This is a genomic window from Testudinibacter aquarius, from assembly GCF_004342725.1.
GTDB lineage: Bacteria > Pseudomonadota > Gammaproteobacteria > Enterobacterales > Pasteurellaceae > Chelonobacter > Chelonobacter aquarius.
In genome coordinates this window covers 57,672-173,014 of sequence record NZ_SMCP01000001.1, presented here as the reverse complement: position 1 = coordinate 173,014, position 115,343 = coordinate 57,672, and the positions used below count along the sequence as shown (strand labels likewise).

Below are 115,343 nucleotides of genomic sequence, written 5' to 3'. Positions count from 1 at the left end.
AAATCATTGAATATCGGCGGCATGGCATATCGTGACGGTAAGCAGCAACTGACCAGTGCGGTTTCGGTGGATAAAAACGATGTGGAAAGCTTTAAGCAATTGAAAGCACTGAATATTGAGCTGGATGTGCGCAAGGTGTCATCGGATAGCCGAACCGATATGATGGATTTATTGAAAAAAGCGAATTTAGTTTAACAGTAAGGAAACCGAGTTATGGAAATTTCTACACTTCAGATCATTTTGATCTTTATCATTGCCTGTATTTCAGGTATGGGTTCAATTCTGGACGAATTTCAAACCCACCGTCCGCTGATCGCCTGTACCTTAGTTGGTCTGGTGCTGGGCGATATTAAAACCGGGATTATTGTCGGCGGAACCTTGGAAATGCTGGCATTAGGCTGGATGAACATCGGTGCGGCTTTGGCGCCGGATACCGCACTTGCCTCCATCATTTCCACAATTTTGGCGATTGTCAGCGGACAGGACATCAGCACTGCAATTGCATTGGCGATTCCGTTGGCGGCAGCAGGGCAAGTGCTGACCTATGTGGTGCGCACCATCACGGTCGGCTTCCAACATGCGGCCGACAAATGTGTCGAGACCGGCAATTTGACCACCTTGTCTTGGATCCACGCTTCTGCGCTGTTATTGCAAGCGATGCGGATTGCCATTCCGGCGTTGATTGTGGCATTAACTGCCGGTACAGATGGCGTACGCGCTATGTTAGATTCGATTCCGGTGGTCGTCACCTCAGGCTTGAAAATCGCCGGCGGCATGATTGTGGTGGTCGGTTATGCGATGGTGATCAATATGATGAGAGCCGGGCACCTGATGCCATTCTTCTATGCCGGTTTTGTGGTGGCGGCATTCACCAATTTCAACTTGGTTGCTTTAGGGGTATTGGGCGGCGTGATGGCAGTATTGTACATTCAGCTGCACCCGAAATATAACCAAAGCCAGCAAGTGGTGCAGGTTGTCAGCAACAACGATTTGGATAACAGATTAGATTAAGCACAAGGAATTGAGAAAATGAGTAATGAGAAAAAAGTCACAAAACAAGATTTGAATGCGGTGGTGTTACGTTCTAACCTGTTTCAAGGATCTTGGAACTTCGAGCGTATGCAAGCGTTGGGATTTGCTTATTCCATGGTGCCGGTAATCCGTCGTTTATACCCGGATCAGAATTCACAAGAGCGCAAAGATGCGATTAAGCGCCACTTGGAATTTTTTAATACTCAACCCTTTGTTGGTGCGCCGGTGTTGGGCGTGACCATTGCGATGGAAGAAGAGCGGGCAAATGGTAAAGAGATTGACGACGCTGCGATTAACGGGATCAAAGTCGGCTTGATGGGGCCTTTGGCCGGGGTCGGTGATCCGATCTATTGGGGCACGGCACGCCCGGTTTTTGCCGCACTTGGCGCGAACTTGGCATTAAACGGCAGTATTTTAGGCCCAATCCTGTTCTTTTTATTGTTTAACTTGGTTCGTTTGGCAACCCGTTACTATGGTGTGCACTATGGTTACAAAAAAGGGCTGGATGTTGTTGGTGACATGAGCGGCGGTTTGCTGCAAAAACTGACCGAAGGTGCGTCAATACTGGGGTTGTTTATCATGGGGGCGTTGGTCAATAAATGGACCAGTGTCAATATTCCGTTGGAAATTGCCCGCATGACCAATCAGGTCGGTGAAACAACGATTACCACCGTGCAAAGCGTGTTGGACAGCTTAATGCCGGGGCTGGTGCCGCTGTTATTGACCTTTGGCTGTATGTGGTTGTTGCGTAACCGTGTCAATGCTTTATGGATTATTATGGGCTTCTTTGTGATTGGTATTTTGGGCGCATGGACCGGATTGTTGGCATAACGGATTAAAGTAATTTATACCCTCTTTTTGTTGTTTGGCATTGAGAGGGTATTTTTATTTAGAGGCGAATAGAGGCAAAATGGGATGATCAATTTAACCGACGGTATTTTACTCTGTGCCGTTATTTTGTTTTTTGTGTACGGTTTTTATGATCAGTTCGTCATGAATCGTTGGAAGGGCAAAACCCAACTCAAAGTGCGGTTGCAGAATCGCGGGCGACTGGATGCGATTATTTTTATTGCCCTAATCGGCTTGTTGGTTTATCAAAGCGGGATTACACCGATTACGCTATATTTGTTGATAATCTTGGCGATCTTGTGCGGCTACACCGCATTTTTGCGCAATCCTGTCCTCCTTTTAAAAGAAAACGGCTTTTTCTACGCCAATTTTTACCTGCCTTATCAACGGATCGCCGCCATCAATTTGTCAGAAGACGGGGTTTTAGTGATAGACTTACACAATCACAAGCGTCTGCTGATCTATGTGGCAGATGTAGATGACTTACCGAAAATTTTGCAATTTTTCATTGATAGTGGTCGGGTGCAGCGCTCGGCTTCAGTGTGAAGTATAAAATAATCAGAGGACAGCATGCTATATTCATTACAAGGCACAGCACAACACTATGTTTGGGGCGGGCAAGACTACATTCCGCAGTGGTTGGGCATTGCCAAACAGCAACCGTATTATGCCGAATGGTGGCTTGGCGCCCACCCGTCTTCGCCCTCGATGCTGAAAACCGAGATTGGCGAGTTGACGCTGGATGAGTATTTGAAATTGAACCCGGCCAGTTTGGGTGAGCGCAGTGTTGCGCAGTTTGGCGCGGAACTGCCTTATCTATTAAAGATTTTGGATGTGGAAAAACCGCTCTCGATTCAACTGCATCCGACCAAAGCGCAGGCCGAGATTGGCTTTGCCCGCGAAAATGCGGCGGGTATCAGCCTGAGCGATCCAAAACGTACTTATAAAGACAACAACCATAAACCGGAAATGATGATTGCCTTATCTGATTTTTGGTTGTTGCACGGCTTTAAAACCAGAGCGAAAATTGAGCAGCAACTGCAACGGCACACTTCATTTTTACCTTTGTTAAAACAGTTGCAACAAATGGATCTGCATGGTTTTTATGCGGAAATCATGCAAGCGGATCAAACACAGTTGGCTGCATGGCTGTTGCCGGTGATTCAACAGCAGCAAGCGGCTTATCAGCAACAACAATTAACGCTGGATAATCCGGATTATTGGCTGTTGTACAGTTTGGAGAGTATGCAAATCAGTTTGGATAAACTGGATCCGGGCTTGTTGTGTTTCTATCTGTTTAATCTGGTCAACTTGAGAACCGGGGAAGGCATTTATCAGGATGCCGGTATTCCGCATGCGTATTTGCGCGGACAGAATATTGAATTGATGGCGTGTTCGGATAACGTGATTCGTGGCGGATTGACGCCGAAACATGTGGATATTGACGAATTGCTACAAGTCATTGATTGCACTGAGATTACGCCGCAGATCATTGCACCGACAATAACCACCAATTATACCTACCCGACACCGGCACAAGATTTTGCCTTGCAGCATATCGCTTATCAACAGGATGAACGGGTGTCCGAGCAGGCGGAAAGTGCGGTTATTTTGTTGGTGATGAGCGGGGAGCTGCAATTGCGCACAACCGGACAGACGCTGATTTTGCGACAAGGGCAATCAGCCTTTATTGATGCAAACACTGCATTTGAGCTTGTCGGACGGCAGAGCGGCTATTGCGTGTTGGCGAAGCTGCCTTGATTTCTGTGCTGCGATATGAAAAAGCATAACTGAAATAATTGAGCGGTTATGCTTTTTTATCGGGTACAATAACCGCATTTGCAACCATTTTTGATGCCATAATGCCACGATCAATCATCTTACCCCCCTTGAGTCTTTACATTCACATTCCGTGGTGTGCGCAGAAATGCCCTTACTGCGACTTCAACTCCCATGCCCAGAAAGGGGCGATTCCGGAAGCGGAGTATATTCGGCATTTGCTGCAAGATTTGGACAACGATTTGTCATATGTGCAAAACCGCACTTTGCATTCGATTTTTATCGGTGGCGGTACGCCGAGCCTGTTTTCGGCAGAAGGCATTGCCCATTTGTTGCAACAGGTAGAACAGCGAATTGCGTTTGCCGATGGGATTGAAATTACCCTCGAAGCCAATCCGGGCACAGCGGAAGCCGCGCGTTTTATCGGTTATCGTCAAGCCGGCGTGAACCGTATTTCAATGGGAATCCAAAGTTTCGAGCAAGAAAAACTGCAACGGCTGGGGCGGATTCACAACGTGGAAGAGGCGGTGCAGGCGATTCAATTTGCCAAAAACAGTGGTTTGAACAGCTTCAATATCGATTTGATGCACGGTTTACCCAATCAAACCGTCGAGCAGGCGCTGAATGATTTGCGCCAAGGGATTGCGCTCAATCCACCGCACTTGTCGTGGTATCAGCTCACAATTGAACCGAACACGCTGTTTTATTACCGTCCGCCAAAACTGCCTGACGATGACGCCCTGTGGGATATTTTCGAGCAAGGACACCAGCTGTTAACCGAAGCGGGTTATCAGCAATATGAAACCTCGGCTTACGCTAAACCGGGCTATCAATGCCGACATAATCTGAATTATTGGCGTTTCGGTGACTATCTGGCGATCGGCTGTGGCGCACACGGCAAAATCAGTTTCCCGAACGGTGAAATTTTACGTTACGCCAAAACCAAACATCCGAAGGGCTATCTGCAAGGCAACTATCTACACACGCAAAGTGCGGTCAGCGTAGCAGAACGTCCCTTTGAATTTTTTATGAACCGTTTTCGTTTGCTGGAACCGGTTGCAAAACAGGATTTCGTGCAACTCACCGGCTTAGATCTTGCCTGTGTTGCTGAGAATATTGAGTGGGCAAAACAACAACGTTATCTTGTGGAAACTGACCGCACTTGGCAAATCACCGAACACGGCAAACTGTTTTTGAATGAATTGTTAGCGCGGTTTTTGGATTAAGGAATAAAGAATGATAACAGATGAAATGTTGAATAAAATTCGCCAGGAAATTACACGAATCGAATCAGAAGAAAAGGTTCTCGTATTGTATGCAGTCGAATCCGGCAGCCGCGCATGGGGCTTTCCCTCGCAAGACAGTGATTATGATGTGCGATTTATTTATAGCCGAACGCAAGCTGATTATCTGTTGATTGATGAACCACGCGATGTGTTGGAATATCCGATTAGCGATCCGTTGGATATCAGCGGTTGGGATCTGAAAAAAGCCCTGAAATTATGCCGTAAGGGGAATCCGGCATTGTCGGAATGGCTGTATTCGCCGATTGTCTATCAAGTGAATGCACCATTTCTCAGTGAATTTCGCCAACTTGCACAGAGCTATTTTTCGCCAAGCAGCATGATTCACCATTATCTACATATGGCTGATGGCAATTTTCGCGGCTATCTAAAATCCGATCTGGTTAAAATCAAAAAATATTTCTATGTGCTACGCCCGATTTTAGCCTGTATGTGGATTGAAAAATATGCAAAAAATCCACCGATCTTGTTTACCGATTTATTAAATGATGCGGTTTTAGAACCCATGCTGAGACATAAAATTGAGGTGTTGCTAACACGCAAATTGGCAGGAGAAGAATTTGATTTAGAAGAAAAAATTCAACCATTAAATGATTTTATTGAGCAAAAAATCAAGTACTATCAGCTTTATGTTCAAAGCCTTGCTAAACCAGAATTGCCTGATGATAGTGCAGCCAATTTATTATTTAGAAAGTGGATTGTTTGATAAGGATTGAACAATCCCGATAACGTAGTAAGATAAATTAACTTTTACCCTCTTTTTACATTGTTAAAGGATATGTTATGGATCAGCTCGAAATGAAAAAACAGGCGGCGCAAGCAGCGTTAAAATATGTGCAACCCGATAGCATTGTCGGGGTTGGCAGCGGTTCGACGGTGAACTGTTTTATCGATGCTTTGGGCGCAATCTCAGATCAAATCAAAGGGGCAGTGGCGGCATCGAAAGAGTCCGAACGCCGTTTAAGTGCCTTGGGCATTGAAGTATTTAACGCCAATGATGTTTCCGCTTTGGATATTTATGTCGATGGTGCCGACGAAATCAACCCGCAAAAAATGATGATTAAAGGGGGCGGAGCGGCCTTGACACGTGAAAAAATTGTGTCTTCATTAGCAAAAAAATTCATCTGTATTGTGGATTCCAGTAAGCAAGTCGATGTGTTAGGCTCTACATTCCCGTTGCCGGTGGAGGTGATTCCGATGGCTCGCTCTTATGTGGCGCGGAAATTGGTCGGCTTAGGCGGCGCACCGGAATATCGCGAAGGCGTAGTCACCGATAACGGCAATGTCATTTTAGACGTGTATAACTTCAAAATTATGCAGCCGATGGAAATGGAAAAGACCCTGAATAATATCGCCGGCGTGGTCACTAACGGAATTTTTGCTTTGCGTAGTGCCGATATTGTGATTGTCGGTAGTGCTCAAGGGGCTCAGGTTTTAGTGTAATCGAATTTTAGCTTAACTTAGGAACTAGAGGAAACAACATGACAGTAAAAGTCTCACTGGATAAGGCAAAAATCAAATTTTTGCTGCTGGAAGGCGTACATCAAAGTGCATTGGATAGTCTGCATCATGCGGGTTACACCAATATTGAGTACCATAAGAAAGCATTGGATGCAGAAGACCTGATTGAAGCGATCAAAGACGCTCATTTTATCGGCATTCGCTCGCGAACCGACTTAACGGCTGAAGTGTTGCAGCATGCGCAAAAGCTGATTGCTATCGGCTGTTTTTGCATCGGCACTAATCAGGTGGACTTGGAAGTGGCAAAACAGCGCGGGATTCCGGTGTTTAATGCACCGTTTTCCAACACCCGCTCGGTGGCTGAATTGGTGTTAGGTGAGATTTTACTGTTAATGCGCAAAGTGCCGCAGGCAAACGCTGAAGTGCACCGGGGGTTGTGGAATAAATCTGCAAACGGTTCACATGAAGTGCGTGGTAAAAAACTGGGGATTATCGGTTACGGGCATATTGGTTCACAATTGAGTATTCTGGCAGAAGCGGTCGGGATGCAGGTCTATTTTTATGATATTGAAAATAAACTGCCGCTCGGCAATGCGCAACAGATTCGTACCTTGGAAGAATTGTTGTCAACTTGTGATGTGGTTTCGCTGCATGTGCCGGAAAATGATTCGACCAAGAATCTGATGAGCAGAGAGCGCATTGAACAATTGAAGCAAGATTCGATCTTGATCAACGCTGCTCGTGGCACAGTGGTCGATATTGCGGCACTGGCAGAGGCACTCGACAGTGGACGGGTGTTAGGTGCGGCGATTGATGTGTTCCCGACTGAGCCGGCTTCGATTAATGACCCGTTTGAGTCACCGCTGTGTCGTTTCGACAATGTGATTTTGACCCCGCATATTGGCGGATCAACCTCCGAAGCACAAGAAAATATCGGCTCGGAAGTGGCGAATAAGCTGGTGAAATATTCCGATAACGGTTCCACCTTATCGGCGGTTAATTTCCCGGAAGTATCGCTGCCGGAGCATTCCGGCACCAAGCGCTTAATGCATATTCACCACAACCGTCCGGGAGTGTTGAACAAAATTAACCAAATCTTTACCGATGAAGGCGTAAATATTGCGGCACAATTCTTACAAACCAACCCGCAAATTGGTTATGTGGTGATTGATGTTGAAACCACTAATACTGACAGTGTGCTACAACGCTTGCGCAGTATTGAAGGTACGATTAAAGCGCGCGTGCTGTTCTAACCCGGCATTTGAAAATCGGGTTAATCTCACAAAGTGCGGTTTTCTCGAATGAAAACAGCACTTTATGTCGGAAAAGAAAATGTCACAACAAATAAACACCAATTACGCCGCGCCATTGTTGATTATCGGCTGTGTTATCTTCGGATTAGGCAGTCTGATTGTTAAATTTGTACCGGTGGGCGCTTATGCCATTGCTTTTTGGCGCTTATTGGTTGCTGCGCTGATCTTTTGGGGCTTAATGCGCCAGTTTAAGCAAAAACTGCCGCAAAGTCGCAAAGCCATTGGCATGGCGCTGTTATCCGGCGTGTTTTTAGGTTTAGACTTGGCATTATGGCACGAAAGTATTTATGCGGTTGGGCCGGGTATTTCCACTTTACTCAACAGCTTGCAGATCTTCTTTCTTGCCGCAATCGGATTTATCTGGTTTGCGGAGCGGCTCACCCAATTACAACTGTGCAGTCTGCTGTTGGCAATTTGCGGTGTTGCACTGATCGCCAGTCCGGAGTTTGGGTACAACAGCAATGCCAGCTGGGGTTTTGTCAGCGGTATCATATCTGGCGGCATGCTGGCGTTGTCGATGGTATTTGTGCGCAAAACCCAACAAGTCGAACAAACCGCACTTTTCCCGTTGATGCTGTTGATCAGTTTAGGCGGTATGCTGGCATTATTTTTGCCTTCGTTACTGCTTAACAGCCACAATTTATACCCCACTACTTGGCGTGATATCGGTTTGGTTCTGCTTTATGGTGCGCTTATGCAATGTTTCGCCTGGGGGCTTATCGCCTATGCAATTCCGCTGTTATCGCTCTCCGTCACCGGTTTGCTGCTGCTTAGCGAACCGGTCGCTGCTTTGCTGATTGACTATTTCTGGCTGTTAAAACCGATTAACCGCCTGCAATGGCTCGGTGCAGGTTTAACACTGTTAGCGATCTATCTAGGTTCTTTGCGAACGAAAAAACGTAGTAATAATTTAACTGCAAAACAACAATCAAATCAGACGGAAGCGAGCAAAAAATGAGTCGAGCGGGTTTATCTTAAACCCATATACACATCAAAGCGGTGATTTTTGGTGGTTTGGCTAAAGTGCGGTTTTTGTTCGGCTAAAAACGGGGCGTAGTCGGGGCGTTTGACTACCACGCGCTTGCGTGCCAGTTGCCGTGCTGACGGAAGCAGTTGATCCGCATCCAAATCAGCGCCGACTAAATGTTGAAAAATGCGCATCTCCTTTTTGACGAGGGCACTTTTTTGTTTATGTGGATACATCGGATCGAGATAAACCACATCGGCGCAATCCTGAGTCGGTGAAAGTGCGGTCAGATTATTAACCGATAACAGTTGCATTCGGTGTTGCAACCATTCTCCGATTTCTGCATCTTGATAAGCGCGCTGTAAGCCGTCTTGCAGCAGGGCAAACACCACCGGGTGGCGCTCGATCAACCGCACTTTGCAACCGATTGCTGCCAACACAAAGGCATCGCGCCCTAAACCGGAGGTAGCGTCGATTATCGTTGGCAGATACTCTTTTTTAATGCCGACCGCTTTGGCAATGGCTTCGCTGCGTCCACCGCCGAATTTGCGCCGATGTGCCATGGTGCCGCTGACAAAATCGACCGTAACAGCGCCTAATTTCGGTTCGTCCAGTTTGCGCAATTCCAAACGTTCGCTGGTTTGTACTAAGGCTAAAATCGCTTCAGGCCGATGCGTCAAATTTAATCTGGCACAAGTGCGGTCAAACTCGACTTGCTTAGCCGGATCTTCGCACAGTAATTGTATATTTAAATGAGTCATTTCTAATTAATCTATAAAAAGATAGCCATATATATCGGTAGGTGTAATACACCTTCTTTAATCATTATGTCATTTTGATATAGAATAATGGGCTCTTTTATTCGTATATCAAATTTTCGTCTAAATTTATCGAGTGATGAATGCTTTCTATAATTAGATGATTTAACTTCTACTGGAGAAATATATTTATTGTCGGCTAGTAAAAAATCAATCTCCATGTGGTTTTTTCGGTTTTCTTTATCATTTCTAGAATAGAAAAAAAGTTTTCTCCCGCTAGTTCTAAATATCTGAGCGACGATATTTTCCATTAACATCCCTTCATTGATATTTAATTTTTTTATTAATATACTACGATATAATTCATTGTCAGAGAATTCTTTATCAAAAAATGACTGAGTGACCAGTAATCCGGTATCTAACATATAAGTTTTTCTCGTGGCAAAATCACTACTTAAAGCTAATCCGACATTCGGGTCAGTAGCATTGAAGCAGGTATTAGATATCATGGCATCATCTAGCCACATAAAAGCGTCTTCGTATTCTCTGAATCTAGCTTCTTTTGATAGGGAAGCTAAAATATATTTTTTTTCTTTCTTGGCAAGTTGTCCCGGAATTTTATCAAAAATCGCTAATACTTTGTTTTGATTATTGCCAGCATATTTAACAATATCATTACGATATAATGATAAAATATTTCTTTTTACTTGATCAACTTTAGAAAAATCATTACTAATTAAAAATTCATTAACTGCTTGGGGCATGCCACCAACGAGCATATATTGTCTGAAATCATTTAAAATTTTTCTATGCAGTGCAGTGCCTAATGAAATTCTTTTATCAAAGAATTTTTTCAACATTGGAATGGTGGTAGAGTCACCTTTAGCCCATAAAAACTCTTCAAAATCCAAAGGATACATTGTCAGATGCGTTTCTTCAGATGGAATAACTATATCTTTAACGTTTCTTTTTATGGACAACAGTGAGCCCGTTTCAATGAAATCATAACGACCATCGGCAACGAGATATTTAATTAATTGTCTTGCTCTTGGAAAGAGTTGTATTTCATCAAAAATAATTAAACTTTCACGTTCATATAAATGAGTTGAGTAAAATGTTGCTAGTTTTAAGAAAAATAAGTCTAAATCATAACTTTCGTTCTCAACTAAGTGAGTAATCTCACTTGGTACATTGGCAAAATCGATTATTATGAAACTTTTGTATTCATTTTTTGCAAATTGACGGCATAAATAACTCTTACCAACGCGTCTTGCGCCATTGATTAATAACGCAGTCGTTCCTTTTGCGTCTTGCTTCCAATATAACATTTTTTGATAAAATTTTCGTTTTAGCATATGTTGCCTCATGCATAGCTCATCTTAAATCTTCACGAAAAGACAAATTTTAAAACGGCAATTTATCACGAAAAGACATATTTTAAAACGGTAATTTATCACGAAAAGACATGTTTTTAATACGTTAAACCGCTTTATTTTTGGATAAAAAAACACCAGTCTCCATATGTTCGGTGTAAGGAAACTGATCAAACAATGCTGCACGTTCAATGCGGTGGCTTTGGCACAGGGTTTGCAGATTGTCGCACAGGGTGTGCGGATTGCAAGAGATGTATAAAATCCGTGGATAGTGCTGCACCATTTTCACTGTTTCGCTATCCAGTCCGGCACGCGGTGGATCGACCAGAATGGTTTCGCACTGATAATCATGCAGATCAATGCCTTGCAGTCGGTTAAATTGGCGCACGCCGTTAATCGCTTGGGTAAATTCTTCGGCGGACATCCGAATAATCTGTAAATTGTCGATGTGGTTGTTTTCGATATTGAATTGTGCCGCTGCAACGGATGGTTTGGCAATTTCGGTCGCCAGCACCTTGCGGAAATTTTGCGCCAACGCCACGGAAAAATTGCCGTTGCCACAATATAGCTCCAATAAATCCCCTTGGCTGTCCGCCGTGCAGGACAGGGCCCATTCGATCATCTTAATATTAATGCCGGCATTTGGCTGGGTGAAGCTGTTTTCCACTTGGCGATAGGTGTAATCACGGCGGTTGATCGTTAGCACTTCATCGATATATTCTTGTTCTAAACAGACTTTCTGCTTGCTGGCTCTGCCGATTAATTGCAGATCGAACCCTTGTTGTTGCAAATGTTGGCGTAAAATTTGTGCCTGCTGCTGCCATTGTTCGTCCAGTTTTTTGTGATACAGCAAACTGACAATTATTTTGTCGCTGCGAGTACTGAGATAATCAATCTGAAACAGTTTATGCGCCAAGAGAGGTATGGATTGTAATAAGGGGATAATTGCTGCCATCATACGGTTGATTAAACGGCTGGCGACCGGAAAATGATCAACGCGATAGCGCTGCTTGGTTTGCGGATCAAACATGATGTGGTACATCTCGCCCTGATCATGCCAAATCCTAAATTCGGCGCGCATTCGATAATATTCCGGCTCGGAAGCAAATATCTCTAGCGACGGAGCGCTGAAAGGGGCAAGCAGTTCAGCCAGTTTTTGCTGTTTGGTGGCTAGCAGTTGTGGATATTGTGAGATTGCTAAAGATTGGTTCGGCATAAATAGGTAGCAAATGGGTTGTTAAATATTAAAGTGCGGTTAGTGTAGCATTTTTTATGCCACAGCAGAATAGATCTAGAGAGAACAGCGGCGCATAGGGAAATGCGCCGTAGCGTTAGGCTGGTTGCGAATTAGTCGTTGTTGCTGTAATCATCGACAGGTTCGCTGCCGGCCAGTCCTGAAAGAGTGTATACCCGTTTTACGCTGGAGATACGTGAGCGGTATTTACACCAGGTTTTTTCAAAAAAGGTTTCTGGTTCGCGCTCTAGGCGGCAAACAGCGACAAACTGTTTTTCTTCAGCAGTAATCGGGCTACGGTTGCCCAGATCCAGCTCAATAAACGCTTGCCCGTATTTTTCCAGAGTATCAGATTCACGAATGGTGTAGTCGCCGTGACGGGAGAATCCGCGCGGATAATTTTTATCATCGAAAAAACGACGGGTTACGCTAAAACTTTCGGCCATAATGGTTCCTCTATAAGACAAAGATAATTCGGCAAGCATTAAATCAATTCATAAAAATAAGTCAATATTTTTTTGTGGAAACCGCCGGATTTTGAAAAATTTTATCGGCAATAAAAACGCCTGTCGGTGATGCTAACAGGCGTGATGAAAATATTATTGACAAAAAAGTTAATAGATTAATGATTTAACAGGTATAAAACGGTTGCAGTGTAGTTATCGACAAATTGCTGCACACTGTTTGAGTCGCTGAAGCCGCCCATGTCGATTTGTTTATTGCCGTTGACAAAAAATGCCGGTACGCCTTTCACTTGGTATTGTTCCAGTGCGTTGATTTGCTTGTTGACTAGGCCGTTAACCGCAAAACTGTTGATGCCGTTATCAAACTGTTCGGCAGTGATACCTTTGTCGATAAAAATTTTACGGATATCTGACATTGAGCTGATACGGTTACTTTGTGCCGCTTCAAATAACGCATCTTCCACTAATTCAGTGCTGTTGGTTGCCATCGCAAATGCCCAAGCACGGGTCAAGTCTTCGGATGCACGCCCCAAGAAGTTGACATGGTATTTCACAAAGTGAGTACCTTGTGGCATTTTTGCTTGAATCGCTTGTGGAATTTTATATTCCATTTGGAAATTGGCGCAGTGTGGGCAGTAGAACGAGAAGAACTCAATCACTTCTTTATCGACACTGGCAGGTTGCGTCACGGTGATGAACTGTTTACCTTCTTGCGGGACAAAATCAGCAGCTTGCGCGATATTCATACTCAAGAGTGCGGTTAAAATAAATAAAAATTTTTTCATAACTATCCTAAATTTCAGTTGTTTACTTATCAGTTGTTTACTTATCAGTTATTTACTTAATGATGCCACGCGCTTTTAAAAGTGCGGTTTTAAAATCGTCTTCATAGTCTTTTTTAATGCCCGGAATCGGTTCGTGTTTATCGCTGCCGCGCATTTTCAGGTGATAGATAATCACTTCATCGCTCAATTCGGCAATCGGTTTGTCAAATCCGGCTTCAGCAGCAATTTTCTGTAAAAACTGCAGTAAACTGAGATCCGGCTCTTGTGACCAATGCGGTTGAATCAATTCAAGTACTTCATTAAGGCGATGACATTTCATAACTCATCCTAATCTATTTGTTTCGATTTTAATTTGTGCGATGATAGCAAAGAAAAGCATAATTGCAACAGTTTATAAACAAAGATCAACAGACCCGATAAATTGGCAAAAGAGAGTTTAAATGGAACAACAAATCAGTGCAGTGATTTTGTGCGGCGGCTTGTCGCGGCGGATGCAGGGGGCGGATAAAGGCTTGCAGAAACTGCAGGGAAAACCGCTGTTTATGCACGTCAAAGCACGCTTGCAGGGGCAAGCGCAGCAGATTTTGATTAATGCCAATCGCCATCAAGAAGGTTATCTAAAGTGCGGTCTGCCGGTGTTTATTGATGAGTTGGACGGTTTTTTAGGGCCGTTGAGCGGCATGTTGAGCGGGCTGAAACAGAGCCAAACGCAGTGGGTACTGTTTGTGCCATGTGACGCGCCGTTTTTGCCGCTGGATTTAGCCGAGCGTCTGCTGCAAACCGTGCAGCAAACGCAAGCGGATCTGGCTTATGCGAGCGACGGCGAACGGGAACACCCGACATTTGCGCTGCTGAATAAAAAGTTAATTGAACCATTACAGCGTTATTTGTTAGCGGGCGGGCGCAAAGTGCGCGATTTTATGCGGCAACAGCGCTATGCAGTAGTGGATTTCAGCGATCAGGCGCAGGCATTTGCCAATATCAACTATCCGGCACAATTGGCTGAAATCAACTGCAGTCCAGAGAGGGAAAAATCAGCGTTGACGATGTTGGGGATCAGTGGTTACAGCGGCAGCGGCAAAACGACATTATTGGAAAAACTGTTGCCGCACTTGCAACAAAAAGGGCTGCGGGTGGCGGTGATTAAACACACTCACCACGATCTACATACTGATAAACCCGGCAAAGACAGTTGGCGCATGACCCAAGCCGGGGCTTCGCAGGTGGCCGTGACGTGTGATCAGCGTTGGGCGATAATGACGGAAACAGCAAGTGCGGTTTCGTTGGATTATTTAGCACGTCAGCTGGATCCGGATTTAAACGATTTGGTGTTGGTTGAAGGTTTCAAACACGAACCACTGCCGAAAATATTGCTGCACCGTCAAGCTGCCGGCAAACCGTTTCCTGAAATAGATGAGCAGGTATTGGCGGTAGCAACGGATTATCTTTGTCAAAACCAACCTTGGCAGGGGAATGTTCCCAGTTTGGATTTGAATGCTGTTGAACAGATCGCTGATTTTATCGCGGCTTGGTTGCCACCGCATGAGTAACAATTATTATGGCTTAGCTTGGGTGGCGTCGACCGCACTTTTTATGCAAACCCTCGATGCCACCATTTTGAACACGGCATTGCCAAGCATAGCTGCCGATTTGCAGGAGTCACCGCTGGAAATGCAACTGGCGGTGATCAGTTATGCGTTGACGGTGGCACTACTGATTCCGTTAAGCGGTTGGCTGGCGGATCGTTTCGGCACATTGGTGGTTTTTCGTGCGGCAATTGCGCTGTTTACCCTCGGTTCAATCTGCTGCTCGTTTGCCGGCGATTTAAACAGTTTGGTAGCGTTTAGGGTGTTGCAAGGCGCAGGTGGTGCGCTGATGATGCCGGTTGCCCGCTTGTCGATTATCAAGAGTGTGCCACGTCATGAAGTGCTGTCGGTGTGGAATATGATGGTGATGGCGGGATTAATCGGACCGATTATGGGGCCGGTGCTTGGCGGTTGGTTAGTGACTTATGCCAGCTGGCATTGGATATTTTTGATGAATATTCCGATCGGTATTGTTGGCTTTTGGTTGTGTGGACGTTATATGCCGAATCTGACCGGTAAAAGATTCCGTCTGGATTGGCTCGGGTTTTTGCTGTTTGGCGGTGCGTTGGCGAGCGTAACCCTAGGGCTGGATATGATTGGCAGCCGCACATTTTCTTTGTGGTCAGCGATTGTCGTTTTGCTATTGGGCATGTTGCTGTTTGTCGGTTATTACCACTATGCCCGCCACGTTTCACAGCCTCTGTTGGGGTTTTCACTGTTTCAATACCGCACTTTTAATATCGGCACCCAAGTTAACTTGGTTTTACGCCTGTGTGGTTCGGGCGCTCCGTTTTTGTTGCCGTTGATGTTGCAGGTAGCATATGGCTACCCGGCAGATGTAGCAGGTTGGATGTTGATGCCGATTGCGCTGAGTTCCATTCTGTGTAAACCAATGATTCGCAGCTGGTTAAATCGTTTTGGTTATAAAAAGGCGTTGATTGCCGCCACGATTCTGCTGTGTGCCAGTCTTGTTTGCTTTGGATTAATGCAGCCAAGCTGGTCGCTGTGCTGGCTGTTACCGCCTCTGGTGTTATACGGTTGTGCGATGTCGCTGCTGTTTACTGCAACCAACACCTTGACCATCAGTGAGTTTTCCGAGGAAAACAACAGCGAAGGCAGCACTTTGCTGAGTGTGACTCAGCAGGTGGGGTTGGGTCTGGGAATTGCTTTTGCTGCGGTCGTGCTCAACATCTATCGTACCCTACTGGCGCCCGATGCTGTGGCACAGGCGTTCAGCTATACCTTTTTTACAGTCGCAGCAATCGGGATTCTTCAAATTATCGTTTTGTTAAAACTACAAGCTCATGACGGCGAAAACATGAGCCGACGCGAGGGCTAAATTATTTTCGGCGACGCATAGGCATGATTAGATGATTTGGTTATAATCCAGATGATTTTGATCTTTGCAAGTTCACTACACCGTTGTATCTTGACGGAAATGTTATTTTTTTATGAATCATTTTTGGGGGCAATATGACATTACGGATTACCTTACGCAATACACTTTCGGCTACCGCACTTCTACTGGGGCTGACCACCATGGCGCAAGCAGCGGACAAAGACACTTTTATCAACTGCACCAGCCGTGCACCAAGCGGTTTCAGTCCCGCTCTGGTGATGGATGGCATTTCGTATAACGCCAGTTCACAACAAGTGTATAACCGCTTGGTTGAATTTGTGCGTGGCAGCACCGATTTAGAACCGGGTTTGGCGGAGAGTTGGGATATCAGCGAAGATGGCTTGCAATATACTTTTCACCTGCGCAAAGGCGTAAAATTTCATTCAAATAAGGAATTTACCCCGAGCCGTAATTTCAATGCGGATGATGTGATTTTCTCATTCCAACGCCAACTGGATCCAAACCATCCTTATCATAATGTTTCCAACGGTACTTATCCGTATTTTAATTCAATGAATTTCCAAAAATTGTTGAAATCTGTTGAAAAAGTTGATGATTACACGGTGAAAATCACGCTGAACTATCCGGATTCACCGTTTTTATCCAGTTTAGGCATGGATTTCATCTCGATCTATTCGCAAGAATACGCCGATAAAATGCTGGCAGCAGGCAAACCGGAAACCATTGACACCACGCCAATCGGCACCGGACCGTTTGTGTTTGCCGGTTATCAACTCGACCAAGCAGTACGTTTCTTGGCAAATAAAGATTACTGGAAAGGCGAAGCACCTATTAAGCGCCTGATTTTCAGCATCACACCGGATGCAACTGCTCGTTATGCCAAATTGCAAACCGGCGCCTGCGATATGATGGATTTTCCGAACAGTGCCGATTTAGACAAAATGAGAACCGATCCGAAGATTCAATTGATGTCGCAGGAAGGCTTGAATGTGGCCTATATTGCGTTTAATACCGAAAAAGCACCGTTTGATAATGTAAAAGTGCGCCAGGCGTTAAATATGGCGGCGGATAAAGACACCATTATCAAAGTGGTGTATCAAGGTGCCGGCGTACCGGCGGTAAACCCATTGCCACCGACGATTTGGGGCTACAACACCGAAGTCAAAGATTATCCGTATGACTTGGAAAAAGCCAAGCAGTTGTTGGCAGAAGCCGGTTATCCGAACGGTTTTGAAACTCAGTTGTGGGTGCAGCCGGTGGTGCGTAACTCTAACCCGAATCCGCGTCGTTTAGCGGAAATCTTACAAAGTGATTGGGCGAAAATCGGTGTGAAAGCCGAGTTGGTCAGCTACGAATGGGGCGATTACATTAAGCGTACCAAAGAGGGGTTGTTGACGGCCGGTATTTACGGTTGGTCGGGTGATAATGGTGATCCTGACAACTTCTTGACCCCATTGTTGGGCTGTGACAGTGTTGGGCACAGCAATTATGCCCGTTGGTGTAACAACGACTTTAATAGCTTGATTAAGCAAGCGGCGACCTTATCGGATAAAACCCAACGCATTGGGTTATACGAACAGGCACAAGTGATCGCCAAAGAACAAGCACCGTGGATCACCGTAGCACATTCGATTACGGTTACGCCATTGAGCCTGCGTGTACGCGATTATAAACAAAGTCCGTTTGGTTACAGCGCCTTTTATGGCGTGAAATTGGCGGATTAACACTGCACTTTTAAGTTTATCAACAAGTTACCATCATATAGCGGCAGCAAATCTGCCGCTATTTTTTATCTTTTCAAATATTAGCTAAAAAAATTGATGGATATCTAATTTTTGATAAAAATAATGAATTTATATCTTGTTAAATCGCTTAATTGATGGTATTAACTATAAAGTCACTGTTACTTTCGTGCTATAAATAATGAAAACAGCTTATATTTTAATCACATCAATAAACGGAGTGTAGGAATGAAACGATTAGCGACTTTATCGCTGACAGCGATCGCATTGTCAGCCTCTTTCTCGGCAGCCGCCGAAACCAAAACCTTAGTATATTGCTCGGAAGCGTCGCCAACCGCATTTAATCCGCAGTTGGTGACGGATGGAGCATCAATTGATGCCAGTGGACAAGCGATGTTTAACCGCTTAACCGAGTTTGAACGGGGTAAGACCACGGTGCAGCCGTCATTAGCCGAAAAATGGGATGTTTCCGAAGATGGCAAAACCTATACGTTTTATCTGCGTAAAGGGGTTAAGTTCCAGTCGAATAAAAATTTTAAACCGAGCCGTGATTTTAATGCCGATGATGTGATTTTCTCGTTTGACCGCCAACTGAATCCGAATAATCCATATCATAAAGTCTCAAATTTGGGCTATGAATATTTTGTCGGAATGGATATGCCGAATATTCTTGATAAGCTTGAAAAAGTTGACGACTATACGGTTAAAATTTATTTAAAACAACCGAATGCTCCCTTTTTAGCTAACATTGCGATGGACTTTGCCGGTATTCTGTCTGCAGAATATGCTGAGAATATGTTGAAAGCGGGCACGCCGGAAAAAATCGATCAAGACCCTATCGGCACAGGTCCGTTTGAATTGGTCAATTACCAAAAAGACGCTACGATCCGCTATAAAGCCTTTGATAATTATTGGAAAGGGCGCTCAAAAATTGATCGCTTAGTGTTTTCGATTACGCCAGATGCCTCTGTACGCTATGCCAAATTGCAAAAAGGCGAATGTCATATTATGCCATATCCAAATCCGGCTGATTTGGAAGCAATGAAGAAGGATGGCGCCATTAATTTAATGGAAGAAGCCGGTTTAAATGTGGGGTATTTGCACTTTAACGTACAGAAAGCACCGTTTGAAAATCAAAAAGTGCGGCAGGCACTGAATTATGCGGTCAATAAAGATGCGATTATTGATGCCGTTTATTTGGGCGCAGCTAAAAAAGCCAAAAACCCAATGCCACCAACCATGTGGGGCTATAATAAAGATGTGGTCGATTATGACTATGATCCGACAAAAGCCAAAGCGTTGTTAGCGGAAGCCGGTTTTCCGAACGGTTTTGAAACCGAACTTTGGACCATGCCGGTGTCTCGTCCATACAACCCGAATGCACGTCGTATGGCGGAGCTAGTGCAGGCTGACTGGGCTGCAGTCGGTGTGAAAGCCAAGATTGTGAGCTATGAATGGGGTGAATACTTGCAACGCATGAAGAAAGGCGATGATCCGACCGGCATGATGGGCTGGACCGGTGATAACGGCGATCCGGATAATTTCTTGGGAACGTTGTTAAGCTGTGCTTCCGCAGAGCAAGGATCCAACTATGCGAAATGGTGCTACAAGCCGTTTGACGATTTAATCAAACAAGCGGTGTTGGTCACTGACCAAGAAAAACGCAGCGAGCTATATAAACAAGCACAAGTTATTTTCAAGGAGCAAGCACCGTGGATTACCATTGCCCACTCGACAACTTATCTGCCGATTCGCAAAGAAGTCAAAAACTATGTGATCGATCCGTTCGGTTTGCATAATTTTTATAACCTAGAATTAGAATAGTGCTGTATTTGACCGCACTTTTATGGTAAAAGTGCGGTTTTTCTTTTTCCCGCTGTTATCTCGATGTTGCGCGGCAATATTGCGTAGTGGCAGTGTGGGATAGTAGTAACATATTTTGAGATAACCTCATGTTCCAGTTTATTTTAAAACGCATATTAATGGTGATCCCGACGTTTATTGGGATCACCTTGTTGACTTTTGCGTTAATTCATTTTATTCCCGGCGATCCGATTGAAATTCGGATGGGGGAACGTGGACTCAGCCCAGAAATGCATGCGCAAATGCTGAAGCAGATGGGCTTGGATCTGCCACTTTATCAGCAATATTTCAATTATCTCGGTGATCTGGCGCAAGGCGATCTTGGCATCTCCTTTAAAAACAGCCAGCCGGTTGTCGAAGAGTTTTTAAATCTGTTTCCGGCAACGATTGAACTGACCACCATGGCAATTCTGTTTGCGGTGATTTTGGGTATTCCAATCGGTATTTTAGCCGCGGTCAAACGGGGTTCATTTTTTGATCACAGCGTGATGGCCGTGTCGCTAACCGGGTATTCGATGCCGATTTTTTGGTGGGGTTTATTACTGATGTTGGTGATGTCGGTGCAACTGGATCTGACGCCGGTATCCGGACGAATCGGCGCACAATTTTGGATTGATGATATCACAGGCTTTATGCTAATCGACAGTTGGCTTTCTGATGAGCCGGGCGCCTTTAAATCGGCGGTGTCGCACTTAATTTTGCCGTCAATTGTGTTAGGAACAATTCCGCTGGCGGTGATTTCGCGCATGACCCGTTCTTCCATGCTGGAAGTGTTGGGCGAAGATTATATTCGTACCGCTCGCGCCAAAGGCTTATCGAAAATGCGGGTGATTGTGGTGCATGCGCTGCGTAATGCGCTGATTCCGGTGGTGACCGTGGTTGGGTTGATTGTCGGGCAGATGTTATCCGGTGCAATTTTGACTGAAACGATTTTTGCTTGGCCGGGTATTGGTAAATGGGTGATCGAGGCGATTCGTGCACGTGATTATCCGGTGGTGCAGGGGGCGGTGTTGATTATCGCCACCATTATTATTTTGGTAAACCTGTTTGTTGATCTGCTTTACGGGATTTTGAATCCTCGTATTCGTCATCGTAAATAGTACTGCAGTACGACTGAATAGAGGAAATTATGTCAGAGACTGTTCAAATTCAAACGCCTGTTCCCGCACCTAAAGGGCCGATTGCCGAGTTTTGGTCGCACTTCAGCCATAGCAAGGGGGCGGTTGTCGGGTTAAGTTATATTCTTTTTATTTTTGCTGTCAGCCTGCTGGCGAATGTGGTTGCACCACATGATCCGATTGCGCAGGCACGCGATGCGTTGTTGATGCCGCCGGCGTGGATGGAAGGCGGTAGCTGGAGCTACATTCTCGGCACCGATGATGTGGGGCGGGATATTTTGTCACGTTTGATTTACGGCGCACGTTTGTCATTGTTTATCGGCTTGCTGGTTGTGAGCCTGTCTTTTGTTTTCGGTGTGTTGTTAGGGTTGATCTCCGGTTATTTTGGTGGCTGGATCGATATCTTCATCATGCGCGTGATCGATATTATGCTGGCGCTGCCGAGCTTGTTGTTAGCTATTGCGATTGTCGCGATTCTTGGGCCTTCATTGTTAAATGCTTCTTTTGCGATCGCCTTGGTGTCGCTGCCAAGCTATGTCCGTTTGACGCGGGCTTCGGTGCTCAATGAGCTGAATCGTGATTATGTCACCGCCTCGCGTGTTGCCGGTGCCGGACCGATTCGCTTAATGCTGATCACTATTTTACCTAACTGTTTGGCGCCGTTAATCGTGCAGACCACGCTGGGTTTTTCCAATGCGATTTTGGATATGGCAGCGTTGGGCTTTTTGGGCATTGGTGCTCAGCCACCGACACCGGAATGGGGGGCGATGCTTGCCGAAGCGTTGCAGTTTGTGCAGCGGGCTTGGTGGGTGGTCACTTTTCCCGGTTTGGCGATTTTGCTGACGGTGTTGGCATTCAATTTAATGGGTGACGGTTTGCGTGACGCCCTTGATCCGAAATTAAAACAATAAGGAGCTGATCAGAATGTCATTATTAGAAATTAATCAGCTTTCAGTGCATTTTGGTGATGAGAAAACCCCGTTTAAAGCGGTGGATCGGATCAGCTATCAAATCAAACAAGGCGAAGTGTTGGGGATTGTCGGTGAATCCGGTTCGGGGAAATCGGTCAGTTCGCTGGCGATTATGGGGTTGATCGATTTTCCGGGGCGAGTGCAGGCGCAGAGTTTGACCTTTGACGGCTATGATTTGCAGGCGATCTCAGAAAATAAAAAACGTGAACTGGTCGGCGCCGAAGTGGCGATGATTTTTCAGGATCCGATGACCAGCTTGAATCCGGCGTATAGTGTCGGCTTTCAGATTATGGAAGCCTTGAAAGTGCATGAAGGCGGTAGTCGTCAAAGTCGTCGCCAACGAGCCATTGAGCTGTTGACTCAGGTCGGTATTCCGGATCCGGAATCGCGCCTGTCGGTTTATCCGCACCAGTTGTCCGGCGGTATGAGCCAGCGGGTGATGATTGCAATGGCAATTGCTTGCCGTCCAAAATTGCTGATTGCCGACGAACCGACGACCGCACTTGATGTCACCATTCAAGCACAAATTATTGATTTGCTGCTGGAATTGCAGAAAAAGCAGAATATGGCACTTATTCTGATCACGCACGATCTGGCATTGGTGGCGGAAGCTGCCGAGCGGATTTTGGTGATGTATGCCGGGCAAGTGGTGGAAGAGGGACGGGCAGTTGATATTTTCTCGACTCCGAAACACCCTTATACTCAAGCGCTGTTGCGATCATTACCGGAGTTTGCTGTCGGCAAATCCCGCTTGCATTCGTTGCCGGGTGTGGTGCCGGGCAAGTATGATCGCCCGAGCGGCTGTTTGCTGAACCCACGTTGTCCTTATGCAACCGATGAATGTCGGGTTGAAGAACCGCACTTGCATCAATTAGCTAATCGGCAGGTGAAATGCCACACACCATTAAACGCCCAAGGAGAGCCGGTTCATGTCTGAACATATGTTATTGAAGGGAGTTGATCTCAAAAAATATTACCCGGTGAAAAAAGGATTATTTTCCAAAACCCAACAAGTGAAAGCATTGGACGGTGTTTCGTTTAATTTGGAAAGAGGCAAAACGCTGGCAGTGGTGGGCGAATCCGGCTGTGGAAAATCCACACTGGCGCGGCTATTAACCATGATTGAAGAGCCTACCAACGGAGAGTTGTATTATAACGGACAAAATTTTTTGCTGAATGATAATGAAATCAAAAAATTGCGTCGGCAAAAAATCCAAATTGTGTTCCAAAATCCGTATGCGTCACTCAACCCGCGTAAAAAAGTCGGCACGATTTTGGAAGAACCACTGCTGATTAACACTGATTTAACTGCGGAGCAGCGCAAAGCCAAAGTACTGGAGATCATGGCGCAAGTGGGGTTGCGATCCGAGTTTTATGATCGTTACCCGCATATGTTTTCCGGCGGCCAGCGGCAGCGGATTGCGATTGCGCGTGGTTTAGTACTGAATCCGGATATTGTGGTCGCAGACGAGCCGGTCTCGGCGTTGGATGTGTCGGTGCGAGCACAGGTGCTGAACTTAATGATGGATCTGCAAAACCAACTGGGGCTCTCGTATATCTTTATTTCACATGATTTATCCGTGGTAGAGCATATTGCTGACGAGGTGATCGTGATGTATTTGGGGCGCTGTGTGGAGCAGGGTACCACTGAACAGATTTTCAGCAACCCACGCCACCCCTACACGCAAGCTTTGCTGTCAGCAACGCCACGCTTGTCCCCGGAAAAACGGCGTGAGCGGATTAAATTAAGCGGCGAACTGCCCAGCCCGCTTAAGCCGCCACAAGGCTGTGCCTTCAGTGGACGCTGTCGTTTGGCAGAACCCCGCTGTTTTCAAGCAAAACCAGCACTGCGTGACTATCCGGACGGCAGTAAAATAGCCTGCTTCTTGGTGGAATAATCCTTATTGCGTTTGACCAGAACCGCACTTTTCTAATAAAGAAAGTGCGGTTTTGTGTTTTTACTAAAAAATGATGATATTTTTATATTAAATATATCATTTTGTGGATTCTATTGTTTTTTTCTCTATTGAAATGCGGTAAAGGTTGTTTTTTTTCTAAATTTCGTTGTATGATGGCGAAAAATTTGTACCAGAAAAAATAAACATAAAAATGGAGTAGCAACTATGTGTGGGTTTGTATTCGCCTCTGAGCAACAAATGTCAACGACAGATTTTAAGCGTGGTTATGATAAAATTTTTCACCGTGGGCCGGATAATCAAAGTTTAACTGGCGAAGAGAGTGGTTTATGGGGCTTCCACCGCCTGTCAATTATGGATCTTTCCAACAATGGCAATCAGCCATTTAAACACAATGGGTATGAGCTGATCTGTAATGGCGAAGTATATAACTTTGAAGCATTGCGAGAACTGCTAAAAGACCAATTTGAGTTTCAATCCGATAGTGATTGTGAAGTGTTGATCCCCCTGTATGAACGTGTTGGCTTTGAAGTGATGGTCAAAATGCTGGATGCCGAATTTGCATTGGTTTTATTCGATAAACAGCATGATCAAGTGATGGCGGCGCGCGATCCGATTGGCATTCGCCCGATGTTTTACGGCTATGATAAGCAAAGTGGTAAAATTGCTTTTGCCTCGGAAGCTAAAGCGCTGGTTGAATTTTGCCGTGAAGTGAAACCTTTCCCTCCGGGACATTACTACAAAGACGGTAAGTTTACACAATACAATGATATTGCCGATCCCAAAATGGTGTATGACCATGACATTCCGACCATTGCCAAGAATCTGCGTGAAAAATTGGAAAGTGCGGTGATCAAACGCTTGCATGCGGATGCACCATTGGGTTTTTTATTGAGTGGCGGTTTAGATTCTTCGCTAGTGTGTGCGATTGCGCAAAAAAACCTGAAGAAACCGATTAAAACTTTTGCTGTGGGTATGGAAACCGACCCGATTGATTTGAAATATGCCAAAGAAGTGGCGGATTTTCTGGGTACAGAACACACTGAAGTGATTATGACCAAAGCAGATGTGTTGGGATGTTTGGAAAAGCTGATTTGGCATCTGGAAACTTGGGATATCACCACTATCCGAGCCAGTATCGGCATGTATTTGGTGTGTAAATATATTCGTGAAAACACCAATTTGAAAGTGTTGTTGACCGGTGAAGTCAGCGATGAAATTTTTGGTTATAAATATACTGATTTTGCCCCGAACGCTGAAGCCTTCCAACAAGAAGCACAAAAACGGATCCGTGAATTGTATATGTATGACGTGCTGCGTGCTGACCGTTGTTTAGCCGCCAATTCGCTCGAAGCACGGGTGCCGTTCGGTGATCTGGATTTTGTCGACTATGCGATGAGCATCAACCCTGAGAAGAAAATGAATGTGTACGGCAAAGGCAAATATCTGCTGCGCCACGCATTTGAAGGATTGAACTACCTGCCAGACAGTATTTTGATGCGCGAAAAAGCGGCATTCAGCGATGCGGTCGGGCACTCGATGGTGGATTATCTGAAAGCTTATGCCGAAGAAAAATACACAGAGCAAGATGTTGTGCTAGCGGCAAAAGACAAATACCCGTACGGAACACCGTTTACCAAAGAATCCTTGTTGTATCGAGATATTTTTGAAAAATTCTATCCGAACAACGCAGGCTGGATCAAAGATTTCTGGATGCCGAACAAAGCATGGCAAGGCTGCAACGTCAACGACCCAAGCGCCCGTGTGTTGGGCAACTATGGGGATAGTGGGAAGTAGTTTTTTATTCTCTGGTTTTTAATAGTAACCGCGCTTTGCTTATTAATGCGTAAAAAGTAAAGCGCGGTTGTTTTATAAAATAGAGAATATTCAGATTCTTAGTTATATGATATTATTTTATTGTTGGAGAATACGCTAAGGAAAATTAAAATGAATAAAGATCCTATTCAAATGGTGTGGATTGGCGACTCAATAAGTCGATTAGAGTATCTTTGTATGCAGTCGTTTATTGCTAATGGACATTCTGTTCATTTATATGCATATAGTCAGATTGCTGGATTACCCAAAGATGTTTTATGCTTCGATGCTAATGAGGTTGTTCCTAAAGAACAGATTTTTTTACACAAAGGATCTTATGCTGCGTTTGCCGATCTTTTTCGTTGGAAGTTATTGGCAGTAAAAGGAGGCTACTACTGTGATACAGACATGCTTTGTATTCATCCGTTTGAATTTAAAGAAGAGGCTATTGTTGGTAAACAGTCGAATAATTCATTTAATTGTGCATTTTTAAAGTTTCCTCCTCAGCATCCGATCGTATTAGAAATGTTAGACTGTGCATTAAATCCTAATAAAATAAAGCCTTATGATACAAGAAGAATAAAAAGGAAAAAAATTTTTAAGAAGCTAATAAATAATAGTGAGCAAATTGGATGGGGCGAGACGGCTGGACCACCGGCACTAACTCGTGTTATTAATTATCTTGGTACGCAAAAAGATTGTATTATAAAAGATTTTACTTTTTTTTATCCTATAGATTGCAGTAATTTCGATGCACTTTTTGATGAAACGTTAGTTGGTGAGCCTCTTTATAAGAATACTACTATGGTGCATTTATGGAATGAAATGTTACGTAGAGGAAATATAGATAAAAATAAACCATTTAATCCAGATTCATTTGTAGGCCGATATTTTTATTTATATTGTTCTGAATATGATGCTTTATAGAAGATAATTTTATGTTTTCTTTGAAAAATATAGTTGAAAGAAAAATAACTGAATATGTAATGTTCATTTCTACATTGGGCTATACACTGTTCAAAGTTGCTGATCGTAATATAGGTGATGTGTTTTTAACATTATTAGTCCTTGGTTTTATTATAGGGCTTATTTCTAACTGGAAGGTTCTAATACAAGATAAAATTCTTTGGCTTTTTTTGTTATCCTTGCTGTCACAAATATTATCTTGGTTTCATGGGATATATTTTACTCCATACACTCCTTCATTTTTTTCATTAAGCCCTCTAGCTAATCTATTTTATTTTTTCATATTGGCTTATTGGTTGAAAGGGAATGCTTATTATATATTTTCTACCTTAACTGCGTATTGTTTGGGTGTTATATTAGCTTGTATTTTACATTCAAATGCACCTGTAGATGAATTTTTATTAGGATTAACAGGACAACGTGTTGATTTTGGCATTACTAATGCTAATCATACTGCGGCACTGGCGGGCAGTTCAATATTAGCCTCAATTTTTATGATATATTTTTTTATAAAAGAATTTAGGATTTATTTACGTACTTGGTATGGAATTAGTTATGTCTCTTTTTTAGCTATTATATCCGTTATAAATTTATTATTAGTTTATATGACATTCTCTAGATCAATATGGCTAGCATTATTTTGTGTTTTAGTAATATTGATATTTTATGTTTTTTTTAGGAATGTTTCATTTAATATGAAGTTTCTTGTTAAAATCATAGTTGTATTAATTAGTAGTTTCTTACTAATATATAGTTTATTACAAGTACCTCAAATCAATTCTAGGGTATTTGAAGAACATGAGGTTATTGCCGGGCTTTTAGAAAAGGAACCTGATGAAATTGCTAGTTCTAGTGTTGGTTTACGGGTGAAGTTTTGGTATTCCTCTTTTGATTGGATAAAGGAATATCCTATACTGGGTTTGGGAGATAGAAATGCAAGAGCGTTTGTGATACAAAAATCACCCTATCTGACACAAGCGGTAAAAGATGAATTTCAACATTTACATAATGGATATATTGAGATATTGATTTCTTATGGATTACTTGGATTATTTGTTGTTCTAGGAATTTTCTTTATAGTTTTTAAAAATGTATTTATGATGAAAAGCATGTATAGAAATTATGTTATTTGGGGTGCAATAGCTTTTAGTTCATACTACTATGTTATTAATATATTTGAATCTTTTTTCATGTTTAAAACTGGAGAATATATACAAACTGTTTTTTTAGGTTGTATATATAGTTTATATTTGAGTCGGACATTAAATAATAAGAAAGATAAATGAAAGAAACTAAATTCTGTATTTTAAATTATATATAAAACGACATATATTATCTTTTGTGGAGTAGTATTCTCTTTTTAGCTTAGATAAAATATTTAATGCAGATTTTGATCTACCTTCTTGCGTGATAATCGATTCTAGCTCAGCATCAATAATACAGGGAGGATATACTGAAAAATTTTCTACTTTATTTTCGTAGAAACGTGACATTTGATCGTCTACAGGATAAATGATTTCATCAAAATAATTAATAAACTTCTGAGCGGTTTCAGGTGTTAGTAAATAACCTGTAGTACACATAAATTCACGAAAATATTTTGCAACAGTAAAATATTGTGTTTTTGCAATAGTGATATATTTACTTGAACGATGGTTTTTGTGAAGCCAGAGAAATTGATATTTTTCAGCCAAATCATTAGCTTCCTGTAAAAAATATACAAAGTTATCTAATAAGTTTGCATCATCTTCTAATACAATAATTGGCATGCCATTATTTAGGCATTGCTGCCAGACTAGATAATGGCTAGCAAAGCAACCTAGTTCAGATAGAGATAAATGACGACCTTTACGAGTAAAATGTTTCCCGGCATTGTATTTTTTAAATAACGGGTGCTTCGGTTCTCTTGTACCGTGAACGGCGGGGAAATATTCAATATTTAATTTTAACTCAGGATGTTTTTTCACTAATAATTTAAATTGTTGATCCATATGTTCTTTACGATCAATAGAAGTTTTTAAATTAATAACATAAATTTTAGGAATCATATTATTACCTGAATAAGACATTATTAGAATTTTGGCTAACAGTTTTACTGCTAGCCAAGTAAACCTGTAATGAAACTAAATATCCAAATTCGCCTGTAACGCATTACTTTCGATAAAGTCACGGCGGGGTTCGACTTCATCACCCATTAGGGTGGTGAATAGTTGATCTGCTGCCACTGCGTCTTTAATGGTGACTTGCAGCATATGACGGGCGTTGGGATCCATGGTGGTTTCCCAAAGCTGTTCCGGATTCATTTCTCCCAGTCCTTTATAGCGTTGAATTCCCAAACCACGACGGGATTCTTTGACTAGCCAGTCAACCGCCTGCTCGAAAGAGGTGATTTCCAGTTGACGTTCGCCACGTACTACATAGGCACCGGCTTCGATCAGGTTGCGTAACTGTTCGCCCAATTTGACGATGCGTTGATATTCTGAGCCTTCGGCAAAGTGGAAGTCAAGGTGATAGTTGCTGTCAATACCATGGGTACGTACGGTCAGCACCACTTCATCCAGATGCCGCTCTTGGTTATAAACTGTGCAGATAGCGTAGTGGTTGCCGCCGATATCTTTGTTTTTCAGATTTGCCAGCAATTGCTGCGACCAGTTCTCCAACTCGGTTTTGTTTTTCATCAACTCAACACTTAATGTTGGGGCGTAGATCAACTCTTGCAAAAGTGCGGTTGGGTAATGGCGCACCAAACGGGCAATCATCTTATTGACGTTGTTATATTCGCCGATCAATTTTTCCAATGGCAAACCGCTCATTGCCGGTGCAGTGCCGGAAACATGCAGTCCGGCGCCGTCCAACGCAATCGCAAGCTCATATTGGGTCATGGCTTCATCGTCTTTAATATATTGTTCTTGTTTGCCTTTTTTCACTTTATACAGCGGCGGCTGAGCAATATACACATAACCTTTTTCAATCAATTCCGGCATTTGGCGATAGAAGAAGGTCAGCAACAGGGTACGGATATGCGCACCGTCCACGTCGGCATCGGTCATGATGATGATTTTGTGATAGCGCAGTTTTTCCGGATTATATTCGTCACGCCCGATACCACAACCCAGTGCGGTAATCAGTGTGGCCACCTCTTGTGAAGAGAGCATTTTGTCAAAACGGGCTTTTTCGACGTTCAAGATTTTTCCTTTCAACGGCAAAATCGCTTGGTTTTTACGGTTGCGTCCTTGTTTTGCCGATCCGCCGGCTGAATCCCCTTCCACGATATATAGTTCGGACAGTGCCGGGTCACGTTCTTGGCAGTCGGCTAACTTACCCGGTAAGCCGCCTAGATCCAATGCGCCTTTACGGCGGGTCATTTCGCGCGCTTTGCGGGCGGCTTCACGTGCGCGTGCGGCATCAATAATTTTGCCGACAATAATTTTGGCATCGTTTGGGTTTTCTAACAGATATTCCTGCAAACGCTCGCCCATTGCTGACTCAACCGCACTTTTTACTTCGGAAGAGACCAACTTATCTTTGGTTTGTGAAGAAAATTTAGGATCCGGCACTTTAACCGAGATAATCGCTACCAATCCTTCACGGGCATCGTCGCCGGAAGTGTTGATTTTGGATTTTTTATTGTAACCCTCATTTTCCATGTAGTTATTGAGGGTTCGGGTCAGCGCACCACGGAAGCCAGCCAAATGGGTGCCGCCGTCACGTTGCGGAATATTATTGGTGAAGCAGTACAGATTCTCCTGAAAACCGTCGTTCCATTGCAGTGCCACTTCAACGCCGATATTGTCTTTCTCGGTGGAGAAATAGAAAGGCTGTGGGTGAATCGGGGTTTTGTTTTTGTTCAAATGCTCAACGAAAGCACGGATACCGCCTTCATATTTGAAGTGATCTTGCTTATCGCTGCGTTTATCGATCAATTTAATCGAGACGCCGGAATTCAAAAACGACAGTTCACGCAACCGTTTCGCTAGAATTTCATACTGGAATTCGATATTGGTGAAAATCGTCGGGCTTGGCCAGAAACGCACGGCAGTACCGGTTTGTTCCGTTTCACCAATCACGCTTAACGGGGCTTGTGGCACGCCTAAGTGATAGGTTTGTTCATGCACTTTACCTTCGCGGCGAATGGTCAGTAATAGTTTGTCAGACAGCGCATTCACTACAGATACACCGACGCCGTGCAAACCACCGGACACTTTGTAGGAGTTATCATCGAACTTTCCGCCGGCATGCAACACGGTCATGATCACTTCAGCGGCAGAAACGCCTTCTTCCGGGTGGATACCGACCGGAATACCACGGCCATCGTCTTGTACAGAAACGGAGTTGTCGGTATGTATGGTGATGATGATGTCTTGGCAGTAACCGGCAAGCGCTTCGTCAATTGAGTTGTCAACCACCTCAAATACCATATGATGTAAACCGCTGCCGTCATCGGTGTCACCAATATACATTCCCGGACGTTTTCTGACCGCATCCAATCCTTTTAAGACTTTGATACTGGAAGAATCATAAGCATTTGCTACTGTGTTGTTAGGCATATCTGAAGACATATTTTCTCTCAGTTTTTATTCAAAAAATTTGAACAATTATAACAGATTTTGCCCGTATTTTGTGTTTTTTCTTTTATTCATTCGTTATCTCTTTTTCGCCCGAATGCTGACCATACTTTGATTTTTTTTATTGGTCGGTTGAAATTTAGCTATCGGGTTTCGCCGATGGCGACCTTCTTTCTTTGCTCGTGCAAATAAAGAAGGCAAAGAAACACGCCCCAATTGTAGTGCTGATCTTCGCCTTTGCTAATTTCTACGGTCAATTTGTAAACTTGCCTGCTGTGCAGGCTTCGAACACGACAAATTGACCTTGAAATCTTCACGCAAACGCTCAGGCACTACAGATGGGGAATTTAAAACCAACTGCACCGCACTTTCAATTTTTTATTTATAATAAAGTACCGTGGGCGCATTCAATGCGCCCCTACATTTAGGGCAATACTTCTGTTGTAATTTTTAAGATGAAAGTAAAAAAGCAAAGTGCGGTCAAGGCAAACGAGCTAATTCCCCTTGCTGTAACTCAAATAATGATCCCTTTGCCACCGGCATCTGTTTCAGTTGATCTTGAGAGATGGCTGTGATGAAGACTTGTGAAGCGCTGTGTTGTAGCCTTTCTGCCAGCAGGCTTTGTTTATGTTGATCCAACTCGGAGGCGAAGTCGTCCAGTAAGAACAGGCAGTGGCGCTGTTTGGTTTCGGTTAAATGTTCGCCTTGTGCCAAACGTAGGGCGCACATCATCAGTTTTAACTGTCCGCGTGACAATACATCATCGACCGGCAAGCCGTTGGCTTTAAAGCGAAAATCGGCTTTTTGCGGGCCGGAGACGGTGTAACCGATATTTTTATCCCGCTCAAAATTCTGCGCCAGCAGTTCGGCATAAGCGAGATCTTTATCCCAACCTTGATGGAAGCTGACTTGAATCTCTAGCTCTGGTAAGAACAGGCGACAACTCTTTTCAATATTGGGGCGCAACGCCTCAGCATACTGTCTGCGCCAGTCACTGACTTGCTGTGCCAAGGGTGACAATTCGTCGTCCCAAATTTTCAACGGCGCATATTGCGAACTTTGTTGCAACGCAGCGTTGCGCTGTTTCAACAGGCGGCGCAGCCTTGCCCAACAGGCATAAAATTCGGTTTGGTGATGAAACAAGCCCCAATCCAAAAACGCACGTCGAAACGCCGGGCCGCCGTTGAGTAAACTCAAGCCCTCGGGAGAAATAATCTGCATCGGCAATAATTGTGCCAAATCAGCGATTTTGTTGCCGTCTTCGCCGTTGATTTTTACTGTGGTGTCGCCTTGACGGGTTTTCTGCAAGCCCAACGCCCACTCATGCTGCTGCTCGTTCATGCGGGCGTGCAGGGTGAAGTGCGGTTGTTCGTAGTGGATAATCCGTTGACTGACCGCACTTTTAAACGAGCGCCCGTGTCCAAGGTAATAAACGGCTTCCAGCAGGCTGGTTTTGCCGCTGCCGTTGTTGCCGACAATAAAATTGAAGCCGGGATTTGGTTCAAAATCCACGGCTTGCAAATTGCGAAACCCATTAATAATCAGTCTGGAAAGTGCCACAGCAATAACCGTTATAACCGCATCGGCATAATGACGTATTCTGCGCTGGCTTCGTTGCAGTCTTCAATTAGGCAGCTGGAGTTGGAGTCGCTGAAACGAAACCGCACTTTTTCACATTTTAAGGCGTTAAGGACATCCAAAAGGTAACTGACATTAAAGCTGATTTCCATTTCGTCATTATCATATTGAATATCGATCACTTCTTCGGCAACGTCTTTTTCTGCATTGCTGGAGGTGATGCCCATTTGGTTCAGGCTCAGTGCCAAGCGCACACCGTGAATCCGCTCGTTGGAGAGAATTGCGGCGCGTGAGAAGGCTTGTTTTAACGTTGCCCAATCGGCTTCAATAATGTGATCGGCATTGCGCGGCAATACGCGACGATAATCCGGGAAACGTCCATCGATCAGTTTCGAGGTGAATACGGTGTGTTCGAATTGTACCCGAATATTGCTGGTGCCGATTTGGATTCGCACTGGCTGGCTAGGCTCGTTCAATAAGCGGTTGAGTTCCAACACCCCTTTACGCGGCATAATTACCGAATGATTCGGCAGCGACTGCTCTAGAGCAATGGTGCAAACGGCTAAGCGATGGCCGTCGGTGGCGATGGTGCGTAACAAATTGCCTTCGGTTTCGAATTTCATGCCGTTTAAAAAATAGCGGGCATCTTGATTTGCCATCGAAAATTGGGTGGCGTCAATCAAACGGCTCAAGGTTTCCTGCTCCACGGTGAAATCCACTTCGACGTGCCAATCGGTTAAAGTCGGGTACTCATTGGCTGGTAGGGTAGAGAGTGTGAAACGGCTGCGCCCGCTGCTGATAATCGCACGATCTTCTTCGAACACTACGTTAATTTCGGCATCATCGTTAAAACTACGGCAGATATCTAAGAACTTTTTACCGGGAATGGTATAAAATCCGTCTTGTGCCGCACTTGTTAGTTGCGATTGAGTGGAGAGTTCCACTTCCAAATCGGTGCCGGTCAAAATCAAACGATTTTGATCGACTTGCAGCAATAAATTGTGCAACACCGCCGTTGGCGGACGTGAGTTTAATACGCCACACACTTGTTGCAGGGGTTTAATCAGGTTTTCCCTTGTGATAGAGAATTGCATATTCAACCTCTTATTTTCTTTTTATGTAGATAAGTTATGCCGATAAGGTTCTAATTAAATTGGAAAAATCTTCTTGAATATTATTGTCTTTTTCGCGTAAATCCGCAATGGTGCGGCAGGCGTGCAGTACGGTAGTATGATCGCGATCGCCGAACGCTTTGCCGATTTCCGGCAAGCTGCGGTTGGTCAGCTCTTTTGCCAGCGCCATGGCCAGTTGGCGTGGTCGAGTCACTGAGCGCGAACGGCTTTTGGATTTCAGATCCGACACCTTAATTTTGTAGTATTCAGCAACGGTTTTCTGAATATTTTCAATGGTGACCAGCTTGTCTTGCAATGCCAGCATATCTTTCAGGGCTTCACGCACAAAATCAATGGTGATGTGTTTGCCGGTGAAATTGGCATAGGCACTGACCCGATTTAGAGCGCCTTCCAGTTCGCGCACGTTGGTACGCAGTTTTTGTCCGATAAAAAATGCGACTTCTTCCGGCAGCGCCAGACTATTTTCTTCGGCTTTTTTCATTAAAATGGCGACACGAGTTTCGAGATCCGGCGGCTCAATAGCAATACTCAAGCCCCAGCCGAAGCGGGATTTCAACCGATCTTCAATTTTATCGATCTCTTTCGGGTAGCGATCTGAGGTTAAAATAATCTGATGGTTGCTTTCAAACAGGGCGTTAAACGTATGGAAAAACTCCTCCTGTGAGCCCTCTTTGCCTGCGAAAAATTGGATGTCATCGATCAGTAGTGCATCCAAAGAGCGGTAGAATTTTTTAAAATTTTCGATATTGTCGTTGCGTAGCGCTTTCACCATATCCTGCACAAAGCGTTCCGAGTGCATATAAACCACTTTGGCATCGGGATTTAACGCCACAATGCCGTTACCGATGGCATGCAGCAAGTGGGTTTTACCCAAACCGGTACCACCGTATAGATAGAGCGGATTGGACGTCGGGCCACCGGGATTATCCGCCACTTTTTGTGCTACAGCTCGTGCCATCTGGTTAGATTTCCCTTCCACGAAATTGTCAAAGGTGTGCTTCGGATTCAAATTGCTGCGAAACGGTTTATTTTCCGCCGCTTTGTTAGCGTTTAGTATGCTGGTTTGCGGTTTAGCTTGAGGCTTATTTTCCGGTTTGATGCCGTCGATAATTTTGACCCCAAAACGTTCATTTTTAGATAAGAAAGAAGCTGTTTCTCTAATTTGTGGCAGATATTTATCTTCGACCCATTTTTTGACGTAGCGGTTTGGGGCATAGAGGATCAAGCCGTCATCGGTGATTTCCGCCTGCAATGGTCTTAACCAAGTGCTGAAGTCCATGGTGGACACTTTATCTTGTAAATGCGAAAGACAATCTTGCCAAAGAGAAGACACGTTGATACTCCATGTTATTTATTGTTTTAATTTATTTTAACGGTAGGTGGTTAAAAACCGAAGTAAGGTGTAATGATACAATAAAGTGCGCTTAAGATCCCGAATCGATGTCTAAAAAACGAAAAAAAATAACTTGATTTTTGCGCTGGCTAGGGTCTATTGATGTTTGTCTATTGCTTAAATTATACACAAAAGTCAACAGACCCTAATCAGCATTGGCTGAAGTCGCAGGCTCAGCGGCGGTCGCCGGGATTATTTTGGCGCGATTAGGAGTAGATTGCGGCGTCGCAACAAAACGGATCCGAAAATCGCTCTGCACGCTGTCGCCATTGCTGTCCACCACCACCAAACGGTAACTGCCATTGCCGTTAATCGGTAGTAAATAGCGGGTTTGAAAACCCTGTTCAATCAGATTGTCGTTTAAAAACCATAAATACGGTGGTTTGCCGCCGCTGATTTGTAAGCTTAAATCTCGTGCCTGTGGGAATTCCAACTGACTATTATGCAGCGGTGTATTGATTGACAACGGCAAATGGGCGGTGCTGACCGCACTTTGGGTGCTGCGTCCGCTTGCGCGTTGCGGATTGGCAATCGATTGTTCGTTGACACGTTGCAAATGAGTTGGCAAGCTACCGCTGCGAATTACCAGTGGATAGCTCGGCGGCGTGTAGCTGCGCGGAGGGTTAGGCAGCAGATTTAAAACATTACGCAACAGCGGGATTAGGTCTTCGGCGCTGGCACGCTGCTCGGCAAATTTTCCATCTGCACGACCGCTCCACAACACCAAACTGTATTGTTTGGTGTAGGCGAACAACCACTGATCGCGCCAGCCGTAAGCCGTACCGGTTTTAAATGCGACCGGCTCTTTGCCCCAAAATATCCGCCCGTTTTGATCTTGACTCTGTTGTAAAATTTCGCTGACTTGCCAACAGCTTTGCGCCGTCGCCAAACGTTGTGAACGGTTCGATGCGGCTTTCTCGTCCACACTATTTTGATACGCGCAATTCGCCAAAGTGCGGTATAGCTGTAGCAATTGGCTGCCTTTAATCCCAACGCCGCCCAAGGCAACGGCCAAATTCGGTTGCGCATTTGGCGGATAATAGAGTGTCAAACCTTGCTGCTGCAAGTGATGGTTAAATCGAAACGGATTAATCATGCGCAGCAGCCGAACCGCCGGCACATTGCGTGACCGCACCAAGGCGGTCGCCAGACTGATTTCGCCCTGATAGTGTCCGTCATAATTTGTCGGCTGATAACTATCGGCGGTAATCGGGGTATCTTGAATCAGCGTGGCAGGCTGATAATTCAGCCAGTCGAAGGCAAACAGCGTAATAAACGGTTTCAGCGCAGAGCCGGGCGAACGCACCGCCTGCAGCATATCCACTTGTCCGGAGCGGGCTTGTGAAAAGAAATCCGCGGAGCCGACGTAAGCAAGATATTCTCCGCTGTGGTTATCTATAATCGCCGCTGCCAGATTGCTGTTTGGATGGCGATTATATAGGCTGCGTTGCAGTAATTTTTCCAGTTCAACTTGCAGCGGTTTATGCAGCGAAGTTTTGATCACCGCTTGTTGGTGAGCCTGGTTACGTTTTTGAGCACGTTTCTGATCGCTAAAGTGCGGAGCAATCAGCGGAAAGGCGGTTACTTGAATTTCTACCGCCTGCGAAACCGCACTTTGGTATTGTGCCGGGCTGATCAACTTAGCCTCTAGCGCCCGTTGCAACACGCGATCCCGTACCTGTTTTGCCCGTTGTGGATAGCGCAGCGGATGGTAGTAATACGGCGATTGCGGCAATGAAACCAACCATGCAGCTTCTGCTAGTGACAGTTTGTCAGCCGGTTTGTTGAAATAGTAGTAAGCGGCGCTGGTGACCCCTTCCAGATTTCCGCCCATCGGCGCCAGCTGCATATACATTTGTAAAATTTGTGCTTTGCTGAAATGGTGTTCCAGTTGCCAAGCCCGAAACAGTTCTGTGAACTTGCCTGACCAACCACGGGAATGCGGCATCAGCAGCCGTGCAGTTTGCATACTCAAGGTCGAAGCGCCGGATATGATGCGCCCTCGGGTCAAATTCTGCCCGACAGCGCGCATAACGGCACGATAATCAATGCCGCTGTGTTGATAAAAACGGCGGTCTTCGTAGTTGATCAACAGCATCAAATAGTCGTTTGGTAGCTGGTTTTGTTGCAGCGGCAAGCGCCATGTTTGATCCGGTGAAAGATACCAACGCAGCCATTCCCCATTACGATCGGTAATGAGCAATGAATGTTGCTGATAACGCTGCAAATCGAGTGGAAAGCAGCGATCGAGCAGCCGTGGCGTGGCAAAAATCAGCAAAAACAGCAAAAGTGCGGTGATCATCAGTGTACGTCGATAGCGAAACATGGCGTTTTTGTTGCTGCTTAGCATGGGGTTGTTGTCTTCTGGGTTGAGTTTGTTAGCTGAATATGCGATTGAATTGCCACGCCTTACGAGGTTTTAAGGCGTGGCAGTTTAGAGGCTGTCGATGTTTATCTACTATTTTATACGAATTTCAGCCGATGGTAACACCGCACGGTATTGCGGCTGATACATATTCTCCAATGTGGTTGCCGGTGCTGTCCAATCACCGCTCTTGGCTGCACGCACTACGATACGGTGTGTGGCTGAAGTTTGATTCTGAGCGAAATTGAAGGCAACCAAATGGCGATCATCTCGATTTTCGCTGAACTCGGCCTGCAAGCTGGAGTCATCCTGTTCAAATATCGGCAGCGACATATTTTCCTGAATGCTGAAACCAGCCGGCAATGAATAAACCAACATCATATCTGCATTGGTTTGTGGTGCGGTTTCTGTTTTGCTCAATTCAAACTCGATAACCACCAGTTCGTTTAAGCTCAAAGCCGCCGGATCCAACGCTCTACCTTGCAGATCACGGAAAGTTATTTCAATCTGATAACCGTTTTCAATTTGCTCGGCGACTGTTGGCGTGATCCATTGATTCAGGCTGATAAAGGCTGGGTTTGTGCCCAGATTTCGCACTTGCACCGCTTCATTATTTAATGTGAGGGTTTCCAAACCATTCACTTGCAGTTTGTTGCCGTTCACTTCCAATTCCAGTTCGGCGCTGCTTTGCGGTAATAAGGTGGCTAACCTTGCCAGCCAGTGTGCGGATTGAGTGCTAAAATAGTCGGTCGATTTCAACTCATTCAACAGTGCGCCCCAAACCACATTGACTGCGCTATCAATATTTTCCACCAGTTTTGCCTCGGCGATTTTTAGCTTCTCGACTTGATTTTTTAATTCGTAAAGCAACACCATTTCAATGGCATAATCGCGTAGTTGAGCGCCGTAATTGGCATAACCAAAGCTGATCGCCTGCGGTGCTTTGGCGATCAACGCCATCTGTTCAGCCACCTTGCCGACTTCGCCTTGCAGTAGTAGTGCGTTTAAAATAAACAAACGGGCAGGGTAGATTTCACTCTGCTTTGCGACCACCGGTAAGGCTTTTAACAGGGCGCCTTGAACGGGCTCACCAGCTTTTGCCAGCACATATAAAGCATAGGCGTAGCCGCTGGTGTCAGCGATGGTTGGCTGTAAGCGGGCATAATCCGCATTATTGACGGCTTGGTATAAATAAGCCAAAGTGCGGTTCAACGTGCTATGCTGCTGGAACAGCGGATTTTGTAGTTTATTGTCGAGTAAGAACTCACCGACAAAAGCCGACAGCCAGACATCAGACTGATCGCCGCCCCACAAGGAGAAGCCACCATCGTATGCCTGCTGATTTGCCAGACGTAAAATCGCATTATTCAGGTTGTTTTGTCGTTGTGCTTGATCCGGATAATCCGCACTTGGCAGTTGATAACCCGGAATCAGTTGGTTTAACAACAGATTGTTCCACGAGGCGCTGGCGGTTTGCTCGACGCAGCCGTAGGGATAGGTGTTCAGATAGCTGATGACGTCTTGCGGATCGAACGGTGCACGGTTAGATAACACGAGGTTATTGGTGACCGTGCTACCTTGCGCCAAGGCCGGAGATTGCCATGTGCTGCCAGCGGCTAACTGGTTTAAGCTGATTTGATTAAACGGCAATGCCGGCTTGCGAATGTCGGCAAAACGTTGCCACTGTTTCTGAATGTCGCCACTGATTTGTAACTTGAATTCGGCTTTACCAGGCTGTTCAACCTTAAAAGTGCGGTCAAGCGTGATTGCTTGTTGTGGCTGTAATTGAATGACTTGAGTTTGCTTGTTGTCCTCAAATTTGACCAGCGCATTGGCGCTCATCTCTACATTCAGTTGCATGATTTTGTCTGTCGTATTATGCAACCGCACTTTCATCTCGGTTTGATCACCTGCCGACAAAAACAGCGGTGTATTAAGCTGCGTCACCAACGGCTCTTTGACAAGCATGGTTTTTTCAGTAGAACCGATTTGTTGCGGATTCCATGCCACTGCCATAATCCGCACTTTGCCGTTAAATTGTGGTAGCTCCAACTCGACTTGTGCCTTACCTTGATCGTCAAGCAAAATCGGATTTGACCAATAGGTCAACAAATCAATATCCAAATCCGGGAGAGCGACAGTACCGAGTTCAAGCGAATCATCAGTGCCGGCACCACTGCGGATTGCCGCTTGTCGCGCTTTGAGCTGTTTAATCAGACTGCCCCAAACATCGAACATCTCCAGATTAATCTGTTTTTTGCCCCAAAACGCTTCTTGCGGATTGTCGAAACTGGCTTTGGCAAGTTGATACAGCCCTTCATCGACCACCGCCACTTGCAGCCAAGTGTTTTTACTCGGTTTGTCCAACTGTAGTGGCAGGCTTATTTTTTGATTAGGTAAAGTCTCTGCCGGACTGTCAATTTGTAAATTTAAATTGACCTGTTGCAGATCGCTGCCTAACCAGTGTAAACCGACGGCTCGCAGGTTTTGTTTGTCGTTTGGTGCTTGATTCCAACCGTTGGCCAACAACCATAAACCTTGCGCCCATTCGTCCTGCCATTTGAAATCCAGTTCGGCTTCGCCATTGCTAAAATTCACTTGGTAGTTATCGACAATTTCCCGTGTCGCCAATTTAACACTGGCCGGGCCGTCAAACGGCGCTCGCAACCGCACTTTTACCCGTTCACCGTCTTGGTAGCGCTCTTTGTCACTGCTGATAGAAATGGTGTCCGGTGCATTATTGATATTCGGCTGTGACCAATTGCCGTATTCAATCGGCACCGAAGCGGCAGTCAGTGGGCTGGCGCCTTGTACTTCCAGCACCCAACTGCCGTCGTTGATCGGCAACGAAATCGAACTCGGTTGTTTGGCTTCGGCGTTGATACTGCCTTGGGCGGTTAAGTAGCGGCTTTCATTGACTTTGTAATCCCAACCGGAATCGTTACGATACCAATACCAGCTGTAGTTGACTTGATACAGTTTCCAATCCAGTTTGCCGCTTAACACTTGTCCTTGTTCGTCGATCAGTGCCGCTTGTGCGGTTTTGTCTTGCACGGTCAATGCCAGATAAGGCTCGTTACGTTGAATATTCACTGTCAGGGTGTCGATCACCTCTTGTCCGCTCGGTTCGGTGACCGCACTTTGCAATTTCAGTTGCAATGGTTTGCTGCTGTGCGGCAGGTTGGTCAGTGGTAACGCAAATTGGCTGATGCCTTGCTTATCGGTTGCAGGCAACGTATTTTGCTGCGAGCTGGCTTTGCTTTGTTCATCAAATAGGCCGATTTGCCAGTTTTTCCAGGCTTGCCATTGCGGATTGCTCTCATCACTGCTTTGAATCAGCCAGTTGACATTACTTGATAGCTCACTTGCCGGCGAGCCGTACAGCCAGTCAGCTTTAATATCAAAAAGTGCGGTTTCGCCACTGTGTAATACCGGGGTTTGGCTGAGGGTTTTTACACTGATTTGCTGTGGCAAAATCGCCGCCAGATTAATGTTGTGCTCGGTGAGATAGCCTTTGCCGTCATTTGCCAGAGACAATTGCAGCTTCCAGTTGCCTAACCGGGCAATTGACGGAAAATAGTGGCTGAAATAGTAAGCGCCATTGTTGTGTGGTTTCAGTTCATTCACGGAGAAGATTTTACCGTCAGGGCGAACTAGGGTTGCCCAAATTGAAGTGCCGGAGAACGGCTTTCCGTCAGGGGTCTTGAACAAAAACATCGCATTGGTGGTGTCATTCGGACGGTAAACACCACGATCAAACCAAACCCAACTTTGCATGAGCGGGCTTGCCAACTCGCCGGACAGCCCTTTGTCGGACAGATCAATGCTGTCGCTCAGCAAATCCAAATAGCCCATGCGGTTTTGCTCAAGGCTGATGATATGGCTTGGGGTTGCGCCGCGTTCACCGCTAATATGTGCTTGCTCGAAAAAGGCGATTCCGTTGCGGTCGGTTTTGACCGTTGCCAGAATATCGTTATCTTTGGCATATAAGCTGACAGCTTGTCCCGAAACGGGTTTTTTGCTTTCCAGATCGCGCACTTCGACCCATAATCCTTGTGAGGTTTTATAGGCGGTAAAGCCGTTGTTGCTTAAGGTAAAGGTAATCAAATCGGCATTTTCATCATTGTTATTGTCCACACTGGCTTTCAATACATACACGCCAGGCTTCATCTCTTGTACTAAATCGTCAAAAAAGATATTGCTGTTGCTGGTTTGATTTTGCGGCTTGGCTTTGGGCTGAAAATGCCCTTCGAACAGTAACCGAGCGTTCTCATTCAAGGTTGAATCGATACGCCACCAATAGGCATTGGAAGCGATAAGGTCACGCACCGGATAATTCGCCAGATTATTCGCAGGAATTTGCCACAGCTGCAAATGGATTTTATCCACATTGGCAGATTCCAAGTTGAGATTACGCTCGCTATAAGCATTCAACACTTTGCCTTTATTGGCAAACCGCAGCATCGGGGTACGGTTGCCGGTAGTAACATTCAGATGTATCAGCCGATCTTGCTCGGTTGGATTGGTTAGCCCCAAGCGATATTCACTTTGTAATTTGGGATCAATTTGCAGGGCGTACTCGGTTTGCCATTCTCCTTGGAAACAGATATTTTCGCCTTGATACTGCCATTGAACGTTGTTGTTCGGGCTGACATGAAGAAATTGTTTCCAGTTTTGTAGCGGTTCGGGGTTCACGATTTGGGAAAAGTTCAAGCAAACCAGCGGGATGTCTAAGTTGTTTTGCACATTAGCTTTGTTCAGCTTAAAGCCGTATGAATCGACGAAACGCTGCCAGTATTGTTGCACATCATCGACGTTGGTGTGCTGTGAAACATAACGTTGAAAAGCGGGAAAAGTAAACTCGATATTACGTTGATCATAGTCGGTGATCATGCTGTACAGCTTATATTGATTCTCGGCAGACGGAAAATATTGGTTATATAGATACAGATACGGCACTAAACGATCGCCATAAAAATTTTTATCGGCAATGTTATACAGGGTTGAAACCAGTTGATTTTTATTTTTCAGATTCTGAAAATTTAGATTTTGAGCTGAGTTGTTGGTATCTGTCGCCGCGCGCAATTGTTGAAGCTGTTCCTGAGAGAATTCAGAATACAATAAAGATTTTGGATTCTCATCCAAAAACAGATCGAGCTGTGTTAACGTCTGTTCAGCGGCTTGATCTAAGGTTGTTTGATTCCAGACGGCAGCCCAAGAGGAAACAGGCAAGCAGGAGAGTGTCAACAGTGTTGCGGCAAGCTTTGTCATAAAACAATCCTCAGCTAGAGATAGTGTTCGTGATTATCAGTTATTTCTCCCCGATAAACAAGCCTAAGTGATAGCCGGACAGCTTCTCTGATGAGAGGGTAAATAAATTGCCCCTTTTTGTGAATCTGAAATTGACTTGTCCGTCGTTTGCGATTAAAATTCTGTTCCTTATTTTTGGGTAGCCATAAAATCTTTCTTGTGGAGGCGCTTTTTAGAAGCAAAGGATACCTGAAGTACCCTTGAGACATTTTTGTTAAATAATAAGTAGAGATTTAGTTATGAAACGTACATTTCAACCATCAGTATTAAAGCGTAGCCGTACTCACGGTTTCCGCGCCCGTATGGCGACCAAAAACGGCCGTCAAGTTTTAGCACGTCGCCGTGCCAAAGGTCGTAAGCGCCTGTCAGCTTAATTGACGCTGCCTAACCGACCGCACTTAGTGTGATTAAGCACAAGTTTCCTCGGGAGTCACGCTTGCTGACTCCCGAACAATTCAAATTTGTTTTCCAGCAACCTGTCCGCGCAAGTCGCCCTGAGATCACCATTCTCGCCCGAGCCAATCAACTGGATAGCCCTCGTCTAGGCTTGACTGTGGCTAAAAAATATTTAAAACGTGCTCACGAACGTAACCGAATTAAACGTTTATGTCGAGAATATTTCCGTTTGAATCAACACCAGCTTCCTGCGATGGATTTTGTGATTGTCGCAAGAAAGGGGATTGGTGAACTGGATAACCGCACTTTGACCGAAATTTTGGATAAATTATGGCAACGTCACCGTCGTTTGGCGCAAAAGGCTTAATTTTTTTAATTAAAGGCTATCGTTTAATCATCAGTCCGATGCTCGGACCACGCTGTCGTTTCAATCCGACTTGCTCACAATATGGACTAGAAGCCATTCAAACGCACGGCGCGTTAAAAGGTGGTTGGCTTACGCTGAAACGTGTATTAAAATGTCACCCTTTGAGTGCAGGTGGCGATGATCCTGTTCCGCCGAAAGGCTCTGGGCAAAACCACCATAACCACGAACACTAACCATACAGAGAAAAACAATGAATTCAAAACGCAGTTTATTAGTTATCGCTTTACTGTTTATTTCTTTTTTGGTGTATCAGCAATGGCAGATTGATTATGTGTTGCCAAAGCCGGCCGCTACACAAGAAACAACAGTAGTCAATAACGGCAGCGATACCCCAACATCATCCAGCACAGCAGTCACCAATGTTGATAATCAAACCACAGGACGAGTGATTAGCGTTGAAAGTGATGTGCTGAGCCTGAAAATCGACACCTTAGGTGGCGATATTGTGGATTCAAATTTATTGAAATATGATGCGACATTGAATTCAACCACGCCATTTTCGTTGATGCAAAACGACAACAACTTAGTTTATGTGGCACAAAGCGGTTTGATCGGCAAAAATGGTATTGATACTCCAGCTGCCCGCGCCCAATATCAAATCAGCGGCGATAGTTTTAAACTGGAAGACGGACAAGATCAAATCAAAATCCCGTTGACGCTGGAAAAAGACGGCGTGCAAGTGATTAAAACGTTCACTTTAAGCCGGGGTAGTTATGCGGTAGAGGTGGATTATCAAATCACCAACCACAGCGGACAAGCGATCGAATTGCAGCCGTATGCACAAATCAAACATACTTTGGTTGATCACTCTACCAACTTGGCGATGCCGACTTATACCGGCGGAGCGTATTCTTCTTCTGAGACTAACTATAAAAAATACAGTTTTGAAGATATGCAAAAAGCCAATTTGTCAATTAATACCAAACCGGGCTGGGTGGCATTGCTGCAACACTATTTTGTGACCGCTTGGATTCCGGATCAGAATGCTGAAAACCATTTATACAGCAGCACCAACCAACAGTTTGCGTTCATTGGTTTCCGTGCCCCGACCACCGTGATTGCCGACGGCAGCAGCCAAACCATCAACAGCAAATTGTGGACCGGTCCGAAATTACAAAACCAAATGGAAACCGTGGCACCGCACTTGGACTTAACTGTGGATTATGGTTGGGCGTGGTTTATTGCCAAACCATTGTTTAAATTACTGCAATTCATTCAAAGTATTGTCTCTAACTGGGGCTTGGCGATTATCGGTGTTACCATTGTGGTGAAAGCGATTTTATATCCGCTGACCAAAGCGCAATATACCTCAATGGCAAAAATGCGGATGCTGCAACCAAGAATGCAGGAGCTGCGCGAGCGTTTTGGCGAAGACAAACAACGCATGAGCCAAGAAATGATGAAAATGTATAAAGAGGAAAAAGTGAACCCGCTTGGCGGCTGTTTACCGATTCTGTTACAAATGCCGATTTTCATCGCATTATACTGGACCTTTATGGAAGCGGTCGAGCTGCGCCATGCGCCATTCTTCGGCTGGATTCAAGACTTATCGGCACAAGATCCGTACTATATTTTACCATTGCTGATGGGCGGTTCGATGTTCTTGTTGCAAAAAATGTCGCCGACGCCGGTTGCTGACCCAACCCAACAAAAAATTATGACCTTCATGCCGGTAGTGTTCACCATCTTCTTCCTGTGGTTCCCGGCCGGCTTGGTGTTGTACTGGTTGGTTTCCAACGTGATCACGATTATCCAACAGCAGTTAATCTATCGTGGTTTGGAGAAAAAAGGGTTGCATTCTCGCGGTAAGAAGTAATGTTGATTCGATAATGTAGCGGCGTATTGCATACGCCTTTACGATAGTGAAACCGCACTTTAAGTTAAAGTGCGGTTTGTTCTATTTTGCAGCTGGGAATATTTATGAATAAAGAGACCATTGTCGCCCAAGCCACGGCACCCGGCCGTGGCGGAATCGGGATTTTGCGTATCTCGGGACCAAGTGCGGTTGCCGTTGCCGAAGCGGTGTTAGGCAAATGCCCGAAACCGCGCATTGCCGACTACCTGCCGTTTAAAGACAGTGACGGCACGATTTTAGATCAAGGCATTGCCCTGTATTTTAAAGCCCCGCATTCGTTTACCGGTGAAGATGTGCTTGAGCTGCAAGGACACGGCGGACAAGTGGTGCTGGACTTACTGCTAAAACGGATTTTGCAGCTGGACGGCATTCGCATCGCCCGTCCCGGCGAATTTTCCGAACAGGCATTTTTAAACGATAAACTGGATCTGGCACAGGCGGAAGCGATTGCCGATTTGATCGATGCCAGTTCGGAACAGGCGGCACGCTCGGCATTGAAATCACTGCAAGGGGAATTTTCTAACAAAGTCAATCAATTGGTTGATGCAGTGATTTATCTGCGGACTTATGTGGAAGCCTCGATTGATTTTCCCGATGAAGAGATCGATTTTCTGGCGGACGGTATTATCGAAAAACGCTTGAATGACATTATTCAGCAGCTGGCCAAAGTGCAGTCCGAGGCAAAACAGGGATCGCTATTGCGTGAAGGTATGAAAGTGGTGATTGCCGGACGTCCGAATGCCGGTAAATCCAGTTTGCTGAATGCCCTTGCCGGACGGGAAGCCGCGATTGTCACCGATATTGCCGGCACAACCCGTGATGTATTGCGTGAACATATTCATATCGATGGCATGCCGTTGCATATTATTGATACCGCTGGTTTGCGTGAAGCGACCGATGAAGTGGAACGCATCGGTATTGATCGCGCTTGGATGGAGATCGAACAGGCGGATCATGTGTTGCTGATGATCGACAGCACCACCACGCAGGAGCTGAACCCGCACAAAATCTGGGCGGAATTTATCGAACGGCTGCCGACCTCGATGCCGATCACGGTGATCCGCAATAAAGCCGATTTGAGCCGCGAAACGGAAGGAATTGAGCAGCATGACGGCTACACCACTATCCGTTTGTCAGCCAAAACCAAGGGCGGTATTGAGTTGCTTCGTGATCACCTGAAACAGTCGATGGGTTATCAAACGGTGACCGAAGGCGGTTTTCTTGCCCGCCGTCGCCACTTGGAAGCACTGCAAGTCGCCAGCGAACACTTGCAAAGCGGACATATCCAACTGACCCAATTCCACGCCGGCGAACTGCTGGCGGAAGAGTTGCGTATGGTGCAGGATGCATTAAGCGAAATCACTGGGCAGTTCACGTCCGATGATTTGTTAAGCAATATTTTCAGTTCGTTTTGTATCGGTAAATAAACTCAGTTGCAAACGAACTTGGAGGAGGGCACTGTGCTGACATTCAGACAGGCGACAATGGCGGATATTGATCGTTGTTTTGAAATCGAATCAACTGCTTATGCCTCAGATGAAGCGGCAAGTCGTGAAAAGATTGCATTACGGATAGCACAATATCCCGATGGTTTTCTGCTGATGGAAATCGAGAATCGGATTATTGGTTTTATCAATAGCGGGTGTGCCGAAGACGTGGTGATGTCCGATGAACAATTTAAACAACTAATCGGACATGACCCCGCCGCACCGAATGTGGTGATTATGTCGGTGGTGGTCGACCCGCATTATCAGGGGCGTGGCTATTCCGTGCGCTTAATGCAGCAGTTTATCCAGCTGATGCGGCGCCGACAAAAACAGGCGATTTATCTGATGTGCAAAGCAGAGTATATCCGTTTTTATGAAAAATTCGGTTATCGCTATCTTAAACCGTCAGCATTCAAGCACGGCAGTGTAGCATGGTATGAAATGATTCTGGCGCTTAGCCGTGCGTAAAAGCATTTGCAAAAATGCCCCTTAGTGAGAATTGAAATCACCTAAAAGTTTTGTTATGGTCAATCCTTTACCATTGCAAGAGATTTTCCCATGCAGACCTTACTCAAGATTAACCATTTTGTCAGCAAAACCTTTGCGCTTTGGGTTTTACTGTTTGCCTTTTTAGCCTTTCAATTTCCGGCTTATTTTTCGCCTTTTGTCAGTTATATTCCGTATTTGCTCGGCATCGTGATGTTTGGCATGGGTATCACGTTGACTTTCAATGATTTCGGCGAAGTGTTTAAACATCCGAAATCGGTATTGATCGGTGTGGTCAGCCAGTTTGTGATTATGCCGGCGATTGCTTTCGGTTTGGCAAAAGGCTTTGCTTTGCCGACGGATTTGGCGATTGGCGTGATTTTGGTCGGTTCGTGTCCGGGTGGCACTTCGTCCAATGTGATGACCTATTTAGCACGCGGCAATACCGCACTTTCAGTGGCTTGCACGACCATTTCGACGTTGCTGGCACCGATTTTAACCCCTGCGGTTTTCTATATTTTGGCAAGCCAGTGGCTGGATATCAATGCCGCTGCCATGTTTGTCTCGGTGTTAAAAATGGTGCTGTTCCCGATTTTCTTGGGTTTGGTGGTGCGTGCGTTGTTCAAAAAACAAATGGCGCAGTTGAGCCAAAGTATGCCGCTGCTTTCAGTGGTGGCGATTGTGTTGATTCTGTCGGCTGTGGTGGCGGTCAGCAAAGATAAAATCGTTGAATCAGGCTTGATTATTTTCGGTATCGTGGTGCTACATAACGGTTTAGGCTACTTGATCGGTTTTTTCACCGCAAAATTATTCAATCTGAGCACTTATGACAGCAAGGCGATTTCGATTGAAGTCGGCATGCAAAATTCAGGCTTAGGGGCGGCGTTGGCTAATGCACACTTTAACCCGCTGGCGGCGGTGCCAAGTGCGGTCTTCAGTTTCTGGCATAATATCTCCGGTCCGATTTTGGCGACATTTTTGGCTTCGTTAAAACAGAAAAAAGCAAAAGCCGGCGCAAAATGAAACTGCTGATTTCCAACCAACACGGTGCAATCGTGATGGCATTATTACCGTTTTTATACGGGATGTTGTCATCACCGAATGTCATCTGGCAGCACGCGTTTTTATTGCTGGCGTGGGCTTGTCTATATCTGTTTACCTATCCGTTTTTTAATCTGTTCAAAGGACGGAATTTGACGCAAAACCGCACTTGGGCAATCGGTTACGGACTGACCGCACTTTTATTTTCTCTTCCGGCATTGTGGCATAACTGGCAACTGCTGTATTTTTTATTGGCGATGCTGCCGTTTGGTGGGTTGGCGATTTATTACGTTAAACAGAAAGATGAACGTGCGTTGGGCAATGACTTGGCGGCGATTGCGATTTTTGGCATTGCCGGTATGGCGGCATATTACTTTGCCGACCGCACTTTTGATCGCCAAATTATGTTGGTTTTCCTCTATCCCTGTCTATTTTTTGTCGGCACCATGCTGTATGTTAAAAGCATTCTGCGCGAGCGTAAAGATCCGCGCTACTTGCAAGCCTCGATTATTTTTCATCTATTATGCGTGTTGGTGATAGGCTATTTTGACTTGCGAACCGCACTTTGCTTTGTACCGGCTTTGCTCAGAGCGATGATTGTACCCTTGTGGCTGATGCCGCGTAAAAGGCTCAATCCAAAGCAAATCGGGCTGATTGAAATGGGGATTTCGCTGTTGTTTTTGCTTGGGTTGTTGGTGTAATTATTTGATTTAAATGAGGAAGTATAGGGGCCGATTATATATCGGCCTGAACCGCACTTTGCATTTTTCCTTTATTGATTAAGTGCTTATATCGCACTTCGCAAACGGGCGGATATATAATCCGCCCCTACGCTACGCTGACTTATCCATGACCTTTGTCAATAATCTAAAGTGCGGCTTGTACCGCACTTTGGTTGCTTGCAAAGGATTAAATCACCGGCTCGACCTGCATATTGCCTTTGATTTGGCAGCGGCATGCCAGCACATAGCCCTGTTCGATTTCTTGCGGTGTCAGTGGGCCGGTGGTGCTGGTTTCGTATTCGCCTTGCAGCACTTTGGTTTTGCACGAACCGCAGATGCCGGTGCGGCAGGCGGCAATCACCGGAATATTATTTTCTTCCAGCGCACTCAGCAATGAAATGCCGAACGGTACGGAAACGGTTTGTTCGCCGATGATACCGTAAACCGTCAAGCCGACTTGCTTACTGTTGTCGGTCATACACACTTCGGTTGAGGAGTGGAACTGTTCAAGGAAAAACCGCTCTTTCGGTACGCCTAGCTGCTCGGTGATGTCACGAATATGCTGCATATAGCTTTCCGGGCCGCAGGTTAACACGGTGCAGTCGGCAATATGCGGCACCAGTTCTTGCAGCATTTGTTGCGAAATCCGTCCGGCATAAAAGCCTTCGCTGGCGCCTTGCGAGGAGTTCATGTATAGCCTCAAGTGCGGATATTGCGCCTTCAGTTGTTCCCATTCGCGTTTGAAAATCACGTCTTTCGGCGAATGCACGCTGTAGAACACCGTTAAATTGGCTTGTGGACGATTGACGCATAACCAACGCACCATCGACATAATCGGTGTGATGCCGCAACCACCGGCAACCAACAGATAATTGTCGCTGACGATTTTGGAACAGGTGAAATCTCCCTTAGGATCAGACAGCCACAGCGTATCGCCGACCTTGACATCTTGTGTCAGCCAGGTTGAGCCAACTCCGTTTTCAATCCGGCGCACGGTTAAGGTGACATAACGGCTTAAACCGGGCGTAGAGGAGAGGGTGTAGGCACGGGCAATATCTGGGGTATTTTTAATACTGACCAGCGCATATTGCCCCGGTTCGTAGGGATAAAAATCTTGTGCGATCAGTTCGAGGGTGTAAACATCGTCGGTTTCTTGCACGATGTTGTTGACCATCATTTCATTGATACAGAAAGCATTTGGGTTTGACATAGTTGAAAATCCTAAACAAAACAAAGTGCGGTCACCAGATAAGAGCCGACCGCACTTGGTATGACATCATGCAATCATTAGCGTGCTAACGCTTGTTGCATGTCTTGTTGTGGGGTGGTCAAGCCGCGCAGGCCGAATTTTTCATTCAGAATCGCCAATAAATTGTTGTTCAAAAATGCCGGTGCGGTCGGGCCGGTGTAGATATCTTTCACACCCAATGCCAACAAGGTCAGCAAAATCACAATTGCTTTTTGCTCGAACCAAGACAACACCAATGTCAACGGCAGATCGTTAACGCCACAGCCCAGTTTTTCCGCCAAGTTGACGGCCAACATGATTGCGGAGTAAGCATCGTTACATTGACCGACATCTAACAAGCGCGGCAAACCGCCTTCCAATGTGCCGAATTCCAGTTTGTTGAAGCGGTATTTACCGCAACCTAGGGTCAATACTACGCAATCTTCCGGTACGCTACGCGCAAATTCGGTGTAGTAGCTGCGTTCGCCCACGCTACCGTCGCAACCGCCGACCAAGAACACATGGCGTAATTTTTTCTCGGCAACCAAGTTAATTACCGCATCAGAAGCATCCAGCAGGGTTTGGCGACCGAAACCGACGGTGATGTTGTGTTCGATTTCGCTGTATGGGAAGCCCGCCATTTGTTGCGCCTGTTCGATCACTTGGCTGAAATCGCGATCATCCAAGTGTTTCACGCCCGGCCAGCCGACGATGCTGCGGGTGTAGATGCGATCGGCATAGTTGCCGACATTCGGATCGATGATACAGTTGGAGGTCATGATCACCGGCCCCGGGAATTTGGCAAATTCCCGTTGTTGGTTCTGCCAGCCTCCGCCGTAGTTGCCGACTAAATGGCTGTATTTTTTCAGTTCCGGATAACCGTGCGCCGGCAGCATTTCGCCGTGGGTATACACGTTAATCCCTGTGCCTTCGGTTTGTTCCAGTAGCGCTTTCAGATCTTTCAAATCATGACCGGAAATCAGGATACATTTGCCGGCAATCGGTTTAACATTGACACTGGATGGCGTCGGATTGCCGAAGGCGGCGGTTTCGCCTTTGTCCAATAAGCCCATCACGCCAAAATTCATCATGCCGATGCCCAGTGAATTTTTCAGTAAAGTATCGATGTCGGTCGGATTGGTGCCCAGCCAAGACATATATTGGTGGAATTCCAGATAAATCTGGTTATCGAATTGGCCTAAAACATGGGCGTGTTCCATATAGGCCGCTGCACCTTTCAAACCGTAAAGACAGAGCATTCTCAAGCCGTGTACTTCTTCGCTGATCTCATTGATGTCTTTATTCAAGGCGAAGTCTTCCGCTTGTGCGGTCAGGGCGGCAATCTCACTGCCGTTCAATTTCAAATGTGCCAACGGGTGATCGCTGTCGGTGCTTGGATTGACCGCACGGCAGCGTTGGATCAGTTGATCGCGATAGGTTTGCGCTTGTTGGGCATATTCCACAATGCGTTTGGAGTCAAAATTGACGTTGGTCAAGGTGGAGAAAAAGGCCTGAGCGGTGAACGCATCGATCTCATTGTCGATAATCGCCAATTCGCGTGCTTTAATCGCCCAAGTAGACAGGCTGTATAACGCCGCTATTAATAAATCTTGCAAATCGGAGGTTTCAGCCGTTTTGCCGCACATCCCTTGCGAGTAGCTGCAGCCGTTACCGACAGGGGTTTTCATGGTTTGTTCGCATTGAATACAGTACATAATTCAAATTCCTTTTTATAGATTGTGTTGATCGTATCGAGTGAGTTGAGTAATAAGTAAAATAGCTGTTAATTCGTTTTAACAGACGTATCATAAAAGGATCTTATTTATAAAAGAAGTATTTGTGATGCTTATTTAAGGTTTTCTTGATTTAGATCGTGTTTTGCTTTTCACAATAAACACTCAAAATCGACTTGAGATCAAAATGTGTATAAAAAAGTGCAGAAAAGAGGCATTAATTATCCGGGAACATGTAGGTAGTGATTGGCAGGAACAATGAAAATAGAACGAAAAGCATGATTGAGCTACAATAAAAAACACCTTAACATCGAATAACGTTAAGGTGTTTTTTTATTAAATCGAGCGGTTACTGGGCGGTTGGTGACAGCACATTGGGAACGACTAAATTCACATCACCTTCAGGAACCGGGATTTCAGCGAAGGTTTTGTTTTCGCCTTGTTTGATTAATTCGGCGATTTTAGCAGCAGGTTCGTTGAGTTTCATCGCCTGATAGGATTTTTTCAATAATGGCAGCGCCTCATGGGTCGCTTGTGTATCAGGATAGGTATCCAACAAGCCTAGTACACGGTTTACTGTGGCAACATAAGCATGCCGTTTGAAATAAAATTCGGCCACTTGTTGTTCGTGGCGAGCCAGTGCATTACGTAGATAGTTGGCGCGTACGGCGGAATCGGCAGCATATTGGCTGTTCGGGAAATGTTGTTGCAACGTTTCAAAGTTGTGCAGCGCATTGGTTAAGGTTAGCGGATCACGCGAGGCACGGTCGGTGCCAAATGCCTTTTGTAAGAAGTGATCGCCCAACTCAGTATTGATCAATCCTGCCAGATACAACACGAAATCTAAATGTTGGCTGTTGCTGTGCAAGCGCAAAAAACGTTCGGCGTTTGCCAGTGCCAAGGTGTATTCAGAATCTTTATAGTTGGCGTAAATTAATCCCAATTGTGCTTGTTCGGCATAGGCGCCAAACGGATAACGGCTGTCTACGGCATCCAGATAACGAATGGCTTCTGCATAGTTTTCATCTAAAAGATACGTATTGGCTTTGCTATAAAGTTCTTCCACCGACGCAGTTTCGACTTCTTTTTTATCGGAGGAGCAGGCGGCAACGCTTAAGGCGGTCAGCAACAGTAAGGCAAGCGATTTTAATTTATACATAAATAACAATCCTAAAGAGGTTTTTGCAAAAAGTGCGGTCGGCTGGCAACACGCGTCAACGAATGTTTGGTTACTTCACGGTAAACTTCAGTTACAATGAACGTTATTATCTTGTTACGCCTTGTATTTTAACCATCCTTGGCAAATAAGCAAACTAGAATTCAGTGGATTTTATTTTTATTTATGACGAAACAATTACAATTAACGGCACAAATTCAGTTACATCAACTCGGTCAGCGTTTGGATCAAGCCTTGGCGGAATGCTTTCCCGACTATTCTCGTTCACGGATTAAAACGTGGATTGAGCAGGATTTGGTGCAGGTGAACGGTGCGGTAGTGAACAAACCGCGTGAAAAAGTATATGGCGATGAAGTGATTTTGATTGAAGTGGAAATCGAAGAGGAAAACCGTTTCGTTGCCCAACCGATTGCGCTCAATATTGTGTATGAAGACGATGATATTTTGGTGATCAACAAGCCGAAAGATTTTGTGGTACATCCGGGGGCTGGCAATCCGGATGGCACGGTGTTGAATGCGCTGTTGCATCATTATCCGCAAATTGCAGAAGTGCCGCGTGCCGGCATTGTGCACCGATTGGACAAAGATACCACCGGCTTGATGGTGGTGGCGAAAACCATTCCGGCGCAAACCCGTTTGGTGTATGCGTTGCAAAAACGTCGGATTACCCGCGAATATGAGGCGGTGGCATACGGCATTATGACCAAGGGCGGTACGATTAATCAGCCGATGTCACGCCATCCGACCAAACGCACCCATATGGCGGTGCACCCGATGGGCAAACCGGCGGTGACCCATTATCGGATAATGGAACGTTTCCGTAATTACACCCGTCTGCGGTTACGCTTGGAAACCGGGCGCACCCATCAGATTCGGGTGCATATGGCGCATATTGCCCATCCGTTGTTGGGTGATCAGGTGTACGGGGGGCGCCCGCGTCCGCCAAAAGGGGCGAGCGAGGAATTTTTAACGGTATTGCGTCATTTTCAGCGTCAAGCGCTGCATGCAGTGATGTTACGTTTAGAACACCCGATTAGCGGTGAGGTGATGGAATGGCACGCCCCGTTACCGGAGGATTTTGTGGAGCTGGTGGATGCGCTGAAACAGGATTATGAACTGCACAAAGACGAACTGGATTATTAATGGAATTTCTTAAACCCAACTGGAAGTTAGCGAATAATGTTCACGCACTCTCTACCTTACGTAGCGGAGGTGTGAGTGTTGCGCCCTATGCCAGTTTCAATTTGGGCGCACATGTCGGTGACAATCCAAGTGCGGTCGCAGCAAACCGCACTTTGTTGCTTGAAAAAGCACAACTGCCGCAACTGCCGTTGTATTTAAATCAAACCCACAGCACCACCGTATTACGTTTACCGACCACGGCAACCGCACTTGAGGCTGATGCGGTATATACCGATCAAACGGGGCAGGTTTGCCTTGTGATGACAGCCGATTGTTTGCCGGTGTTGTTTGCGACAGAAGACGGCAACGAAGTGGCTGCAGCACATGCCGGTTGGCGCGGCTTGTGTGATGGCATTTTAGAAAACACCGTGGCACAGTTTCATGCCAAGCCGTCGCAAATCGTGGTGTGGCTGGCACCGGCGATCAGTCAATCGGCATTTCGAGTCGGTGGCGAGGTGCGGTCGGCATTTATCCAGCACGATCCACAAGCGGCATTGGCATTCGAAGCGGATTTGACGATGCCTGACAAATATTTTGCCGATCTGTATCTATTGGCACGTCAGCGCTTGAAAAAATGCGGAATTCACCTTATTTATGGTGGTGAATGTTGTACGTTCAGCCAAAAAGAGCGGTTTTTTTCCTATCGGCGCGACGGTGTGACCGGACGGATGGCAAGCTTGATTTGGTTTGAGGAAAACAACTGAATTTAGATTTGACTTTTTTTGCTATAGCCCTTATGGTTAGGGTGTTTTAACAATTTATTTACCACTATTTTGCTCTGTATTCTTAAGGGAGAAACGCAATGCAACAACGTCTTGTGACCGATGTACGTCGTTCCGAACAATCGGTATTGGCAACCAATAAAGTATTACGCAACACCTACTTTTTATTAGCGCTCACCGTTACTTTTTCTGCGGTGGTGGCTTATATTTCCATGGCAATGAACTTGCCGTATCCGGGGTTGATTGTGTTACTGGTCGGCTTTTACGGTTTGCTGTTTTTGACCCATAAATTGGCGGATAGCCCACTGGGTATTCTTTCTGCTTTCGCCTTCACCGGCTTTTTAGGTTATACCATCGGACCGATCCTAAATATGTATGTTGGTGCAGGGATGGGCGACGTGGTTGTGCTGGCATTAGGCGGCACTGCAGCGGTGTTCTTTGCCTGTTCGGCTTATGTGTTGACCACTAAAAAAGACATGTCATTCCTGAGCGGCATGATGTTTGCGCTGTTTATCGTGCTGGTTGTCGGTGTCATCGCCAATATCTTCCTGCAAATTCCAGGATTGCATTTAGCCATCAGTGCCTTATTCGTGGTGTTTTCAACCGGAGCGATTTTGTATGAAACCAGCAATATCGTACACGGCGGCGAAACCAACTATATCCGCGCCACCATCGGCATTTATGTCTCGTTGTATAACTTGTTTATCAGCCTGCTGAGTTTGATTGGCGCTTCGCGTGATTAATCATTAATTTAAAAAATGAGGCGGATATATAATCCGCCACAGATTATTGACAAAGATATTTGATGCGGCAAAGTAGGGGCGGATTGCATCCGCCCGTTTGCGAAGTGCAGCATAAATACTTAATTAATAAAGGAAAAATGTAAAGTGCGGTTCGGGCGGATATATAATCCGCCCCCACTTTTACAATATTAATCGTGTATTTTAACCTTTGTCAGCAATCTAAGGCGGATGATATATCCGCCTGTTTTCAAAGATCTAGACAATTAGATTGATTTGTTTCTTATGCCCCTGAATAGGGGCATAATTGTATCCGGAGAAAATGAATGGATATTTACGACGAACAGATTAAACGGGATAAAGACGGCTATTTGCTTGACAGTGCACAGTGGAGTCCCATGGTTGCAGAATGGCTGGCGCAAAAGGAGCAAATCGAGCTGAGTGAGGCACACTGGGAAGTGATTCATTTTGTGCGCGCATTTTACCAAGAGTATAAAACTTCGCCAGCGATCCGCATGTTGGTCAAGGCAATGGCAGATAAACTGGGAGCAGACAAAGGCAACAGTCGCTATTTGCAGCGCTTGTTTCCCGACGGGCCGGCAAAACAAGCAACTAAGTTAGCAGGGTTGCCGAAGCCGGCAAAATGTTTGTAGTGTTATCCGACAAAATTGTGTAAATATCTTAAATGCAAATGATTCTCATAAGTAAAGTTGATATAGTTTAGGGCAGGCAAAATAGTTTGCCTAAAAACGTTTATCAAACAGGGAGAAATAAAATGAAAATAGCATTAAAAAGTGTAGTTTCCGCGCTAGTGTTCGGCGGGATGATAAGCTTTTCCGCTGTGGCGGCTGAAAAACCGTTTAAAGTGCTGACCACCTTTACCGTGATTCAGGATATTGCACAAAATGTTGCCGGTGATGCGGCGATAGTGGAGTCGGTGACCAAACCCGGAGCCGAAATTCATGATTATCAAGTGACACCGAAAGATGTGATTAAAGCACAAGAGGCCGATTTACTGCTATGGAACGGCATGAATCTGGAGCGTTGGTTTGAGCGCTTTTTTGAAAATATGCAGGACAAACCAGCGGTATTGGTGACGGAAGGGATTGAACCGATTGCGATCAGCGAAGGGGCTTATCAGGGCGCACCGAATCCGCACGCTTGGATGTCGCCGAACAATGCGTTGCTGTATGTGGAAAATGTTCGCAAAGCATTGGTAAAATATGATCCGAAAAATACTGAGGTGTATAATCGAAATGCCGCCGCTTATGCTCAAAAAATCAAAGCCTTAGATGCGCCGCTGCGAGAGAAAATTGCACAAATTCCGGTAGAACAGCGCTGGTTGGTCACCTCAGAAGGGGCGTTCAGCTATTTGGCGAAGGATTATGCTTTTAAAGAACTGTATCTATGGCCGATCAATGCTGAACAACAAGGTTCGCCACAGCAAGTGAGAGCGGTGATTGATCAAGTGAGAGCCAATAAAATCCCGGTTGTTTTTAGCGAAAGTACGGTGTCGGATCGTCCAAGTAAACAGGTAGCGAAAGAAACCGGTGCAAAATACGGTGGCGTGTTGTATGTTGATTCATTGTCACAAGCCGATGGTGCTGTACCAACTTATCTGGATTTATTGCAAGTCACTGTTTCAACTATTGTTAAAGGATTCGAATAAATGATAACCCCGCAAAGTACCTGTCATGCTGAACTGTCGCCGTTGTTAGAGGTGAAGGAGGTTGGTGTGCGTTATAACAACGGACATACCGCACTTTACGATGTCTCTTTCACATTATATGGCGGCACGACTTGTGCTTTGGTCGGGGTGAATGGCAGCGGTAAATCAACCCTGTTTAAAAGTTTGATGGGATTGGTGAAACCGCTGCAAGGTACAATTACCCTTCATGGATTGCCGGTCAAGAAAGCCTTAAAGCAGAATCTGGTGGCTTATGTGCCACAGGCGGAAGAGGTGGACTGGCAGTTTCCGATCTCGGTGTATGATGTGGTGATGACAGGGCGTTATGGCTATATGAATTTTTTGCGAATTGCCTCACAGCAAGACCAGCAAAAAGTCGAACAGGCGATGGCGCGGGTGGATATCACCCACTTAAAAGATCGCCAAATCGGTGAACTGTCCGGCGGACAGAAAAAACGGGTGTTTCTGGCCCGGGCGTTGGCGCAAGAGAGTCGTATTATTTTGCTTGACGAACCTTTTACCGGGGTAGACGTCAAAACCGAAAATGCGATTGTGGCATTATTGGGGCAACTGCGTAGTGAAGGGCATTTGATTTTGGTTTCGACCCATAATTTAGGCAGTGTACCGCACTTTTGCGATCAGGTGGTGATGATCAATCGTACTGTGATTGCCGCCGGTACGACTGAAACCACATTCACGCAAAAGAATTTGAAATTGGCATTTGGTGGTGTATTGCGCTATTTGACTTTGGATGGAGAAGAGCTGCATGATGACCAAGACAACCGTACTTTAACGGTGTTGACGGATGATGAACGCCCGGTGATTTTCTATGGCGAAAAAGGCTCAGAATTGCCGCCGACCGCACCGCAAGCGCAACTACAATCCCAAAAACAAATCCAAGATCAAACACCAACTCAAGATAAAGCGGAACACTAAGCTATGTGGCAACTGTTACTCGAACCTTTTGCTTACGAATACATGACCAAAGCGATAGTGATCAGCGCCTTGGTTGGTGGGGTTTGTGCGTTTTTATCCGCCTATTTAATGTTGAAAGGCTGGTCGCTGATCGGCGATGCCCTGTCGCATGCGGTCGTGCCCGGCGTGGCGATTGCCTATGCGTTGGCATTGCCGTATGCCATCGGGGCATTTATTTCCGGATTACTGGCAGCACTAGCGATTTTATGGGTCAAGTCAATCACCAAACTACGCGAAGATGCGATCATCGGCTTTATATTTACGACATTTTTTGCGCTTGGGCTGTTTATTATTTCGCTGAATCCGACATCAGTGGACGTGCAATCGATTATTTTAGGCAACGTGCTGGGCATTGATGACAGAGATATGCTGCAAGTCGGGATTATTATTGCGGTTTGCGTGCTGTTCCTGCTGGTTTTCTGGAAAGATCTATTGTTAGTGTTTTTTGATGAAAGCCATGCGGTATCGGTTGGTATTTCGCCGATTCGCTTAAAAGTGCTCTTTTTTACCTTGCTGAGCGCCTGTGTCGTGGCAGCGTTGCAAACCGTGGGGGCGATTTTGGTGATTGCGATGGTGATTACTCCGGGCGCAACTGCCTATTTGCTCACAGATCGTTTCGGACGACTGGTGGTGATTGCCATCACCTTAGGCATTAGCACCAGTGCAGTCGGCGCATATTTAAGTTATTTTCTCGACGGTGCAACCGGCGGTGTGATTGTGTTTTTACAAACACTGCTGTTTTTAGCCGCATTCTTGTTTTCACCAAAATATGGGTTGTTGACGCAGAAATATCAGCAGCAGAAACAGCGTCGTCAAAAAGTGCCACAAGGAAAGCCACATGCTTGAAGCGATTTTTAACTGGTTTTATGAACCGTTTACGTTTGCTTTTATGCAGCAGGCGTTGTACACCGCACTTTTGGTATCGATTGTTTGTGCTTTACTCTCCTGCTATTTGGTATTAAAAGGTTGGTCGTTGATGGGTGATGCGATTTCTCATGCGGTACTACCGGGGATTGTCTTGGCGTATATTTTGGGCTTACCGCTGGCCATTGGGGCATTTGTGGCGGGTATTTTCTGTGCTTTATCAACCGGGTATCTGAAAGAAAACAGTCGCTTAAAAGAAGATACCGTAATGGGAATCGTCTTTTCCGGCATGTTTGCTTTCGGCTTGATCTTATTTGTGAAAGTAGAAACCGATCAACACTTGACCCATATTTTATTTGGTAATCTGTTGGGCGTGACGGCGCAGGAGTTCCGTACCACATTATGGATTTCGCTGATCAGTTTTTGTATCGTGTTTTTCAAGCGCAAAGATTTTTTGCTGTATTGTTTTGACCCGATACAGGCAAAAGTGGTGGGAATTTCAGTCAGAACCTTGCATTATCTGCTGCTGATTCTACTGGCGCTGACCATCATCAGCGCAATGCAGGTGGTCGGGGTGATTTTGGTGGTGGCACTGTTGATTGCGCCGGGGATCACCGCATTTTGTTTGAGCAAACGTTTTCAAACCATGCTGTGGATTGCGATCGGCGTGTCGATTTTCTCCACTTTGTTCGGGGTGATCCTCAGCTACCATCTGGATTCAGCCACCGGTCCAACCATTGTGCTAATGCAATCCGGCTGCTTCATCCTAGCGTTGCTGCTTGGGGCATGGCGCAATCGACGGCAAAAAATCAGCTTGGAGACTACTGATTTCAAACAGTCTATCAGCTGATGGCAAAGCTATCGAACCGTTTGTCGCCTTGATAGGCTTCGACCAACACTTTTTCAACCTGTGCCGAGCGTGGCCCTTGCTGCAACCAATCATAAAGTGCGGTCACTTGGTTTTCATCGCCGCTCGCAATCACCAGAACACTGCCGTCGGACAGATTGCGTACCGTGCCGTTTACGCCTAATTCTGTGGCTTTACGCCAAGTAAAATAACGAAAGCCGACACCTTGTACAACGCCATAAACATTAAATTGTTGTTGAATAATCATACTTGCCTCTCGAATTTAGATAAAAATCATAACTGACTATTTTATTTTATAATGTTTTCGCTTAGGATAGGCAAAACTATTTGGTTTTTGTGAGGCATCCGGCACTTGCTGCGATGTTGACTGATTTTTCTGATGATTGAGGAAGTAAAATGAAATTAACTCGTTTAGTGATTGGTGCGGCTGCGGTGTTGACCGGTTTAAGTGCGGTAGCGGCTGAAATTAGTACTTCATCTAACCTGACACTGTTGGCGATTGACGGACAAAAAGCCAGTGGCGGTTTATTAAAGCAAAATAAAAATGTCACTGTTTCCGATAATGAGGTTCACCAAGTGGTGGTACAGGTCAGCGAAATTATCCGCTCCGGCTCTGACCGTCGTTTATTTGAATCTTCTCCTATTGTCGTTAAATTTAATGCCGGCAGCGGTAATATTATGATCAATGCAGACAGTATCGGCGATGAAAACGGGGCAGAGAAGTTTGCTAAAAATCCGGTGATTAAAGTCAGCAGTAACGGTCAGACAATTGACAGTCAGCAAGAGGCACTTGCCCAAGAAGGTTTTTTCCCGGGTAGAAATTTAGCCGATGATTTATCTGCCTATAACAGCAGTGGTGCAAAAGCTGCCGTTGCCGGATTTGCTACCGCCAGTATGCCGGTTGCGATGGGCATGGCAAATGTGGGCAAAGCACAAAAAGGCAAAGTGACCGTACAAGGTGAAAATGTGGCGGAGCAACAGTTGCAATACTGGTTCCAACAAGCGGACAAAGAAACACAACAACGCTTCTTGAATTGGGCGAAAAAACAGTAAGCCGCTTAAATGAGAGATAAAAAAGTGAGCTTAGCTCGCTTTTTTACTTTCGTGTTTTATTGTTAAAAGTCGCGCCTCAAGTTTTTGCTAAAAGTTTCGTTTTGGAACTAGGGAGAGAAACCTATGCAAACTATTCCCCGCCATTTGCCACAAAACAAAAATGTTGCGTTGGTTGCGCATGATCACTGCAAACAAACGTTGGTTGAGTGGTGTATTAAAAACCGCACTTTGTTGGCACAACATAAATTATACGGCACCGGCACCACCGGTAACTTAATCGAGCAAAAGAGCGGTTTGCAGGTCAACAGCTTGCTGAGCGGCCCGATGGGCGGCGATCAGCAGCTTGGTGCGATGATTGCCGAAGGGCGAATCGAACTGTTGATTTTCTTTTGGGATCCCATGAATGCCGTGCCACATGATCCGGACGTGAAAGCATTGCTGCGTATTTCAACGGTGTGGAATATTCCCGTTGCGATGAATCCGGCAACCGCCGATTTTTTAATTAGCTCACCGCACTTTAATCAAGCGATAGCCATTGATATTCCGGACTATGCCGATTATTTAGCCCAGCGATTGAAATAGGCTCGCCATGAATTTAGCCCTGAATATTTTTAACTTTGTATTTTTCGGCTTTGCCACGGTCATCGGTTGGCTGTTTGCTACCATTGTCAGCGTATTGTTGATTGTCACCTTGCCCTACAGCCGCAGTTGCTGGGAAATCACCAAAATGTCATTAGCGCCGTTCGGTAATGAAATTGTGCATATCAAATATTTGCAACCGACCAGTGCGATCGGCAACGGGATCGGCAGTGTGCTGAATATTGTATGGTTCGTGTGTTTCGGCTGGTGGCTGTGTTTGCTGCATATTGTCACCGGCATTAGCCAATGTTTGACCATTATCGGTATTCCAAGCGGGATTGCGCATTTTAAACTGGCGGGGATAGCGCTGTTTCCGGTCGGGCAGCGAGTCGTACCGAGTGATGTGGCGCAAGCCGCAAAAGCAGAGCAGATTCGCCGCCAATTTGAAAATCGCAGTGAATAAATGACCACAGCGATAATGAGTCCAACGTGAACAAAATTCATTGGCTGAACAGTCATCTTATTGCGGTTATTCCGGTATTTATCGCGGTTAATTTGGCGGCGATGTTGGTCTATAGCCTCAATATTTCGGCGGTAGCGATGCCGTTCGTGTTGGGTATCATCGCGGCGGGGTTGGTCGATTTGGATCACGGCTTAAGCGGTAAAATCAAAAATATCCTAATCACAATTGTAGCGTTTACCATTTCTGCGTTTGGTGCGCAGATTTCGTTAAATAACCCACTGTATTTTGCCCTGATGATGACACTGTTCACTTTTGTGTTCACGATGATGGGCGCACTCGGACAGCGTTACAGCACCATTGCTTTCGGCACGTTGATTGTGGCGCTATATACCTCATTAACCTATCTGCCGCAAACCCAGTGGTACATCAATCCGGCGATGATTGTGTGTGGTACGTTGTTGTACAGCGTCTCTTCGGTGCTGACCTATCTGTTTTTTCCGCGCTATAAAGTTGATGAATATTTGGCGAATGCCTATTTGGCACTGGCGGATTATCTGGACGGCAAATCCAAATTTTTTGATCCCGACCAAGCGGAAAGTGCCGAGCAGCTGCAACTGGAGCTTTCCGGCTTGAACAGTCGAGTGATTGAGGCTTTCAATCTGTGTCGTCAATCACTGTTTTATCGTCTGGGCGGACAGCACCGCCACTCGAAAACCAGCCGACTGATTCGCTATTATTACGCCGCACAAGACATCCACGAGCGTGCCAGCTCTTCACATTTTGACTATCGCAAACTGATGAAAAAGCTGCAAAACAGCGATTTAATTTTTCGTATTCAACGTTTGTTAGAACTGCAAGCCGACGATTGCCGCGATATTGCACAGGCCATTTTGCAGCGTAAAGCTTACCAGCCGAAACAACGTTTACAACGTGCAGCAGCAGGGATTGACGCCTCTTTCAGTTATTTCATCGAACACTCGCCCAACAGTTCACAGCTTGAAAATTTAAGAACGGTAATCGGCAATTTAAAAAGTATTTTATGGCAGCTGCTGTTTTTAGGCAAAGAAAGCAACGAAATTCAAGATTCGTTCAGCCGCATTATCACCACCAAGCGTATTCGCGGTTTGCGTGAAATTGCTGCCGCCATCCACAGCCATTTAACCTTGCAATCGCCGCTGTTCCGCCATGCAGTACGATTGTCGTTAGTGGTGTTGGCATGTTGCATAATTGCCGACGCTTTAGCTTTGGAACGTGGTTATTGGGTGTTATTGACTGCGATTTTTGTGTGTCAGCCAAACTATTCAGCAACCAAAAAACGCCTGCGCGAACGGATTTTAGGCACCTTGGTCGGTGTGTTTCTCGGCTCGTTATTACCCTATTTTATGGCAACGTTAGAGGCTAAATTGGGGCTGTTGGTGATCACCAGTACGCTGTTTTTCTATTTCAAAAATAAAAATTACAGTTTCTCGACCTGCTTTATCACGATTCAGGTGCTGATTTGTTTTGATATCAGTGGCTTCGATATTTATGGTGCGATGTGGCCGCGAGTGATAGACACACTCATCGGGGCAGCGTTGGCGTGGTGGGCTGTGTCCTATTTATGGCCCGATTGGAAATACATGAAAATCGGCAAGATTATTCACCGCAGCATTCAAAATAACGCCCGCTATCTGCTGTATATTATGGCGCAGTTGCAATTTGGTGAAAAAAATCATGTCAATTATCGGATTGTGCGTTTGGCAGCGCATGAAAGTGCAGCAGAGCTGAACACGTTGATCGGCAATATGAACAGCGAACCACAAAAGTACCAACGTTATCTGAGCAATGGATTTCAGTTGCTCAAACAGAATTATTGTCTGCTGGGTTATATTTCTGCATTAGGGGCGTTTCGCCATTCGATGGGCAAACATGGCGATGATAAATATTTTTTGACCGCACTTTACCCGGCAGCCAGGGAATTTATTGCGATTTTACAACAGCTGGATCAGCTGCCACAGGCGCAATTCGACCAGAAAATGATGAGCATCTCCGAGCGATTGGCCGCTGAGACTGACGAACACTTCAGCAGTCCTAGCCAATTGCAGCAAGATCGAGTGTTGCGCCAACAACTCAATATGATGACGCAACTGTTGCCGGGGTTATATCAAACTGTGCATAAGCAGTTAAAATTAGAGCAGACCCTAAGGTTTTAATGGGCGATTTAAGCGGATTGCTCCTCTTCCAATTCATCCGCCATCGCTGCCAGCGCATCGCGACACAATTGTGCGGCGGCACGGTAAAAACCTTGATCGTGCGCTTCAACTTTGCCCAAAAATTTGCCTATCACCGGCAGTAAAAACTGTTCAAACAGTGTTTGTTGTGCGCTGAGTGAATCTGCATGATCTTCCAACCAAGAAGCGGTCAGCAGCAAATGCGCCACATGATCAGCATTGGCTAGCTCAGGCATAGCACGCAATTGGCGGAATTCAATAAATTGAGTAAGTTGATCGCTATATGCAGAAATCTTGCAGGAAACCGCACCATTTTCACCAAACAGTTGTTGGTATTCAGTCGTAAGTTGCGGCGGCGCAACCGCACTTTGCAGTTGTTGCAAGGCTTTTTCGCTTTGAATGTCGGTGTCTAGCGCCCAAAGTGCGGTCAGGCTGCCTTGTTGCAGCCAGTTGAAAATGGGTGCCAGCACGTCGTCTTGTGGTGCTCGGTAAAACAGATTGCCAAACAGGCGGCAAAGCATGGAAAAATCGTTAAGCGGGGTATTTGTCGTCATAAATTGTACCAATAGCTTTATACAGAGTTAAATTTCAGTACAATGCTACCACAAAAGCAGTTGGAAATAAGGAAACAAGCGATGAAATATATTGGTGCACATGTCAGTGCCAGCGGTGGAGTAGAAAATGCAGTGAGTAATGCACTGGCAATTGGGGCGAACGCATTTGCATTATTTACCAAAAATCAACGCCAGTGGGTGGCGAAACCGTTGAGTGAAAGCAGCATTAAGCAGTTTAAAATGGCGCTGCAACAGGCAGCGATCAATCCAAAACATATTTTGCCACACGACAGCTATCTGATTAATCTAGGGCATCCTCAGCCCGAAGCGTTGCAAAAATCACGCACCGCTTTTATCGACGAAATGCAGCGTTGTGAACAGTTGGGGTTGTCGCTGTTGAACTTTCACCCCGGCAGCCATTTGCGTCAAATTTCAGAGCAGGATTGCATTGCGATCATTGCTGAATCGATCAATATTGCCCAGCAACAAGTGCCGAATGTGGTGGCGGTGATTGAAAATACGGCGGGTCAAGGTTCGAATATCGGTTATCGTTTTGAACACTTGGCAGCGATTATCGAACAAGTGGCAGACAAAAGCCGAGTCGGGGTTTGTCTGGATACTTGCCATACTTTTTCTGCCGGATACGATATTTCCACACCGGCGGGTTGTGAGCAGGTATTTAATCAATTTGCTGACATTGTGGGTTTTCATTATTTGAAAGGCATGCACCTTAACGGCTCGAAAACCGCACTTGGCAGTCGGGTTGACCGCCATGATTGTCTGCGCGGCGGCACAATCGGCACCGCAGTTTTTGAATATATTATGCAGCACCCTGAATTTGATGATATGCCGCTGATTTTGGAAACTATTGAACCGGAAAATTGGGCAGATGAAATTCGTTGGTTGCGCAGTTTGGCAGCGTGATATTGAATAATAGCCTAGCGATCGCCCGATTTTTTGAATAATTTTTTGAAGTGCGTCAAAAAAATAGTGTAAACCAGAGGAAAAAACAATGTTTAACTGGATAAAAACAGCATCCTCCCGTAAAATTGGCACGTTTTTGTTTTCTCATTTTAACGTTTAAAACCATACTCTTTTTAATTTTTAAAACCATACTATGATGTTACGCAAAATACTTTTAATTTTAGCCATAGCCACGGTAACTGCCTGTAGTAATAGCGGATCACACATGAGTTCGAGTTCTCAAGCGCAAGAAGGACGAATTCGCACCAACTTGCCGGAAAATATCGGTAATGGGGTCACTTTGGATCAATTTGCTAAGTTGCATGATTTCTATAACAATTGGCAGGGCGTACGCTACCGTATGGGCGGCACCACCAAACAAGGCATAGATTGTTCTGCCTTTGTGCTGAATGCGTTTGATCGTGCCTTCGGTATGTCAATGCCACGCAGCACCGCTGAACAGCGCTATGTCGGCAGTAAAATTAATAAAAGCGAATTGGAATTCGGCGACTTGGTTTTTTTCCGTAATAACAACCATGTCGGAATTTATATTGGCGGTAATCAGTTTATCCATGCCAGCACCAGCCAAGGGGTAACTACCAGTTCTTTATCCGAAAATTACTGGGCGAGAAATTACACTCAGTCACGTCGCGTTATTCATTAAGCGTGTGCTTGGTTAAAAATGACAAGTGCGGTTGCAGCAACTCCGATTCTTGGTTTTCACCATGTTGCGATCATTGTGTCGGATTACTTGCGCTCTAAACGGTTTTATTGCGAGATCTTGGGCGCCCGTATTCTGGCAGAAACTTACCGTGCTGAACGACAAAGTTACAAATTGGATCTGGCATTTGCCGATGGCAGCCAGATTGAACTATTCTCTTTCCCCGAACCACCACCGCGTGTCAGTCAGCCGGAAGCTTGCGGCTTAAGACATTTGGCGTTTAAGGTCGAGAATATCCAAAGTGCGGTTAAATATTTAGCACAATATCAAATAGAATGTGAACCGATTCGCATCGATCCGCTAACCGGTAAGCAATTCACCTTCTTTCAAGATCCGGACGGCTTGCCGTTGGAGTTTTATTGTTTATAAGGCGGCAGCTATCCGCCTTTTGGCTAGGGTTTATTGATCTTACAGTTAATCTTGTTGCTTAAATTCGGCAATTCGTTGCAGATGTTGTGAGATTTTTTTGAATTTATGGCTCTCTTTGTCGTCCCAGACGATTTGATAGAACGGCGACAGGGTATCGGCGCTACGTTGTGAGTTTAGAATGCCATCTTCAGTCGAAAGAAAGACCAAACACTTACCTTTATTTTTTTCCCGGAAGTTGTTGACGCATTTGGTGGCGATGTCTTGGTACTCTTCCGGGCGATCGATTTTGCCGCTCATATTTTCATATGGGAACAGATTTGGATTGAAAATTGCTTGCTTGATGCCACACAGGAAACCGATACGTTCTGCCCAGTAGCCACCCAGCCCGACACCACAGATCAGTGGCGCCGGATCTTTGCTCTCGCTCACCAGTTTATGTACTTCATTTAACAAGTGCTGCATATCGTGGCGCGGGTGCAGCGTGCTGTAGTTGACGAAACGGACATCCGAATCGATAAACTTGAGCTGCATAATTTTTTCATGGTTGCCGGGGCTGGTGGAGTCGAAACCGTGCAGATAAATAATCATGTGTTGTTTCCTATAAAAGTTTGATCAGGTACGATAACCTTAAACAATTTATGTGTATCAGGCAACTAGATTCCCAATAAAATCATGTTAAATAAGATCCGTGTGTATCAATTTTTCCAAATAGATAATCATCTGTAGGGCAATATCGATTTTGCTGGTTTTTTCGATCAATTCCAAGCCCGGACTGGCGTTGACTTCTAAAATTAGCGGTCCTTGATTGGAGCGGATAATATCCACGCCGGCAACTTCCAAGCCTAAAATCTGTGCGGCTTTCAGCGCAATCGATTTTTCTTCCTCACTCAACGGAATCAACTGGGCTTGCCCGCCACGGTGGGCATTGGCGCGAAATTCACCGTTTTGTCCACTGCGCTGCATACTGGCGATAATTTTATCTCCGACCACAAAACAACGGATATCCGAGCCGTTGGCTTCACCGATAAAATCTTGCAATAACGAGGCAATATTGGCTTGTTTCAAGGTCTCTAAAATGCTGACCGCACTTTGCCTTTTCTCCGCCAGCATCACGCCGATGCCTTGTGAACCGGACAGCGTTTTCAAAATAGTCGGGGAACGAACTTGTTCGACTGCATACTTGGCATCAAATTCATTGCCACACAGCGCACTGGCAGGGACTGCGATATTTTGCTGCTGTAGCAGCATTAAGCTGTGCCATTTATCGCGCGCATTCAAAAATGCTTGCGAACCGTTTAAGCAAGGAATTTTCAAGGCTTCGAAATGGCGCAACAGCGCACAACCCATGGCAGTGCTGGCAGATCCGAAACGGGGGATCACAGCATCATAGTGGGGCAGTAAATAAGGAGTTTGGTCAAACCGTGCTTGGTAATAAATTTTGAACTGCCCGGGTTGGTTTTGATCCAGTTTCAGCAAACAGCGGTTCGGATCGATAATATCCAATGTGTGACCACAGGTTGTGGCGGCTTCCAGCAGCCGCCGGCAACTGTATAAGCGTGGCTCGCGGCAAAGCATTAACAATTTCATAAAATCGCCTTATATCTTATTTTTTGGCATAACCTTGCTGTTGCAAATAAGCCAACACGTGCGGTCGCACCGGCTTATTCAAACTTTTCATCACATTACGCGACCAATCCATCTCAATTTGGTTACGTTGCCAGTAGTAGTCCGCCACTTTTTGATCATACTGCTGTAAAATTTGCGGATTCAAACTGTGGTATTGATTTTCACTGACTAAAACCTCGAGCGGCAGACGCGGTTTTTGCGGGGGATCTTGTGCCGGATAGCCTAAGCACAGCCCAACCAACGGAATAACGTGCTGCGGCAAACCCAGTAATTCACCCACTTCGGCGATGTTGTTACGCAGTGCACCGATATACACACCGCCCAGCCCTAGCGATTCGGCGCTGAGCAGTAAATTTTGTGCCATAATGCCGCTGTCGACGCAGCCGATCATCAACACTTCAGTATAGTCGGTTTGTGCTTGTGGCAAAATTTGGTGATGGCGCTGAAAATCGATGCAAAACACCAGAAATTCCGCAGCATCCACAATATATTGTTGATCAGAAGCGCAGTGTTTCAGTTTTTCCCGCAATGCAGTATCGGTTATGCGAATAATTGACACACATTGCAAGTGGTTTGAGCTGGAGGCGGCGCGGGCGCATTCGAACAAGGTTTGCAGCGTTTCTGCCGCAATCGGCTGTGGGCTGAATTTGCGAATCGAACGATGCGAAAGTGCGGTTTGAATGGTTGAATTGATGGTGGCCATTGTTAACTCCTCGGTTATCAATAAGTGTTGATATATTACACTAATCAAAGCGATGCAGAAAAATCTTTTCTGATTCGGCGCTTGATCGGATAGAATAAAGTCGATCTCATTTCATTTACTATTATCAGGAGTAAAATTATGTTTACTGTTATTTTTGGCCGTCCGGGCTGTCCGTATTGTGTGCGAGCAAAAGAGTTGGCGGAAAAATTGCAAAATAGCCGCGACGATTTTGAATATCGTTATGTGGATATTATCGCTGAAGGCATCAGCAAAGCCGATTTATCTAAATCAGTCGGCAAAGAGGTACAAACCGTGCCGCAAATTTTCGTCGATGAAAAACCAATCGGCGGCTGCACCGATTTTGAAGCTTTTGTGAAAGAAAAATTCGGCGTTGTAGCATAAGCTTGACAACTAAAACCACAACGCTTTGTGTTTGCCGCACAAAGCGTTTTTTTATGCTATACTGCGCCCGAATTTTATAAGAGGAAAAATTATGGACCAAATGCCAAATTGCCCGAAATGTAACGGGGAATATGTTTATCACGATACCATTCATTTTGTGTGCCCAGACTGCGGCAACGAGTGGAGTGGCGAAGAAGTTGCACAAAGCAGCGATGAATTTATTGTTAAAGACAGCAACGGCAATCAGCTGCAAGACGGCGATTCGGTGATTTTAATCAAGGATCTGAAAGTCAAAGGCTCATCGTTGGTGCTGAAAAAAGGTAGCAAGGCAAAAAATATTCGGCTGGTCGATTCTGATCACAATGTTGATTGCAAAATTGACGGTGTCAGCTTGGCACTGAAATCGGAGTTTTTGAAGAAAGCCTAACCGCACTTTTGCTGGTTTCGACATCCATTTTATTTGAAAACCGTTGTTTTATCGAATAACGGTTTTTTTATGTGCTCAATAATAGCATTAAAGATAAAGTGCCATCACCAACGCATCTTCACGCTTGCCGTCGGTAGTCGGATAATAATTTTTCCGTTGTGTCACCAGATTAAACCCCAGTCGATCATACAATTTTTGTGCTGCCACATTGGATTGGCGCACTTCCAGCCAGAGCGTCAGCACCGCACGTTGGCGAAGTTCTGCAATCAGTTGTTGCAGTAGCTGTTCACCCAGGCGCTGTTGTTGATATGCCGGATCAATGGCAATATTGAACAATGTGGCTTCGTCCAATACGGTTTGGCAAATGGCGAAACCAATCAGTTGCTTGTCTTTTAGTAGTTTTAAATTCAGATAGCGCTCGCCCTGATTATTCAGCAATGTGCCTTTTGACCACGGTGTCAGGTGCGCCAGTTGTTCGATTTGATAGATGCGCTCGAAATCAGCAGGTTGCAGTGGCAGAATGTCAATCATCGTGCGTCGCCTTGTAGTTGAAATTGTTGCAGTTGCTGCCACAGTTGGCGTTTTGCCTGTGGACTTTGTTGCAAGATTTGCCAAAGTGCGGTAGTTATTTGTGGCATCGCTTGCAGCCTTGCTTGGGCGGAATCACTCAAATCCGGACTATTGCCGACAAACCACAGCGCAACAGGCTGCGAGAGTTTTAAGCGGGCAAGTTGTTCGTGGGTCAGCAGCACACATTGTTGCGCTTGAATGCCTAACGCACGGTAGACATCGGCTAAAAACCCGCTTGCGGTAGGTGGCGTGTCACTGATAATCAATAAACGAACAGATTCACCGAGCGTAATCGACGACGCACCTTGCAAGGCTTGTGGACGGCGAAGTGTCCATTGCTCAATGCCCATTTGTTGTAGCAATAGTGCGCGACGCTGCGGCATTGACGGTGCTTCAGAAAACGGCGCTTCGGAAAAAGACATAGCGATCCTCAATCATTTTTACCGATAATGGCAAAGAGAGATAAAAAAGCAGCTGAAAACATATTATAATAACCGACAATTTTAACCAATAACCTGCGGGATTTATAGTGTGATTTCAGTTGAAAGCCAAGTTTTACAGCGCCATTTGCCATTTTTTGCCGAGAAGTCGGTTTTGTTTGCCGGCAGTCTTAATGATGATTTTCCGGCTCGGTTAACCCACAGCCGCTCGGTGCAAGTGGTTAGCAGCTATTATGACTATGTGCGACGTATCCAAAGTGCGGTTGCGGCAGAGTTCAGTATCGAAACTACTCATTGTGCTGAAGTGATTGTCTATTATTGGGGCAAAAATAAACAAGAAAGCGCTTTTCAGCTGACGCAACTGCTGTCTTTGGCAGCGGTCGGGCAAGAGATGTTGGTGATCGGCGAAAACCGCAGCGGTGTGCGTTCGGTGGAAAAGATGTTACAGCCGCTGGGCAACATTCACAAAATTGATTCGGCGCGGCGTTGTGGCTTATACCATTTTCAATTACAAAATGTGCCGGAATTTAATCTGCAACGCTACTGGAAAAGCTATCAGCGTGCCGATTTCGCTGGGTTAACGCTTTACAGTCTGCCAGGCGTGTTCAGTGCCGCTGAGCTGGATATGGGAACCGCACTTTTACTGTCCAGCCTGAATCACAGCGTGCATGGGCGAGTACTGGATTTGGGGTGTGGTGTTGGGGTAATCGGTGCATATTTGAAGCAGCAAAATCCGGACATTGAGTTGGTGATGAGTGATATCCATGCCATGGCATTAGCCTCTGCCAACCGCACTTTGCAACAAAATGGCTTGGCGGGCGAAGTGGTTGCCAGCGATGTATTTTCTGATCTGCAAGGCAAATTTGATTTGATTATTTCTAATCCACCGTTTCATGACGGGGTTGACACCGCATACCGTGCGGCACAAGAGTTGATTGCACAGGCGAAGTGGTTTTTAACTCAGGGTGGTGAGTTGCGGATTGTGGCGAATGCGTTTTTGCCGTATCCGGATCTGCTTGATCGAGCCTTTGGTGAGCACCGGGTGCTGGCTAAGAACAATAAATTCAAAGTCTATTCGGTTTATGCCTGATTCGCTGAGTGTCTTTGCTCTAAAGTTTTGTTATAATTTATGAAATTTTTTAAAGGATTGCATTATGAACAGCACCTCAAACGCCACGACGCAGCAAACTCCGCTTATCATCGCCATTGCCGGTGCTTCAGCATCGGGCAAGAGTTTAATCGCCTCCACCATTCATAAAGAGCTGTGCGAAGAGGTCGGCGGCACCGATATCGGGATTATTTCGGAAGATTCTTACTATAAAGATCAAAGCCATCTGTCGTTTGAGCAGCGCATCGAAACCAACTATGATCACCCCAGTTCGATGGATCATGACTTGTTGGTGTCACATTTGCAGCAACTGAAGCGTGGAGAGACGATTCAAGTGCCGGAATACAGCTATGTAGAGCACACTCGCACCGCTAACAGTCGTGAATTCAAACCGCGTCGGGTGATTATTTTGGAAGGGATTTTACTGTTGACTGATGAGCGGTTACGCAATGAATTAAACGCTTCAATTTTTGTTGACGCACCATTGGATATCTGTTTTATCCGCCGCTTGCAACGTGATATGCAGGAGCGTGGGCGTAGTTTGGAATCGGTCGTTTCGCAGTATCGTAAAACTGTGCGCCCGATGTTTTTACAGTTTATTCAGCCATCAAAACAATTCGCTGATATTATTGTGCCGCGCGGAGGAAAAAACCGGATTGCAATCAATATTTTAAAAGCGCAAATTTTACAAATGCTGAAGCAGAAATAGAGAGAGTAGCCGATGAGACTATGTGATCATGATATCGAACGTTATTTAGATCAGGGCATTATTGCCCTTGAGCCACGCCCGGAAAATGACAAAATCAATGGCGCAACGGTGGATGTGTGTTTGGGCAATTCATTTCGGGTTTTCCGTGAATACAGCGCCCCCTATATTGATTTAAGCGGGCCGAAAGAAGAAGTGAGTGCCCAGCTGGATCGCGTGATGAGCGATGAAATTTTGCTGAAAGATGATGAAGCCTTTTTTCTGCATCCGGGCGTTCTGGCATTGGCGACCACTTATGAGTCGGTCAAGTTGCCTGCCAATGTGATCGGTTGGTTGGACGGACGTTCGTCGTTGGCACGTTTGGGGTTGATGGTGCATGTAACCGCACACCGAATTGATCCGGGTTGGGAGGGCAAAATTGTATTGGAATTTTTTAACTCCGGCAAATTGCCATTGGCATTGCGTCCTAAGATGACTATTGGCGCGCTGAGCTTCGAAGTGTTGAGTGGCGACGCAGCTAGGCCGTACAACAGCCGCAGCAACGCCAAATATAAAAACCAGCAAGGTGCGGTTGCCAGCCGTATTAACGAGGATTAGTTGCCGATGTGGAACAAGCGAGTGTTATATCCTGCAATTGTGGGTGTTGTGGCACTTGCTGTGTTTTTTTTATATCAGCTTCATCAATTGCAAGATCGATTCAAAATCCGGTTACCCCAAGTGCTGCCCGGACTACAGATCGCTGATGCCCGTTTCGCCTATTTCCCGTCTCCAACCCTTGTGTTGTCGCAACTTGATTATCAAGCGCCCGGCTGGAATTTCTCCGCACAGCAGGCCATTGCTCGTTTTAGTTGGTTTTCGTTATTTAGTTTATCACCACATATTAAACAGATTGAGTTGTACGGTGGAACCATTGCACCGTTAAATCTGAATATTGTTTCTCTCACCTTGGATCATATTGATCAATCCTATAACCTCGCCGAGCTGAGCCTGACTGCAGAGAGTGTAGAAAACAACCGTTTACACTTAACCGCACTGGCACAACGCTTTGCCAATGGCGTGGCGCTGCACCAGCTGCAATTGAATGTTGAGATGGCGCAAGGCTATTTTTTGAATAACCGCGACATCACCCTGAGCGCAGAAAAACTGTCGTTATCACAGCAACAAAAGCAGTGGCAAATGTGCTGCAACAGGGCTTGTTGAATCAGTTGCCGCTTGAAAGTGCGGTATTGCATTACACACCGAATAATATTGCAGATAATCATGAATCCAAACCGCACTTTGCCCTGCAATTGCAGCAAAATGGCGGTGTGTTAGCGATTAACGGTCAGCAACAGGCGCAGGGCAATTTTTTAGCGCTACGAGGCAAACAATTATCGCTGTCGCCACTGTTGGAGTTTTTGCAACTACCGGTGTTGCTTAGCGGGGTCAGTGATTTCTCGGGTAGTGCGCGGTTTAATGATGGCGTTTTAACCAACGGTGATTTAACGTTGAATATCAGCCAAGCTGAATTAAACGGTTTGAACCTATTGGATCTCATCAGTCAATATTTTCCGATTCGACAAGGGGCAAAAAAATACGCCGATCGTGTGGCAACCCCGTTTGAGCAGGCCAGTGCCGCGTTAAGCTGGAACCAAGAAGTCTTGAACCTGAATAAGCTGTCGGCACAAGGCAAAGATCTCAATTTGAGTGGCAGCGGTGAAATGAGTTTAACCGATTTCAACTGCCGTTTTGAATTAAGATTGTCGCCAAATATCGTTGGCTATTCGCAATATCAACTGCCGGTCAGGCTGTTCGGTCCTTGTCGTTCACCGCAATATCAGGTGAGTGTTGATAAACGATTAGAAAATCAATTAAAAAACTTACTGCGTGAAAAATTACGCGAACGCAGCGAATAAAAAACCGCACTTTATGCCGGATTCACTTTCAAAGCATAAAGTGCGGTTGTTGTTTGTGGCTACACGTTTTGGCTACATTGCACCGATCCAGTTTGGCAATGCCAATGAGATGGTCGGAATGTAGGTAACGGCAATCAGGAAGCCGAGCATCAGCAATAACCATGGACTGGCCGCTTTAATGACTTGCGGTAAGCTCAAGCCGGTGATTGCCGAGGAGACAAACAGGTTGAGCCCGACCGGTGGCGTGATCATGCCGATTTCCATATTCACTACCATGATAATTCCCAAATGAATCGGGTCAATGCCTAATTGCATGGCAATAGGGAACAGAATCGGTACTAGAATAAGAATAATCGCTGATGGTTCCATAAAAGCACCGGCAACCAACAGAATAATATTCACCACGATCAGGAATTGCCACGGTTGCAGTTCCATTGCGACAACTAACGAGGTCAAGTGCTGTGGAATCTGTTCGGTGGTCAACACATGGGCGAACAACATGGCGTTGGCGATGATAAACATCAGCATGATGCTCAGCTTACCCGCTTCCAACAACACTTTAGGACACTCTTTCAGCTTGATGTCTTTATAGACAAACACGGCGACAAAGAATGAATAAACAGCGGCAACGGCGGCAGCTTCTGTCGGTGTGAAGGCGCCACTGTAAATCCCGCCTAAAATAATCACCATCAGAATTAAGCCCCACAGCGCTTTGCGAGCAGCGGCAAACCACTCTTTGACCGACGCTCTTGGCAATGCGGGCAGATTCTTGATGCGGGCAACGATGTAAATGGCGATCATCAAGACACCGCCAAGCAGTAGCCCTGGCACAACACCAGCCATAAACAGGCGCCCGACCGAGCTTTCGGTGGCAGCAGCATAAACTACCATCACGATTGATGGTGGGATCAGAATCCCTAAGGTTCCGGCATTACAGATAATCCCGGTGCCGAATTCAATCGGATAACCGGAACGCACCATGCCGGCAATTGCAATCGAGCCTACAGCCGCCACGGTTGCCGGGCTAGACCCAGAGAGTGCGGCAAACAACATACAGGCCAGCACCGATGCAATCGCCAAGCCACCACGAATATGTCCGACAGTAGCATTGGCAAAGTCGATGAGACGACGAGCAACGCCACCGGTGGTCATAAACGCACCTGCTAACAGGAAAAACGGAATGGCGAGCAAGGTGTAGTGTTCGGAGGTTTCGAATAATTTGATTGCAACCGAGCTGATTGAGTCTTGGCTGAACAAAATAATAATCAATGAGCCGGACAGACCCAGTGCCACGGCAATCGGCACGCCTATCAACATCAGTGTAAACAGGCAAATAAACAGAAATACGACTGTCATAACGGCTCCTTATTGTATCTCGGTTTCTTGTAATTTAATGGCGTCTTTGGCTTCGTCAGCCAAGCCTAAGCCGTTTTGTTGTCCTTTTAACAGACGTACAAAAATTTCGATAAAGCGCATAAAAATCATCAGATAGCCAATTGGAATGATCAGCCCGATATGCCATAGCTGAATACCGAAGTGCTGCAAATCTTCGGCACCGATTTTGGCTTGAAACATCGCTCTGACCCATTCACTACTGGCATAGGCGATCAATGCGGCGTAAATCAGGCAAGCTAGACAAGCGATAATACTGATTTTGCGTTGTATCGGGGTGTTAAATTTTTTAACTAATGCATCAATACCGATGTGCCCAGCGGTACGCACACCATAAGAGGCGCCAAAAAAGATTAGCATGGCAAAAAACAGCTTGGTCAGTGCGACGCTCCACGTCATTTCTTGTGCGATAGTGATTGAGAAATTAGCAATCGGCAGAAATACTGACTCCAGCGATGGATAGGCATCAGCGAGATCGTAAAATGGGCTATAAAGGTTATTAAATAGGACATAAACGAAAGTGATCAAGGTCATCAATGCCAGTGACAGGGTGATCATGAACTCTTCCAGTTTTCCCCACAGAAAATTGAAGGCTTGCATAGCAGCTCCTTAAAACGTGAGCTTGAGAAGTGCGGTACTCAGACCGCACTTTGGGTTAATTATGGGTTATTGTTGGTTGGATGCTTCAGCAGCTTTAATTAAATCTGCACCGATGGAATCTTCAAATTTTTTCCAGACCGGACGCATGGCTTCACGCCATTGTGATCTCTCTTCCGGCGTCAAGTAGATAATTTCAGAGGTTTTCGCATCAATGATTTTTTGTTTATCAGCCAGATTGAATTCGTGGGATTTTTTATTCACTTCATCACTGACTTGATCCATGATTTCACTTAAACCCGTGCGTAACTCTGGAGGCAAACCGTCCCAGAATTTAGTGTTGACAATCACCATGTAAGACAGCAAACCATGGTTGGATTCGGTGATGTATTTTTGCACCTCATGAATTTTTTGTGAATAGATGTTGGAATACGGATTTTCTGCACCGTTCACAACGCCGGTTTGTAAGCCTTGATACATTTCACTGAACGACATTTTGCGCGGCACGGCATTCAGTTGTTTGAATTGAGCATCCAACACTTCAGAGTTTTGTACGCGGAATTTCAGACCTCGTGCATCTTTAGGCAATTTTAGTGCTTTGTTGGCAGACAATTGTTTTAAATCGTTATTCCAATAGCCCAAACCGGTGATGCCTTTGTCGGTCATGGTATTTAGTAAGCTTTTGCCGGCTTCACTTTTTTCAAAGCGTTCAACCGCTTGGATATCGTCAAATAGGAATGGCAGATCGAATAACTGAATTTGCGGGGCATATTTATCAAATTTAGCCAACGACGGTGCCAGCATTTGCACGTTATTTAACAGGAGGGCCTCCATCTCTTTGCCGTCACCATAGAGTGACGAGTTTGGATAGACTTCCACTTTGACTTGGTTAGGGTATTTTTCTTCTACCAGTTTTTTAAACAACAGTGCGCCTTGACCTTTCGGCGTTTCATCGGCAACTACATGGGAAAATTTAATGACAATCGGATCAGCTGCCAATGCGTTACCGGACAGCAGGATACCTAAAGCGCTGGCAGATGCTAGGACTTTAAATAATGTAGGTTTTAATTTCATAGAGGGATCCTCGGTTAGGGTGAAAATAGGGTTGGGTAATAACAGTAATAAGATTAGGCAAACTCTAAATTTTAGTAAATGTAATTTTTATCAAATGTTGATCTGCTTCACATAAAATTAACATCCCCTTTACAGTAAACGACAACGATTGCGATTTGGTAGACTTTATAGTAACGTTATAATCACTTTGGTTATAATAAGAGCGTTAGATTATTTAAGGAGATAATCATTTATGCGAAATTTTTCTAAAATTGAAACCTCAATCAAGCAGTGTGCGCAATCAGAGCCGGATTTACCGTTGGAAAAAATTCTGCTTATCCGTTTATTATTGCATTCGAGCAGCGCCTATTTGGAACATCGCAACACATTATTAAAAAAGTGGGAATTAAATGATACGTTGTTTATGGCATTGGTGGTGCTCTATACTCAGCCGGAGCATCGTATTCAGCCGTCGAAACTGAGCGATATTCTCGGTTCTTCCCGTACCAACGCAACGCGGATTTCCGATGAATTGGTAGGCAGAGGCTGGATTGAACGGGTTATAGATGAAGCGGATCGACGCAGTTTCTTATTGCGATTGACTGAAAAAGGAATTGGTTTTATTCGAGAACGTATGCCGCAACAATGGGAAAATATTCATCAAGTCTTTAGAGGAATTACGCCGGAAGAGATGCGACAATTGTCACTACTATTACATAAAGTTGTGGCAAATGTCGCAAGGCGTTAACTTCATCATTGAAATGAGGATACGGGCTAATAAGCTTCAGCAGCAGATAAATTTTGTGTAGTGATTTCTGCTGCCTGCCGCAGCATGGTTTGGCGAGCTTGATCGTTAACCAGATGAATGTCATCAAAAATCTGATGTTGAATATCCTCGATTCCACAGTAGTTAAACAAACCGTCAACCAACGTGTCCTGTATCGATTTATCAAAGCCACGTCGCTGATACTCCATCAAGTTACTGCCAATCAAGATAAATTGTTGCAGCTTTTTCCCTTTCAGCAGTCCGCAAGAAACGCCATTTTCTGTTTTGTAGGCAAAACCGTGCGTTAATACGCGATCCAGATAGCCTTTCAAGATCGCCGGAAATCCCATCCACCATAGCGGATAAACCAGTGTGATTAAATCAGCATTTGAGATCAGCTGCTGCTCGTAGCGAATTTCTGCGGCAATAATACCCTGATACGATCCCTGCAACTCTTCATAGGATAAAATCGGGTTAAAATTCATGCGATACAGATCGCGGATCATGACTTCACAACCGCACTTTTTACTGCTGGCAGCAATGCTATCGACCATGGCTTTACTGAAGCTGTGTAAATGTGGGTGGGCATAAATAATTAAGTGTTGCATATTTACACATTTTCCCGATTTTGGGTTTTCTAGTTTATGATTTTCTCGACGGATAGCGTAATACCGTCAACCTTGGATACTTTTACCGTATCGCCGATCTGCAAATTCGCACCTTTAATCCGCCAAGTGGTGTCGCCGAAATGCGCACGCCCGATACCGCTTGCTGCCATTTCAGTCACGGTGCCGCGTTGAGCGAGCATCGCAATGCCACGTTGGTTAAGTGCGGTATGCGGATCTGCCTGCTGATCTTTATGGTGTTGGTAACGCCACCACACTACGCTGGCGATCACGGCCAGACTGGCAAAAATAACCCAACTCCAGATTATTGAGAGCGGGAAAAGGCAGCTTAAACCGGCGACTGCCAAGGCGGCAAGCCCCCACCAGAGCAGAAAAATGCCCGGTAGGATAGCCTCGGCGATTAAGAGGATAAAACCGAAAATTAACCAAGACCAAAACGTCCAAGCAGCAAACCATTCCATGTTGTCCCTCGCTAAGTTAAAAGTTTATCAGGCTTTTTTATCGCCCTTGAGTAATTCACTGATACCGGCAACCGAACCGATTAAGCTTCCGGCTTCCAGCGGCATCAACACCACTTTACTGTTTTGTGCCTGCCCGATTTGTTGCAAGGCTTCGGTATATTTTTGTGCGATAAAGTAGTTGATGGCTTTAGTATCACCACTGGCAATCGCATCGGACACCATTTGGGTAGCTTTTGCTTCGGCTTCGGCTTCCCGCTCGCGCGCCTCGGCTTTCAGAAAGGCTTCTTGTCTTTCCCCTTCTGCTTTCAGAATGCGTGACTGTTTGTCGCCTTCGGCACGCAGAATTGCGGCTTGGCGCACCCCTTCGGCTTCCAGAACATCAGCACGTTTATTTCGTTCTGCTTTCATTTGCGCGTTCATCGAATCGATCAACTCTTTTGGCGGGCGCACGTCACGAATCTCAATCCGGGTGACTTTGACTCCCCATGGATTGGTGGCTTCATCGACGATTGACAACAAACGACTATTGATTGAATCGCGCTGTGATAACATTTCGTCCAACTCCATTGAGCCCAACACAGTACGGATATTGGTCAATGTCAGGTTGATAATCGCTTGTTCCAGATGGTTGACTTCATAGGCAGCATTGCGGGCATCGATGACTTGTACGAAACAAACCGCATCAATCGACACATTGGCATTATCTTTCGAGATCACTTCTTGCGACGGAATATCCAACACCTGTTCCATCATGTTGATTTTACGTCCGACCCGATCGATAAACGGCACGATAAAATTCAGACCCGGCGTCAAGGTGCGGGTGTAGCGTCCAAAGCGTTCTATCGTCCAGTGATAACCTTGCGGCACGGTTTTCAGGGCGGAAAACAGGGTAAAAATGACAAACAGCACAAAAAATACTGTTGCAATCGGCAAACCATCTAAAAAATCCATAACGGAAATTCCTCTCTTTTTAAGTCGATTAACAGGATAAAACGTATCAGTAAATAACGTTTAGCTTTGATAATAATCGTAACTGTCAGCATTTGCAATAAATTCGAAAGTGCGGTTGATGCACTTAGGCTGATCTTCTAAGTGGTGTGAAACAAACAGCAATTGTGTTGCACTGTTGCTGATCAACTGTTCGATAAAAGTCAGTACTAGATGGCGGTTAATCCCGTCCAATCCCATCAGTGGTTCGTCCAAAATCAAGATCGGCGGGTGTTTGACCATGGCTCGAGCAATCAAGAGTAACCGCTGTTGCCCCCAAGACAGTGTACGAAACGGTTTGTCGGCAAAGGACAACATATGAATACGCTCGAGCCATTGCAGTGCATTTAAACGTAAACTGTCCGGAATTTGTTGATAAACGCCAATAGAATCGTAATAGCCGGAGACAATCACCTCAAGTGCGCTGCAATTGACCCGATAATCCAGATGGAACTGGTTGCTGAGAAAACCGATTTTTTGTTTGATTTGCCAAACGGTTTCGCCACTGCCACGCTGTTTACCAAAAATCTTGACTTGGTTGCAGAATGCCTGCGGATGATCGCCACTAATCAACGAGAGCAGAGTGGACTTGCCACAGCCGTTGGGGCCTTTAATCCACCAACTTTCTCCCGGTTTTACCTGCCAGTTTAAGCTGTTCAAAATCAGTTTATCGCCATACCGAACGTTGACATTGTGTAGATCAAAGACGAAATCCAGATCGTTATCGAGGGTTTGTGGCGTTTCGGCAGGCAGCGGAATGGCTTGATAAACGCTGTTTTCGGCGTGACAAAGTTGTTGAAACACCGCACTTTGACGAATAATTTCAGCACTATCCTGCAAGATCAGGCGGCAATTGTTCATCATGGCGATGGTATTGGCCTGTGATGGAATATCGTCCAGTCGATTAATGATCAGGATCACCGTCATTTGTTGGCAAAGTGCGGTTAGTAAGTCAATCCAAAATGCTTGCGATGCTTGATCCAAACCTTCAAACGGCTCATCTAAAATCAGCAATTGAGGGCGACTGATCAGTGCTTTAGCCAATAGTACTTTACGCCCTTCACCGGTGGAAAGGTGCTTAAAAGCGCGGTTCAGCAATGGGGTAATCTGTAGCGTCTCAGCCACTTCGGCTAAAAAGTGCGGTTGGTTATGCTGTTCTAAAATCAGTTCAGCAGCGGTTTTGCCATGATAATCAGGGTCGACACAATCGTTATTCAGATCTCGATAAATCTGCTCGACAATCTGCTGTTGCTGTTCAAAAGAGAGCAGGCTGATCTGTTGGAATGGATTTTGATAATCGCCAGTGTAAGGCGCCTTTTTCTGTGCCAAAAATTTAGCTAAGGTACTTTTACCACTACCGTTATGCCCGACAATCACTGCAAATTCGTTTGGCATAATTTGAAAATCATCAATAGTGACAAACAACTGATTGTTGATTTTAAGTTGGGCTTGTTGTAATCGGATGGCGGTTGGCATACTACCTCGTCATGTGTTCATTTATTTATGGGTAAATTTAATCAATATGTAAATTAAACCAATGGGTGAAAAAAAGCGAATCAGTTTTACACCGATTCGCTTGTCTTGAATAAAAGTAGTTGAATTAACGACTATTTCGCTAGATTGACTAACTGTTGCTGCGTTTTTCTGCAATATCGGCGGCGGCAGTGAATACCACGTCAGTTGACGAGTTCAGTGCAGTTTCTACCGAATCTTGAATCACACCGATAATAAAGCCGACGCCAATCACTTGCACCGCAATATCATTTGGAATACCGAACAGGCTACAAGCCAATGGAATCAGCAACAAGGAGCCCCCGGCAACACCGGAAGCACCACAAGCGCAGACACTGGCAATCACGCTCAATAAAAGTGCGGTGCTGAACGTCACCTCGATACCTAAGGTGGTTACGGCTGCCAGCGTCAGTACGGTAATGGTAATCGCTGCACCGGCCATGTTAATGGTTGCGCCCAATGGAATGGAGACAGAGTACAACTCTTCATTCAGGTCTAAACGTTTTGCCAAGTTCATGTTGACCGGAATATTGGCGGCAGAGCTACGGGTGAAGAATGCGGTTAAGCCGCTTTCACGCACCGCAGTCCAGATTAATGGATACGGATTTTGGCGGGTTTTCCAGAATACTAAAATAGGATTGACCACAAAGGCGACAAACAGCATTGAACCGACTAATACATACAACAAGCGGGCATAAGCAGCAAGTTCCTCTAAGCCTTTGTCCGCCATTGCTGCAGCCACTAAGCCGAATACCCCGAATGGTGCGAAAGCGATCACGACTTTTACGATCATGGTCACGGCTTCTGCCAATTCGTGAATAATACGCTTGGTGCTTTCAGAAGCGTGGCGTAATGCGATACCTAAGCCGATTGCCCATGCCAAAATACCGATATAGTTGGCATTAAACAGCGCTTGAATCGGGTTATCCACCACGTTCATCAATACCGTCAGCAGAACTTCACTAACATTTTGTGGCGGGCTTAATTCAGCACCGGCGGTGACCAGTGTCAATTGGCTTGGGAACAAGAAACTGGCGATGACTGCTGTCAGTGCCGCGAGGAACGTACCAACAATATACAGTACGATAACGGATTTCATCGCCTTGCTATTGTGTTTGGCATCGCTGGCTTTGCGGTTGGCAATTGCAGACAGTACTAAGATAAACACCAGAATAGGTGCAATTGCGCGTAAACCACGCACAAACAGCGTACCTAAAACACTGACACTTTCCGCTAGGTTAAAACCTAATGTAGGAGTCAAGGGGTGTGTAATCAATCCGGCAATAATACCCAGCACCAGACCAATCGAGATTTTGGTGATTAAACTGCCTTGAAACAGCAGTTTGATTAAAAAGTGATTTGAGTTACTCATAGTTTTCTTCTTTTTATGGTGAATGATAAGGTCTTTTTACATCATCTCTGAAGCGAGACTCGAGCTAAGATTAACGTAAAATTTTCAATAATAAAACATAAAATTTAAGGAAATCAGCTTTTTTATAATGCTATAGCTGCTTTGGTGCTAATTTTTTAATTATTGCATAAGAAAATTGTGAATAATCTATCAGATTATTCAATGTTTTACTGTCTGCTATTATTATTTTTGTCAATAAAAAATAAAAAACAGTTGAATGCTGTATAAAAATACAGTATAAATCACTGTATAAATACCCAGTTAAATAGTGCCGGCGATCGTTAAAGTTAAAAAAATTGACACAAAAGAAGGAGCGAATTATGTATAACAATATGAATAGCATTGATAATTCAGCCAGACATCCCTATTCTTACCAACCAATGCCGGTCTATGAGGATCAACGACAGGCAACATTTCATTTCGGCAAGCAAAGTGCGGTCAAATACAAAATGGATCTGAATCTTTATTGCATCAAAAAACCCAAACAGACATTTTTTATGCGAGTGAATAACCCGCATTTGACCTCTTGGGGAATCGAGCAGGGTGATATGTTGGTTATCGAAGAAACCGCTCAAATTATACCCGGTGATTTGGTGGTGATTGAACAAAGCGGCAGTTTACTGCTGTACGAATTTTTTTCAGCAGAAGAGAATAATTTGATCTTTTTTTCACTAGATTCCAAACATGATAATTTACGGGTTTCGTCATTACAGCAAGTGCGGTTGCAAGGTGTGGTCACCAATACAATTCATCAATTCAGAGGGCGTATTAAAAGCGATAGAGCAGTGGCCTAATAGCAATTTTTTATTGATTCAAACCTATTGATTCTGCTTCTGTGCTATAGTGAACAACCAGAACACCAAGTTGTCCGTAATCGGAACTAGTCATCAGAACAGGGAGTTAAACCAAGCCATGCTTTTGCAACAATACCTTTCAATCAGCCCGCAATTATTTTTAGTACTCGCTTTTTTAGTGGTTGCGGTTTGGTTGTTTATCTCCAATAAAATCAGAATGGATGTGGTGGCGTTGTTGGTGATGGTGGCATTCAGTTTGAGCGGAATTTTGAGTGTACCGGAAATTTTGGCTGGATTTAGCGATCCGAATATTATTTTGATTGCGCTACTGTTCGTGGTCGGTGAAGGATTGCTGCGAACTGGGGTTGCCTATCAAGTGAGTGAATGGCTGATTAAAGCGGCTGATAATAATGAAGTCAAAATTCTGGTGTTACTGATGGTAGCTGTGGCGGGACTGGGCGCATTTATGAGTTCTACCGGCATCGTGGCGATTTTTATTCCGGTGGTTTTGGCGATTTGTGCTCAGATGAATATTTCACCGAAGCGCTTGATGATGCCACTGAGTGTGGCTGGCTTAACCAGTGGGATGACAACGTTGATCGCAACACCGCCTAACCTGATTGCGAATGCTGAATTGGTGCGAGCAGGAGAGCCGCCGCTTGGTTTTTTCACGTTCACTCCGATTGGTTTGATGGTGTTAGTATTAGGAATTGGCTATATGCTGTTTGCCCGTCGATTTTTGGATAGTGATAACCAAGGTCATGAGGAAAACAACTATAACCGCACTTCGATGAATGATTTGATCGAAAGTTATCAAATCCAAGATCGTTCCAAGCAGGCACTGGTAATGCCCGGTTCTCGTTTGATCGGCAAAACACTCGATGAGCTGCACCTACATTCTCAATACCGTATTTTAGTGGTTGCAGTCGAGCGCTGGCGCCGAATTCGTCACATTGTCGTCACTGCGTCTGCATTGACCGATGTGCGCGAAAAAGATATTTTATTACTGGATATTGCCAACAACGACTTGGATTGGGCGCAGTTTTGTGAAGAATACGGATTGAAGCCGATTGAAGTGCGTGGCAACTACTATAGTGAAAAAGCGAAGTCGGTCGGCATGGCGGAGATTTCGCCGATTCCGGAAAGTGCTAATTTGGGTAAAACGGTGCGTGAAATTAAATTTCAGCACAAATATGGTTTAATTATTGCCGGCGTTAAACGTGGCACCAAGCGGATTACCGAAGAATTAGCCGATGTCGTAATTACCACCGGGGATCAGTATTTGGTCATCGGTGACTGGAAACAGATTCGTGAACTGCGCAGCAGTAATAAAGACTTCTTTATGCTGAATTATCCCAGTGAGATTGATCAAGTTGCTCCGGCCATTACGCAAGCACCGCATGCTATTTTGTCGGTGGTGACAATGGTGGCGTTGATGGTATCCGGCGTGGTGCCGAATGTGATTGCGGCACTGATCGCTTGCATGATGTTGGCAAAATTCCGCTGTATTGATGCACGCAGCGCCTATAATTCAATTCATTGGCCGAGCCTGATTTTGATTGTCGGTATGATGCCGTTTGCAATAGCGCTGGATAAAACCGGTGGAATTAGCCTTGCCGTCAGCGGTTTGATTGAGCTGGTTGGTGAATGGGGTATTCATGGAGTACTGGCCAGTTTATTTATTTTATGTGCGCTAATCGGGTTGTTTATCTCGAACACGGCTACGGCGATTTTGATGACCCCGATTGGCGTGGCATTAGCAAATGAGCTTCAGACATCAGCGCTACCGTTTGTGATTACGATTGCAGTGGCAGCATCGGCAGCATTTATGACACCGGTCTCTTCTCCGGTCAATACCATGGTATTAGGGCCGGGCGGTTACAAATTCTCTGACTTCCTGAAAATTGGGGTACCTTTCACGATTATCGTGATGATTGCCACCGTATTGGTCGTGCCGATTTTATTTGGCTAATGAATGTTATGTCGTTAGGCTGATTGTATATAGCTTTTTCTGAGCAAAATAAAACCCCGATAACTCAACCTGTTATCGGGGTTTACTTCACGAGGGAAGTGCGGTTACATCATGCCGCCCATTCCACCCATGCCGCCCATTCCGGCGCCCATATCTGGTGCTTCGGCTTTAGGCAGTTCAGTTACCATACATTCGGTGGTGATCATCAACCCGGCAATAGAGGCTGCGAATTGCAGAGCAGAGCGAGTTACTTTGGTCGGATCTAAAATACCCATTTCAAGCATGTCGCCATAGGTTTCAGTTGCAGCGTTATAACCGTAGTTACCAACGCCGTCTTTAACGTTGCTAGCAACCACAGAAGCTTCTTCTCCGGCATTGGCGACGATTTGGCGCAATGGCGCTTCCATTGCGCGTAATGCCAATTTGATGCCGACATTTTGATCTTCGTTATCACCGGTCAAATCAACCAGTTTGTTGGCAACGCGGATCAACGCAACACCACCACCGGCAACCACGCCTTCTTCAACCGCAGCACGGGTGGCATGCAGTGCATCTTCAACGCGGGCTTTTTTCTCTTTCATTTCGACTTCGGTTGCCGCACCCACTTTGATCACCGCCACACCGCCGGCTAATTTTGCTACACGCTCTTGTAGTTTTTCACGATCATAATCGGAAGAGGATTCTTCGATTTGTTGACGAATCTGTGTCACTCGACCACTGATTTGCGCTTGATCGCCGATACCGTCGATAATCGTCGTGTTGTCTTTGGTGATCACCACACGTTTGGCTTGTCCCAACTCTTCAATCGTGGCTTTTTCCAGTTCCATGCCGATCTCTTCAGAAATCACGGTACCGGCAGTCAACACCGCAATGTCTTGCAGCATTGCTTTACGACGGTCGCCGAAGCCCGGCGCTTTTACCGCAGCAACTTTCACAATACCGCGCATGGTGTTGACCACCAAGGTTGCCAACGCTTCACCTTCAACATCTTCGGCGACGATAAACAACGGTTTACCCGCTTTAGCGACAGCTTCCAGCACTGGCAGTAACTCACGAATATTGGAGATTTTTTTGTCAACTAGCAGGATATACGGATTATCTAATTCAACGCTGCCGGTTTCCGGTTTGTTGATGAAATAAGGTGACAGATAACCGCGATCGAATTGCATACCTTCAACCACATTTAATTCGTCTTCCAGACCGCTGCCGTCTTCCACGGTGATCACGCCTTCTTTACCGACTTTATCCATTGCTTCAGCGATTAATTTACCGACGGTAGTGTCAGAGTTGGCAGAAATAGTGCCCACTTGTTCAATCGCTTTTGAATCGGCACAAGGCACGGATAATTTTTTCAACTCTTCAACACTGGCGACCACAGCTTTGTCGATTCCGCGTTTAAGATCCATCGGATTCATACCGGCGGCGACCGCTTTTAAGCCTTCGTTGACAATAGATTGTGCCAATACGGTGGCGGTGGTCGTACCGTCACCGGCAGCGTCATTGGCTTTAGATGCCACTTCTTTAACCATTTGTGCGCCCATGTTTTCGAATTTGTCTTCCAATTCGATTTCACGCGCAACCGAAACCCCGTCTTTGGTGATTGTTGGTGCGCCGAACGCTTTGTCTAACACCACGTTGCGACCTTTCGGACCTAATGTCACTTTCACTGCATCGGCTAATACATTTACCCCTGCCAACATTTTGACACGAGCATCATTACCAAATTTAACGTCTTTTGCTGCCATTTTGTATATTCCTTCTATTACAATGAGTTATAGTAAAATAAGAGTGATTATTCAACGATTGCCAAAATATCGTTTTCCGAGATGATTAACACTTCTTCGCCGTCGATTTTTTCGCTTTTCACGCCGTAGCCTTCATTAAAAATAACGCTGTCGCCGACTTTCACATCCAGTGGCTGCACGCTGCCGTTTTCCAAAATACGACCTTTGCCGACCGCCAATACTTTAGCACGGGTCGATTTGGTGGCGGCTGAACCGGTCAACACAATGCCGCCGGCTGAACGGGTTTCAACTTCTTCACGTTTGATAATCACACGATCGTGTAATGGACGAATATTCATCTCACTTTCTCCTGATGTAGTTAGATTAATTAATTGAATGCGTTTGCGCAGTGTTCGGATACTTGCGTAACCAACACCATGCAAAGTGCGGTTTTAATAATTGGTGAAAACTTAATATGGGCAAGGCTATCGGCTTTCAAGGGCAAAAATAAAATTTTTAATGTAAGCGTTTATCTTCATCGACTTTTTTGTCGTATTCCGCTTCATAAACCGTGCTGTTATCAGGACGATGGCGGTCGTTAGTTTGGGCGAATTTACCATTGAAAGCAGCAAATGACCGCACTTTATGCGATACATACTTTTCTAGCAGGCGGGTGCTAAACGGCATCAGTAACAATATCGCGAGAATATCGCTTAGAAAGCCGGGAATCAAAAATAGTACCCCGGCAAGCAGCCAAAGTGCGGTTTGCACCAAACTTTGCGACGGTACTTCCCCTTGTCGCAGCTGTTGTTGCAGGCGCAGCATGGTGTACCAACCGCGCAGACGGATAATCCAAAGCCCGATAACGCTGGAAAGGATAAGCAACAGGATTAACGGAAAAACACCGATGGCACTGCCGATGGTGACGAGTAGGGATAATTCTAAATACACGTAAAGCCCGAAAATAGCAAATAAAAGTAATAATGGCATGTGGTATCTCCGACTCAGTATAGGGTCTGTTGATCTTTGTTTATAATTTGAGCTATAGACTATTTTTCGTCAATACAAGGCAAAAGTTGTGAAGTTTAGTGATTCTAAACGAACGACTTTTAACGCCGCTGTAGTACGAAAAGTAATGGCGAAAAAGAGTCATAGTCCTACGGATTGTGTTTAAAATGAGCACACTCGTCGTTGTAATCCTTATCAATAGTCCCACTATTGATTTCGGTTTACGCCTAGATTGTGCTCATTTTAAACGACAACTCAAAATATAAACAAAGATCAACAGACCCTAATGAATGACCATTATAATGGGGATGTTTTGGGTGTTTTCAAGCCAAACTTCGATTATAAAAAGTAATGAATAGCATAAATTTATGTCCAGTGATCAACGCTTTTAAATTGCTACAATATCGCCATCAACAGGCAGCAGCCACTGCCGATAATCAGTGACCATTAATAGGAGAATGCGATGACAGCAGTCAGAATTGAAAAAGATTTATTGGGTGAAAGAGAAGTGCCGGCAGATGTATATTGGGGCATTCACACCTTAAGAGCGGTAGAAAATTTTAACATTTCCAATGCGGTGATTTCCGATATTCCGGAATTTGTGCGTGGTATGGTGATGGTCAAAAAAGCAGCAGCATTGGCAAACGTTGAGCTGAAAGTGATTCCGAAAAAAATTGCTCAAGCGATTATTCAGGCTTGCGATACCATTTTAGAGCAAGGCAAATGTTTGGATCAATTTCCGTCGGATGTATTTCAAGGCGGAGCGGGCACTTCAGTCAATATGAATACCAATGAAGTGGTGGCTAACTTAGCGTTGGAATTGATGGGGCATCAAAAAGGCGAATATCGCTATTTAGATCCGATGGATCATGTTAACGCCAGTCAATCGACCAACGACTCTTATCCGAGCGGTTTCCGAATTGCGGTTTATAACAGTCTGATGAAATTGATCGAACAAATTCGTTATTTAAAAGAGGGGTTTGAAGCTAAAGCACAGGCGTTTGCCGGAATTTTAAAAATGGGGCGCACTCAGTTGCAAGATGCGGTGCCGATGAGTGTCGGGCAGGAATTTGCTGCGTTTGCGGTATTACTAGATGAAGAAATTTTGAATTTATCGCGCACAGCGAATTTGTTGTTAGAAGTCAATTTGGGTGCCACCGCAATCGGCACCGGCGTGAATACCCCGACAGGTTATCCGGAACTGGCAACCCGCTATTTGAGTGAAGTCAGTGGCTTGCCTTGTGTGCTGTCGCATAACTTAATCGAAGCCACTTCGGATTGTGGTGCTTATGTGATGGTGCATGGTGCGCTGAAACGTACTGCCGTCAAATTGTCTAAAGTATGCAACGATTTGCGTTTGTTGTCGTCAGGGCCGCGTGCCGGATTAAATGAAATCAACTTGCCGGAACTTCAAGCCGGATCATCGATTATGCCGGCAAAAGTCAACCCGGTCATTCCGGAAGTAGTGAATCAGGTGTGCTTTAAAGTGTTTGGTAATGATCTCACCATCACGTTTGCCGCTGAAGCCGGGCAATTGCAATTGAACGTGATGGAGCCGGTGATCGGACAAGCAATGTTTGAAAGCATTTCGTTGTTGAGCAATGCTTGTGTCAATTTGCGCGATAAATGTATTGACGGCATCACGGTGAATAAAGAAGTATGCGAAAATTATGTGTTTAATTCAATTGGAATTATCACTTATTTGAATCCATTTATTGGTCATCATAATGGCGATATTATCGGCAAAATTTGTGCTACCACCGGACGCAGCGTCAAAGATGTGGTGTTGGAAAAAGGCTTGTTGACCGAAGCGCAGCTGGACGATATTTTGTCACCGGAAAACCTGATGAATCCAAAATATAAAGCCAAAGCGATTGAAGAATAGATGTTATAAATCGGTACTTCCCTGAAGTAATATCAGGGATTTTAGTCAAACAGCCGCAGATTTCGGGATGAAAGCCACGCTTAAACCCAAAGCTGCGGCTATTATCGTTGATTTTTCTTTCTTTCCGGATCGCAATATTGAAATTTTATTTTTTAAACCGCACTTTGCGAATTAATGGCATAATATCTCTCTTATTCATTTTTAGGATTGATTATGCGTTTCTATCGCCAGCTACAGCCATTCAACATTATCAGCTTTGATCTCGACGATACTTTATATGACAACCGCAGCGTGATTGCTGAAGCAGAAAAGCAATTTTTGTGTGAATTGCAGCGTTTGGCGGCGTTACCGCACTTGACGGTGGAAAGTTGGGGGCAAGTTAAACGTGTGGTTGCAGTGGCGAATCCGTTGATCATGGAAGATGTGGTGCATTGGCGGATTGTTGCACTTGAACGTCTATTAACGCAAAGTGCGGTTTCAGTCGGTAAAATCGATACGATTATTTCGCAGGCGATGGCACATTTTATCCATTGGCGCCATCAAATAGCGTTATCGCCACAAACAAAAGCCACTTTGGACAGCTTGGCAGAGCGCTATCCGCTGGCAGTGATCACCAATGGCAATGTTGATCCCAAAAAAATTGGCTTAACCCAGTTCAGCTTGTGCCTACGCGGTGGCGAGCACGGCAGGGCAAAACCGCACTTTGATCTATTCGCTCAAACCGCAGCGCACTTCAACGTGCGGTCGGATCAGATTTTGCACGTTGGCGATAATCTGCAAGCTGATGTGCAAGGCGCTGTTCAAGCGGGCTGTCAGGCTGTGTGGCTGAACCTAAACAGCGACTCATTGCTTGCGCATCAACAAAGTCGCAATCTGCCCCATGTTGAACTGACAAATTTAAAACAGCTACTATTATTGGCGTGACCGCACTTTTTCCGATATTTGATTGCTATTTTTCGTGCCAGATCGCAATATTTTGTACTGATCTTTCGATTTTCTTCTCAGCTTCGCTATTTTCCTTATCAGATTTATATAGCATTTAATAACTTTTAAGTTATTGAATGCATGTGTTTTGTATGTTATTGTCGGTGATAAGGAAGGGCTATGTTTGATATTGTATTTTATCAGGATAAAAAAGGAAAAGAGCCTGTTAAGTTGTATCTTATTGAACTATCGAAAAAAAAGATAAAGATAGTCGCATTAAATTGAACAAGATCCGTGATTATATTAAGGTATTAAGCTTGCATGGCGTCACCGCAGGCGAACCTTATATCAAACATTTAGAGGCAGAAATATGGGAAATAAGACCATTAAGAGATCGAATATTATTTGCCGCATACAAGAATCAGAGCTTTGTTTTATTATACCAATTTATGAAAACGACACGCAAAACACCACAGCAACATATTGAACGAGCAAAGAAAAATTTAAAAGATATGATTAAAAGAGGAAATAATAATGAATAGTATCTCTCCAATCGGTTCAAACTGGAATGATTTTGAAAAAGAGATTTTTAGTGTAGAGGAGATTAGAGAAAGTGATCTTAGGGTGGCATTGATTAGTGAGTTAATCAATGCCAGACAGGAATTAGGCGTTTCGCAAAAGAAATTGGAGGCTCTGAGCGGTGTTAAACAGCCCGTGATTGCAAGAATTGAGAAAGGTACATCGAATCCTCAGCTGAGTACATTATTAAAACTTCTTGCACCATTAGGAAAAACCATCGCAATTGTACCGTTAAGGTGACCGCACTTTGCGGTTGCACAAAACCAAGCCGCAAATAATCAAAATGCTGCTGATGATATGGTAAAGGTGGATTGGCTCTCGCAGAATAATAATACTTAAGGCGGCGGCAAACAGCGGTACAATATTGGTGAAACTGGCGCCTTTTGCTGAGCCGACAATGCTGATGCCGTAATTCCAAAAGATGTAGGATAAAATTGACGGAAAGATAATTAAATAGAGCACAATTTGCCACTGTGTGGTGCTGAGTTCGCGGTAAACTGTGCCGTCACCTTGCGCCAGTGAATAAAGATATATCGGGCTAAACAGCAGCACGCCGATAGTCACCAACGAAGTGACAAACACGCTGTTGATCAGCTGTGGCGGTTTGAGACGCACGATGGCGCAATATACCGCCCAACTTAGCGCCGAACCAATTGCCCAAATATCGCCGTTGTTGATATTTAATGCCAAAATATTCGAGGGTTGGCCTTGAACCAACAGGTAGAGCACCCCGATAAAGCTCAATATCGCACCAATTAACATTGTCGGTTGAATCGGATCCCGAAAAATCAGGTGATTTAGCAACAGTGTTGCCATCGGCACAGCGGCTAAGTAAATACTGGCATTTAATGCCGTGGTGGTGAGCAATCCTTGATATAAAAAAACCGGAAAGAAGATGATGCCTAACACACCAAGTGCGGTCAGCAGCAGCCAATAGCGACGGATAATCGGCAAGCAAGGCTTCAACTGGCGGTGAAATAGCAACAGTAAAATAATCGCCGCCGGAAACCAGCGGCTGAAATTTAAGATAATCGGCGGAATCTCGGCACTAACCATCTTGCCGAACATAAAATTGCCACCCCAAAACAGGGAAGCAAGCAGCAAGCCCAAGTAACCGTAAAACGCAGATGGCATCAGCGTTGCCCCCGCTCCACCACAATGCCGACCGTAGCCGCTTGCGCTACGGCACCGGGTTTGCTGAGTTTCAGTCGCAGCCATGGAATAGCAAAGCGTTGTTGCAGCTGTTCAGCCACTTGATAAGCAACCGTTTCGATTAACAAAAACGGCTTAGCTTCAACATAATCAATGATGAATTGGCTGACTTCGGCATAATTCAGGCAATAGGCAACATTATCTTCCGCAGCTGCACGTTGACTGTTCCACGCCATTTCCAAATCGAACACCAGCTTTTGCTTAATCTGCTGCTCCCAATCATAAACTCCGATGGTCGCAAACACCGTCAGTTTTTCAATAAAAATTGTATCGTACATCTTTTTTCTCATTTTGTGCGGAATAGAACATTTAACGAAGATTATGCCACGAATTTTAGGTACAATGGATCATATTATCAAGATTCTTCACGTTTAATTGCGAAGCCAGTGAGGTTGTTATGAGCCTGTTTGCTGTTTTTTACATGATTTTTGCTTACTTGTTAGGCTCCATTTCCAGTGCCATTTTGCTTTCTCGCTTGGCAGGATTGCCCGATCCGCGCAGTGTCGGCTCCGGTAATCCGGGGGCGACCAATGTGTTGCGTAGCGGTGGAAAATGGGTGGCATTGCTGGTATTGGTGTTGGATATCTTGAAAGGCATGCTGCCGGTCTGGGCAGGTTACTACTTAAAACTGACCCATTTTGAACTGGGAATGGTTGCACTGGCGGCTTGCTTAGGGCACTGCTTCCCACTCTATTTCGGCTTTAAAGGCGGCAAAGGCGTAGCAACTGCTTTCGGCGCAATTTCGCCGATTGCGTGGGGTGTCGCGGGCAGCATGCTCGGCACATGGCTATTGGTCTTTTTAATCAGTGGCTATTCCTCGCTCAGCGCCGTGATAACCGCACTTTTAGTCCCATTTTACGTTTACTATTTCAAACCGGAATTCACCTTCCCCGTCGCCCTCGTCTGCTGCCTACTGATCTACCGCCACCACGAAAATATCCAACGCCTGTGGCGTGGACAGGAGGATAAAATGTGGAGTAAGTTTAAGCGGAAACAATAGCTTGGGAGGTTTTATGTATAGTAAACGTATTTATGAACAGACTAAAAAGATTGCAAATAATACGGAAAGGACTTTTGTTAGAAATGTAATAATCATTTTTCCATTTTTTGTTCTATGTGCTATTCAGAATGCTTTTGCTTCTTATTTAGAGGATATTGATAAAATATCTTTATATAGTGATTCTAATGTTTCACTAGGTATATTTATTTATATTACTTTCTTTCCACTTTTAGGCGTTTTTTTACTTTTTTCTGAAATCAAAAAACATGCAGTAAAACATGAAATTGGATTGGTTTATATATTTTCTTTTTTTGTTATATTGATAATTTCTTTATTAAAATTAATTTTATTCAAGTATGAAATTTATTTTGTAAATAATTTTTATTTATATATGTCTTATTTCTTATTCTCTTTTATTTTAAGTGTGTTTGCCGTTCACAATATGAATTTAAAAGTTTCTGATAAACTTGAGGAGATATTGGTTGCTATATCTCTTTTAGGTATTGTTTTTCTTCTTTTTGAAATTCATGTGAGATTTTCGAATGAATATTTTAATATTGTTTATAATGATTATTATGTTTTTTTGATTTTAGCTTTTTTATTATATTTTTTATTTTATCAGTTGAAATTTTTTATTAATACAAGAAGTGATATTGAGATGCTTAATGATAATAAAATAAAATATAAAAATATATTTAACCAAATAAAATTAATAAAAAAAGAAAATCATAACTTATCTTTAATAACATTATGTTTTGGGTTTTTATTTATTTTACTCTTGGTTGCTATTTTTTATGGATATGATAAGTTGTTTTTTAATTATTTTTTTGAAATTATTATTAATAATGAAATTATTGCGTTAATAATTATTTTTTATATGGTTTTTTTCGCTTGCTTAAGGGTGAAATTAGTTAATAGATATTTGTTAAGGTTTTCTAAATCTAATGGTGAGCAATTTGTTAAAATATCTTTTATATATGCTATGATTGTTTTTTCTTTCTCTTTTATAGTAAGTGATAAAGTAAAAAATTCTATTTTATCTTTATCAAATATTGTGGTCTATGATGTTTCAGTATTAAGATCTGATCTTGAAAAGAGAAAGGATTTAGAGTTTAAAAGTGAATGGTTTACTATATCTAAAAATGTAGAGCAATTAGTGAAATATAAATTGAAATATTATAAAAAAGAGGATGTTAGGATTACTGATAATAGTTTTCAAATTAAATTTGGTATTGCATATGATTATAATGATATCTTAATATTATGCCCTGATTTCTCTACTGATAATGCGGCAATCGGACAATTTATAGCTGGATATTTCCCCGAATATTCATCTGATAATACTAAGGAAAAGTCGGAGTACTCTAAAATAATTTTAAAAAGTTTAGTAAATAACCTTTGCATTCAAATAAATTCAAAAGATGCCATACCGATAGGAGACATTGGTCCTGATTTATAAGATAAAGAGCAATGTGTTTGCCTTAATTCAACAAATTATAAATTGGTAAACAAAAGAGCAAGTGCGGTTTCAGCAGACCGCACTTTGTTGTTTTTCGATTATTCATGTTCCATTTTTTTGATGATGACCGAATAGGTCAGCAGTGAAATTCCGTTTGAAATCAGTTCGATTGCCAGCAGTAAACCCAGCAGGTTAGCGGCGGCGTTCGGCAAGTTGGCAAGAATAACGATTGAGATCAACACCGACAGCAGCCCGGAAAACATCACAAAGCCAAAAAACGGTGTGCCGCGCAAGCGCCAAGAGGCGAGTAGTTTGGCACAGCCGATACACAGCAATAAAATGGAGATAGTTGCGGTGAGCGAGATCAGGGCGACTAACGGGTTGGTCAGCATCACTAAACCGACCAGTAGTCCGATAACCCCTGATAACATCACCCATGAAAACCGCTGGGTTTTCCAAGCGGAGTAAATTTGGATTATCCCGATCAAAATGAAGATCCAAGAAATCAGTTGTTCCACCGCAATACTGGCGGCAAACGGGTTAATAATCGCGAACAAGCCGAACAGAATTGAAATACTGCCGATAAGTAGCCAAACATGCCAATTTTTCATCATAATCTCCTTTTTTAAGCAAGTATAAGTCGTTAAGTCATTTGTTAAATTTAGAGTGCCACTTTAGAGTACCAATTTAAGAGTACCAATTTATAACGCCACTTTATATCGCTATTTTATATCGCGATTAAAGGCGAAAGTTCCGTCATATTCCAACGTGGCCGTACTTCGATCGCTAGATCTTGGCGTTGTCCGTGTTTTAGTCTTAAAAAACCGGCATAAGCAATCATAGCGCCGTTGTCGGTACAAAATTGTGGTTCGGGGTAAAAAACTTCGCCGTTGAGTTGCTGCATTAATTCTGCCAAACCGTGGCGAAGTGCGGTATTGGCGCTGACGCCTCCGGCTATCACCAACCGTTTTAAGCCGGTTTGCTGTAAGGCTCGGCGGCATTTGATCATGAGAGTGTCAACCACGGCTTCTTGAAAAGCAAATGCAATGTCGGCGCGGGTTTGCTCGTCATTGGGATTGTTGGCAATGGTGTTGGCGGCAAAGGTTTTCAAACCGGAAAAACTAAAATCCAAGCCTGGGCGATCGGTCATTGGGCGCGGAAATTTGAACCGCACTTTGCCGTTTTGCGCCAGTTTTGCCAGCGCTGCACCACCGGGATAATCTAATCCTAGCAGTTTTGCGGTTTTATCAAAGGCTTCGCCGGCGGCATCGTCAATCGATTCTCCCAGCAGTTGATACTGCCCGACACCGTCCACTTGTACCAATTGCGTATGTCCGCCGGACACTAACAATGCAATAAACGGAAAGTCAGGCGGATTGTCTTCCAGCATTGGCGCAAGCAGGTGTCCTTCCATGTGGTGTACCCCCAAGGCAGGCACACTCCAGGCATAGGCGAGGGAGCGAGCGATAGTCGAGCCGACTAATAATGCGCCGATCAAACCGGGGCCGGCGGTATAAGCAACACCGTCGATATCTTCAGGACGCAGTCCGGCTTCTTGCAAGGCAGCTTGAATTAACGGCGCTGTTTTGCGGATATGGTCGCGCGAGGCAAGTTCCGGTACTACGCCGCCGTAATCGGCGTGCAGCGCAATCTGGGAATACAGTTGGTTGGCGACAAGCCCTTGCTGTTCATCATAAATAGCCACGCCGGTTTCATCACAAGAGGTTTCAATACCTAAAATCCGCATTCAAGAATTACCTGTTTTTCGAATCTGTCAAATAAAGTGATATTCTACGCAAATTTCGCGTTTTTCTCCAGCCGAGCGACAGAAAAGCCATAAGTTTTTTTGGGTAACAATAGGGTCTGTTGATATTTGTTTATATTTTGAGTTGTCGTTTAAAATGAGCACAATCTAGGCGTAAGTCGAAATCAATAGTGGGACTATTGATGAGGATTACAACGACGAATGTGCTCATTTTAAACACAATCCGCTGGACTATGACGCTTTTTCGCCACTACGGCGTTAAAAGCCGTTCGTTTAGAACCACTAAACTTCACAACTTTTGCCTTGTATTGACGAAAAAGAGTCTATAGCTCAAATTATAAACAAATATCAACAGACCCTAAACTTTGCTTTGACTTTAGGCTATGTTTTGCATTAGAATTGCAAACCTTTATATCGTCCTGTCGTCTTAAGTGCGGCAATTAAGTTAAAATAACAAAGTTCCTTTGAGGTGAATGGCACATGCCTGTAATTAAAGTACGTGAAAACGAATCCTTTGACGTAGCATTACGTCGTTTCAAACGTTCATGCGAAAAAGCCGGTATCTTAGCCGAAGTTCGCAGCCGTGAGTTCTACGAAAAACCAACTACTATTCGTAAACGTGAAAAAGCGTCCGCACAAAAACGCCATGCAAAAAAATTGGCTCGCGAAAACGCCCGTCATACCCGTTTATATTAATTTAAACAGCGCTACCGTTTTGGCGGTAAACTGTTAGAATTCAATAAAACCGTGATGCCCAGTGCTTCACGGTTTTATTATATAAAATTTTCTCTTTTTATTGCGTCATTTAAAATAACCTGAAGCGGAGCAATTGCACTGATGAAAGGTCCTATTCCAAGAACATTTATTGATGATCTCTTGGCGCGCACAGATATTGTCGAATTGATTAATGGGCGTGTCAAATTGAAAAAAGCCGGCCGTGATTACCAGGCTTGCTGTCCTTTTCATCATGAGAAAACGCCCTCTTTTACTGTCAGCCAAAATAAACAGTTCTATCACTGTTTTGGTTGTGGTGCACATGGCAATGCGATTGGGTTTTTAATGGAATATGACAAGTTGGAGTTTGTGGAAGCCGTGGAAGAGTTGGCGGCAATGCACGGCTTGGATGTACCACGTGAGCAGCGAAAATTTGACTCAGAAAAAGGCGGGAGTTTAAGTTATCAAAGTAAGCGTGATCTGCATCAATTGATGCAAGATATTGCCGTTTTTTATCAACAAAATCTGGCAAACGATATTCCGGCACAAACTTATGCAGCAAAACGCGGTTTATCGCCAGAAGTGATGGCGCGTTATCAAATCGGCTTTGTGCCTAACCGTATGGACAGCGTGCTGCAACGTTTCGGACAAAGCCGAGAAATGCAGCAGCAGTTGTTGGACAGTGGTATGTTGTCGAAAAATGACCGTGGCAATATTTATGATCGGTTTCGGCATCGGTTGATGTTTCCGATTCGTGATCGGCGCGGACGAGTGATTGCGTTTGGCGGGCGAGTGCTGGGCGATGAAAAGCCGAAGTATTTGAATTCGCCGGAAACTGCGATCTACCACAAAGGCAATGAGCTGTACGGATTGTACGAAGCGCTGCAAGACAATGCTGAACCGGATTTCTTATTGGTGGTTGAAGGTTATATGGATGTGGTTGCCTTGGCACAATTTGGCGTAAATAATGCAGTTGCTGCATTAGGCACCGCCACCACTTCAGAACAGATTCAACAACTGTTTCGCAGCTGTGAACAGATTATCTGCTGCTACGACGGCGATCGTGCCGGGCGAGATGCAGCATGGCGCGCATTGGAAAATGCGTTACCGCACTTACACGATGGACGGCAGTTAAAATTTGTTTTTCTGCCCGACGGAGAAGATCCGGATTCTTATATCCGAAAAATGGGCAAAACGGCATTTTTAGCATTTGTGGCACAAGCTAAAAACCTGAATGAGTTTCTGTTTGAGCAGTTGCTGCAAAAAGTGGATTTAAGCAGCAAAGAAGGTAAGGCAAAATTAGCGGCACTCAGCGAGCCGTTGATTCAAAAAATTCCGGGCAAGTTGTTGCGTACCTATTTGGTCGAAATCTTGGGCAGCAAACTGGGTATTATTGACCCGAATCAACTGCAAAAATTGATTGCCGAAACCACACAACAGCGCGAAAGTGCGGTCATGACACAGCCTAAAATTAAACAAACTCCAATGCGCCTGCTGATTGCGTTGCTGCTGCAAAATCCACGTTTGGCGGAAACCATTCCGGACATTGAGCCGTTGCGTGATCTGGATGACCCCGGCTTTCAGCTGTTCTATAGTTTGGCAAGCTTATGTCAAAGCCGGGTCGGCTTGACCACGGGGCAGATTTTGGAGTATTGGCGCGGAAAAGAAAACGAGAAGCCCCTTGAAATGTTGGCGGTTTGGGATCATCTTATCGACGATGACAACGTAGAAAAGACCTTTATGGATAATTTAGATCATCTATATAACCGGTTGATTGAAAAACGAATGGAATTGCTAATTGCCAAAGATCGAAATCAACGCTTGAGTTTGGAAGAGAAGAAAGAGTTAGCGGAATTATTACAGGCAAATAAATCCATTCGGTAAGAATCCGTTGGGTTGGAATCGGCAGCTATGGTATAATCCACAGCTGTAATTTGCCTTTTAACCTCAATAATCAATAAGTGCGGATATCAAATTTATGGAGCAAACCTCTAAATCTCAATTAAAACTGCTGATTGCCCAAGGAAAAGAGCAAGGCTATTTAACTTTTGCTGAGGTGAACGATCACCTGCCGGAAGAGTTGGTGGATGCCGAGCAGATTGAAGATATTATTCAAATGATCAACGACATGGGAATCCAAGTGCTGGAAACAGCGCCGGATGCTGATGACTTGATGTTGAATGAAAATATCGCCGATGAAGATGCGGTAGAAGAAGCCACACAAGTATTGTCGAGTGTAGAGGCTGAGCTGGGTCGTACCACCGATCCGGTGCGAATGTATATGCGTGAAATGGGCAGCGTAGAGCTGTTGACCCGCGAAGGCGAGATTGATATTGCCAAACGCATTGAAGAAGGGATCAACGAAGTACAAAGTGCGGTGGCAGAGTATCCGGAAGCGATCACCTCATTACTGGAGCAGTATGATCAAGTTGAAGCCGGTACGATTCGTTTGACCGATCTCATCACCGGTTTTGTAGATTTGAATGACATTGTGACCGAAGAGGCCGTGGAACTGTCAGAAAATTTTGACGAGGAAGACGGCGAAAGTGAAACCGCCGCTGCAGATCTGGATGATGATGAAGAAGAGAGTGAAGACGGGACTGCGGCAGATAGTGATGATTCTGATAATAGTATTGATCCGGAATTTGCCCGTCAAAAATTTACAGAGTTAAAAGAGCAGTACAGCGTAACGCTGGAAGTGATCAGAAAACATGGGCGCACCAGTAAAAAAGCCAAAGAACATATTGCGGTACTTTCGGATGTATTCCAACAATTCCGCTTAGTGCCGAAACAATTTGATAGTTTGGTGTTGTTGATGCGTGGTATGTTGAAACGTATCCGTACCGAAGAGCGGTTGTTGCGTCGCTTGGTTAATGAATACAGCAAAGTGCCGAGCAGTTACTTCCCGAAAGGCTTTATCGGGCATGAAACTAGTGATACTTGGTTAGTTAAAGCGTTAAACGCGGGCAAGCCATGGTCGGAGAAATTACAGAGCTACGAGCCTGAAATTCGTACCATTATCAGTAAGTTTGAAGTGATTGAAAAAGACAGTAGCCTATCGGTAGCACAAATTCGTGAAATCGGTGAACGGATTTCGCAAGGCGAACTGAAAGCCCGCCGCGCCAAAAAAGAGATGGTGGAAGCCAACTTGCGTTTGGTAATTTCGATTGCCAAAAAATACACTAACCGTGGGCTACAGTTCTTGGATCTGATTCAAGAGGGCAATATCGGCTTGATGAAAGCGGTAGATAAATTTGAATATCGGCGTGGTTATAAATTTTCTACCTATGCAACTTGGTGGATCCGTCAGGCGATCACTCGTTCGATTGCCGATCAGGCACGCACGATTCGTATTCCAGTGCATATGATTGAAACCATTAATAAATTAAATCGTATTTCGCGTCAAATGTTGCAGGAAATGGGGCGTGATGCCACACCGGAAGAGTTGGCGGAACGCATGAATATGCCGGAAGATAAAATCCGTAAAGTGCTGAAAATCGCCAAAGAACCAATTTCGATGGAAACGCCGATTGGTGATGACGACGATTCACATTTAGGTGATTTTATCGAAGATAGTACCTTGGAGCTACCGTTGGATTCGGCCACTGCTGAAAGCTTGAAAATGGCGACGCAAGAAGTGTTAGACGGACTGACTCCGCGTGAAGCCAAAGTGTTGCGGATGCGTTTCGGGATCGATATGAATACCGACCACACCTTGGAAGAGGTGGGTAAACAATTTGATGTAACCCGTGAACGAATTCGTCAAATCGAAGCTAAAGCACTGCGTAAATTGCGTCATCCGAGCCGCTCAGAAAACCTCAAGAGCTTTTTGGATGAATAGCGATAGACAATTTTACTTAAATTGATAAAAGTGCGGTTGGACGGCTGTTTCGACCGCACTTTTTTCTTAGTGAATCAAGCTTGTTTTTTAGTCAACCAATTTTGAGTATATAGACTTAGCTTAGCGATTCCTCTATAATTTCATCTCTTCATACATACCGTATTTTGCCCCCATAGCTCAGTTGGTCAGAGCAGTCGACTCATAATCGATTGGTCACAGGTTCAAGTCCTGTTGGGGGCACCAGAACACTTTCCCACTATTTCATATTTTTAAGTAACATTAGCCAATATTTATCCGTAAAAAAACTGCGCTGTTATGGTTGAAGTTTTTTCACTTTTACAGCGCAGTTATTTATAGAAAGAAGTTCACCTAGTCAAACATAGCTGAGATGGACTCTTCGTTGTTGATTCTGCGGATGGCTTCTGCCAACATGCCGGACAGGGTTAAGATCCGCACTTTGTTCAATGCTTCGATTTCAGGGGCAAGTGGGATGGTGTCGGTGACGACGATTTCATCGATTGCGCCGCTAGCAATATTTTGTGCTGCATTACCGGAGAAAATCGGGTGAGTTGCGTAGGCGTAAACACGACGCGCGCCACGTTCTTTGAGTGCATCGGCAGCCTTGCATAATGTACCACCGGTATCGATCATGTCATCAACCAGAATGCAATCCCGACCAGCGACTTCGCCGATAATATGCATGACTTGCGACACATTAGCGCGTGGGCGACGTTTGTCGATAATCGCCATATCGGTGTCATTTAATAACTTGGCAACCGCTCTGGCACGCACAACCCCGCCGATATCCGGTGAAACCACGATTGGATTGGTCAAGTCGGTTTTTTTGACGATATCGTTGATTAAAACCGGTGAGCCAAAAACGTTATCAACCGGCACATCGAAGAAGCCTTGAATCTGTTCGGCGTGTAGGTCGCAGGTTAGCACACGGTCAATTCCGACGCTGGAAAGAAAGTCGGCAACGACTTTGGCAGTGATCGGCACACGGGCAGAACGGACGCGGCGATCTTGTCGTGCATAGCCGAAATAAGGAATGACTGCCGTGATACGACCAGCAGAGGCACGTCGTAAAGCATCCACCATTACAATCAATTCCATCAGGTTGTCGTTGGTTGGCGCACAGGTGGACTGAATGATAAACACATCACTTCCCCGTACATTTTCATTGATCTGAACGTTGATTTCACCGTCGCTGAAACGACCGACGGTCGCTTTACCGAGAGAAGTATATAGGCGTTCGGAAATTTTTTTGGCCAAAGCCGGTGTGGCGTTTCCGGCAAAAAGCTTCATGTCAGGCATGTTTTAACCCCAAGTTGGATATTGAAAATTATGATTGCGCTGCAATCTGTGAAATTTACTGTAAAATCTTATCTCGTCAGTGCGTTATATCAGACTTTATCTGGTTTTTCCGAGCAAAATATGCAACGGTGAGTGGTTCATTCCTCGTGCAACAAAAGCATTTATAGTATTGGGTAATTGTTTACATACTTGTTGTGCGGCTATTTTATTGTCAAATTCGGCGAAAACACAGGCGCCGGTTCCTGTTAGCCGTGCAGGTGCATATTGTAGCAACCAGTTTAGCAAATGTTCAACCTCAGGATAGTGATCCCTGACAATTTTTTCACAATCATTGGAAAATTCTTGTTTTAATAGTGTCGTTAGCGATTTTTTAGGAGTATGGCGTGGCAGTGCGGGATCAGCAAAAATGTCGGCGGTAGCGATACTGACATTGGGTTTAGCCACTAAATACCATTTTTCTTCAGGATAACAAGCAGTTAATTCTTCGCCAACCCCTTCAGCAAAAGCGGCATTGCCATAAATAAAAATCGGAACATCAGCACCGAGACTGAGTCCCAGCTTTGCTAAGCTGCCCAAATCCAGATTGAGCTGCCAAAGTTGGTTCAGCACTACAAGTGCGGTTGCTGCATTCGATGAACCACCACCGAGCCCACCGCCCATCGGTAATACCTTGTCTAAATGCAGATCGGCACCAAACCGGCAGCCACTATGCTGTTGCAGTAGCCTTGCGGCACGGTAAACTAAGTTGTGTTCAGGGCGAACGCCATCTAAGTGCGGTGTGAGATTAATTTGAGTGTCGTTTCTTATATCAACCGTGAGCCAGTCGCCGTAGTCCAGAAACTGAAATAGGGTTTGCAGCTCATGGTACCCGTCGCTACGTTGGCGATTAATGTATAAAAATAGATTGAGTTTAGCTGGGCAAGGATAACGCTGTTGCAGCGCATTTTCACTCAGAACTGCGCTGTTGAAGTGATAAGATTGGTTCATCCTATTTAAAATTTCCACTCGTCAACCCGAATTTTCAATTGTTGTCGTTCACCGGAAATCAGAATATCTTTGGGGAGCGGCGGCTGTTGCTGCAAGTAGTAATCAGTATATTTTGCCTGCCAGCGCTGTCCGTTGATAGTGTAATTTAACTCAGCCAACACATAATCTTGCCCGACTTTATACTGGTTGCTGCCTTGTGGTTGGCCTTTTAGCCAGTAGCTGAACAGTTCGATTGGAAATTCCATGCCGACTATCTCTTGCAGTAGCGCTTGTGGATTATCTGCCGCGCGTCGGTTGCCTTTATTATCCGTGACCACCAAGCCTTGCGGGGTCATGCGGAAAGTCATGGTCGTGGCGCTCAAGGCGGAAGATAGATGTAGTTGATAGTGCTGATCGTCCACAAATTGCCAATCGAAACGGGTGGAAAACCGTTCTTCTGGGCTAATATAGCCCAGTTGACCGCTACTACGGTAGGTTTTGATCTGATTTAAATGTTGCAGTTGCTGTTGCCAAAGCGGTGAGTGTTGATCGACATAAGCGATGGTTTTTTCCGGTTCACTGACGCTACAGGCGCTTAACACGGCGCAGAGTAACAATATGCTACTGATTTTTTTATAGTCGGCAGCCGCAAACTGATTTAAGGCGTACTGTTTGATTGTTTGCAAAACGATATCCTTGCTGGCCAGAATCCAATTGAAGATTCTCGATTAATTAATATAAGAGAATACCTTGATGACTTTGCTTACTCCACCGACATAGCGAGCATCTTCAGCAGCGGCATTGGCTTGCGCCTGAGTCACATTTCCCATTAGAAATACTTCGCCGTTTTCGGTGACCACTTTTACATCAGTAGATTTAACCGCAGAGTTCAGCAGCAGTTTGGATTTGATTCTGGTGGTGATCCAACTGTCGGTACTGATTTGTCCAAAACCGATTTTTCCACCGACACGAATCTCATTATAGATATCGGTCACCCCATCGACCCCACTGGCAAGATTTTTAGCTGTCTCGCGCAGAGATTCATTTGGTACTTGTCCGATTAATAATACTTTAGTGTTGTAAGAGATAATATTGATACGGGCGTCTTCTTTAATTTCAGGATCTTTGTTTAAAGCGGAAGAGACCCGAACCTCGAGGGTTTCATCATCAATTTGGGTACCAGCGGTACGTGGATCGGTTGCGACTTTGGTTGCAACGGCAGCCGTGCCGACCACGGCGGTGGTGATGCAAGCTTGTAGACCTAAGGTCGCAAGCAAAAGAAAACTGACTTTAATAAGTTTTGAGGCGGTTGTCGTGCATGGCATAGTACGTAGCATAGACGCTCCTGAAATTAGAGTTTATCTGAATTTAGTGTTTCATATTAATGGGAAAACAGGCGATGTTCAATCAAGTCGCACAAAATATTGATCACAAGGAGGTGATTTTCAATAATTCTAGCTTCTTTTTGTGCCGGAATTGAAATATCTAAGTCATCTTCACCCAAGGCTCCGCGGATATGATCGTTTTGTCTGCCTGTCAGCGTGATAATCGGCAGCTCTTTGCTGTTAGCGGCATGAATCAAATTCAACACCGCCTCTTCACGGCCTTGTGGCGAAAGCAGAATCAGTACATCACCGGGTTGTGCGACACATTCAAATTGGCGCAAGAAAATTTGTGCCGGATTGTTGTCGGCAATAATCGAGGCACCGAGGGCGCCGTCCAAACCGATTAATAGTGCCGGTAAGCTGGGACGTTCTAAGTGGTAGCGGTGCAGTAAATTGGTCACCAGAAATTGTGCATTGGCATTTGAGCGCCCATTGCCGCAGACAATGATTTTATGCCCGTCAAGTAAGCAGCCGACCAGCATTTCAGAGGCTTGCACGATACTATCTGACAGGCTTTCGGTTGCCGAAATTTGGGTTTGAATGCTTTCGGTGAAAGTATTTTTAACTTTGTCTAACAAATTGTTATCATTCATATCGATTGTTAATGATTAAATTCAATAAAATGTTTAAACCAATGAAAGTGCGGTTCAGGTTGATCTCTATGTTGATCAAAAGTGATTAAATCAAAGCGGCAGGCACAGGTTTCCAAACTTTTATGTTGTTGGTTCAACCAGGCCTCAGCAGCCTTAATCCAGCGCCGTTGTTTTTGGGCAGAAATACTTTCCCAAGCGTCACCAAAGCGGCTATCACTGCGTTGACGCACTTCGACAAAAACCATAAAGTCGCCATCCTGCATAATTAAATCTAATTCACCACAGGGGAAGAATTGGTTAGCGGCGATGAACTTCAATCCTTGTTGTTGCAAAAAGCGGCGCGCTTGATGTTCAAATCGCGCCCCTTGCTGCCGAGTATTGGAGACCGCACTTTTTCTAATAGGGTTATTGCCGCCCAGCATATTTCGAATGGTTGCAATTAATTTAATATGCGAATCACTCCGCCTTGGTATTCAAGCCACGTCATATCACGATCAATATTACAGCCGTTACCAGCGCTTAACTTACCGGTTAAACCGTTAATTGTATATCCTGGAATTTGCCGTAATTCATTGAATTTATTAATTAATAACCAAGCATCTGAACCCATTGCATATAAACGGATCAGCGAATAATCGCCACCCAATGCATTGGCGACTTGGTTGTATTGGCTGTTTTGGGTATCGCTCAGGAAAGGAATTTCACTGAATTTCAATCCTTCCATTGTCAGACGATAATCAGGACCGTTATTTGGTGAATTACTACGTGAAGTCGCATATAGTTTCAAATTGCGACCATAAGCAGAATTATTGATGGTATTTTTAATATCCAGTAAATCGTTGCTGTCGGCAACAATATATAACGCTTGAATATCTTCACGCGTGTAGCTATTAGTTTGTACATTAGCACCGGTAATTGCCGCAATCGTTTCACTGCGTTGTTCACTCTGTGAATTGCCTAAGCCGCTTTGCAATGCCGCTAAAATATCATTAGGTGAATGATAAAACTGAGTTGAAGCATCAGTTGCGGCTAATTGCTGCCAACGTAAATTGAATGCAGACGCGGTGCGTTGCCCCAAATCATTTTGTGGCACAATCACCAACGGATTGCGGATACCGTCATTCCAGATACGGTCAGCTGCTGAACGGGCTTCTGCTTCAGGGGATAGACCATAATAACAGACGTTGGCGATGGGCTGTGCATTGGCGGTAGAATTGAGCGCCAATACTTGCAAACCACTGGTATCACCTGCCAGCAGGTTATCAACCTGGTTTTTGATCAAAGGCCCGACAATGGCTTGTGCCCCGTTAGCTTTTGCTTGGGCGATAATATCCGCCATGGGTGTGGTCATGGTGTCGTAAGTGGTGATTGTCACCGCACTTTGTCCACGCGCATCATCAAAGCCTTTTTTAATTGTGTTACCGATCAATTGAGCGTTGCCACTGGTCGGCAGTAACAGAGCGATATTGCTTAAGCTTACTTGTTGATAATTCAGTGCATCCTGAATTTCAATCGGCAGCAAGTAGGCAGCGCTGTGGTTCGGGTAAGCACTGCGCCAGCTTTGAATTGCATTACGCAGATTTTCCGGCTGGGCGATATTGCTGTTATAAGCATTGATCAACGACAGCCAGCCGTTCAAGGCAATATCACCGCTTTCCGGCGCAATATTGCGCAAGGTGGTGGCGTTACCGGCACGCAGCAATTTCCAGATATTATTGATATTTTGCTGTTTGCGTTCGGTATCGCTGATCACCTGGTCGGCGAATACTAGCGATCGCAACGCATCGGTCAAATTATTTTGATTATCGGCAATTTTAGCTTGAGTGATATAGTAGCGTGCTTTTTGTGAATTGCTCAGCTGATTGAACGGAACCGCTTGTAACGCTGTGTTGGCATCGCTGTTGGCACGCTTGTTGGCATAAATTTGTGCCATAAGCAAATTTTTATCCAATGTTTGCTCTTTATCCAATTTTTGTAAAGAAGCGAGCAGACTTTCCGCTTGACTCATTTTGTTTTCAGTCAACAGAACCCGTGCTGCCAAGAGCTGATAATTGGTCTTTTCGGTATTATTGGTGGCTTGTTCCGCGCGGTTTAAGTAAAACTCAGAGCTGGCATTGGCGTCACGTTGCAGCAGACTACCACCGGAACCGGAAAAAATATCAGTACCGCAAGCGGCAAGGAATAACACCATTAAAAACGGCATTAACAGGGATTTAATGTTGCAACTTTGTAGCAAAATGGCCACAACATTGGCTTTAGGCAGATTAGTCTTAGACATAGCAGCTCCAAATTCGTTAGAATAATAAGCTCGATCTTACTTATCTCAAACACTAAAATCAATCAAAGACGTAATAATTTATGGATAATCAAGCAGGAATTTTATATATCGTTGCCACCCCTATCGGGAATTTGCAGGATATCAGCCAGCGGGCGCTGACAATTTTAGCGACAGTTGATCGGATTGCAGCGGAAGATACCCGTCACAGTGGGATATTGTTGAGCCATTACGGCATCAAAAAACCGCTGCTGGCGCTGCATGATCATAATGAACAGCAAAAAGCCGATAGTCTGGTTGCTCGATTGCAGCAGGGCGAAAATATTGCGTTGATTTCTGATGCCGGAACACCCTTGATCAGCGATCCGGGCTTTCATTTAGTGCGTCAATGTCGACAAGCCGGGATTAAAGTCGTGCCGATTCCCGGTGCTTGTGCTGCAATAACCGCACTTTGTGCCGCCGGAATCGCTTCTGATCGTTTCTGTTTTGAAGGATTTTTACCGGCAAAAAGTAAAGCCAGACGTGATAAATTCGAATTGCTGAGAGCCGAGCCACGCACCCTGATTTTTTATGAATCGACCCACCGGATTCTGGACAGCCTACAGGATATGCAAAGCGTGTTGGGCAGCACGCGCTATGTGGTGTTGGCGCGTGAACTGACCAAGACTTGGGAAAGCATTCACGGCGATAGCATTGAAAATTTATTAGCGTGGTTGCAACAAGATGACAACCGTACCAAAGGCGAAATGGTGCTGATTGTCGAAGGGCAAAGTGCGGTTGAGGAAAGTGAATTTTCTACCGACGCAACCAAAGCGTTAGAGCTGATTAGCCAAGAACTGCCGCTGAAAAAAGCGGCTGCGATTGTTGCCGAGCTTTACGGTTATAAAAAAAACGCGCTGTACCAATTTGGGCTAGCGCATTTTAAAGCGGGGTAACCAACAGCTACTACTGCGCCATTTTTTTTGCCGCAGCGAGAAAGCCTTGCGCACTGCGATAAATGTGATCTTTGCCTTGTACCGCCAAAATCAGGTCGGACAGTTCGCGAAAAGCCCCTTTGCCGCCGGCAAGGCTTAAAGTGCGGTCGGCGGCTTGTTTAACGTAATCCGGCGCATCGGCAACGGCGGCGGAGAAGCCGCAAACGGCAAAAGCGGGTAAATCCACGCTGTCATCGCCGATATAAGCAGTTTGTTCGGCGCTGACACCGGCTTGTTGCATCAGTTCAAAACAGGCGCTCTCTTTTTCTAATTTACCGAGCAAAAACAGATCGATTTTCAGATCGGCAATCCGTTTGCGCAAAATCGGCGAGTCACGTCCTGACAGCGCCGCCACTTGAATTCCGGATTCGATCAACATGCGAATGCCCAAGCCGTCACGCACATGGAAACATTTCAAGGCTTCGCCGTTGGCATCGTAATATAAACTGCCGTCGGTCAGCACGCCGTCGATATCGGTGATCACCAATTTGATGTTGTTCAATTTATTGTTCATCTTTTTGCTCTGCCTCCTGCTGTAACTAATACGAAAATTCAAACAGCCCGACCACTTTCTGTTGTTCCAACACGATTAATGAGTGAATTTTATGTTGGCGCATATACTCTTCCGCTTGATTGAGATAGGCGTCGGCTTGGATCGTTTTTGGATTAGACGACATAATATCTTTGGCTTGCAGGCGGACACATTTGATCCCTTTGGCGGTGAACGCACGACGGATATCGCCGTCGGTAATGATACCCTTCAAATTTTCATCTTCCATCACAATTGCAATCCCCATGCGGCCTTCGGTCATTTTGGCGACACAGTCGGCAAAGGCGGTTTCCGGGCTGACTATCGGCAAGCTGGTTTGCATCATATCGCGTACTCTGCTGAGTAAACGGCGCCCCAAACTGCCGCCCGGATGGAAGCGGGCAAAATCCATCGGCTGAAAATCGCGGGCTTTGATCAGCGCAATCGCAATCGCATCGCCCAGTGCTAAGGTCACCAGTGCCGAAGTCGTCGGTGCCAGATTGTTGGGGCAAGCTTCACGTGCAACTGCAATATCCAAGATATAATCGGCATGTTTTGCCAAGGTGGATTCAGGATTGCCGGTCATGGCAATAATGCAGTTGCCAAAATTTTTCAGGCTGGGAATCAGCTTATTGACATCATCAGTTTCGCCACTGTAAGAGATCAAAATCACAATATCGACCGGCTTCAGCATGCCGAGATCGCCATGAAACGCCTCGGTCGGGTGTAGAAAAAAACTGGGTGTGCCGGTGGAGGCGAAAGTTGCCACCATTTTCTTCCCGATTAAACCGGATTTACCAATTCCGGCGACCACTAAACGTCCTTGGCATTGCAAAATCGCTTCAACCACTTGTGAAAATTGATCGTCCAAGCGTGAGCTGAGACGGTTAAGGGCGAGTTCTGCAATCGACAATGTTTCTTGTCCAATCTGAATATAGTTCATAAAAACCTTATATTAAGCGGTTATTCTGATGATGAAAGCATTCTATCCCAACAGCGTAATTTAGCAAGTCCGGTGTAAAAGGCTATCTTCATTAACAAAATTTAGTTATACTGCGCAGCGAGTTGGTCAGGCAATCGCTGGTTTATTGAAGCTCTCAACCGTTGTTGCGGCGTCACCGTCGCAAAATAACCTAGAGGACAAGTAGACGAGAGGAAAGTCCGGGCTACATAGGGCAGAGTGCCGGATAACGTCCGGGGGGCGCGAGCCTACGACAAGTGCAACAGAGAGCAAACCGCCGATGGCTTTTTTAAGCACAGGTAAGGGTGAAAGGGTGCGGTAAGAGCGCACCGGGCGACCGGTAACGGTTCGTTGCAGGGTAAACTCCACTCGTAGCAAGACCAAATAGGAACTCAATGGGTGTGCCCGCTCAGAGTTCGGGTAGGTTGCTTGAGCGTTGGTGCAAACCAACGCCTAGAGGAATGATTGTCCACGACAGAACCCGGCTTATCGACCAACTCGACTTCTCTTTTTATTTTGTTACCGCACTTTTATCTATCTTTTTTATTCAGCAGAAAAACGAATCAATCCCTCCTGCTGAGTGGTGGCAATCAGCTTTCCGTTTTGATCAAAAATCTGTCCTCGAGCCAGACCGCGTGCGCCATAAGCATTATTGCTTTCCACCGCATGCAACAACCAATCATTGAGATCAAACGGACGGTGAAACCAAATTGCATGGTCGATGGTGGCGACTTTCATGCCTTTTTCCAAAAAGCCTTTTTTGTGCGGGTGAAGTGCGGTCAGTAGACAGTGAAAATCAGAAAAATAGGCCAACAGGCATTGATTGATTTTTAAATCTTCCGGCACTTGCCCGTTGGCTTTAAACCAGGCATATTGTTGTGCTGGAAACTCACGCCCTTGGAACGGGTTATTCAAATATTTTGCCCGCACATCAAATGGACGGTCGGCAATCAGTGTCTGTTTGATTGACGGTGGCAAATATTGTGCAACTGCACGCACGGCTTCCAGTTCGTTGATCAGTTGATCCGGCGGCTCAATTTCCGGCATTGGGCTTTGGTGATCAAAGCCAGGCTCGGCACGTTGAAAAGAAGCCGTGACATGGCAAATCGGCTCATTGTGTTGAATGGCTTTAATCCGAAGTGCAGTAAAGCTGCGTCCTTCACGCAGGGTTTCCACATCGTATAAGATCGGGTGCTGCGCATCACCGCTGCGTAAAAAATAAGCATGGCATGAGTGTAGAGTCCGATCCGCTGGTGCGACATTGATACCGGCAGCAAGAGCCTGCGCAATCACTTGCCCGCCGAATACTTGGCGCAAGCCCAGATCGACGCTTTGCCCCCGAAAATAGTGATCGTCAATGGTTTCAAGGGTGAGTAAATCAATCAGTTGGTTGAGAACGTTTGACATTGCAATACCTCTGGCTTTGAATTAGACGCTAAAAAGTTATAGCAAAATCATTGGCGAAAAACAACTGAATGCATGATAAATAAGCAGCGTTCCCCTTAAACTGCAGCACTTAAACTTGCATTGCAAGGCTAATTGTAGGACAATGCACCGCACTTAACGGCACAGTTTGCTATCAGCCGTTAATCCAATGGATTCCCTCTTGGTTCCTCGCAATGGTGTTTGGTTCACCGGGTCAGGTTCGGAAGAAAGCAGCCCAAGTCAAATTTCCGTGTGCCGAGATTCAGCTGGGAGGGAGTCCACCCTAAATTTCCTCACTTTATTGTGATTCTACATTCTCATTCTTGCTAAATTACCGCACTTTGGATCGGCGCTTTGCCTTGCTATCACGGCTAGTTATTTGTTAAAGTAAGTTTTGAACAACTTAGTAATGCTAGTTACTATTTGTCTCATATTCTGTACTACTCGCAAAAACGTGATTGCAATATGGGGTACTATGATGAAAAAAATAATAATTCTCTTGATCGTGTTGACCGCACTTTTGGGCGCAGCAGCGTATTGGTTTGTTAAGCAGCAGCAAGCGCAAGACGATAGTGGTGTGGTTTCGGTTAACGGGCGCTTGGAACTGGCAAGGATGGACGTTGCCAGTTTATATGCGGGTCGGGTTGAGTCAATTGTGGTTGAAGAGGGACAGCAGGTTGAAAAAGGTGCGCTGCTGGCGGAGTTGTCTTCCACAATAGCGCAATCGCAAGTGGCGGCAGCACAGGCGCAGCAAATGCAAGCCGAGCAAGCGGTCAAGCGGGCACAAGCGCAAATCGAAGCGCAACAACAGCAACTGAAAGTGGCAGAAATGGATTTAACCAATGCACAAAAAATGCGGCGAGATAATTTGATTTCTGCGTCAGAACTGGAAAAACGTCAAGTACAGCGTGATGCGGCAAAAGCGGCGTTACAAGCCACCCAGGCAGCGAAAGGTGAAGCGGAAGCGGCAGTGCAGCAAGCTCGTGCACAGGTGGCGCAAGCCGGTTCGGTTGATCAGGATATGGCCGTGCGCGCACCGCAAGCCGGACGGGTGGAATATAAATTGGCTGAAGTCGGCAATGTGATTCCTGCGGGTGGTAAAGTCGTCAGTCTGTTGAATGTAGATGATGTCAGCATGAGCTTGTTTTTCCCTGGACCAACGGTCAACAAAATTCCATTGAACAGTGAAGCTCGCATTGTGCTGGATGGTTTGGATCTGGTTTGGCCGGCAACCGTTACCTATATTTCTGCCGAATCGCAATTCACGCCAAAATATGTTGAAACCGCAGAGGAGCGTGAAAAACTGGTGTTTAAAATCAAACTACAGATTCCGACTGTGGTTGCACAACAATATGGTGCCTATTTGAAAGGCGGTATGACCGGTGTTGGCTATGTTTTAATTGAACCAAATGGACAATGGCCGGCGGAATTGCAAGTGAAATTACCGTAGCAACCGCCATATCGAGATATAGACGGAGAACAGTGTGAGGCAGGCAGATTCTGAATCTTTAGCGGTAAATGCAGTTAACTTACAACAGGTTTGTCACCGCTACGATAAAACGTTGGCGCTGGATAAGGTGTCGCTGATATTGCCACAGGGGGTAACGGTCGGACTGATTGGTCCGGACGGGGTCGGCAAATCAACGTTGTTGTCGTTGATTGCCGGTGTCAAAATTATTCAGCAAGGCACGGTGCAAGTGCTTGGGCTTGATCAAGCCAATAAATCTGATCGTCAAACACTCTCCAGCAAAATTGCTTTTATGCCACAAGGTTTGGGCAAAAATCTCTATCCGACACTCTCAATCAACGAAAATATCGACTTTCATGCCCGACTGTTCGGCTTAAATTCACAACAAC

At 45.1% G+C, this 115,343-nt stretch carries 114 protein-coding genes, 1 tRNA gene and 2 other RNA genes (2 of these 117 cut by a window edge); 69 read left to right on the top strand and 48 right to left on the bottom strand.

Annotated elements, in window-relative coordinates:
- The 10 genes from manX to EDC16_RS00780 form a co-directional block, all read left to right on the top strand.
- On the top strand, window positions 1–195 hold the 3' end of the coding sequence (gene manX, locus EDC16_RS00825; RefSeq protein ID WP_132964424.1) for a PTS mannose transporter subunit IIAB. It extends 783 nt beyond the left edge of the window; 195 of the gene's 978 nt are visible here — the last part of the coding sequence; its start codon lies beyond the left edge, outside the window; it ends in the stop codon at window positions 193–195.
- Between the two features lie 18 nt (window positions 196–213).
- A complete protein-coding gene (locus EDC16_RS00820) occupies window positions 214–1,011 on the top strand; it encodes a PTS mannose/fructose/sorbose transporter subunit IIC (RefSeq protein ID WP_132964421.1) in 798 nt (265 codons plus the stop codon).
- Between the two features lie 18 nt (window positions 1,012–1,029).
- Complete coding sequence (locus EDC16_RS00815) at window positions 1,030–1,863, top strand: PTS mannose transporter subunit IID (protein WP_132964419.1); 834 nt, start codon at window positions 1,030–1,032, stop codon at window positions 1,861–1,863.
- 84 nt (window positions 1,864–1,947) lie between these two features.
- Entirely contained in the window at window positions 1,948–2,427 is a 480-nt protein-coding gene (locus EDC16_RS00810; protein ID WP_198362731.1) for a DUF986 family protein, read from the top strand.
- A gap of 24 nt (window positions 2,428–2,451) precedes the next feature.
- Window positions 2,452–3,642 (top strand): mannose-6-phosphate isomerase, class I, encoded by a 1,191-nt coding sequence (manA, locus tag EDC16_RS00805; RefSeq protein WP_132964417.1) that lies wholly within the window; start codon window positions 2,452–2,454, stop codon window positions 3,640–3,642.
- A 101-nt stretch (window positions 3,643–3,743) separates the two neighbouring features.
- Window positions 3,744–4,886 (top strand): radical SAM family heme chaperone HemW, encoded by a 1,143-nt coding sequence (hemW, locus tag EDC16_RS00800; RefSeq protein ID WP_132964415.1) that lies wholly within the window; start codon window positions 3,744–3,746, stop codon window positions 4,884–4,886.
- Between the two features lie 10 nt (window positions 4,887–4,896).
- Window positions 4,897–5,670 (top strand): nucleotidyltransferase domain-containing protein, encoded by a 774-nt coding sequence (locus EDC16_RS00795; RefSeq protein ID WP_198362732.1) that lies wholly within the window; start codon window positions 4,897–4,899, stop codon window positions 5,668–5,670.
- 77 nt (window positions 5,671–5,747) lie between these two features.
- Window positions 5,748–6,407, top strand: a complete 660-nt coding sequence (gene rpiA, locus EDC16_RS00790) for a ribose-5-phosphate isomerase RpiA (RefSeq protein WP_132964413.1) — start codon at window positions 5,748–5,750, stop codon at window positions 6,405–6,407.
- A 38-nt stretch (window positions 6,408–6,445) separates the two neighbouring features.
- Window positions 6,446–7,678 carry a phosphoglycerate dehydrogenase gene (gene serA / locus EDC16_RS00785; RefSeq protein WP_132964411.1) on the top strand — a complete coding sequence of 411 codons (1,233 nt, stop codon included), beginning with the start codon at window positions 6,446–6,448 and terminating at the stop codon, window positions 7,676–7,678.
- Window positions 7,679–7,757: 79 nt separating this feature from the next.
- Window positions 7,758–8,696 (top strand): DMT family transporter, encoded by a 939-nt coding sequence (locus EDC16_RS00780; RefSeq protein WP_132964408.1) that lies wholly within the window; start codon window positions 7,758–7,760, stop codon window positions 8,694–8,696.
- A gap of 11 nt (window positions 8,697–8,707) precedes the next feature.
- On the opposite strand, the gene EDC16_RS00775 is transcribed toward EDC16_RS00780, so the two are convergent.
- The 6 genes from EDC16_RS00775 to EDC16_RS00750 form a co-directional block, all read right to left on the bottom strand.
- Window positions 8,708–9,466, bottom strand: coding sequence for a class I SAM-dependent methyltransferase (locus tag EDC16_RS00775; protein WP_132964406.1), 759 nt, complete (start codon window positions 9,464–9,466; stop codon window positions 8,708–8,710).
- An 11-nt stretch (window positions 9,467–9,477) separates the two neighbouring features.
- On the bottom strand, window positions 9,478–10,818 hold the full coding sequence (locus tag EDC16_RS00770) for an ATP-binding protein (RefSeq protein WP_132964403.1): 1,341 nt from the start codon (window positions 10,816–10,818) through the stop codon (window positions 9,478–9,480).
- Between the two features lie 124 nt (window positions 10,819–10,942).
- Window positions 10,943–12,052, bottom strand: coding sequence for a tRNA (uridine(54)-C5)-methyltransferase TrmA (trmA, locus tag EDC16_RS00765; protein ID WP_132964401.1), 1,110 nt, complete (start codon window positions 12,050–12,052; stop codon window positions 10,943–10,945).
- A 131-nt stretch (window positions 12,053–12,183) separates the two neighbouring features.
- Window positions 12,184–12,516 carry a MaoP family protein gene (locus tag EDC16_RS00760; RefSeq protein ID WP_132964399.1) on the bottom strand — a complete coding sequence of 111 codons (333 nt, stop codon included), beginning with the start codon at window positions 12,514–12,516 and terminating at the stop codon, window positions 12,184–12,186.
- 176 nt (window positions 12,517–12,692) lie between these two features.
- Window positions 12,693–13,319, bottom strand: coding sequence for a thiol:disulfide interchange protein DsbA (gene dsbA / locus EDC16_RS00755; protein ID WP_132964397.1), 627 nt, complete (start codon window positions 13,317–13,319; stop codon window positions 12,693–12,695).
- A 52-nt stretch (window positions 13,320–13,371) separates the two neighbouring features.
- Entirely contained in the window at window positions 13,372–13,638 is a 267-nt protein-coding gene (locus tag EDC16_RS00750) for a YihD family protein (protein ID WP_132964395.1), read from the bottom strand.
- A gap of 121 nt (window positions 13,639–13,759) precedes the next feature.
- Here EDC16_RS00750 and mobA point away from each other — a divergent pair, with 121 nt between their 5' ends.
- The 11 genes from mobA to EDC16_RS00695 all read left to right on the top strand — a co-directional run bounded on the left by mobA (window position 13,760) and on the right by EDC16_RS00695 (window position 27,942).
- Window positions 13,760–14,869: a molybdenum cofactor guanylyltransferase MobA gene (gene mobA / locus EDC16_RS00745; RefSeq protein WP_132964393.1), complete on the top strand. Its 1,110-nt coding sequence runs from the start codon at window positions 13,760–13,762 to the stop codon at window positions 14,867–14,869.
- The gene (locus tag EDC16_RS00740) at window positions 14,862–16,244 is read left to right on the top strand and encodes a DHA2 family efflux MFS transporter permease subunit (protein ID WP_132964391.1); all 1,383 of its coding nucleotides are present in this window, start codon (window positions 14,862–14,864) and stop codon (window positions 16,242–16,244) included. Before mobA ends, EDC16_RS00740 begins: the two co-directional genes overlap by 8 nt.
- 134 nt (window positions 16,245–16,378) lie before the next feature.
- Window positions 16,379–17,989, top strand: coding sequence for an ABC transporter substrate-binding protein (locus EDC16_RS00735; RefSeq protein WP_132964389.1), 1,611 nt, complete (start codon window positions 16,379–16,381; stop codon window positions 17,987–17,989).
- Between the two features lie 246 nt (window positions 17,990–18,235).
- Entirely contained in the window at window positions 18,236–19,831 is a 1,596-nt protein-coding gene (locus EDC16_RS00730) for an ABC transporter substrate-binding protein (protein ID WP_132964387.1), read from the top strand.
- Between the two features lie 128 nt (window positions 19,832–19,959).
- Window positions 19,960–20,970 carry an ABC transporter permease subunit gene (locus EDC16_RS00725; RefSeq protein WP_132964385.1) on the top strand — a complete coding sequence of 337 codons (1,011 nt, stop codon included), beginning with the start codon at window positions 19,960–19,962 and terminating at the stop codon, window positions 20,968–20,970.
- Window positions 20,971–20,999: 29 nt separating this feature from the next.
- Complete coding sequence (gene dppC / locus EDC16_RS00720) at window positions 21,000–21,899, top strand: dipeptide ABC transporter permease DppC (protein WP_132964383.1); 900 nt, start codon at window positions 21,000–21,002, stop codon at window positions 21,897–21,899.
- 13 nt (window positions 21,900–21,912) lie between these two features.
- A complete protein-coding gene (gene dppD / locus EDC16_RS00715) occupies window positions 21,913–22,896 on the top strand; it encodes a dipeptide ABC transporter ATP-binding protein (protein WP_132964381.1) in 984 nt (327 codons plus the stop codon).
- Complete coding sequence (locus EDC16_RS00710; protein ID WP_132964379.1) at window positions 22,889–23,857, top strand: peptide ABC transporter ATP-binding protein; 969 nt, start codon at window positions 22,889–22,891, stop codon at window positions 23,855–23,857. Before dppD ends, EDC16_RS00710 begins: the two co-directional genes overlap by 8 nt.
- A gap of 225 nt (window positions 23,858–24,082) precedes the next feature.
- Window positions 24,083–25,672 (top strand): asparagine synthase B, encoded by a 1,590-nt coding sequence (gene asnB, locus EDC16_RS00705; RefSeq protein WP_132964377.1) that lies wholly within the window; start codon window positions 24,083–24,085, stop codon window positions 25,670–25,672.
- Between the two features lie 150 nt (window positions 25,673–25,822).
- On the top strand, window positions 25,823–26,617 hold the full coding sequence (locus tag EDC16_RS00700; protein ID WP_132964375.1) for a glycosyltransferase: 795 nt from the start codon (window positions 25,823–25,825) through the stop codon (window positions 26,615–26,617).
- A gap of 11 nt (window positions 26,618–26,628) precedes the next feature.
- On the top strand, window positions 26,629–27,942 hold the full coding sequence (locus EDC16_RS00695) for an O-antigen ligase family protein (RefSeq protein WP_132964373.1): 1,314 nt from the start codon (window positions 26,629–26,631) through the stop codon (window positions 27,940–27,942).
- A gap of 6 nt (window positions 27,943–27,948) precedes the next feature.
- Here EDC16_RS00695 and EDC16_RS00690 read toward each other — a convergent pair whose 3' ends face one another.
- The 7 genes from EDC16_RS00690 to EDC16_RS00660 form a co-directional block, all read right to left on the bottom strand.
- Window positions 27,949–28,704 (bottom strand): glycosyltransferase family 25 protein, encoded by a 756-nt coding sequence (locus tag EDC16_RS00690; RefSeq protein ID WP_157330451.1) that lies wholly within the window; start codon window positions 28,702–28,704, stop codon window positions 27,949–27,951.
- Between the two features lie 75 nt (window positions 28,705–28,779).
- On the bottom strand, window positions 28,780–31,203 hold the full coding sequence (gyrB, locus tag EDC16_RS00685) for a DNA topoisomerase (ATP-hydrolyzing) subunit B (protein WP_425275603.1): 2,424 nt from the start codon (window positions 31,201–31,203) through the stop codon (window positions 28,780–28,782).
- A 498-nt stretch (window positions 31,204–31,701) separates the two neighbouring features.
- Window positions 31,702–32,781, bottom strand: coding sequence for a DNA replication/repair protein RecF (recF, locus tag EDC16_RS00680; RefSeq protein ID WP_132964367.1), 1,080 nt, complete (start codon window positions 32,779–32,781; stop codon window positions 31,702–31,704).
- 11 nt (window positions 32,782–32,792) lie between these two features.
- Window positions 32,793–33,893, bottom strand: coding sequence for a DNA polymerase III subunit beta (gene dnaN / locus EDC16_RS00675; protein ID WP_132964365.1), 1,101 nt, complete (start codon window positions 33,891–33,893; stop codon window positions 32,793–32,795).
- Between the two features lie 34 nt (window positions 33,894–33,927).
- A complete protein-coding gene (gene dnaA / locus EDC16_RS00670) occupies window positions 33,928–35,271 on the bottom strand; it encodes a chromosomal replication initiator protein DnaA (protein ID WP_132964363.1) in 1,344 nt (447 codons plus the stop codon).
- Window positions 35,272–35,470: 199 nt separating this feature from the next.
- The gene (gene pbpC, locus EDC16_RS00665; protein WP_132964361.1) at window positions 35,471–37,675 is read right to left on the bottom strand and encodes a penicillin-binding protein 1C; all 2,205 of its coding nucleotides are present in this window, start codon (window positions 37,673–37,675) and stop codon (window positions 35,471–35,473) included.
- A 108-nt stretch (window positions 37,676–37,783) separates the two neighbouring features.
- Window positions 37,784–42,961, bottom strand: coding sequence for an alpha-2-macroglobulin family protein (locus EDC16_RS00660; RefSeq protein WP_132964359.1), 5,178 nt, complete (start codon window positions 42,959–42,961; stop codon window positions 37,784–37,786).
- Window positions 42,962–43,239: 278 nt separating this feature from the next.
- On the opposite strand from EDC16_RS00660, the gene rpmH reads away from it, so the two are divergent.
- From rpmH to EDC16_RS00620, 8 genes are all read left to right on the top strand, one after another.
- Window positions 43,240–43,374, top strand: coding sequence for a 50S ribosomal protein L34 (rpmH, locus tag EDC16_RS00655; RefSeq protein ID WP_084255372.1), 135 nt, complete (start codon window positions 43,240–43,242; stop codon window positions 43,372–43,374).
- Window positions 43,375–43,403: 29 nt separating this feature from the next.
- Window positions 43,404–43,763, top strand: a complete 360-nt coding sequence (gene rnpA / locus EDC16_RS00650) for a ribonuclease P protein component (protein ID WP_132964357.1) — start codon at window positions 43,404–43,406, stop codon at window positions 43,761–43,763.
- Window positions 43,727–43,996: a membrane protein insertion efficiency factor YidD gene (gene yidD, locus EDC16_RS00645; RefSeq protein ID WP_132964356.1), complete on the top strand. Its 270-nt coding sequence runs from the start codon at window positions 43,727–43,729 to the stop codon at window positions 43,994–43,996. Before rnpA ends, yidD begins: the two co-directional genes overlap by 37 nt.
- A gap of 17 nt (window positions 43,997–44,013) precedes the next feature.
- Entirely contained in the window at window positions 44,014–45,639 is a 1,626-nt protein-coding gene (gene yidC / locus EDC16_RS00640) for a membrane protein insertase YidC (RefSeq protein ID WP_132964354.1), read from the top strand.
- 104 nt (window positions 45,640–45,743) lie between these two features.
- Window positions 45,744–47,105 carry a tRNA uridine-5-carboxymethylaminomethyl(34) synthesis GTPase MnmE gene (gene mnmE, locus EDC16_RS00635; protein WP_132964352.1) on the top strand — a complete coding sequence of 454 codons (1,362 nt, stop codon included), beginning with the start codon at window positions 45,744–45,746 and terminating at the stop codon, window positions 47,103–47,105.
- Between the two features lie 33 nt (window positions 47,106–47,138).
- Window positions 47,139–47,633, top strand: coding sequence for a GNAT family N-acetyltransferase (locus EDC16_RS00630; RefSeq protein WP_198362734.1), 495 nt, complete (start codon window positions 47,139–47,141; stop codon window positions 47,631–47,633).
- A gap of 90 nt (window positions 47,634–47,723) precedes the next feature.
- On the top strand, window positions 47,724–48,674 hold the full coding sequence (locus EDC16_RS00625) for a bile acid:sodium symporter family protein (RefSeq protein WP_132964350.1): 951 nt from the start codon (window positions 47,724–47,726) through the stop codon (window positions 48,672–48,674).
- Entirely contained in the window at window positions 48,671–49,393 is a 723-nt protein-coding gene (locus EDC16_RS00620) for a YwiC-like family protein (RefSeq protein ID WP_132964348.1), read from the top strand. The genes EDC16_RS00625 and EDC16_RS00620 overlap by 4 nt, the downstream gene beginning before the upstream one ends.
- A gap of 208 nt (window positions 49,394–49,601) precedes the next feature.
- Here EDC16_RS00620 and hcr read toward each other — a convergent pair whose 3' ends face one another.
- From hcr to EDC16_RS00605, 3 genes are all read right to left on the bottom strand, one after another.
- Window positions 49,602–50,624 carry an NADH oxidoreductase gene (hcr, locus tag EDC16_RS00615; protein ID WP_132964346.1) on the bottom strand — a complete coding sequence of 341 codons (1,023 nt, stop codon included), beginning with the start codon at window positions 50,622–50,624 and terminating at the stop codon, window positions 49,602–49,604.
- A 77-nt stretch (window positions 50,625–50,701) separates the two neighbouring features.
- Window positions 50,702–52,357: a hydroxylamine reductase gene (gene hcp, locus EDC16_RS00610; protein ID WP_132964344.1), complete on the bottom strand. Its 1,656-nt coding sequence runs from the start codon at window positions 52,355–52,357 to the stop codon at window positions 50,702–50,704.
- Window positions 52,358–52,724: 367 nt separating this feature from the next.
- Window positions 52,725–53,534 carry an outer membrane protein assembly factor BamD gene (locus EDC16_RS00605; RefSeq protein ID WP_132964342.1) on the bottom strand — a complete coding sequence of 270 codons (810 nt, stop codon included), beginning with the start codon at window positions 53,532–53,534 and terminating at the stop codon, window positions 52,725–52,727.
- A gap of 183 nt (window positions 53,535–53,717) precedes the next feature.
- Between EDC16_RS00605 and rluD the strand changes: the two genes are divergently transcribed.
- The 8 genes from rluD (at window position 53,718) to EDC16_RS00565 (ending at window position 60,572) form a co-directional block, all read left to right on the top strand.
- Complete coding sequence (gene rluD, locus EDC16_RS00600) at window positions 53,718–54,695, top strand: 23S rRNA pseudouridine(1911/1915/1917) synthase RluD (protein ID WP_132964340.1); 978 nt, start codon at window positions 53,718–53,720, stop codon at window positions 54,693–54,695.
- A complete protein-coding gene (pgeF, locus tag EDC16_RS00595; protein ID WP_132964338.1) occupies window positions 54,695–55,438 on the top strand; it encodes a peptidoglycan editing factor PgeF in 744 nt (247 codons plus the stop codon). The genes rluD and pgeF overlap by 1 nt, the downstream gene beginning before the upstream one ends.
- 98 nt (window positions 55,439–55,536) lie before the next feature.
- The gene (locus tag EDC16_RS00590) at window positions 55,537–56,199 is read left to right on the top strand and encodes a Bax inhibitor-1 family protein (protein ID WP_132964336.1); all 663 of its coding nucleotides are present in this window, start codon (window positions 55,537–55,539) and stop codon (window positions 56,197–56,199) included.
- 323 nt (window positions 56,200–56,522) lie between these two features.
- A complete protein-coding gene (locus EDC16_RS00585; RefSeq protein ID WP_132964334.1) occupies window positions 56,523–56,849 on the top strand; it encodes a TusE/DsrC/DsvC family sulfur relay protein in 327 nt (108 codons plus the stop codon).
- A 170-nt stretch (window positions 56,850–57,019) separates the two neighbouring features.
- On the top strand, window positions 57,020–57,865 hold the full coding sequence (locus EDC16_RS00580; protein ID WP_416069073.1) for a metal ABC transporter substrate-binding protein: 846 nt from the start codon (window positions 57,020–57,022) through the stop codon (window positions 57,863–57,865).
- A complete protein-coding gene (locus tag EDC16_RS00575; RefSeq protein WP_132964330.1) occupies window positions 57,866–58,819 on the top strand; it encodes an ATP-binding cassette domain-containing protein in 954 nt (317 codons plus the stop codon).
- Between the two features lie 3 nt (window positions 58,820–58,822).
- Window positions 58,823–59,704: a metal ABC transporter permease gene (locus EDC16_RS00570; protein ID WP_132964328.1), complete on the top strand. Its 882-nt coding sequence runs from the start codon at window positions 58,823–58,825 to the stop codon at window positions 59,702–59,704.
- Between the two features lie 4 nt (window positions 59,705–59,708).
- Complete coding sequence (locus EDC16_RS00565) at window positions 59,709–60,572, top strand: metal ABC transporter permease (protein WP_269778484.1); 864 nt, start codon at window positions 59,709–59,711, stop codon at window positions 60,570–60,572.
- Here the strand turns inward: EDC16_RS00565 and EDC16_RS00560 are convergent.
- On the bottom strand, window positions 60,565–60,834 hold the full coding sequence (locus tag EDC16_RS00560) for an acylphosphatase (protein ID WP_132964767.1): 270 nt from the start codon (window positions 60,832–60,834) through the stop codon (window positions 60,565–60,567). The two genes, EDC16_RS00565 and EDC16_RS00560, sit on opposite strands and share 8 nt — an antisense overlap.
- 152 nt (window positions 60,835–60,986) lie before the next feature.
- On the opposite strand from EDC16_RS00560, the gene EDC16_RS00555 reads away from it, so the two are divergent.
- The 4 genes from EDC16_RS00555 (at window position 60,987) to yccS (ending at window position 64,877) form a co-directional block, all read left to right on the top strand.
- The gene (locus tag EDC16_RS00555) at window positions 60,987–61,643 is read left to right on the top strand and encodes a curli polymerization inhibitor CsgI-related protein (RefSeq protein ID WP_132964324.1); all 657 of its coding nucleotides are present in this window, start codon (window positions 60,987–60,989) and stop codon (window positions 61,641–61,643) included.
- A gap of 123 nt (window positions 61,644–61,766) precedes the next feature.
- A complete protein-coding gene (locus tag EDC16_RS00550) occupies window positions 61,767–62,225 on the top strand; it encodes a methylglyoxal synthase (RefSeq protein WP_132964322.1) in 459 nt (152 codons plus the stop codon).
- A gap of 7 nt (window positions 62,226–62,232) precedes the next feature.
- Complete coding sequence (locus tag EDC16_RS00545) at window positions 62,233–62,685, top strand: YccF domain-containing protein (protein ID WP_132964320.1); 453 nt, start codon at window positions 62,233–62,235, stop codon at window positions 62,683–62,685.
- 26 nt (window positions 62,686–62,711) lie between these two features.
- Window positions 62,712–64,877, top strand: a complete 2,166-nt coding sequence (yccS, locus tag EDC16_RS00540; RefSeq protein ID WP_132964318.1) for a YccS family putative transporter — start codon at window positions 62,712–62,714, stop codon at window positions 64,875–64,877.
- An 8-nt stretch (window positions 64,878–64,885) separates the two neighbouring features.
- On the opposite strand, the gene EDC16_RS00535 is transcribed toward yccS, so the two are convergent.
- A complete protein-coding gene (locus tag EDC16_RS00535) occupies window positions 64,886–65,449 on the bottom strand; it encodes a TorD/DmsD family molecular chaperone (RefSeq protein WP_132964316.1) in 564 nt (187 codons plus the stop codon).
- Between the two features lie 81 nt (window positions 65,450–65,530).
- Between EDC16_RS00535 and nfo the strand changes: the two genes are divergently transcribed.
- From nfo to gloA2, 3 genes are all read left to right on the top strand, one after another.
- A complete protein-coding gene (nfo, locus tag EDC16_RS00530) occupies window positions 65,531–66,373 on the top strand; it encodes a deoxyribonuclease IV (RefSeq protein WP_132964314.1) in 843 nt (280 codons plus the stop codon).
- A 196-nt stretch (window positions 66,374–66,569) separates the two neighbouring features.
- A complete protein-coding gene (locus EDC16_RS00525; RefSeq protein WP_132964765.1) occupies window positions 66,570–67,076 on the top strand; it encodes an NlpC/P60 family protein in 507 nt (168 codons plus the stop codon).
- 18 nt (window positions 67,077–67,094) lie between these two features.
- Entirely contained in the window at window positions 67,095–67,502 is a 408-nt protein-coding gene (gloA2, locus tag EDC16_RS00520) for an SMU1112c/YaeR family gloxylase I-like metalloprotein (RefSeq protein ID WP_132964312.1), read from the top strand.
- Window positions 67,503–67,547: 45 nt separating this feature from the next.
- Here the strand turns inward: gloA2 and ycfP are convergent, their stop codons facing one another.
- From ycfP to nfsA, 3 genes are all read right to left on the bottom strand, one after another.
- On the bottom strand, window positions 67,548–68,090 hold the full coding sequence (ycfP, locus tag EDC16_RS00515) for an alpha/beta hydrolase YcfP (protein WP_132964310.1): 543 nt from the start codon (window positions 68,088–68,090) through the stop codon (window positions 67,548–67,550).
- A gap of 87 nt (window positions 68,091–68,177) precedes the next feature.
- Window positions 68,178–69,089, bottom strand: coding sequence for a RimK family alpha-L-glutamate ligase (locus tag EDC16_RS00510; protein WP_132964308.1), 912 nt, complete (start codon window positions 69,087–69,089; stop codon window positions 68,178–68,180).
- Window positions 69,090–69,105: 16 nt separating this feature from the next.
- Window positions 69,106–69,831 (bottom strand): oxygen-insensitive NADPH nitroreductase, encoded by a 726-nt coding sequence (gene nfsA, locus EDC16_RS00505; protein ID WP_132964306.1) that lies wholly within the window; start codon window positions 69,829–69,831, stop codon window positions 69,106–69,108.
- A gap of 138 nt (window positions 69,832–69,969) precedes the next feature.
- Between nfsA and EDC16_RS00500 the strand changes: the two genes are divergently transcribed.
- Entirely contained in the window at window positions 69,970–70,233 is a 264-nt protein-coding gene (locus EDC16_RS00500) for a GrxA family glutaredoxin (protein WP_132964304.1), read from the top strand.
- A gap of 91 nt (window positions 70,234–70,324) precedes the next feature.
- A complete protein-coding gene (locus tag EDC16_RS00495) occupies window positions 70,325–70,660 on the top strand; it encodes a zinc ribbon domain-containing protein YjdM (RefSeq protein ID WP_132964302.1) in 336 nt (111 codons plus the stop codon).
- 87 nt (window positions 70,661–70,747) lie between these two features.
- Here EDC16_RS00495 and rimI read toward each other — a convergent pair whose 3' ends face one another.
- Together rimI and EDC16_RS00485 are read right to left on the bottom strand one after the other, a co-directional pair.
- Window positions 70,748–71,191 carry a ribosomal protein S18-alanine N-acetyltransferase gene (gene rimI, locus EDC16_RS00490; RefSeq protein WP_132964300.1) on the bottom strand — a complete coding sequence of 148 codons (444 nt, stop codon included), beginning with the start codon at window positions 71,189–71,191 and terminating at the stop codon, window positions 70,748–70,750.
- Window positions 71,188–71,652: a DNA polymerase III subunit psi gene (locus EDC16_RS00485; RefSeq protein WP_132964299.1), complete on the bottom strand. Its 465-nt coding sequence runs from the start codon at window positions 71,650–71,652 to the stop codon at window positions 71,188–71,190. Before EDC16_RS00485 ends, rimI begins: the two co-directional genes overlap by 4 nt.
- Before the next feature lie 109 nt (window positions 71,653–71,761).
- On the opposite strand from EDC16_RS00485, the gene rsmC reads away from it, so the two are divergent.
- The 5 genes from rsmC (at window position 71,762) to EDC16_RS00460 (ending at window position 75,379) form a co-directional block, all read left to right on the top strand.
- Window positions 71,762–72,760, top strand: a complete 999-nt coding sequence (gene rsmC / locus EDC16_RS00480) for a 16S rRNA (guanine(1207)-N(2))-methyltransferase RsmC (RefSeq protein WP_132964297.1) — start codon at window positions 71,762–71,764, stop codon at window positions 72,758–72,760.
- A 64-nt stretch (window positions 72,761–72,824) separates the two neighbouring features.
- Window positions 72,825–73,487 (top strand): uridine kinase, encoded by a 663-nt coding sequence (udk, locus tag EDC16_RS00475; protein ID WP_132964295.1) that lies wholly within the window; start codon window positions 72,825–72,827, stop codon window positions 73,485–73,487.
- A 12-nt stretch (window positions 73,488–73,499) separates the two neighbouring features.
- Complete coding sequence (gene dcd / locus EDC16_RS00470) at window positions 73,500–74,081, top strand: dCTP deaminase (RefSeq protein WP_132964293.1); 582 nt, start codon at window positions 73,500–73,502, stop codon at window positions 74,079–74,081.
- 6 nt (window positions 74,082–74,087) lie between these two features.
- Window positions 74,088–74,684, top strand: a complete 597-nt coding sequence (locus EDC16_RS00465; RefSeq protein ID WP_132964291.1) for an AsmA family protein — start codon at window positions 74,088–74,090, stop codon at window positions 74,682–74,684.
- Complete coding sequence (locus EDC16_RS00460; protein WP_132964289.1) at window positions 74,654–75,379, top strand: hypothetical protein; 726 nt, start codon at window positions 74,654–74,656, stop codon at window positions 75,377–75,379. The genes EDC16_RS00465 and EDC16_RS00460 overlap by 31 nt, the downstream gene beginning before the upstream one ends.
- 72 nt (window positions 75,380–75,451) lie before the next feature.
- On the opposite strand, the gene dctM is transcribed toward EDC16_RS00460, so the two are convergent.
- From dctM to EDC16_RS00445, 3 genes are all read right to left on the bottom strand, one after another.
- On the bottom strand, window positions 75,452–76,735 hold the full coding sequence (gene dctM, locus EDC16_RS00455) for a C4-dicarboxylate TRAP transporter large permease protein DctM (RefSeq protein WP_132964287.1): 1,284 nt from the start codon (window positions 76,733–76,735) through the stop codon (window positions 75,452–75,454).
- 9 nt (window positions 76,736–76,744) lie between these two features.
- Window positions 76,745–77,371, bottom strand: a complete 627-nt coding sequence (locus EDC16_RS00450; RefSeq protein WP_132964285.1) for a TRAP transporter small permease — start codon at window positions 77,369–77,371, stop codon at window positions 76,745–76,747.
- Window positions 77,372–77,437: 66 nt separating this feature from the next.
- Window positions 77,438–78,442 (bottom strand): TRAP transporter substrate-binding protein, encoded by a 1,005-nt coding sequence (locus EDC16_RS00445; RefSeq protein WP_132964282.1) that lies wholly within the window; start codon window positions 78,440–78,442, stop codon window positions 77,438–77,440.
- A 232-nt stretch (window positions 78,443–78,674) separates the two neighbouring features.
- Here EDC16_RS00445 and mprA point away from each other — a divergent pair, with 232 nt between their 5' ends.
- Window positions 78,675–79,169, top strand: coding sequence for a transcriptional repressor MprA (gene mprA, locus EDC16_RS00440; protein WP_132964280.1), 495 nt, complete (start codon window positions 78,675–78,677; stop codon window positions 79,167–79,169).
- Between the two features lie 26 nt (window positions 79,170–79,195).
- Here mprA and EDC16_RS00435 read toward each other — a convergent pair whose 3' ends face one another.
- The 5 genes from EDC16_RS00435 to sstT all read right to left on the bottom strand — a co-directional run bounded on the left by EDC16_RS00435 (window position 79,196) and on the right by sstT (window position 84,145).
- Window positions 79,196–79,795, bottom strand: a complete 600-nt coding sequence (locus tag EDC16_RS00435) for an NAD(P)H-dependent oxidoreductase (RefSeq protein ID WP_132964278.1) — start codon at window positions 79,793–79,795, stop codon at window positions 79,196–79,198.
- A gap of 29 nt (window positions 79,796–79,824) precedes the next feature.
- On the bottom strand, window positions 79,825–80,274 hold the full coding sequence (locus EDC16_RS00430; protein ID WP_132964276.1) for an NfeD family protein: 450 nt from the start codon (window positions 80,272–80,274) through the stop codon (window positions 79,825–79,827).
- Between the two features lie 27 nt (window positions 80,275–80,301).
- Window positions 80,302–81,225, bottom strand: a complete 924-nt coding sequence (locus EDC16_RS00425; protein ID WP_132964274.1) for an SPFH domain-containing protein — start codon at window positions 81,223–81,225, stop codon at window positions 80,302–80,304.
- 60 nt (window positions 81,226–81,285) lie between these two features.
- Window positions 81,286–82,737: a molybdate ABC transporter ATP-binding protein ModF gene (gene modF, locus EDC16_RS00420; RefSeq protein WP_132964272.1), complete on the bottom strand. Its 1,452-nt coding sequence runs from the start codon at window positions 82,735–82,737 to the stop codon at window positions 81,286–81,288.
- A gap of 148 nt (window positions 82,738–82,885) precedes the next feature.
- Window positions 82,886–84,145 carry a serine/threonine transporter SstT gene (gene sstT, locus EDC16_RS00415; RefSeq protein ID WP_132964270.1) on the bottom strand — a complete coding sequence of 420 codons (1,260 nt, stop codon included), beginning with the start codon at window positions 84,143–84,145 and terminating at the stop codon, window positions 82,886–82,888.
- Window positions 84,146–84,504: 359 nt separating this feature from the next.
- Between sstT and EDC16_RS00410 the strand changes: the two genes are divergently transcribed.
- Both EDC16_RS00410 and EDC16_RS00405 read left to right on the top strand, forming a co-directional pair.
- A complete protein-coding gene (locus EDC16_RS00410; protein ID WP_232517213.1) occupies window positions 84,505–84,978 on the top strand; it encodes a LexA family protein in 474 nt (157 codons plus the stop codon).
- A 118-nt stretch (window positions 84,979–85,096) separates the two neighbouring features.
- The gene (locus tag EDC16_RS00405) at window positions 85,097–86,950 is read left to right on the top strand and encodes an SLC13 family permease (RefSeq protein WP_132964268.1); all 1,854 of its coding nucleotides are present in this window, start codon (window positions 85,097–85,099) and stop codon (window positions 86,948–86,950) included.
- Between the two features lie 104 nt (window positions 86,951–87,054).
- Here the strand turns inward: EDC16_RS00405 and groL are convergent, their stop codons facing one another.
- From groL to EDC16_RS00390, 3 genes are all read right to left on the bottom strand, one after another.
- Window positions 87,055–88,695 (bottom strand): chaperonin GroEL, encoded by a 1,641-nt coding sequence (gene groL, locus EDC16_RS00400; protein ID WP_132964266.1) that lies wholly within the window; start codon window positions 88,693–88,695, stop codon window positions 87,055–87,057.
- A gap of 47 nt (window positions 88,696–88,742) precedes the next feature.
- The gene (locus EDC16_RS00395; protein WP_132964264.1) at window positions 88,743–89,033 is read right to left on the bottom strand and encodes a co-chaperone GroES; all 291 of its coding nucleotides are present in this window, start codon (window positions 89,031–89,033) and stop codon (window positions 88,743–88,745) included.
- 157 nt (window positions 89,034–89,190) lie between these two features.
- A complete protein-coding gene (locus tag EDC16_RS00390; protein WP_132964262.1) occupies window positions 89,191–89,664 on the bottom strand; it encodes an FxsA family protein in 474 nt (157 codons plus the stop codon).
- A 481-nt stretch (window positions 89,665–90,145) separates the two neighbouring features.
- Here EDC16_RS00390 and aspA point away from each other — a divergent pair, with 481 nt between their 5' ends.
- From aspA to EDC16_RS00370, 4 genes are all read left to right on the top strand, one after another.
- Window positions 90,146–91,567 (top strand): aspartate ammonia-lyase, encoded by a 1,422-nt coding sequence (aspA, locus tag EDC16_RS00385; protein ID WP_132964260.1) that lies wholly within the window; start codon window positions 90,146–90,148, stop codon window positions 91,565–91,567.
- Window positions 91,568–91,780: 213 nt separating this feature from the next.
- Window positions 91,781–92,491: a 5-amino-6-(5-phospho-D-ribitylamino)uracil phosphatase YigB gene (yigB, locus tag EDC16_RS00380; RefSeq protein ID WP_132964258.1), complete on the top strand. Its 711-nt coding sequence runs from the start codon at window positions 91,781–91,783 to the stop codon at window positions 92,489–92,491.
- A gap of 281 nt (window positions 92,492–92,772) precedes the next feature.
- Entirely contained in the window at window positions 92,773–93,033 is a 261-nt protein-coding gene (locus EDC16_RS12785; RefSeq protein ID WP_463413905.1) for a type II toxin-antitoxin system RelE/ParE family toxin, read from the top strand.
- Entirely contained in the window at window positions 93,026–93,310 is a 285-nt protein-coding gene (locus EDC16_RS00370) for a helix-turn-helix domain-containing protein (RefSeq protein ID WP_132964256.1), read from the top strand. The genes EDC16_RS12785 and EDC16_RS00370 overlap by 8 nt, the downstream gene beginning before the upstream one ends.
- On the opposite strand, the gene EDC16_RS00365 is transcribed toward EDC16_RS00370, so the two are convergent.
- Window positions 93,302–94,204 carry a DMT family transporter gene (locus tag EDC16_RS00365; RefSeq protein WP_132964255.1) on the bottom strand — a complete coding sequence of 301 codons (903 nt, stop codon included), beginning with the start codon at window positions 94,202–94,204 and terminating at the stop codon, window positions 93,302–93,304. The two genes, EDC16_RS00370 and EDC16_RS00365, sit on opposite strands and share 9 nt — an antisense overlap.
- Window positions 94,204–94,560 (bottom strand): dihydroneopterin aldolase, encoded by a 357-nt coding sequence (gene folB / locus EDC16_RS00360; protein ID WP_132964253.1) that lies wholly within the window; start codon window positions 94,558–94,560, stop codon window positions 94,204–94,206. The genes EDC16_RS00365 and folB overlap by 1 nt, the downstream gene beginning before the upstream one ends.
- Window positions 94,561–94,679: 119 nt before the next feature.
- On the opposite strand from folB, the gene plsY reads away from it, so the two are divergent.
- Complete coding sequence (gene plsY, locus EDC16_RS00355; RefSeq protein WP_132964251.1) at window positions 94,680–95,282, top strand: glycerol-3-phosphate 1-O-acyltransferase PlsY; 603 nt, start codon at window positions 94,680–94,682, stop codon at window positions 95,280–95,282.
- Between the two features lie 13 nt (window positions 95,283–95,295).
- A complete protein-coding gene (locus EDC16_RS00350) occupies window positions 95,296–96,741 on the top strand; it encodes a hypothetical protein (RefSeq protein ID WP_132964249.1) in 1,446 nt (481 codons plus the stop codon).
- Between the two features lie 98 nt (window positions 96,742–96,839).
- Here the strand turns inward: EDC16_RS00350 and EDC16_RS00345 are convergent, their stop codons facing one another.
- Complete coding sequence (locus tag EDC16_RS00345; protein WP_132964247.1) at window positions 96,840–97,355, bottom strand: HdeD family acid-resistance protein; 516 nt, start codon at window positions 97,353–97,355, stop codon at window positions 96,840–96,842.
- Between the two features lie 113 nt (window positions 97,356–97,468).
- Entirely contained in the window at window positions 97,469–98,488 is a 1,020-nt protein-coding gene (tsaD, locus tag EDC16_RS00340) for a tRNA (adenosine(37)-N6)-threonylcarbamoyltransferase complex transferase subunit TsaD (protein ID WP_132964245.1), read from the bottom strand.
- A 498-nt stretch (window positions 98,489–98,986) separates the two neighbouring features.
- On the opposite strand from tsaD, the gene rpsU reads away from it, so the two are divergent.
- The 4 genes from rpsU (at window position 98,987) to EDC16_RS00320 (ending at window position 103,304) form a co-directional block, all read left to right on the top strand.
- The gene (gene rpsU, locus EDC16_RS00335) at window positions 98,987–99,202 is read left to right on the top strand and encodes a 30S ribosomal protein S21 (protein WP_034614227.1); all 216 of its coding nucleotides are present in this window, start codon (window positions 98,987–98,989) and stop codon (window positions 99,200–99,202) included.
- Window positions 99,203–99,343: 141 nt separating this feature from the next.
- Complete coding sequence (gene dnaG / locus EDC16_RS00330) at window positions 99,344–101,104, top strand: DNA primase (RefSeq protein WP_132964244.1); 1,761 nt, start codon at window positions 99,344–99,346, stop codon at window positions 101,102–101,104.
- Between the two features lie 94 nt (window positions 101,105–101,198).
- Complete coding sequence (rpoD, locus tag EDC16_RS00325) at window positions 101,199–103,061, top strand: RNA polymerase sigma factor RpoD (protein WP_132964242.1); 1,863 nt, start codon at window positions 101,199–101,201, stop codon at window positions 103,059–103,061.
- 166 nt (window positions 103,062–103,227) lie between these two features.
- Window positions 103,228–103,304: transfer RNA gene (locus EDC16_RS00320), tRNA-Ile, on the top strand.
- 126 nt (window positions 103,305–103,430) lie between these two features.
- Here EDC16_RS00320 and EDC16_RS00315 read toward each other — a convergent pair.
- The 7 genes from EDC16_RS00315 to EDC16_RS00285 all read right to left on the bottom strand — a co-directional run bounded on the left by EDC16_RS00315 (window position 103,431) and on the right by EDC16_RS00285 (window position 109,567).
- Window positions 103,431–104,378 (bottom strand): ribose-phosphate pyrophosphokinase, encoded by a 948-nt coding sequence (locus EDC16_RS00315; RefSeq protein WP_132964239.1) that lies wholly within the window; start codon window positions 104,376–104,378, stop codon window positions 103,431–103,433.
- A 96-nt stretch (window positions 104,379–104,474) separates the two neighbouring features.
- A complete protein-coding gene (gene ispE, locus EDC16_RS00310; RefSeq protein ID WP_132964237.1) occupies window positions 104,475–105,365 on the bottom strand; it encodes a 4-(cytidine 5'-diphospho)-2-C-methyl-D-erythritol kinase in 891 nt (296 codons plus the stop codon).
- Window positions 105,366–105,370: 5 nt separating this feature from the next.
- Window positions 105,371–106,030, bottom strand: a complete 660-nt coding sequence (lolB, locus tag EDC16_RS00305; protein ID WP_157330454.1) for a lipoprotein insertase outer membrane protein LolB — start codon at window positions 106,028–106,030, stop codon at window positions 105,371–105,373.
- 42 nt (window positions 106,031–106,072) lie between these two features.
- Window positions 106,073–106,669: a division/outer membrane stress-associated lipid-binding lipoprotein gene (gene dolP, locus EDC16_RS00300; RefSeq protein WP_132964761.1), complete on the bottom strand. Its 597-nt coding sequence runs from the start codon at window positions 106,667–106,669 to the stop codon at window positions 106,073–106,075.
- Between the two features lie 56 nt (window positions 106,670–106,725).
- Window positions 106,726–107,307, bottom strand: coding sequence for a D-sedoheptulose-7-phosphate isomerase (locus EDC16_RS00295; RefSeq protein ID WP_132964759.1), 582 nt, complete (start codon window positions 107,305–107,307; stop codon window positions 106,726–106,728).
- Between the two features lie 23 nt (window positions 107,308–107,330).
- Window positions 107,331–107,744, bottom strand: a complete 414-nt coding sequence (locus EDC16_RS00290; protein ID WP_132964233.1) for a YraN family protein — start codon at window positions 107,742–107,744, stop codon at window positions 107,331–107,333.
- Between the two features lie 17 nt (window positions 107,745–107,761).
- A complete protein-coding gene (locus tag EDC16_RS00285; RefSeq protein ID WP_132964757.1) occupies window positions 107,762–109,567 on the bottom strand; it encodes a penicillin-binding protein activator in 1,806 nt (601 codons plus the stop codon).
- A 113-nt stretch (window positions 109,568–109,680) separates the two neighbouring features.
- Between EDC16_RS00285 and rsmI the strand changes: the two genes are divergently transcribed.
- On the top strand, window positions 109,681–110,532 hold the full coding sequence (gene rsmI, locus EDC16_RS00280) for a 16S rRNA (cytidine(1402)-2'-O)-methyltransferase (protein ID WP_132964231.1): 852 nt from the start codon (window positions 109,681–109,683) through the stop codon (window positions 110,530–110,532).
- A gap of 10 nt (window positions 110,533–110,542) precedes the next feature.
- Here rsmI and EDC16_RS00275 read toward each other — a convergent pair whose 3' ends face one another.
- Complete coding sequence (locus EDC16_RS00275) at window positions 110,543–111,085, bottom strand: KdsC family phosphatase (protein ID WP_132964229.1); 543 nt, start codon at window positions 111,083–111,085, stop codon at window positions 110,543–110,545.
- Window positions 111,086–111,110: 25 nt separating this feature from the next.
- Window positions 111,111–112,043, bottom strand: a complete 933-nt coding sequence (locus EDC16_RS00270) for a KpsF/GutQ family sugar-phosphate isomerase (RefSeq protein ID WP_132964227.1) — start codon at window positions 112,041–112,043, stop codon at window positions 111,111–111,113.
- A 118-nt stretch (window positions 112,044–112,161) separates the two neighbouring features.
- On the opposite strand from EDC16_RS00270, the gene rnpB reads away from it, so the two are divergent.
- Window positions 112,162–112,566: RNase P RNA component class A (rnpB, locus tag EDC16_RS00265), an RNA gene on the top strand.
- 38 nt (window positions 112,567–112,604) lie between these two features.
- Here the strand turns inward: rnpB and tesB are convergent.
- Window positions 112,605–113,468 (bottom strand): acyl-CoA thioesterase II, encoded by an 864-nt coding sequence (gene tesB / locus EDC16_RS00260; protein WP_132964225.1) that lies wholly within the window; start codon window positions 113,466–113,468, stop codon window positions 112,605–112,607.
- A 196-nt stretch (window positions 113,469–113,664) separates the two neighbouring features.
- Here tesB and ffs point away from each other — a divergent pair.
- The 3 genes from ffs to rbbA form a co-directional block, all read left to right on the top strand.
- Window positions 113,665–113,762, top strand: an RNA gene (gene ffs / locus EDC16_RS00255) — signal recognition particle sRNA small type.
- A 202-nt stretch (window positions 113,763–113,964) separates the two neighbouring features.
- Entirely contained in the window at window positions 113,965–114,936 is a 972-nt protein-coding gene (locus EDC16_RS00250) for an HlyD family secretion protein (protein WP_132964223.1), read from the top strand.
- A gap of 34 nt (window positions 114,937–114,970) precedes the next feature.
- Window positions 114,971–115,343 carry the 5' end (the start) of a ribosome-associated ATPase/putative transporter RbbA gene (gene rbbA, locus EDC16_RS00245; RefSeq protein ID WP_132964221.1) on the top strand. It continues 2,390 nt past the right edge of the window, so the window shows 373 of its 2,763 coding nt (coding positions 1–373); it begins with the start codon at window positions 114,971–114,973; the stop codon falls past the right edge of the window.

Excerpts from the sequence above, each read along its gene's own strand:
- EDC16_RS00820 (WP_132964421.1), top strand. The coding sequence starts at position 214 with ATGGAAATTTCTACACTTCAGATCATTTTGATCTTTATCATTGCCTGT.
- EDC16_RS00815 (WP_132964419.1), top strand. The coding sequence starts at position 1,030 with ATGAGTAATGAGAAAAAAGTCACAAAACAAGATTTGAATGCGGTGGTG.
- EDC16_RS00810 (WP_198362731.1), top strand. The coding sequence starts at position 1,948 with ATGATCAATTTAACCGACGGTATTTTACTCTGTGCCGTTATTTTGTTT.
- manA (WP_132964417.1), top strand. The coding sequence starts at position 2,452 with ATGCTATATTCATTACAAGGCACAGCACAACACTATGTTTGGGGCGGG.
- hemW (WP_132964415.1), top strand. The coding sequence starts at position 3,744 with ATGCCACGATCAATCATCTTACCCCCCTTGAGTCTTTACATTCACATT.
- EDC16_RS00795 (WP_198362732.1), top strand. The coding sequence starts at position 4,897 with ATGATAACAGATGAAATGTTGAATAAAATTCGCCAGGAAATTACACGA.
- rpiA (WP_132964413.1), top strand. The coding sequence starts at position 5,748 with ATGGATCAGCTCGAAATGAAAAAACAGGCGGCGCAAGCAGCGTTAAAA.
- serA (WP_132964411.1), top strand. The coding sequence starts at position 6,446 with ATGACAGTAAAAGTCTCACTGGATAAGGCAAAAATCAAATTTTTGCTG.
- EDC16_RS00780 (WP_132964408.1), top strand. The coding sequence starts at position 7,758 with ATGTCACAACAAATAAACACCAATTACGCCGCGCCATTGTTGATTATC.
- EDC16_RS00775 (WP_132964406.1), bottom strand. The coding sequence starts at position 9,466 with ATGACTCATTTAAATATACAATTACTGTGCGAAGATCCGGCTAAGCAA.
- EDC16_RS00770 (WP_132964403.1), bottom strand. The coding sequence starts at position 10,818 with ATGCTAAAACGAAAATTTTATCAAAAAATGTTATATTGGAAGCAAGAC.
- trmA (WP_132964401.1), bottom strand. The coding sequence starts at position 12,052 with ATGCCGAACCAATCTTTAGCAATCTCACAATATCCACAACTGCTAGCC.
- EDC16_RS00760 (WP_132964399.1), bottom strand. The coding sequence starts at position 12,516 with ATGGCCGAAAGTTTTAGCGTAACCCGTCGTTTTTTCGATGATAAAAAT.
- dsbA (WP_132964397.1), bottom strand. The coding sequence starts at position 13,319 with ATGAAAAAATTTTTATTTATTTTAACCGCACTCTTGAGTATGAATATC.
- EDC16_RS00750 (WP_132964395.1), bottom strand. The coding sequence starts at position 13,638 with ATGAAATGTCATCGCCTTAATGAAGTACTTGAATTGATTCAACCGCAT.
- mobA (WP_132964393.1), top strand. The coding sequence starts at position 13,760 with ATGGAACAACAAATCAGTGCAGTGATTTTGTGCGGCGGCTTGTCGCGG.
- EDC16_RS00740 (WP_132964391.1), top strand. The coding sequence starts at position 14,862 with ATGAGTAACAATTATTATGGCTTAGCTTGGGTGGCGTCGACCGCACTT.
- EDC16_RS00735 (WP_132964389.1), top strand. The coding sequence starts at position 16,379 with ATGACATTACGGATTACCTTACGCAATACACTTTCGGCTACCGCACTT.
- EDC16_RS00730 (WP_132964387.1), top strand. The coding sequence starts at position 18,236 with ATGAAACGATTAGCGACTTTATCGCTGACAGCGATCGCATTGTCAGCC.
- EDC16_RS00725 (WP_132964385.1), top strand. The coding sequence starts at position 19,960 with ATGTTCCAGTTTATTTTAAAACGCATATTAATGGTGATCCCGACGTTT.
- dppC (WP_132964383.1), top strand. The coding sequence starts at position 21,000 with ATGTCAGAGACTGTTCAAATTCAAACGCCTGTTCCCGCACCTAAAGGG.
- dppD (WP_132964381.1), top strand. The coding sequence starts at position 21,913 with ATGTCATTATTAGAAATTAATCAGCTTTCAGTGCATTTTGGTGATGAG.
- EDC16_RS00710 (WP_132964379.1), top strand. The coding sequence starts at position 22,889 with ATGTCTGAACATATGTTATTGAAGGGAGTTGATCTCAAAAAATATTAC.
- asnB (WP_132964377.1), top strand. The coding sequence starts at position 24,083 with ATGTGTGGGTTTGTATTCGCCTCTGAGCAACAAATGTCAACGACAGAT.
- EDC16_RS00700 (WP_132964375.1), top strand. The coding sequence starts at position 25,823 with ATGAATAAAGATCCTATTCAAATGGTGTGGATTGGCGACTCAATAAGT.
- EDC16_RS00695 (WP_132964373.1), top strand. The coding sequence starts at position 26,629 with ATGTTTTCTTTGAAAAATATAGTTGAAAGAAAAATAACTGAATATGTA.
- EDC16_RS00690 (WP_157330451.1), bottom strand. The coding sequence starts at position 28,704 with ATGATTCCTAAAATTTATGTTATTAATTTAAAAACTTCTATTGATCGT.
- gyrB (WP_425275603.1), bottom strand. The coding sequence starts at position 31,203 with ATGCCTAACAACACAGTAGCAAATGCTTATGATTCTTCCAGTATCAAA.
- dnaN (WP_132964365.1), bottom strand. The coding sequence starts at position 33,893 with ATGCAATTCTCTATCACAAGGGAAAACCTGATTAAACCCCTGCAACAA.
- pbpC (WP_132964361.1), bottom strand. The coding sequence starts at position 37,675 with ATGCTAAGCAGCAACAAAAACGCCATGTTTCGCTATCGACGTACACTG.
- EDC16_RS00660 (WP_132964359.1), bottom strand. The coding sequence starts at position 42,961 with ATGACAAAGCTTGCCGCAACACTGTTGACACTCTCCTGCTTGCCTGTT.
- rpmH (WP_084255372.1), top strand. The coding sequence starts at position 43,240 with ATGAAACGTACATTTCAACCATCAGTATTAAAGCGTAGCCGTACTCAC.
- yidD (WP_132964356.1), top strand. The coding sequence starts at position 43,727 with ATGGCAACGTCACCGTCGTTTGGCGCAAAAGGCTTAATTTTTTTAATT.
- yidC (WP_132964354.1), top strand. The coding sequence starts at position 44,014 with ATGAATTCAAAACGCAGTTTATTAGTTATCGCTTTACTGTTTATTTCT.
- mnmE (WP_132964352.1), top strand. The coding sequence starts at position 45,744 with ATGAATAAAGAGACCATTGTCGCCCAAGCCACGGCACCCGGCCGTGGC.
- EDC16_RS00625 (WP_132964350.1), top strand. The coding sequence starts at position 47,724 with ATGCAGACCTTACTCAAGATTAACCATTTTGTCAGCAAAACCTTTGCG.
- EDC16_RS00620 (WP_132964348.1), top strand. The coding sequence starts at position 48,671 with ATGAAACTGCTGATTTCCAACCAACACGGTGCAATCGTGATGGCATTA.
- hcr (WP_132964346.1), bottom strand. The coding sequence starts at position 50,624 with ATGTCAAACCCAAATGCTTTCTGTATCAATGAAATGATGGTCAACAAC.
- hcp (WP_132964344.1), bottom strand. The coding sequence starts at position 52,357 with ATGTACTGTATTCAATGCGAACAAACCATGAAAACCCCTGTCGGTAAC.
- EDC16_RS00605 (WP_132964342.1), bottom strand. The coding sequence starts at position 53,534 with ATGTATAAATTAAAATCGCTTGCCTTACTGTTGCTGACCGCCTTAAGC.
- rluD (WP_132964340.1), top strand. The coding sequence starts at position 53,718 with ATGACGAAACAATTACAATTAACGGCACAAATTCAGTTACATCAACTC.
- pgeF (WP_132964338.1), top strand. The coding sequence starts at position 54,695 with ATGGAATTTCTTAAACCCAACTGGAAGTTAGCGAATAATGTTCACGCA.
- EDC16_RS00590 (WP_132964336.1), top strand. The coding sequence starts at position 55,537 with ATGCAACAACGTCTTGTGACCGATGTACGTCGTTCCGAACAATCGGTA.
- EDC16_RS00585 (WP_132964334.1), top strand. The coding sequence starts at position 56,523 with ATGGATATTTACGACGAACAGATTAAACGGGATAAAGACGGCTATTTG.
- EDC16_RS00580 (WP_416069073.1), top strand. The coding sequence starts at position 57,020 with ATGATAAGCTTTTCCGCTGTGGCGGCTGAAAAACCGTTTAAAGTGCTG.
- EDC16_RS00575 (WP_132964330.1), top strand. The coding sequence starts at position 57,866 with ATGATAACCCCGCAAAGTACCTGTCATGCTGAACTGTCGCCGTTGTTA.
- EDC16_RS00570 (WP_132964328.1), top strand. The coding sequence starts at position 58,823 with ATGTGGCAACTGTTACTCGAACCTTTTGCTTACGAATACATGACCAAA.
- EDC16_RS00555 (WP_132964324.1), top strand. The coding sequence starts at position 60,987 with ATGAAATTAACTCGTTTAGTGATTGGTGCGGCTGCGGTGTTGACCGGT.
- EDC16_RS00550 (WP_132964322.1), top strand. The coding sequence starts at position 61,767 with ATGCAAACTATTCCCCGCCATTTGCCACAAAACAAAAATGTTGCGTTG.
- EDC16_RS00545 (WP_132964320.1), top strand. The coding sequence starts at position 62,233 with ATGAATTTAGCCCTGAATATTTTTAACTTTGTATTTTTCGGCTTTGCC.
- EDC16_RS00535 (WP_132964316.1), bottom strand. The coding sequence starts at position 65,449 with ATGACGACAAATACCCCGCTTAACGATTTTTCCATGCTTTGCCGCCTG.
- nfo (WP_132964314.1), top strand. The coding sequence starts at position 65,531 with ATGAAATATATTGGTGCACATGTCAGTGCCAGCGGTGGAGTAGAAAAT.
- EDC16_RS00525 (WP_132964765.1), top strand. The coding sequence starts at position 66,570 with ATGTTACGCAAAATACTTTTAATTTTAGCCATAGCCACGGTAACTGCC.
- gloA2 (WP_132964312.1), top strand. The coding sequence starts at position 67,095 with ATGACAAGTGCGGTTGCAGCAACTCCGATTCTTGGTTTTCACCATGTT.
- ycfP (WP_132964310.1), bottom strand. The coding sequence starts at position 68,090 with ATGATTATTTATCTGCACGGTTTCGACTCCACCAGCCCCGGCAACCAT.
- EDC16_RS00510 (WP_132964308.1), bottom strand. The coding sequence starts at position 69,089 with ATGAAATTGTTAATGCTTTGCCGCGAGCCACGCTTATACAGTTGCCGG.
- nfsA (WP_132964306.1), bottom strand. The coding sequence starts at position 69,831 with ATGGCCACCATCAATTCAACCATTCAAACCGCACTTTCGCATCGTTCG.
- EDC16_RS00500 (WP_132964304.1), top strand. The coding sequence starts at position 69,970 with ATGTTTACTGTTATTTTTGGCCGTCCGGGCTGTCCGTATTGTGTGCGA.
- EDC16_RS00495 (WP_132964302.1), top strand. The coding sequence starts at position 70,325 with ATGGACCAAATGCCAAATTGCCCGAAATGTAACGGGGAATATGTTTAT.
- rimI (WP_132964300.1), bottom strand. The coding sequence starts at position 71,191 with ATGATTGACATTCTGCCACTGCAACCTGCTGATTTCGAGCGCATCTAT.
- EDC16_RS00485 (WP_132964299.1), bottom strand. The coding sequence starts at position 71,652 with ATGTCTTTTTCCGAAGCGCCGTTTTCTGAAGCACCGTCAATGCCGCAG.
- udk (WP_132964295.1), top strand. The coding sequence starts at position 72,825 with ATGAACAGCACCTCAAACGCCACGACGCAGCAAACTCCGCTTATCATC.
- dcd (WP_132964293.1), top strand. The coding sequence starts at position 73,500 with ATGAGACTATGTGATCATGATATCGAACGTTATTTAGATCAGGGCATT.
- EDC16_RS00465 (WP_132964291.1), top strand. The coding sequence starts at position 74,088 with ATGTGGAACAAGCGAGTGTTATATCCTGCAATTGTGGGTGTTGTGGCA.
- dctM (WP_132964287.1), bottom strand. The coding sequence starts at position 76,735 with ATGACAGTCGTATTTCTGTTTATTTGCCTGTTTACACTGATGTTGATA.
- EDC16_RS00450 (WP_132964285.1), bottom strand. The coding sequence starts at position 77,371 with ATGCAAGCCTTCAATTTTCTGTGGGGAAAACTGGAAGAGTTCATGATC.
- EDC16_RS00445 (WP_132964282.1), bottom strand. The coding sequence starts at position 78,442 with ATGAAATTAAAACCTACATTATTTAAAGTCCTAGCATCTGCCAGCGCT.
- mprA (WP_132964280.1), top strand. The coding sequence starts at position 78,675 with ATGCGAAATTTTTCTAAAATTGAAACCTCAATCAAGCAGTGTGCGCAA.
- EDC16_RS00435 (WP_132964278.1), bottom strand. The coding sequence starts at position 79,795 with ATGCAACACTTAATTATTTATGCCCACCCACATTTACACAGCTTCAGT.
- EDC16_RS00430 (WP_132964276.1), bottom strand. The coding sequence starts at position 80,274 with ATGGAATGGTTTGCTGCTTGGACGTTTTGGTCTTGGTTAATTTTCGGT.
- EDC16_RS00425 (WP_132964274.1), bottom strand. The coding sequence starts at position 81,225 with ATGGATTTTTTAGATGGTTTGCCGATTGCAACAGTATTTTTTGTGCTG.
- modF (WP_132964272.1), bottom strand. The coding sequence starts at position 82,737 with ATGCCAACCGCCATCCGATTACAACAAGCCCAACTTAAAATCAACAAT.
- sstT (WP_132964270.1), bottom strand. The coding sequence starts at position 84,145 with ATGAGTAACTCAAATCACTTTTTAATCAAACTGCTGTTTCAAGGCAGT.
- EDC16_RS00410 (WP_232517213.1), top strand. The coding sequence starts at position 84,505 with ATGTATAACAATATGAATAGCATTGATAATTCAGCCAGACATCCCTAT.
- EDC16_RS00405 (WP_132964268.1), top strand. The coding sequence starts at position 85,097 with ATGCTTTTGCAACAATACCTTTCAATCAGCCCGCAATTATTTTTAGTA.
- groL (WP_132964266.1), bottom strand. The coding sequence starts at position 88,695 with ATGGCAGCAAAAGACGTTAAATTTGGTAATGATGCTCGTGTCAAAATG.
- EDC16_RS00395 (WP_132964264.1), bottom strand. The coding sequence starts at position 89,033 with ATGAATATTCGTCCATTACACGATCGTGTGATTATCAAACGTGAAGAA.
- EDC16_RS00390 (WP_132964262.1), bottom strand. The coding sequence starts at position 89,664 with ATGCCATTATTACTTTTATTTGCTATTTTCGGGCTTTACGTGTATTTA.
- aspA (WP_132964260.1), top strand. The coding sequence starts at position 90,146 with ATGACAGCAGTCAGAATTGAAAAAGATTTATTGGGTGAAAGAGAAGTG.
- yigB (WP_132964258.1), top strand. The coding sequence starts at position 91,781 with ATGCGTTTCTATCGCCAGCTACAGCCATTCAACATTATCAGCTTTGAT.
- EDC16_RS00370 (WP_132964256.1), top strand. The coding sequence starts at position 93,026 with ATGAATAGTATCTCTCCAATCGGTTCAAACTGGAATGATTTTGAAAAA.
- EDC16_RS00365 (WP_132964255.1), bottom strand. The coding sequence starts at position 94,204 with ATGCCATCTGCGTTTTACGGTTACTTGGGCTTGCTGCTTGCTTCCCTG.
- folB (WP_132964253.1), bottom strand. The coding sequence starts at position 94,560 with ATGTACGATACAATTTTTATTGAAAAACTGACGGTGTTTGCGACCATC.
- plsY (WP_132964251.1), top strand. The coding sequence starts at position 94,680 with ATGAGCCTGTTTGCTGTTTTTTACATGATTTTTGCTTACTTGTTAGGC.
- EDC16_RS00350 (WP_132964249.1), top strand. The coding sequence starts at position 95,296 with ATGTATAGTAAACGTATTTATGAACAGACTAAAAAGATTGCAAATAAT.
- EDC16_RS00345 (WP_132964247.1), bottom strand. The coding sequence starts at position 97,355 with ATGATGAAAAATTGGCATGTTTGGCTACTTATCGGCAGTATTTCAATT.
- tsaD (WP_132964245.1), bottom strand. The coding sequence starts at position 98,488 with ATGCGGATTTTAGGTATTGAAACCTCTTGTGATGAAACCGGCGTGGCT.
- rpsU (WP_034614227.1), top strand. The coding sequence starts at position 98,987 with ATGCCTGTAATTAAAGTACGTGAAAACGAATCCTTTGACGTAGCATTA.
- dnaG (WP_132964244.1), top strand. The coding sequence starts at position 99,344 with ATGAAAGGTCCTATTCCAAGAACATTTATTGATGATCTCTTGGCGCGC.
- rpoD (WP_132964242.1), top strand. The coding sequence starts at position 101,199 with ATGGAGCAAACCTCTAAATCTCAATTAAAACTGCTGATTGCCCAAGGA.
- EDC16_RS00315 (WP_132964239.1), bottom strand. The coding sequence starts at position 104,378 with ATGCCTGACATGAAGCTTTTTGCCGGAAACGCCACACCGGCTTTGGCC.
- ispE (WP_132964237.1), bottom strand. The coding sequence starts at position 105,365 with ATGAACCAATCTTATCACTTCAACAGCGCAGTTCTGAGTGAAAATGCG.
- dolP (WP_132964761.1), bottom strand. The coding sequence starts at position 106,669 with ATGCCATGCACGACAACCGCCTCAAAACTTATTAAAGTCAGTTTTCTT.
- EDC16_RS00290 (WP_132964233.1), bottom strand. The coding sequence starts at position 107,744 with ATGCTGGGCGGCAATAACCCTATTAGAAAAAGTGCGGTCTCCAATACT.
- rsmI (WP_132964231.1), top strand. The coding sequence starts at position 109,681 with ATGGATAATCAAGCAGGAATTTTATATATCGTTGCCACCCCTATCGGG.
- EDC16_RS00275 (WP_132964229.1), bottom strand. The coding sequence starts at position 111,085 with ATGAACAATAAATTGAACAACATCAAATTGGTGATCACCGATATCGAC.
- EDC16_RS00270 (WP_132964227.1), bottom strand. The coding sequence starts at position 112,043 with ATGAACTATATTCAGATTGGACAAGAAACATTGTCGATTGCAGAACTC.
- tesB (WP_132964225.1), bottom strand. The coding sequence starts at position 113,468 with ATGTCAAACGTTCTCAACCAACTGATTGATTTACTCACCCTTGAAACC.
- EDC16_RS00250 (WP_132964223.1), top strand. The coding sequence starts at position 113,965 with ATGAAAAAAATAATAATTCTCTTGATCGTGTTGACCGCACTTTTGGGC.